This window comes from Arthrobacter arabinosi (genome assembly GCF_054511115.1).
Window position 1 is genome coordinate 1 of the sequence record NZ_JBTNDF010000003.1, and the last position, 107796, is coordinate 107796.

General features: G+C 68.5%; 120 protein-coding genes. 55 read left to right on the plus strand and 65 right to left on the minus strand.

All coding sequences use genetic code 11. The features are described 5' to 3' along the window. A partial coding sequence (locus ACX80P_RS07795; RefSeq protein WP_459277523.1) for a transposase occupies window positions 1-225 on the plus strand: 225 nt, incomplete at its 5' end. Between the two features lie 25 nt (window positions 226-250). Here the strand turns inward: ACX80P_RS07795 and ACX80P_RS07800 are convergent. Beyond that, the gene (locus tag ACX80P_RS07800; protein WP_459277524.1) at window positions 251-1231 is read right to left on the minus strand and encodes a helix-turn-helix transcriptional regulator; all 981 of its coding nucleotides are present in this window, start codon (window positions 1229-1231) and stop codon (window positions 251-253) included. A gap of 101 nt (window positions 1232-1332) precedes the next feature. On the opposite strand from ACX80P_RS07800, the gene ACX80P_RS07805 reads away from it, so the two are divergent. From ACX80P_RS07805 to ACX80P_RS07820, 4 genes are all read left to right on the plus strand, one after another. Beyond that, window positions 1333-1788 carry a VOC family protein gene (locus ACX80P_RS07805; RefSeq protein WP_459277525.1) on the plus strand — a complete coding sequence of 152 codons (456 nt, stop codon included), beginning with the start codon at window positions 1333-1335 and terminating at the stop codon, window positions 1786-1788. Between the two features lie 423 nt (window positions 1789-2211). Then, window positions 2212-2463, plus strand: a complete 252-nt coding sequence (locus ACX80P_RS07810) for a hypothetical protein (RefSeq protein ID WP_459277526.1) — start codon at window positions 2212-2214, stop codon at window positions 2461-2463. Between the two features lie 128 nt (window positions 2464-2591). Beyond that, the gene (locus ACX80P_RS07815; RefSeq protein ID WP_459277527.1) at window positions 2592-3032 is read left to right on the plus strand and encodes a hypothetical protein; all 441 of its coding nucleotides are present in this window, start codon (window positions 2592-2594) and stop codon (window positions 3030-3032) included. Window positions 3033-3168: 136 nt separating this feature from the next. After that, window positions 3169-3873 (plus strand): ATPase, T2SS/T4P/T4SS family, encoded by a 705-nt coding sequence (locus tag ACX80P_RS07820; protein WP_459277528.1) that lies wholly within the window; start codon window positions 3169-3171, stop codon window positions 3871-3873. A gap of 112 nt (window positions 3874-3985) precedes the next feature. On the opposite strand, the gene ACX80P_RS07825 is transcribed toward ACX80P_RS07820, so the two are convergent. Beyond that, window positions 3986-4897 (minus strand): DMT family transporter, encoded by a 912-nt coding sequence (locus tag ACX80P_RS07825; RefSeq protein WP_459278178.1) that lies wholly within the window; start codon window positions 4895-4897, stop codon window positions 3986-3988. 159 nt (window positions 4898-5056) lie between these two features. Between ACX80P_RS07825 and ACX80P_RS07830 the strand changes: the two genes are divergently transcribed. Further along, window positions 5057-5953 carry a LysR family transcriptional regulator gene (locus ACX80P_RS07830; protein ID WP_459277529.1) on the plus strand — a complete coding sequence of 299 codons (897 nt, stop codon included), beginning with the start codon at window positions 5057-5059 and terminating at the stop codon, window positions 5951-5953. 45 nt (window positions 5954-5998) lie between these two features. On the opposite strand, the gene ACX80P_RS07835 is transcribed toward ACX80P_RS07830, so the two are convergent. Further along, a complete protein-coding gene (locus ACX80P_RS07835; protein WP_459277530.1) occupies window positions 5999-6502 on the minus strand; it encodes a hypothetical protein in 504 nt (167 codons plus the stop codon). A gap of 322 nt (window positions 6503-6824) precedes the next feature. Between ACX80P_RS07835 and ACX80P_RS07840 the strand changes: the two genes are divergently transcribed. After that, window positions 6825-7010: a hypothetical protein gene (locus ACX80P_RS07840; RefSeq protein WP_459277531.1), complete on the plus strand. Its 186-nt coding sequence runs from the start codon at window positions 6825-6827 to the stop codon at window positions 7008-7010. A gap of 231 nt (window positions 7011-7241) precedes the next feature. Next, window positions 7242-7574 (plus strand): hypothetical protein, encoded by a 333-nt coding sequence (locus ACX80P_RS07845; protein WP_459277532.1) that lies wholly within the window; start codon window positions 7242-7244, stop codon window positions 7572-7574. A 389-nt stretch (window positions 7575-7963) separates the two neighbouring features. On the opposite strand, the gene ACX80P_RS07850 is transcribed toward ACX80P_RS07845, so the two are convergent. Both ACX80P_RS07850 and ACX80P_RS07855 read right to left on the minus strand, forming a co-directional pair. Then, window positions 7964-8317, minus strand: coding sequence for a hypothetical protein (locus ACX80P_RS07850; RefSeq protein ID WP_459277533.1), 354 nt, complete (start codon window positions 8315-8317; stop codon window positions 7964-7966). A gap of 432 nt (window positions 8318-8749) precedes the next feature. Then, on the minus strand, window positions 8750-9184 hold the full coding sequence (locus ACX80P_RS07855; protein WP_459277534.1) for a winged helix-turn-helix transcriptional regulator: 435 nt from the start codon (window positions 9182-9184) through the stop codon (window positions 8750-8752). Between the two features lie 92 nt (window positions 9185-9276). On the opposite strand from ACX80P_RS07855, the gene ACX80P_RS07860 reads away from it, so the two are divergent. Further along, complete coding sequence (locus tag ACX80P_RS07860) at window positions 9277-10131, plus strand: NmrA family NAD(P)-binding protein (protein ID WP_459277535.1); 855 nt, start codon at window positions 9277-9279, stop codon at window positions 10129-10131. A gap of 234 nt (window positions 10132-10365) precedes the next feature. Here the strand turns inward: ACX80P_RS07860 and ACX80P_RS07865 are convergent, their stop codons facing one another. Both ACX80P_RS07865 and ACX80P_RS07870 read right to left on the minus strand, forming a co-directional pair. Then, window positions 10366-11367, minus strand: coding sequence for a hypothetical protein (locus tag ACX80P_RS07865; protein WP_459277536.1), 1002 nt, complete (start codon window positions 11365-11367; stop codon window positions 10366-10368). A gap of 176 nt (window positions 11368-11543) precedes the next feature. Further along, on the minus strand, window positions 11544-11708 hold the full coding sequence (locus ACX80P_RS07870) for a hypothetical protein (RefSeq protein ID WP_459277537.1): 165 nt from the start codon (window positions 11706-11708) through the stop codon (window positions 11544-11546). A gap of 59 nt (window positions 11709-11767) precedes the next feature. On the opposite strand from ACX80P_RS07870, the gene ACX80P_RS07875 reads away from it, so the two are divergent. Next, window positions 11768-11929, plus strand: coding sequence for a hypothetical protein (locus ACX80P_RS07875; protein ID WP_459277538.1), 162 nt, complete (start codon window positions 11768-11770; stop codon window positions 11927-11929). A gap of 352 nt (window positions 11930-12281) precedes the next feature. On the opposite strand, the gene ACX80P_RS07880 is transcribed toward ACX80P_RS07875, so the two are convergent. After that, window positions 12282-12785: a GNAT family N-acetyltransferase gene (locus tag ACX80P_RS07880; RefSeq protein ID WP_459277539.1), complete on the minus strand. Its 504-nt coding sequence runs from the start codon at window positions 12783-12785 to the stop codon at window positions 12282-12284. A 148-nt stretch (window positions 12786-12933) separates the two neighbouring features. Between ACX80P_RS07880 and ACX80P_RS07885 the strand changes: the two genes are divergently transcribed. The 3 genes from ACX80P_RS07885 (at window position 12934) to ACX80P_RS07895 (ending at window position 14679) form a co-directional block, all read left to right on the plus strand. Next, a complete protein-coding gene (locus tag ACX80P_RS07885) occupies window positions 12934-13356 on the plus strand; it encodes a GNAT family N-acetyltransferase (protein ID WP_459277540.1) in 423 nt (140 codons plus the stop codon). Window positions 13357-13507: 151 nt separating this feature from the next. Next, window positions 13508-14017 (plus strand): TetR/AcrR family transcriptional regulator, encoded by a 510-nt coding sequence (locus ACX80P_RS07890; RefSeq protein WP_459277541.1) that lies wholly within the window; start codon window positions 13508-13510, stop codon window positions 14015-14017. Next, window positions 13990-14679, plus strand: a complete 690-nt coding sequence (locus tag ACX80P_RS07895; RefSeq protein ID WP_459277542.1) for a GAP family protein — start codon at window positions 13990-13992, stop codon at window positions 14677-14679. The genes ACX80P_RS07890 and ACX80P_RS07895 overlap by 28 nt, the downstream gene beginning before the upstream one ends. 56 nt (window positions 14680-14735) lie before the next feature. Here the strand turns inward: ACX80P_RS07895 and ACX80P_RS07900 are convergent, their stop codons facing one another. The 3 genes from ACX80P_RS07900 to ACX80P_RS07910 all read right to left on the minus strand — a co-directional run bounded on the left by ACX80P_RS07900 (window position 14736) and on the right by ACX80P_RS07910 (window position 16279). Beyond that, a complete protein-coding gene (locus ACX80P_RS07900) occupies window positions 14736-15152 on the minus strand; it encodes a MarR family winged helix-turn-helix transcriptional regulator (RefSeq protein WP_459278179.1) in 417 nt (138 codons plus the stop codon). A gap of 206 nt (window positions 15153-15358) precedes the next feature. Beyond that, complete coding sequence (locus tag ACX80P_RS07905) at window positions 15359-15541, minus strand: hypothetical protein (RefSeq protein WP_459277543.1); 183 nt, start codon at window positions 15539-15541, stop codon at window positions 15359-15361. Window positions 15542-15718: 177 nt separating this feature from the next. Then, window positions 15719-16279 carry a MarR family winged helix-turn-helix transcriptional regulator gene (locus ACX80P_RS07910; RefSeq protein WP_459277544.1) on the minus strand — a complete coding sequence of 187 codons (561 nt, stop codon included), beginning with the start codon at window positions 16277-16279 and terminating at the stop codon, window positions 15719-15721. 203 nt (window positions 16280-16482) lie between these two features. Between ACX80P_RS07910 and ACX80P_RS07915 the strand changes: the two genes are divergently transcribed. The 6 genes from ACX80P_RS07915 to ACX80P_RS07940 all read left to right on the plus strand — a co-directional run bounded on the left by ACX80P_RS07915 (window position 16483) and on the right by ACX80P_RS07940 (window position 21774). After that, window positions 16483-16830: a nuclear transport factor 2 family protein gene (locus ACX80P_RS07915; RefSeq protein ID WP_459277545.1), complete on the plus strand. Its 348-nt coding sequence runs from the start codon at window positions 16483-16485 to the stop codon at window positions 16828-16830. Between the two features lie 667 nt (window positions 16831-17497). Beyond that, on the plus strand, window positions 17498-18634 hold the full coding sequence (locus tag ACX80P_RS07920) for a hypothetical protein (RefSeq protein ID WP_459277546.1): 1137 nt from the start codon (window positions 17498-17500) through the stop codon (window positions 18632-18634). 124 nt (window positions 18635-18758) lie between these two features. Further along, the gene (locus ACX80P_RS07925) at window positions 18759-19685 is read left to right on the plus strand and encodes a metal ABC transporter substrate-binding protein (protein ID WP_459277547.1); all 927 of its coding nucleotides are present in this window, start codon (window positions 18759-18761) and stop codon (window positions 19683-19685) included. Beyond that, on the plus strand, window positions 19678-20472 hold the full coding sequence (locus ACX80P_RS07930) for a metal ABC transporter ATP-binding protein (RefSeq protein ID WP_459277548.1): 795 nt from the start codon (window positions 19678-19680) through the stop codon (window positions 20470-20472). The genes ACX80P_RS07925 and ACX80P_RS07930 overlap by 8 nt, the downstream gene beginning before the upstream one ends. 29 nt (window positions 20473-20501) lie before the next feature. Next, complete coding sequence (locus ACX80P_RS07935; RefSeq protein WP_459278180.1) at window positions 20502-21446, plus strand: metal ABC transporter permease; 945 nt, start codon at window positions 20502-20504, stop codon at window positions 21444-21446. Next, window positions 21424-21774, plus strand: a complete 351-nt coding sequence (locus ACX80P_RS07940; protein ID WP_459277549.1) for a Fur family transcriptional regulator — start codon at window positions 21424-21426, stop codon at window positions 21772-21774. The genes ACX80P_RS07935 and ACX80P_RS07940 overlap by 23 nt, the downstream gene beginning before the upstream one ends. 314 nt (window positions 21775-22088) lie before the next feature. Here the strand turns inward: ACX80P_RS07940 and ACX80P_RS07945 are convergent, their stop codons facing one another. The 3 genes from ACX80P_RS07945 to ACX80P_RS07955 all read right to left on the minus strand — a co-directional run bounded on the left by ACX80P_RS07945 (window position 22089) and on the right by ACX80P_RS07955 (window position 23612). Continuing rightward, complete coding sequence (locus ACX80P_RS07945) at window positions 22089-23039, minus strand: manganese catalase family protein (protein WP_459277550.1); 951 nt, start codon at window positions 23037-23039, stop codon at window positions 22089-22091. A gap of 149 nt (window positions 23040-23188) precedes the next feature. Then, entirely contained in the window at window positions 23189-23317 is a 129-nt protein-coding gene (locus ACX80P_RS07950; RefSeq protein WP_459277551.1) for a hypothetical protein, read from the minus strand. Between the two features lie 112 nt (window positions 23318-23429). Next, the gene (locus ACX80P_RS07955) at window positions 23430-23612 is read right to left on the minus strand and encodes a hypothetical protein (protein ID WP_459277552.1); all 183 of its coding nucleotides are present in this window, start codon (window positions 23610-23612) and stop codon (window positions 23430-23432) included. On the opposite strand from ACX80P_RS07955, the gene ACX80P_RS07960 reads away from it, so the two are divergent. The 3 genes from ACX80P_RS07960 (at window position 23599) to ACX80P_RS07970 (ending at window position 27996) form a co-directional block, all read left to right on the plus strand. Next, complete coding sequence (locus ACX80P_RS07960) at window positions 23599-24807, plus strand: cysteine desulfurase-like protein (protein WP_459277553.1); 1209 nt, start codon at window positions 23599-23601, stop codon at window positions 24805-24807. The genes ACX80P_RS07955 and ACX80P_RS07960 overlap by 14 nt on opposite strands. Window positions 24808-25185: 378 nt before the next feature. After that, window positions 25186-26937 carry an alkaline phosphatase D family protein gene (locus ACX80P_RS07965; protein ID WP_459277554.1) on the plus strand — a complete coding sequence of 584 codons (1752 nt, stop codon included), beginning with the start codon at window positions 25186-25188 and terminating at the stop codon, window positions 26935-26937. A gap of 87 nt (window positions 26938-27024) precedes the next feature. Further along, a complete protein-coding gene (locus ACX80P_RS07970) occupies window positions 27025-27996 on the plus strand; it encodes an NAD(P)-dependent alcohol dehydrogenase (RefSeq protein ID WP_459277555.1) in 972 nt (323 codons plus the stop codon). Between the two features lie 80 nt (window positions 27997-28076). Here ACX80P_RS07970 and ACX80P_RS07975 read toward each other — a convergent pair whose 3' ends face one another. Next, window positions 28077-28562, minus strand: coding sequence for a DUF6326 family protein (locus tag ACX80P_RS07975; RefSeq protein ID WP_459277556.1), 486 nt, complete (start codon window positions 28560-28562; stop codon window positions 28077-28079). Window positions 28563-28720: 158 nt separating this feature from the next. Here ACX80P_RS07975 and ACX80P_RS07980 point away from each other — a divergent pair, with 158 nt between their 5' ends. Further along, the gene (locus ACX80P_RS07980; RefSeq protein WP_459277557.1) at window positions 28721-29866 is read left to right on the plus strand and encodes a sensor histidine kinase; all 1146 of its coding nucleotides are present in this window, start codon (window positions 28721-28723) and stop codon (window positions 29864-29866) included. After that, a complete protein-coding gene (locus ACX80P_RS07985) occupies window positions 29863-30510 on the plus strand; it encodes a response regulator (protein WP_459277558.1) in 648 nt (215 codons plus the stop codon). Before ACX80P_RS07980 ends, ACX80P_RS07985 begins: the two co-directional genes overlap by 4 nt. A gap of 172 nt (window positions 30511-30682) precedes the next feature. Here ACX80P_RS07985 and ACX80P_RS07990 read toward each other — a convergent pair whose 3' ends face one another. After that, a complete protein-coding gene (locus tag ACX80P_RS07990; protein WP_459277559.1) occupies window positions 30683-31903 on the minus strand; it encodes a beta-ketoacyl-[acyl-carrier-protein] synthase family protein in 1221 nt (406 codons plus the stop codon). Between the two features lie 262 nt (window positions 31904-32165). Between ACX80P_RS07990 and ACX80P_RS07995 the strand changes: the two genes are divergently transcribed. From ACX80P_RS07995 to ACX80P_RS08005, 3 genes are all read left to right on the plus strand, one after another. Beyond that, window positions 32166-32957 carry a ZIP family metal transporter gene (locus tag ACX80P_RS07995; RefSeq protein WP_459277560.1) on the plus strand — a complete coding sequence of 264 codons (792 nt, stop codon included), beginning with the start codon at window positions 32166-32168 and terminating at the stop codon, window positions 32955-32957. A gap of 18 nt (window positions 32958-32975) precedes the next feature. Then, complete coding sequence (locus ACX80P_RS08000) at window positions 32976-33635, plus strand: polysaccharide deacetylase family protein (RefSeq protein WP_459277561.1); 660 nt, start codon at window positions 32976-32978, stop codon at window positions 33633-33635. Between the two features lie 87 nt (window positions 33636-33722). Next, window positions 33723-34403: a hypothetical protein gene (locus ACX80P_RS08005; protein WP_459277562.1), complete on the plus strand. Its 681-nt coding sequence runs from the start codon at window positions 33723-33725 to the stop codon at window positions 34401-34403. Between the two features lie 154 nt (window positions 34404-34557). Here ACX80P_RS08005 and ACX80P_RS08010 read toward each other — a convergent pair whose 3' ends face one another. From ACX80P_RS08010 to ACX80P_RS08025, 4 genes are all read right to left on the minus strand, one after another. Further along, window positions 34558-34758: a hypothetical protein gene (locus ACX80P_RS08010; RefSeq protein ID WP_459277563.1), complete on the minus strand. Its 201-nt coding sequence runs from the start codon at window positions 34756-34758 to the stop codon at window positions 34558-34560. Between the two features lie 163 nt (window positions 34759-34921). Next, window positions 34922-36079, minus strand: coding sequence for a mannitol-1-phosphate 5-dehydrogenase (locus ACX80P_RS08015; protein ID WP_459277564.1), 1158 nt, complete (start codon window positions 36077-36079; stop codon window positions 34922-34924). Continuing rightward, entirely contained in the window at window positions 36079-38049 is a 1971-nt protein-coding gene (locus ACX80P_RS08020; protein WP_459277565.1) for a PTS mannitol transporter subunit IICBA, read from the minus strand. The genes ACX80P_RS08015 and ACX80P_RS08020 overlap by 1 nt, the downstream gene beginning before the upstream one ends. A gap of 58 nt (window positions 38050-38107) precedes the next feature. Further along, on the minus strand, window positions 38108-38836 hold the full coding sequence (locus ACX80P_RS08025; protein WP_459277566.1) for a TetR/AcrR family transcriptional regulator: 729 nt from the start codon (window positions 38834-38836) through the stop codon (window positions 38108-38110). A gap of 117 nt (window positions 38837-38953) precedes the next feature. Here ACX80P_RS08025 and ptsP point away from each other — a divergent pair, with 117 nt between their 5' ends. Continuing rightward, the gene (gene ptsP / locus ACX80P_RS08030; RefSeq protein WP_459277567.1) at window positions 38954-40639 is read left to right on the plus strand and encodes a phosphoenolpyruvate--protein phosphotransferase; all 1686 of its coding nucleotides are present in this window, start codon (window positions 38954-38956) and stop codon (window positions 40637-40639) included. A 31-nt stretch (window positions 40640-40670) separates the two neighbouring features. Here ptsP and ACX80P_RS08035 read toward each other — a convergent pair whose 3' ends face one another. Next, on the minus strand, window positions 40671-40895 hold the full coding sequence (locus ACX80P_RS08035) for a hypothetical protein (protein WP_459277568.1): 225 nt from the start codon (window positions 40893-40895) through the stop codon (window positions 40671-40673). A 224-nt stretch (window positions 40896-41119) separates the two neighbouring features. On the opposite strand from ACX80P_RS08035, the gene ACX80P_RS08040 reads away from it, so the two are divergent. The 4 genes from ACX80P_RS08040 (at window position 41120) to ACX80P_RS08055 (ending at window position 43147) form a co-directional block, all read left to right on the plus strand. Then, complete coding sequence (locus tag ACX80P_RS08040; protein ID WP_459277569.1) at window positions 41120-41404, plus strand: hypothetical protein; 285 nt, start codon at window positions 41120-41122, stop codon at window positions 41402-41404. Window positions 41405-41438: 34 nt separating this feature from the next. Then, window positions 41439-41780, plus strand: a complete 342-nt coding sequence (locus tag ACX80P_RS08045) for a hypothetical protein (protein WP_459277570.1) — start codon at window positions 41439-41441, stop codon at window positions 41778-41780. A 59-nt stretch (window positions 41781-41839) separates the two neighbouring features. Next, window positions 41840-42229, plus strand: a complete 390-nt coding sequence (locus ACX80P_RS08050) for a nuclear transport factor 2 family protein (protein WP_459277571.1) — start codon at window positions 41840-41842, stop codon at window positions 42227-42229. A 102-nt stretch (window positions 42230-42331) separates the two neighbouring features. Then, window positions 42332-43147 carry an SRPBCC family protein gene (locus ACX80P_RS08055; protein WP_459277572.1) on the plus strand — a complete coding sequence of 272 codons (816 nt, stop codon included), beginning with the start codon at window positions 42332-42334 and terminating at the stop codon, window positions 43145-43147. A gap of 201 nt (window positions 43148-43348) precedes the next feature. On the opposite strand, the gene ACX80P_RS08060 is transcribed toward ACX80P_RS08055, so the two are convergent. The 6 genes from ACX80P_RS08060 to alr form a co-directional block, all read right to left on the minus strand. Then, a complete protein-coding gene (locus ACX80P_RS08060) occupies window positions 43349-43966 on the minus strand; it encodes a GNAT family N-acetyltransferase (protein WP_459277573.1) in 618 nt (205 codons plus the stop codon). 140 nt (window positions 43967-44106) lie between these two features. Next, complete coding sequence (tsaD, locus tag ACX80P_RS08065) at window positions 44107-45192, minus strand: tRNA (adenosine(37)-N6)-threonylcarbamoyltransferase complex transferase subunit TsaD (protein ID WP_459277574.1); 1086 nt, start codon at window positions 45190-45192, stop codon at window positions 44107-44109. Further along, the gene (rimI, locus tag ACX80P_RS08070) at window positions 45189-45653 is read right to left on the minus strand and encodes a ribosomal protein S18-alanine N-acetyltransferase (RefSeq protein ID WP_459277575.1); all 465 of its coding nucleotides are present in this window, start codon (window positions 45651-45653) and stop codon (window positions 45189-45191) included. Before rimI ends, tsaD begins: the two co-directional genes overlap by 4 nt. Beyond that, window positions 45650-46330, minus strand: a complete 681-nt coding sequence (gene tsaB / locus ACX80P_RS08075; protein WP_459277576.1) for a tRNA (adenosine(37)-N6)-threonylcarbamoyltransferase complex dimerization subunit type 1 TsaB — start codon at window positions 46328-46330, stop codon at window positions 45650-45652. The genes rimI and tsaB overlap by 4 nt, the downstream gene beginning before the upstream one ends. A 9-nt stretch (window positions 46331-46339) precedes the next feature. Further along, window positions 46340-46888 carry a tRNA (adenosine(37)-N6)-threonylcarbamoyltransferase complex ATPase subunit type 1 TsaE gene (tsaE, locus tag ACX80P_RS08080; protein WP_459277577.1) on the minus strand — a complete coding sequence of 183 codons (549 nt, stop codon included), beginning with the start codon at window positions 46886-46888 and terminating at the stop codon, window positions 46340-46342. Further along, window positions 46872-48044, minus strand: coding sequence for an alanine racemase (gene alr, locus ACX80P_RS08085; RefSeq protein ID WP_459277578.1), 1173 nt, complete (start codon window positions 48042-48044; stop codon window positions 46872-46874). The genes tsaE and alr overlap by 17 nt, the downstream gene beginning before the upstream one ends. 88 nt (window positions 48045-48132) lie before the next feature. Between alr and ACX80P_RS08090 the strand changes: the two genes are divergently transcribed. Both ACX80P_RS08090 and ACX80P_RS08095 read left to right on the plus strand, forming a co-directional pair. After that, window positions 48133-48711, plus strand: a complete 579-nt coding sequence (locus ACX80P_RS08090; RefSeq protein WP_459277579.1) for a GIY-YIG nuclease family protein — start codon at window positions 48133-48135, stop codon at window positions 48709-48711. An 80-nt stretch (window positions 48712-48791) separates the two neighbouring features. Next, complete coding sequence (locus ACX80P_RS08095) at window positions 48792-49847, plus strand: phosphatase PAP2 family protein (RefSeq protein WP_459277580.1); 1056 nt, start codon at window positions 48792-48794, stop codon at window positions 49845-49847. A gap of 86 nt (window positions 49848-49933) precedes the next feature. On the opposite strand, the gene ACX80P_RS08100 is transcribed toward ACX80P_RS08095, so the two are convergent. Then, a complete protein-coding gene (locus tag ACX80P_RS08100) occupies window positions 49934-51070 on the minus strand; it encodes a PfkB family carbohydrate kinase (RefSeq protein ID WP_459277581.1) in 1137 nt (378 codons plus the stop codon). A 120-nt stretch (window positions 51071-51190) separates the two neighbouring features. Between ACX80P_RS08100 and ACX80P_RS08105 the strand changes: the two genes are divergently transcribed. Together ACX80P_RS08105 and ACX80P_RS08110 are read left to right on the plus strand one after the other, a co-directional pair. Beyond that, on the plus strand, window positions 51191-51436 hold the full coding sequence (locus ACX80P_RS08105) for a hypothetical protein (protein WP_459277582.1): 246 nt from the start codon (window positions 51191-51193) through the stop codon (window positions 51434-51436). Next, complete coding sequence (locus ACX80P_RS08110; protein ID WP_459277583.1) at window positions 51433-52788, plus strand: family 4 glycosyl hydrolase; 1356 nt, start codon at window positions 51433-51435, stop codon at window positions 52786-52788. The genes ACX80P_RS08105 and ACX80P_RS08110 overlap by 4 nt, the downstream gene beginning before the upstream one ends. On the opposite strand, the gene ACX80P_RS08115 is transcribed toward ACX80P_RS08110, so the two are convergent. The 11 genes from ACX80P_RS08115 to glmS form a co-directional block, all read right to left on the minus strand. After that, window positions 52743-53543, minus strand: a complete 801-nt coding sequence (locus ACX80P_RS08115; protein ID WP_459277584.1) for an HpcH/HpaI aldolase family protein — start codon at window positions 53541-53543, stop codon at window positions 52743-52745. The genes ACX80P_RS08110 and ACX80P_RS08115 overlap by 46 nt on opposite strands. A gap of 32 nt (window positions 53544-53575) precedes the next feature. After that, window positions 53576-54085, minus strand: a complete 510-nt coding sequence (locus ACX80P_RS08120) for a GNAT family N-acetyltransferase (protein ID WP_459277585.1) — start codon at window positions 54083-54085, stop codon at window positions 53576-53578. Continuing rightward, entirely contained in the window at window positions 54085-55131 is a 1047-nt protein-coding gene (gene mgrA, locus ACX80P_RS08125; protein WP_459277586.1) for an L-glyceraldehyde 3-phosphate reductase, read from the minus strand. The genes ACX80P_RS08120 and mgrA overlap by 1 nt, the downstream gene beginning before the upstream one ends. A 39-nt stretch (window positions 55132-55170) precedes the next feature. Further along, a complete protein-coding gene (locus ACX80P_RS08130; RefSeq protein WP_459277587.1) occupies window positions 55171-55887 on the minus strand; it encodes an EAL domain-containing protein in 717 nt (238 codons plus the stop codon). A 252-nt stretch (window positions 55888-56139) separates the two neighbouring features. Continuing rightward, entirely contained in the window at window positions 56140-57342 is a 1203-nt protein-coding gene (locus tag ACX80P_RS08135; protein WP_459277588.1) for a GGDEF domain-containing protein, read from the minus strand. A gap of 158 nt (window positions 57343-57500) precedes the next feature. Then, window positions 57501-59249 (minus strand): malto-oligosyltrehalose trehalohydrolase, encoded by a 1749-nt coding sequence (treZ, locus tag ACX80P_RS08140; protein ID WP_459277589.1) that lies wholly within the window; start codon window positions 59247-59249, stop codon window positions 57501-57503. After that, complete coding sequence (gene treY, locus ACX80P_RS08145; protein ID WP_459277590.1) at window positions 59246-61558, minus strand: malto-oligosyltrehalose synthase; 2313 nt, start codon at window positions 61556-61558, stop codon at window positions 59246-59248. The genes treZ and treY overlap by 4 nt, the downstream gene beginning before the upstream one ends. Before the next feature lie 49 nt (window positions 61559-61607). Next, entirely contained in the window at window positions 61608-63794 is a 2187-nt protein-coding gene (gene glgX / locus ACX80P_RS08150; protein WP_459277591.1) for a glycogen debranching protein GlgX, read from the minus strand. 139 nt (window positions 63795-63933) lie between these two features. Next, entirely contained in the window at window positions 63934-65496 is a 1563-nt protein-coding gene (locus ACX80P_RS08155) for a bifunctional ADP-dependent NAD(P)H-hydrate dehydratase/NAD(P)H-hydrate epimerase (RefSeq protein ID WP_459277592.1), read from the minus strand. Window positions 65497-65540: 44 nt separating this feature from the next. Next, entirely contained in the window at window positions 65541-65912 is a 372-nt protein-coding gene (locus ACX80P_RS08160) for a holo-ACP synthase (protein WP_459277593.1), read from the minus strand. 54 nt (window positions 65913-65966) lie between these two features. Further along, window positions 65967-67907, minus strand: a complete 1941-nt coding sequence (gene glmS, locus ACX80P_RS08165) for a glutamine--fructose-6-phosphate transaminase (isomerizing) (RefSeq protein WP_459277594.1) — start codon at window positions 67905-67907, stop codon at window positions 65967-65969. Between the two features lie 61 nt (window positions 67908-67968). Here glmS and coaA point away from each other — a divergent pair, with 61 nt between their 5' ends. The 5 genes from coaA to ACX80P_RS08190 all read left to right on the plus strand — a co-directional run bounded on the left by coaA (window position 67969) and on the right by ACX80P_RS08190 (window position 75080). After that, window positions 67969-68946: a type I pantothenate kinase gene (gene coaA / locus ACX80P_RS08170; protein WP_459277595.1), complete on the plus strand. Its 978-nt coding sequence runs from the start codon at window positions 67969-67971 to the stop codon at window positions 68944-68946. Between the two features lie 2 nt (window positions 68947-68948). After that, window positions 68949-69779: a M15 family metallopeptidase gene (locus tag ACX80P_RS08175; RefSeq protein ID WP_459277596.1), complete on the plus strand. Its 831-nt coding sequence runs from the start codon at window positions 68949-68951 to the stop codon at window positions 69777-69779. 177 nt (window positions 69780-69956) lie between these two features. Then, entirely contained in the window at window positions 69957-71360 is a 1404-nt protein-coding gene (locus ACX80P_RS08180) for an MFS transporter (RefSeq protein ID WP_459277597.1), read from the plus strand. Between the two features lie 4 nt (window positions 71361-71364). Continuing rightward, on the plus strand, window positions 71365-73548 hold the full coding sequence (locus ACX80P_RS08185) for a molybdopterin oxidoreductase family protein (RefSeq protein WP_459277598.1): 2184 nt from the start codon (window positions 71365-71367) through the stop codon (window positions 73546-73548). After that, window positions 73545-75080: an FAD-dependent oxidoreductase gene (locus ACX80P_RS08190; RefSeq protein ID WP_459277599.1), complete on the plus strand. Its 1536-nt coding sequence runs from the start codon at window positions 73545-73547 to the stop codon at window positions 75078-75080. The genes ACX80P_RS08185 and ACX80P_RS08190 overlap by 4 nt, the downstream gene beginning before the upstream one ends. 22 nt (window positions 75081-75102) lie before the next feature. Here ACX80P_RS08190 and ACX80P_RS08195 read toward each other — a convergent pair whose 3' ends face one another. Genes ACX80P_RS08195 through nirB form a run of 3 tightly spaced genes read right to left on the minus strand, consistent with a single transcriptional unit; the run spans window position 75103 to window position 80005 of the window. Beyond that, complete coding sequence (locus ACX80P_RS08195) at window positions 75103-76224, minus strand: uroporphyrinogen-III synthase (protein ID WP_459277600.1); 1122 nt, start codon at window positions 76222-76224, stop codon at window positions 75103-75105. Beyond that, a complete protein-coding gene (gene cobA, locus ACX80P_RS08200) occupies window positions 76221-77327 on the minus strand; it encodes a uroporphyrinogen-III C-methyltransferase (RefSeq protein ID WP_459277601.1) in 1107 nt (368 codons plus the stop codon). The genes ACX80P_RS08195 and cobA overlap by 4 nt, the downstream gene beginning before the upstream one ends. A gap of 2 nt (window positions 77328-77329) precedes the next feature. Further along, window positions 77330-80005 carry a nitrite reductase large subunit NirB gene (nirB, locus tag ACX80P_RS08205; protein WP_459277602.1) on the minus strand — a complete coding sequence of 892 codons (2676 nt, stop codon included), beginning with the start codon at window positions 80003-80005 and terminating at the stop codon, window positions 77330-77332. Between the two features lie 249 nt (window positions 80006-80254). On the opposite strand from nirB, the gene nirD reads away from it, so the two are divergent. The 3 genes from nirD to ACX80P_RS08220 all read left to right on the plus strand — a co-directional run bounded on the left by nirD (window position 80255) and on the right by ACX80P_RS08220 (window position 82236). Continuing rightward, a complete protein-coding gene (gene nirD / locus ACX80P_RS08210; protein ID WP_459277603.1) occupies window positions 80255-80617 on the plus strand; it encodes a nitrite reductase small subunit NirD in 363 nt (120 codons plus the stop codon). 48 nt (window positions 80618-80665) lie between these two features. Further along, window positions 80666-81463 carry a sirohydrochlorin chelatase gene (locus tag ACX80P_RS08215; RefSeq protein ID WP_459277604.1) on the plus strand — a complete coding sequence of 266 codons (798 nt, stop codon included), beginning with the start codon at window positions 80666-80668 and terminating at the stop codon, window positions 81461-81463. A 95-nt stretch (window positions 81464-81558) separates the two neighbouring features. Further along, window positions 81559-82236: a M23 family metallopeptidase gene (locus tag ACX80P_RS08220; RefSeq protein WP_459277605.1), complete on the plus strand. Its 678-nt coding sequence runs from the start codon at window positions 81559-81561 to the stop codon at window positions 82234-82236. A gap of 25 nt (window positions 82237-82261) precedes the next feature. Here ACX80P_RS08220 and glmM read toward each other — a convergent pair whose 3' ends face one another. From glmM to rplM, 3 genes are all read right to left on the minus strand, one after another. Beyond that, on the minus strand, window positions 82262-83617 hold the full coding sequence (gene glmM / locus ACX80P_RS08225; RefSeq protein ID WP_459277606.1) for a phosphoglucosamine mutase: 1356 nt from the start codon (window positions 83615-83617) through the stop codon (window positions 82262-82264). 112 nt (window positions 83618-83729) lie between these two features. Next, window positions 83730-84227, minus strand: a complete 498-nt coding sequence (gene rpsI / locus ACX80P_RS08230; RefSeq protein ID WP_043440692.1) for a 30S ribosomal protein S9 — start codon at window positions 84225-84227, stop codon at window positions 83730-83732. 40 nt (window positions 84228-84267) lie between these two features. Next, entirely contained in the window at window positions 84268-84711 is a 444-nt protein-coding gene (gene rplM, locus ACX80P_RS08235; RefSeq protein ID WP_043440690.1) for a 50S ribosomal protein L13, read from the minus strand. Between the two features lie 528 nt (window positions 84712-85239). Here rplM and ACX80P_RS08240 point away from each other — a divergent pair. From ACX80P_RS08240 to ACX80P_RS08280, 9 genes are all read left to right on the plus strand, one after another. Next, window positions 85240-85476, plus strand: coding sequence for a Flp family type IVb pilin (locus ACX80P_RS08240; RefSeq protein ID WP_459277607.1), 237 nt, complete (start codon window positions 85240-85242; stop codon window positions 85474-85476). A 76-nt stretch (window positions 85477-85552) separates the two neighbouring features. Next, the gene (locus ACX80P_RS08245; protein ID WP_459277608.1) at window positions 85553-85945 is read left to right on the plus strand and encodes a TadE/TadG family type IV pilus assembly protein; all 393 of its coding nucleotides are present in this window, start codon (window positions 85553-85555) and stop codon (window positions 85943-85945) included. Continuing rightward, entirely contained in the window at window positions 85942-86976 is a 1035-nt protein-coding gene (locus tag ACX80P_RS08250; RefSeq protein ID WP_459277609.1) for a pilus assembly protein TadG-related protein, read from the plus strand. Before ACX80P_RS08245 ends, ACX80P_RS08250 begins: the two co-directional genes overlap by 4 nt. Window positions 86977-86999: 23 nt before the next feature. Beyond that, window positions 87000-87764: a Flp pilus assembly protein CpaB gene (cpaB, locus tag ACX80P_RS08255; protein ID WP_459277610.1), complete on the plus strand. Its 765-nt coding sequence runs from the start codon at window positions 87000-87002 to the stop codon at window positions 87762-87764. Continuing rightward, window positions 87761-88957, plus strand: coding sequence for a CpaE/TadZ family protein (locus tag ACX80P_RS08260; protein ID WP_459277611.1), 1197 nt, complete (start codon window positions 87761-87763; stop codon window positions 88955-88957). The genes cpaB and ACX80P_RS08260 overlap by 4 nt, the downstream gene beginning before the upstream one ends. Further along, the gene (locus ACX80P_RS08265; RefSeq protein ID WP_459277612.1) at window positions 88954-90390 is read left to right on the plus strand and encodes a TadA family conjugal transfer-associated ATPase; all 1437 of its coding nucleotides are present in this window, start codon (window positions 88954-88956) and stop codon (window positions 90388-90390) included. Before ACX80P_RS08260 ends, ACX80P_RS08265 begins: the two co-directional genes overlap by 4 nt. Before the next feature lie 4 nt (window positions 90391-90394). Beyond that, complete coding sequence (locus ACX80P_RS08270; RefSeq protein ID WP_459277613.1) at window positions 90395-91330, plus strand: type II secretion system F family protein; 936 nt, start codon at window positions 90395-90397, stop codon at window positions 91328-91330. A gap of 10 nt (window positions 91331-91340) precedes the next feature. Further along, a complete protein-coding gene (locus ACX80P_RS08275; RefSeq protein WP_459277614.1) occupies window positions 91341-92222 on the plus strand; it encodes a type II secretion system F family protein in 882 nt (293 codons plus the stop codon). Window positions 92223-92325: 103 nt separating this feature from the next. Continuing rightward, window positions 92326-92700: an Hpt domain-containing protein gene (locus ACX80P_RS08280; RefSeq protein ID WP_459277615.1), complete on the plus strand. Its 375-nt coding sequence runs from the start codon at window positions 92326-92328 to the stop codon at window positions 92698-92700. Window positions 92701-92747: 47 nt separating this feature from the next. Here the strand turns inward: ACX80P_RS08280 and ACX80P_RS08285 are convergent, their stop codons facing one another. After that, the gene (locus ACX80P_RS08285; RefSeq protein ID WP_459277616.1) at window positions 92748-93524 is read right to left on the minus strand and encodes a response regulator transcription factor; all 777 of its coding nucleotides are present in this window, start codon (window positions 93522-93524) and stop codon (window positions 92748-92750) included. Between the two features lie 196 nt (window positions 93525-93720). On the opposite strand from ACX80P_RS08285, the gene ACX80P_RS08290 reads away from it, so the two are divergent. Next, entirely contained in the window at window positions 93721-95409 is a 1689-nt protein-coding gene (locus tag ACX80P_RS08290) for a sensor histidine kinase (protein WP_459277617.1), read from the plus strand. Beyond that, a complete protein-coding gene (locus ACX80P_RS08295; RefSeq protein ID WP_459277618.1) occupies window positions 95410-96033 on the plus strand; it encodes a prepilin peptidase in 624 nt (207 codons plus the stop codon). Window positions 96034-96080: 47 nt separating this feature from the next. On the opposite strand, the gene ACX80P_RS08300 is transcribed toward ACX80P_RS08295, so the two are convergent. From ACX80P_RS08300 to rplN, 19 genes are all read right to left on the minus strand, one after another. Next, the gene (locus ACX80P_RS08300; protein ID WP_459277619.1) at window positions 96081-97058 is read right to left on the minus strand and encodes a tRNA pseudouridine synthase A; all 978 of its coding nucleotides are present in this window, start codon (window positions 97056-97058) and stop codon (window positions 96081-96083) included. Window positions 97059-97080: 22 nt separating this feature from the next. Beyond that, window positions 97081-97731: a 50S ribosomal protein L17 gene (gene rplQ, locus ACX80P_RS08305; protein WP_459277620.1), complete on the minus strand. Its 651-nt coding sequence runs from the start codon at window positions 97729-97731 to the stop codon at window positions 97081-97083. Window positions 97732-97796: 65 nt separating this feature from the next. Then, window positions 97797-98807, minus strand: coding sequence for a DNA-directed RNA polymerase subunit alpha (locus ACX80P_RS08310; RefSeq protein ID WP_043440664.1), 1011 nt, complete (start codon window positions 98805-98807; stop codon window positions 97797-97799). Window positions 98808-98958: 151 nt separating this feature from the next. Then, the gene (gene rpsK, locus ACX80P_RS08315) at window positions 98959-99360 is read right to left on the minus strand and encodes a 30S ribosomal protein S11 (RefSeq protein ID WP_043440662.1); all 402 of its coding nucleotides are present in this window, start codon (window positions 99358-99360) and stop codon (window positions 98959-98961) included. 60 nt (window positions 99361-99420) lie between these two features. Then, complete coding sequence (gene rpsM / locus ACX80P_RS08320) at window positions 99421-99798, minus strand: 30S ribosomal protein S13 (RefSeq protein ID WP_104179298.1); 378 nt, start codon at window positions 99796-99798, stop codon at window positions 99421-99423. Between the two features lie 164 nt (window positions 99799-99962). After that, window positions 99963-100076 carry a 50S ribosomal protein L36 gene (gene rpmJ / locus ACX80P_RS08325; RefSeq protein ID WP_043440658.1) on the minus strand — a complete coding sequence of 38 codons (114 nt, stop codon included), beginning with the start codon at window positions 100074-100076 and terminating at the stop codon, window positions 99963-99965. A gap of 21 nt (window positions 100077-100097) precedes the next feature. Further along, complete coding sequence (gene infA, locus ACX80P_RS08330) at window positions 100098-100319, minus strand: translation initiation factor IF-1 (protein ID WP_019481515.1); 222 nt, start codon at window positions 100317-100319, stop codon at window positions 100098-100100. A gap of 268 nt (window positions 100320-100587) precedes the next feature. After that, on the minus strand, window positions 100588-101418 hold the full coding sequence (gene map / locus ACX80P_RS08335) for a type I methionyl aminopeptidase (protein WP_459278181.1): 831 nt from the start codon (window positions 101416-101418) through the stop codon (window positions 100588-100590). 6 nt (window positions 101419-101424) lie between these two features. Further along, a complete protein-coding gene (locus tag ACX80P_RS08340; protein ID WP_459277621.1) occupies window positions 101425-101997 on the minus strand; it encodes an adenylate kinase in 573 nt (190 codons plus the stop codon). Next, the gene (gene secY, locus ACX80P_RS08345) at window positions 101994-103304 is read right to left on the minus strand and encodes a preprotein translocase subunit SecY (protein ID WP_459277622.1); all 1311 of its coding nucleotides are present in this window, start codon (window positions 103302-103304) and stop codon (window positions 101994-101996) included. Before secY ends, ACX80P_RS08340 begins: the two co-directional genes overlap by 4 nt. Before the next feature lie 226 nt (window positions 103305-103530). Continuing rightward, window positions 103531-104028 carry a 50S ribosomal protein L15 gene (gene rplO, locus ACX80P_RS08350; RefSeq protein WP_459277623.1) on the minus strand — a complete coding sequence of 166 codons (498 nt, stop codon included), beginning with the start codon at window positions 104026-104028 and terminating at the stop codon, window positions 103531-103533. Beyond that, window positions 104028-104246, minus strand: coding sequence for a 50S ribosomal protein L30 (rpmD, locus tag ACX80P_RS08355; RefSeq protein WP_459277624.1), 219 nt, complete (start codon window positions 104244-104246; stop codon window positions 104028-104030). Before rpmD ends, rplO begins: the two co-directional genes overlap by 1 nt. Then, window positions 104246-104956, minus strand: coding sequence for a 30S ribosomal protein S5 (rpsE, locus tag ACX80P_RS08360; RefSeq protein ID WP_459277625.1), 711 nt, complete (start codon window positions 104954-104956; stop codon window positions 104246-104248). Before rpsE ends, rpmD begins: the two co-directional genes overlap by 1 nt. A gap of 29 nt (window positions 104957-104985) precedes the next feature. Beyond that, window positions 104986-105369 carry a 50S ribosomal protein L18 gene (gene rplR, locus ACX80P_RS08365; RefSeq protein ID WP_459277626.1) on the minus strand — a complete coding sequence of 128 codons (384 nt, stop codon included), beginning with the start codon at window positions 105367-105369 and terminating at the stop codon, window positions 104986-104988. Between the two features lie 2 nt (window positions 105370-105371). After that, window positions 105372-105908 (minus strand): 50S ribosomal protein L6, encoded by a 537-nt coding sequence (gene rplF / locus ACX80P_RS08370; protein WP_459277627.1) that lies wholly within the window; start codon window positions 105906-105908, stop codon window positions 105372-105374. Window positions 105909-105926: 18 nt separating this feature from the next. Continuing rightward, window positions 105927-106325: a 30S ribosomal protein S8 gene (gene rpsH, locus ACX80P_RS08375; protein WP_043440638.1), complete on the minus strand. Its 399-nt coding sequence runs from the start codon at window positions 106323-106325 to the stop codon at window positions 105927-105929. An 87-nt stretch (window positions 106326-106412) separates the two neighbouring features. Further along, window positions 106413-106988 (minus strand): 50S ribosomal protein L5, encoded by a 576-nt coding sequence (gene rplE / locus ACX80P_RS08380; protein WP_459277628.1) that lies wholly within the window; start codon window positions 106986-106988, stop codon window positions 106413-106415. After that, complete coding sequence (gene rplX / locus ACX80P_RS08385; RefSeq protein WP_459277629.1) at window positions 106988-107362, minus strand: 50S ribosomal protein L24; 375 nt, start codon at window positions 107360-107362, stop codon at window positions 106988-106990. Before rplX ends, rplE begins: the two co-directional genes overlap by 1 nt. A gap of 3 nt (window positions 107363-107365) precedes the next feature. Continuing rightward, window positions 107366-107734, minus strand: a complete 369-nt coding sequence (gene rplN / locus ACX80P_RS08390; protein ID WP_026549116.1) for a 50S ribosomal protein L14 — start codon at window positions 107732-107734, stop codon at window positions 107366-107368. Window positions 107735-107796: the final 62 nt, after the last annotated feature.

Below are 107796 nucleotides of genomic sequence, written 5' to 3' on the forward strand. Positions count from 1 at the left end.
TGCACAACGAACGCGATCGAGTCGATCAACGCCCGCTACCGGCGGGCCGTCAGAGCCCGCGGCCACTTCCCCAACGAGACCGCGGCGCTGAAGTGCCTTTACCTCGTGACCCGGTCTCTTGACCCCACCGGCGGTGGCAGAGCACGCTGGGTGATCAGGTGGAAACCCGCACTCAACGCGTTCGCGATCACCTTCGCAGGACGCTTCGAGAAAACAACTTACTGATGAAACGCCGGACCCCACACACCGTTTATCGGACAGTCCCGGTTGCGTATCGGCGGGCGAGGGTGGCGAACGCGGCGAGGAGCTCGGGCGGGCCGATGACTTCCATGGGTGCTTCGAACCTGCCGAATGAGGACGCGAGTGCTCCCCACGTCCAGGCGCCTGCTTCGAGGGTGCAGGTTCGGTCGTCGATGGCGGTGACTGTTCCGCCGCCGGCGAAGGGGAGGACGTCGCGGGCGGGGAGGTGCAGGATGACGGTTCCGCGGCATGGCCACTGATTGGTGTCGGATCCTTTGAAGCGGGCGGAGACGAAGTCGTTGACGTCGCCGCCGGGTATCGCGCGCAGGCTGAAGCGGGGTCCGTGGGGGATGCGCAATGTGATGCGCTCGATCCGGTAGAGGCGCCAGTCGTCCCGGTCGAGGTCCCATCCAAGGAGGTACCACCGCCCCTGCGAGGTCGCCAGGTGGTGCGGCTCGACGCGGCGGGGTGCCGGTGGGTGCGGCTTGCTGGCGGGGGTGGTGTCCCCTGCGGCGTAGTCGAAGCGCAGGGACTCTCGGTCGCGGATGGCGTTGGCGATGGTGACGAGCGTGTCCAGGGAGATGGTTCTGGATGCCGCGTTGCCGTACGGGTCGATGGGGGTGATGGTGAGCGCGTCGAGGCGGTGCTGGAGCCGGGAGGGCATGATCTGGCGGATGGTGCCCAGGGCGCGGATCGCGGCTTCTTCGAGTCCCGCGCCGAGGGCGGGGGCTGCTTGCAGGGCGATGGCCACGGCGAGGGTCTGATCATCGTCGAGGAGCAGGGGTGGCAGCTCGCTGCCTGCGTCGAGGCGGTACCCGCCGTCGGGGCCCATGGTGGCCTGGATGCGGTAGCCCATCTCCCGTAGGCGGTCGATGTCTCGACGGACGGTGCGGTCGTTGACGTTCAGTCGGGAGGCTAGGAGGGGACCGGGCCAGTCCCGGCGGGTCTGCAGAAGCGACAGCAGGGTCAGCAGCCGTGAGGTCGTCGTCATACTGCCCACCCTATGGTTCGGTCTAGGACAGGAACGGACCTACATGCTTGTGATGCTGAGTGTATCGTGCCACCCCGGCCGAACTTCATCGAGGAGAACAAATGACTATCCGAACCACCACGCACCTGAACTTCCGCGGCGACGCCCGCCCGGCGCTGGAGTTCTACCAGTCCGTCTTCGGCGGTCACACCGTGCTGAACACCTATGCGGACTTCGGGATGCCGGCCGAACTGCCTGGGGCCGACAAGGTCGTATTCGGCCTCGTCACCGCGGACAACGGCTTCCGCGTGATGGGCTACGACATCCCCGGCCAGAGCGCAGGCAAGCTCGCCGGCGGCGGCTCGACCCGGCGCGAGAACAACACCACGGTCACCGACCAGGCCCTGTTCGTCTCGCTCGCATCCGCTACCCTCGATGAGCTCCAGGGCTACTGGGATGCTTTGGCCGTCGACGCGGTCATCGTCGAGCCGCTGGCCGCATCGGCGTGGAGCGCCGGATTCGGGATGCTCACCGACCGTTTCGGCGTCACCTGGAGCGCCAGCGTCACCGCAGCATAGAACCACCGACGTCGTGGCGGGGACCCCGGGCCCCCGCCACGGCCTCCGTGACTCTGGACCGCTCCACCCGGTCAAGGAGTCCCATCCGGAAGGGGTCGGGAGAAGGGGGGGTCGACCCCCTTCTGCGTGTACTTGAACATCCACCTGTGGGCGCTGCGCTGTACCTGCGGGATCCCGCCGACCAGTGAAGTCGGGCTTCGCGCGGCACCGTCATTCTGTGGGGCCTGACGAGCGTTGTGATCACAGCGCTAGGCGTCGTGGTCTTCACTACTGCGGATTCCTGGTGTGTGATCCTCGGTGCAGGAGCCCTGTGGGTTGCGGCGGTCCTCTGCGCACGCCAAGCAATCGCCCCGCTCCGCACCGCTGGTGCATCCTGTCGGGATGCGATCGGGCATGCGGAAGTGGAAAGGTGCGGTCACGTCAGTGCTGGCGTTGCTCAATGACGTGGATCCCTATGGGCTGCAGCCCGGCACGGCGGAGGGCGCGCCCCAGGATGAGTACGCGCTCGAGGCAGCCCCCATCGTGAGTCTGCTGCTCAAGAACGGAGCAGTCCGTAGCAACGAAGTGGACGCTATCTGGGTGACATGGTTCCAAGAACCCTTGAGCAAGGTCATCGGTTCTGAGAACGTGGGCCGCTTTTGCGCGAGCTCGAACTCTCTGAACATCGCGGCGTGACGCCTGGACGGTGTCCTCATGCCGATCCGTTTACGTGCACCACTCCTGACCCCTTAGAACAGCAGTAAGCACGTTGTAGTGCGAGCCGGGCATACTTCGATAGGAGTACCTATCGTGAAGGAGAAGAAATGTTTTCGCTGTTCTTACCTGAGGGTGAGCCCTGGTACTCGCCGAATCGGCGGGTGGTTGACGCTGAGCGCGACATCAGTGTGGAGTTCAGAAACGCAACAGGCCGCGATCCTGGAAAAGCGTTCGTCCTCACGCATGGGGCCATGACGGTCCCGTTCCATACAGCGGAGTTAGACGGGACGGACCCCGAAACACTCGACTGGCACTTCGCCTCCGAGATCGTTTCGTTCGGCACTAGCATCTACCTCAAAGGTGACAGGAACGTCCCCGACCACACCTTCGAGAGTGATGCGGAAGCCCGCAGGTGGCGACGAATCGCCGCCGAGGCTCTCCTGGTATTCGGGCGGGACTACAACGGGTTTGACTATCCGCAGGAGCGAGTAAGAGTCGTACTCAACGATGAGCTGCTCACCCGCCACGATTTCGGCTACCTGAATTAACTGCAGCGGACAGCTGCTATTCGTAAGCCGGCCCTCCACCGCATTCGACGCAGCAATGTGCGGTGGAGAGATGAGCGCTTGCGAAGGCTTCGCCGGCTGCCTTGGAGCGGGCCCTCGGCCCCGTAGTCTTACGGGCATGAGCATGGACGAGCCGGACTGGCCTCCGCCCCCGCCCGCTCCGAGCTTCAGCGACACAGGCCTGGACCCGGCAGCCCGCGATATTTTGCGACTGGCGTCCGCGCTGGTCGTCTTCAGCGGATTGGCGGCCACAGGGAGATCCTCTTCCCAGGCAGCATTGATCGAGGTGGCTCGTGCTGCTTTCAGGAAGGACGTCGCGATCGTAGGGGATCCACGCGGATTTGAGTACGAGGATTTGGTGAACCTTCCTCCGATCGCCCAGTACGAGGTGGGCGGGGACGTGGCATCGCAGGCTGCCGGGGTCCGCAGGGCGTTGCTCGACTCCCCGGACCTCCTGCGAATCCCGCTCCTGAATAGCGCCGATATGGTCGACGTTGCTGTCAGGGCGGCCACCTCGGGAACGCTTGTATTCACCTCGCTATTCGCGCTTTCGCCGGAACAGGCACACCTCCGCATCATCGACATGATGCCCGAATCGAGCCGATCGGAGCTGACACGCGCCCTTTCGAAGGTGCCCGTGGTGATCCTGCATCACCACCGTGAGGCGGTGGACGCGTGGTCCACAGACATTCCCCGTCCAACGGTCACCATGCGCGCCTGGATGCCGTGTGCGGCAGACCCGCCGCGCCTCAGGGAGTTCCTCCGAATCAGGTTCACCAGATTGTTGGCCGGTGACCGGGGTGTTGGCTGGCCGGTGCAGTAGGCCGGTAGACCGCGGACCAGACGAAGCGACAAGGGGTTAAGATTCTCCTCCCGGTCCCTCAGCGAGCACCAACATGCTTCCTCCTCCTCAACTCCCCGAAGGGAGCGTGTCGCTAAGGGATCCCTTCGCGGGACGGGGTCGGGGTTGTGGTTACTGGGGTGGGTGGTGTTCGGTGGCGGGTTTCGGCTCGTAGACCGAGGTAGGTGCCGGTGATGATGAGGCCGGCTCCGATAATGCCGAGGAGGTGGAGTGTTTCCTGGCCAATGCTCAGTCCGATGAGGACGGCCCAGATGGGTTCGGTGCCCATGAGGAGGCTGGCCCTAGACGCTGAAGTCTGTTGAATGGCCCAGGTCTGCACGAGGAAAGCGAACACGCTGCACGCGAGCCCGAGGTAGAGAACACCGACCCATTCACCCGAGTCGAAGTGCTGTACGGCGTGGAGTACGCCCTGGTAGTCGGCGAGGGTGTAGATCATCGCGCAGACCGCGCTTTGGGTGAAGGTCAGTGTGAGCGCGCTGAAGCCGCGGCCTCGGGTGAGGGCTGAGACCGCGGTGACGTGGACGGCGCGCACCAGTGCGGCGGCGAGGACGAGCATATCCCCGACGGTAGGGGCCACAAATCCGTCCCCGGAGACGAGGAGGCACACGCCGACGACCGCGACGATCCCGGCGATGAGCACCATGCGCGGCAGCGGGATCCGGAAGGCGATGCTCTCGGTGACGGGGGTGAACACGATGACGAGACTGATGATCAGTCCCGCGTTCGTGGCACTGGTACCGGCGATCCCATGGGTTTCCAGGATGAGCACGGCGGCCTGGGTGAAACCCAGGACAACCGCGACCAGTGTTTCGCGGCGTGTGGTCCGGCGACGGTTCCAGATCAGCCAGATCACCACCAGCGCCACCGTAGTGATCAAGAACCGCAAGGAAAGGATGACTGTGATCCCGACGGTATCGGTCAGGGTCTTCGCCGCCAAGTAGCTACTGCCCCAGACGAGGGCGACCAGAAGTAGGAGTAGGTCCACTTTGCGCGCAGCAAGAATGCCACTAAGGGTGCTGCGGTATCGGACGGAAGAGGACCCCGGTGTCCGGGACGAGGAGAGGGAAGGCACGTTTCGAGTCTGCGGGTGATTCATTGGTAAGACGAGAGGGCACTTAGTGAACTGGTGGTTTAGGGTTCGCTTATGGATCTTCACCAGCTACGCCTGCTCCGCGAGTTGGGTGAGCGAGGTAGCCTCGCTGCGGTAGCGCGATCCCAGCACGTGTCGGCGTCCGCTGTGTCCCAGCAGCTCACAGCGTTGCAGCGCACGGTCGAGGTTCCCCTGACCGAACGGCGGGGCCGGAACCTCGTGTTGACCGGTGCCGGTCAGGCTTTGGCGTCGGCGGCGGTGGACATCAGTGTCGCGATGAGTTCCGCCGAACAGGCCGTCAGCCGGTACGTGCAGGACCCGACGGCCACGGTGAGCGTCTCGGCGTTCACCAGTGCCGGTCTGACCTGGTTCGGACCCCTCCTACAGGCTCTCTCCAGCGCAGGGAACCCGCGGCTGGTCTTCCACGACCGGGATGTGGGACAGGACGCTTTTCCTACGCTGACAGCCGACTACGATCTGGTCATCGCGCACCGCCTTGAACACAGCAACCCCTGGCCGGACACGATCACCGCCCTACCCCTGGTGCGTGAACCCCTGGACATTGCCATGTCGGAACTGCACCGGCTCGCTAGCGCCTCGAGCGTTGGTGTCGCTGACCTGCGTGAGGAGAAATGGGTATCCGTTCAGGAAGGCTTCCCGCTCGAATCAGCCCTGCAAGCCATCGCCGTGCACGCCGGCAAACCCCTGAACGTCACACACCGGATCAACGAGTTCTTCATTGTCGCCGCGATCGTCTCCGCCGGTTCAGCCATCGCGTTGATGCCCCGCCACACCGCACCCTCCGGCAGTGGGATCGTGCTGAAACCACTCCACGACCTACCGCTGGCTAGGCATGTCGACATTCTTTGCCGACCCGAAGCCCTCCACCGTACCGCCGTCCAGAAAGTCGTCATCACACTCCAACACCACGCAACCACGACTGAACGCTGATCAATCCTTCATTGGGCGGGTCTCGTGCGGCGGTGGTGCGTTCGTTTAGAGGTGGGCCGTGAGAATGGTGCGTCCGCGATTGAGGATTTCCATGATGGTCAGCCGTTCCTGATGGGTGAAGTCTGGGTTGTAGTGTTCCCCGGCCGGGGTGATGCTTTCAAGGTTGTTGCCGTAGAAAAGCTTGTCATAGCAGGCAGAGGCTTCCGGCCCCCGGTCGTCCAGGCAGGCTCCGAGGCTACGGGCCATGTCGTTGAACAGGTTCCACGCGTTGAAGATCTGCGCGCAGACTGCCTCCGAGGCCGGTAGTTCGAGCAGCCGGTCCAGTCCATCCAGGTTTTGCGGCTCCTCATCGCCCTTCTCCAAGGCTAGACCATGCCGGGTTGCCACCGATTCGAACCCGTCCGCCGGGGACACGGTCGCTACCCTGCCACCGTCGGTAAGGACGCAGTCGGTGTCCTCGTCGAGTTCCCCGGTTCCGTCGTCGGCCTGCCACACGAGGCCCAGTGTCCGGTTGCTGAACCGGATCCAGTGCCCATACGAGATCATCATTCTTCGGATATCACCGATGAACCCGACTATGGCGGATCACACGTGCCTGCGCTTAGAGCTCGGCATGCCAAACCTTGCGAACTGTCGGCATGCGTAACCCGATCGGCTTGCGGTGTTCTGAAGCTGCAGATAAGTGCGTGGCTAGGGTGAAGGGTATGAGTTCTACTCAACGTGCCTGGCTGATCGCGGAGTTCTCCGTGCTACCGGTGGTGTGCTGGTGAGCGGCTTTGCCCTGTTGTGGCGCACATCCTCGATGGAGTGATGGCGTTGGTATGCATGGCTGCTGGGAGCGGCGGTGCTCGCCTGGTGTGCTCTTGCCGTCGTGCAGAACACCCTCGGTCCGCGCGAGGGTTCCGATGCCGAGGAGGCCATGTGCGATATCGCCTACTATTTGTGGCCATCACCCAGCCTCGGTGTCATCGTGGTCGGTGGCAGTTTCTGGTTGTTGATCGGCCGTGAAGCCGCACACGAGCGAATGGCACTGCCGGGAAACAATGGGCACGGGTAAGCGGATCGCTCGGCGGGGGATGGCGCGGCTTGCGTGCCGAATCCGACCTGATGCTTCACCTACCGGCCGGACTCTGGAAGAGTGCGTTCAATGGTCACTCGGGGGGAAGAGATTATGGAACAAAGACGTTTCCTGTGCGCTGCAGTAGCCACCGTCCTCACAGTCGGGTCACTTGCGGGCTGCGGCACTCCAGGGCAAGCGGACACCGACGCCCTTCCGGCGTTCACCTCCATGGACGAGGCGTACGCCGCCGTGGACGAGGTGTTGGGGTGCGACGCCGAACCGGTGGGTGAGCCGATCACGCCGGCCGACGGTGGCGCGCTGACATCCGCACAGAAGCTGTGCGCGGAGAACGTGCAGATCGATCTGTACCCTGACGAGGACGCTCTCCAGAGGGCCCTCGAGATCTGGACTGGCTCGGACCAGGGCGAGGTGCAACTCGCCCGCGGCAGTAACTGGATGGTGGTAGATGTCACCGACGTGGCCACTGGCGAGCCGACGACTTGGGACATCGAAGGACTCGCGGAACAACTGAACGGGGAGTACTCGGCAACCGGCGCATAAGCACGCTCGACGGTCGCACAAGGATTGGCTACCGGGACACCAATCTAGCGCCGCACATGAAGCTATTCCTGGAGCGGTCGTCTCATGGCGACTCGGGGCCAGGCATCTAGTCAGTAACAGCAGTCATGCCTTCATTGCGGAACACGGCGTCGGCAGCTCGCTCGATGTCGGCCATTGACTGGACGTCGCCTACTTGCGCAAGTCGGATCATTTTCCTATTCAACCGAAGACTGACCAGCGGCTCTCCTTCACCGACAGATTTGGCCGGAGAAGTGGCAACGAAGGTGACATTCAGCTGCGCGGCATCTGTGCGAAGCTGACCGCCCGCACAGGGATCCACTGGTGGAACTCCTCGAGGCCGTCCGATCACGCGCGGTGGGTGGCCTTCGTCAGTCTCTCCGGAGAATGAGATTGGGGTGTGGTTGTTCCCATCCCTCGTCAATGAGGCCCCCGACGTCAGCTCCGTCAGCGATGAGTCTGGCTTCGACCCCGAAGGCGATATAGGGCGCGCCGATAAGCTCACCGTCAGTGAGATCGCATCCGCCGGTCGTCTGCCCCGGCCCCGGCGCAACGATTGCCAGGCAAGCGGCTGATCCGAAGTCAGTCGTTTCAACGCCGGCGAAGAAGAGCAGGCCGTTCATTTTGGTGAGCAACCGACTAGTACCTTCATCGAGGTACACGATGTCTGCTTCTGTCGGTGGGTTGTCGTCAGTTGCCAGCGGCGCCTCGAGAGCACCGATCACCGCCTTGACGATACGCTCGCTTCTGGTCTCGCCTGGATCACCTAAGTGCCGTTCAGGGATCGGCTTACGGGCCGGGTAACGCGTGCCATCAGGTGACGGCACACAATGACGTGTGGCAATTTCGACTGGCGGCTGCAGGTAGCCTGCGGAGACGAAGCAAGCACAGGGGAATGAACATGCCCTTCAGGTGCCATGTGCCATCCAGTTGGTCATTAAGGCATTTGAAGCCCTACATGGAAAGCGGAGGCATCGATGGAGCGAGCTGATACTTCCCACAAGTCACCAGTGGCAGGGGCGGCGAGCTTGCTCACTATACGTCGCCGCTCCAGGAACGATCGGTAAGCTGCCGCAGGTGATTCTGGCCAGCAGCCGCCAGCCGATCGGCATGCGAGCAGGGGAACCTGACCGGCTTTCGCCCGATGGCGCGGTGGTTCAGCCTGCGGTGGTCGAGGAACGTCGCACGATGTCCTCGGCGTTGTCGGCGATCCAGTCCATCAACGGCATTACCCGGCTCGAGAGATCGACCCCGAGGGCGGTGAGCGAGTAGTCAACCCGTGGAGGAATCGTCGGCTCTGCCACCCGATGAACGAGACCGTCCGCCTCAAGCGTCCTCAAAGTCGATGCGAGCATCTTCTCGCTGATGCCATCAATCTCCCGGCGGAGCTCTCCCCAGCGCAAGCTGCTGCCCTGCAACGACATCAGCACGAGGACGCCCCACTTGCTCGTCACGTGACCGAGCACGATCCGAGAAGGGCAATCAGCGGGAAACCTGCTCGTCACAGCCGGTGTCGCGGCCCCTCGCCGAGAACTCGAAACCACTTGTTCCACGCTCGTCGAATCATCGACCGCCACATCGCTATCCATCATCGGACCAGCTTACAAAAAGGTGCGTACCTGCAAACGGGAAGTGTCGTGCTCGTCCTGCGGTTGACGCTGTCGTACCCACCGAAAGGAACACTATGTCCATCATCGTTACCGCCGCTTCCGGCCGACTCGGCAGCCTCGTCGTGGAGGCCCTCCTGACGCGAGGCGCAACTCCGAGCGACATCATCGCCACGTCCCGCGACACCGCGAAGCTCGCCCACCTGTCCGGACGAGGCGTCCGCGCGTCGCGCCTGGACTACAACGACGCCGACACCATTGATTCCGTCATCAAGGCCGGTGACACCGTCATCCTCATCTCCAGCGATGCGATCAACGCCAGGCTCGCGCAGCACACCGCCGTCGTCGACGCGGCCGCAGCAGCTGGTGCAGCTCGAGTGATCTACACCAGCGTGTTGCGTGCCTCGACGACCGACCTCATCCTCGCTCCCGACCACAAAGCCACCGAAGAGCACATCGCCGCCTCCGGTGTCCCTGCGACGATCTTGCGCAATGGCTGGTACATCGAGAACCAGGCCGCCCTCATCGACGTCGCGCACGAATCGGGCGTCATCACGGCGAGTGTCGGAAATGGCCGAGTCGCCGGCGCCACCCGCCAGGACTTCGCGGAGGCAGCCGCGGCCGTTGCCCTCGACGAGTCCACGACTGGCCGGACCTACGAGCTGACCGGGGACTCATCCTTCTCCTGGAACGACCTGACAGACGCGCTGTCACACATCATCGGCCAGCCCGTGAAGTACGAGTCCATCACTCCCGAGGAGCACGCCGACCGTCTGCGTAGCGCCGGCCTCGACGACGGCACCGTGAGCTTTCTCATCGGCATCGACGGGAACATCCGCGATGGCGTCCTGTCCGAGGTCACGACCGACCTCGCCGAGCTCATCGGTCGTCCCACAACGCCACTGCTCGACGGCCTGAAAGCGTCGGCATAAGTACCTCACCAGCAGGTGCCGGAGGGAGCGGACCCTCGCCCCGACCGAACGACCCCAATCGGATCAACGGGTCTGATCAGTCGTCGCGCCGGACCTTCTTCACATACCGATAAACGGCCGCTCATCGGGTGCGGACTGACCTAGTTCGCAGCCCGGTGTACGTCTGACTAGCCACTGATCACCATCCCGGTCGAGAATCTCTTTGCGGGACGGGCTTCGGAGCGCCCGGCCGGGCTAGCTGGGGGTTCTTGTCCAGGTCTCTTGATATGTGGTGCGTTGCCAGTGCTGGCGTGGGCCCTCCCATTCGCGTGCAACATCGGTCAGCCAGATCGTCGTATCGGGATTCCACCCGGCCAGGACCGTGGACGTGCGGTCGTCGACGTGCAGCGCACGGTTGGCGCTACTGAGGTACGCCAGGGTTGTCAGGTGTACCGCGTCCCACCGCTCCGTGATTTTCTCCCAGTCCGGGATCACCCACGTACCGTCGGTGCCGGTGCAACGGAACCAGTCATGACGGCGGGACGCGGTGACCTCCAATGGGTGTTCACGGCACAGTGACACCCAGTCCTCACCAGTACGTATCTCGTAGGTGCGACCGGTACCGCGCACGGGGATCACGGTTGCGTGCTCCTCGCCGAAGGAGTCCTCGATGAGGTTCAAGCCCAGGGGTACCCGTCCCACCGTGTGCAGGGTTCCTTGCGGGAAGGACCACCACGTCCCCGACCAGCGGACGTGGGGATCCTGGGGTCGTTCCTTGCCTGCGCGGACCTCCTCCGCACGTGTACCGTCGGCCCATGCAGCAAGGGCTTGTGATGGTTCCCGGGGTAGAGGTGCTGGATCATCGGGTGATCGCCAATCGATGGCCCACTGCTCGAGCTGCCGGCCGTGCAACCACCACTGCGTGGAGGGCTCCGTGATGACGTGCTGAGCGATCGGGGCGAGGGCGGCTGTCACCTCGGGGAGCGCCGCGAGGACGTCCTCCCCATCAGGTTCCTGCCACGGCCGAGACGTGTCGACCGCCTGGGCCAACGCATGGTCGATGACCTCGGGCCTAGCGCGTGTGACATCGAGCGAGGCCAGACCCGTCAGGAGGTCGGTGAGGGTAGGCCGCGGCGGCAGGTCAGCGTCGTCACCGGAGGTGGCAGGTATCAGTACTCGGGAGGTGCCTTTGCCCGGATCCAGATCATGGGCGAGCCAGAATACGGCGGACCTGATCGACGGGTTCAGCTCCGTCACTAGCTGCAGGCATAGGCGTCGTCCACGCGGCCCTGCCAACAGTACTCCCGCCCCCATATTCATCTGCTCACCCTACGTACGAGTTCGGCTTCACGAGAGGATGGGCATGCGGATCTCGCTGTGTCGGTGCTGAGCGCCTAGAAGTCGAGGCTCTGTGCTTCAGCCCTTCCGTCTATTTAGGTGAGAATCACGGGCAGGCCCGTGTCAGCTGTGGTGTTGAACTCGCCGCCAGGTAGCCAGAAGGCGAAGTGTCCCGTGGAAACGGTTGCGATGATTTCGACTCCTTCGATGCTCGTGTAGATGATGCCGGTGACGTCGGAGCCGGCGCGTCCTGATGCCATGGAGCGCGGACCATCGTCGGACACCCGTCCTACACCGAGGTGAGAACTACGAAGAGGTCATGGACACGCTCCAGAATCTGGCAGATGACGGCGTTGGCGCTGTGAAGCTTACTGCTGAGCACATCCTCGCCCAGATCGACGGGGAGGAGTTCTCCAACGGTGAGGACATTGCCATCATTGAGGACTTCAAAACCTTCTGCATGGACTACACCGTCGGCTGAGCCGCGGAGAGTGCGCAGTGGTCCTCGGCTTGATTGTCTGACCGGCGATCGACTTTCGCTGAATGGGACTGTTCCTTGCCCGCACGTCCACGGAGCATCGCTAAGATCTCACTCACAGATGCCAGGCTCGGCCGAGGCATTCTGCACAGGGAAAGCCGTCGACGTCGAAGGAACCGTCAACGGCCACCAGTACGCCGGCTCCATGCTTCCCGGTAGCGGGGCACCCACATGATGCCTATCCGGGCGGCCTTGCGGAAAACTCTCGGCAAAGGACTCGGAGACGTGGTCGACGCTCACCTGTCCGCGCACCGCCTGAGCGGCGTCCTACTCCCAGTCAAGGATTCACCGGCGTTCACCGCTGACTTACTGCGCGCTGACTTCTGCTGGCTAGTGTCTTGTCGAAAACTTCGTCTGTCTCAGTGGCCCACTGCTTTTGCCCGGCGTCGTCGACGTACTCGTAGGTCGTCGTGGTTGTCTGCCCGGCGGGTGTAAAGCCCAGGCGTTGATAGAGCCGGCGAGCACCGTCGTTTTCGACGCCGACGTTGAGGTGGAGCTTGCCGAATCCTGCTTGTGCGGCGTGATCCTCTGCCCAGGCGCAGAGGGCCGTACCTACACCGGCGCCTCGAGCGGCTTCCTGGACGAACAGGTGCTTCAGCTCCGGGGTGTACTTGGAAGCCAGGTCCAGTACGACGGTCCCGACTGGCTGGTTTTTCTGCCATGCTGCGGCGTACACGATGGAGCCGGCGGCCTGATGTCGAAGGAGATTGCGTGTGATTCCGGATCCTGGCGGTTCAGTCATTTCCAGTGCGTCCAGATCGCCGTCGATGCAACGCCGGACGACTATCTCCTCAGTCATGCGGCGCCCCCTGGTGCAGATCCTTCGTAGAGCCTACAGAGCACGGAACGAGGAACCGCCCCGATCCGGGCGCAATGCGGATGGTCGAGCGAGCGAGCGAGCATCTCGTCCGCTCTCTCGCCGACAGAGCCTCGTGTTTGGATGAAGCATGACGACCATAGGTGTAGTGAATGCCGAGGACCTACCGCTCAGCGAAGTCCTCGCGCTGTACGGTGCGGTGGAGTGGTTGGCCTACACCAAGGAGCCGGACAACCTTCGACGGGCATTGGAAGGCTCATCGACCCTCGTGGCCGCCCGTGATGGCGAAACGCTGGTTGGCCTGGCACGTGTCGTCTCTGATGGTGCCTCGATCTGCTACCTCCAGGACATCCTCGTACGGCCATCACACCACAGGAGAGGTATTGGACGAGCCCTCGCTGAACGAGCGCTCGAACAGTACCCGCACGTGCGCCAGAAAGTCTTGATCACTGACGACGAGCCACAGCAGAAAGCGTTCTATGAAGCGCTCGGCTACACCCAGACCGAGGAATTCCAAGGAGGATCCATCCGAGCCTTCGTACGGTTCGATTGATCGCCGGGGTACGCAAACGGATCGCCTGGGGTACACCCGGGTCGCACTTCACATCGCATTCGGCAATCGACCCTCCTGTAGTTCAACGGAACTTCTTTGAGTCTCCTATCCAGCCCGACCGGTCGGTCGGTTCTCGTGTTACCGTGGATGTATGGGCAACAAGGAGCACATCCTGCAGACTGCTCGACGACTGGCGATCGAGACTGGGTCGGTGCCGTCAATGGGTGTGGTCGCAAGGGAGGCCGGGGTCTCCAAAGGTGGGCTGATGCACCACTTCACCTCACGTACTGCCCTGGTGGAGGGCATCGCGGTGCAGGCAATACAGGACCTGGACCAGGCACTGTCCGCGGCCGCCGAGCGTGGCATGGCGGTGGAGACCTGGTTGCGCCTGTCATCGTCCCCTGAAGAGGCGGCTCTTCACCGGGCGATGTCGATCCTGCTCACCGATCAGACCTCCTCGACCGATACGCTGCTGCAGCTGGCGGCCGACGCCGCCCAGCGGTGGGAGCATCTGTTCGCCGTCGAAGCAGGGGACCCGGTGGCCGGCGCGATCATCCGTCTCCTGGGCGACGGGATGCTGCTGAACAGCCTCACCGACACCGACGCTGCACCCAGCGTCGACGGGATCCTGCAGTGGTTGAATCGCAGGTCCACGAAGTGATCGGTGGTGGTCTGCTCGCTGGTATCGCCGCCCTCGCCCTGGCCGATTCGCTGAACCCTGCGACCATCGTCGTGATCACCCTGATCCTGCTCACCGTCAGCCATCGGCCCGTCGGATCGGCCGTGACGTTCGTCCTGGGAGCGATGAGCACGGTCTTCGCCCTCGGTATGGTGATCTTCCTCGGCGCCAGCGCCGCCGCCGACGCCGTCGGCGAAGGACTCGTCTGGCTCCGTCGCGCAGTGTTCCTCATCGCGGCCATCACCATTGGCGTCGCCGGGTTCCGCCGCTTCAAGGACCGGAAAAGGAAAGGAATCGATTTGCCGTCCTGGTTCGGGGTGTGGACGGCTTTCCCGCTCGGCATCTTCATCACGGGTGCCGATCTGCCCAACGCGTTCCCCTACTTCATAGCCATCGAACGCATGGTCGCCGCGGACGTCGACATCCCCATGGGCTTGTTCGTCCTCGCCGGCTACGCGCTCGTCTACTGCATCCCGTGCCTGATCCTGCTCGCCCTCGGCGTGGCACACGGCGACAAGGTCAGGGCACGCCTCCGGAACGTCCTGGACCGGTGTTCCACGGGCACGATCAAACGCTCCATCCCGGCAGCGCTCACCCTCTTTGGCCTCGCCGCCGCGGTCCTCACCCTCGCCCGCTGGCCCTGAGTGCACGGTGCGAGACAATCGCTGTGAAGGATTCTCAGGGGTAGCGGGCTTGTAGTTCAGGGGTCGGAGCCAAAGGGAGCTGTGATTGCTTTGAGGTGGCGGGTCAGGCAATCCGCGTCGGTGGCTGACATCGTGTCCATGAGTGCGAGGACACGCCGGCCGGCAGAGCGATAGTGCTGGCCCAGCACCTGCCATGTCGACGGCGTCAATGTCACCGGGTTCATCCTGCGATCCACCGGGGACGGCTCACGAACGACCAGACCTGGGGCCGCCAGCCGACCGACAATCGTGGTTACCGCCGCGCGGGTGACGTGCAGGTGGTGCGCGAGGTCGACTTGGGAACTCGGCCCACGCTCTTGTTCTGAAGGAGTGTCATGCCGTGGACCGAGACCATCACGATCGAAGCACCCGGGACATCGTGTATCGGGCCGTCCGTGATCAGCACACCCTGACGCGATGGTCGGCCTGGCCAGAAGCCACCGGGTTCACCTGCCGGGTCGACGGCGACGGGACGAGCCCCGGGTCGAAGATCGTCTTCACCGACCGAAAAGGCGTCGAACAGGCCGCCAACCCCGGAGTCATCCGCAAGACGATGCACCGCCGCGGTCCCCGCGGCCGCTGGGTCACCCCGACCGTCGACGTCCGTATCGAACCGATAGGGCCGACGCAAATCCGGGTTTCACTCGACTTCGAAGTCGAGCGCGGCCGGGTGCAGATGGTCACCTCGACCCGGCCCGACGGCCTGGACGGCTGGACGATCGCGCTCGAAAAGTACGAGCTGCTCGTCGACGTCATCCTGACCCACGATCGACGCCTTCGCCGCCGACGACGGCACCGTACCCTTGCCGGTCATCGTCAGCAACGCACAGGCCAGGCTCGGGTCCCACCCAGCCTTCCCCACCGGGCGGTTCTCCGACTACAGCCGCTACACCAACGTCGACCTCGAAGCCCGAGGAATCGTCCAGCGAGTCCCCAAGAGCTCACCCCAGCGCATCCACAGAACACCCACAGGTCTTCTGGTGTTGTTGCGGCGCGCCCCTCAGCGGCGGGGGTGATGCGACGTTGAAGGGGACGAGCGCTCTGCGCCTCTTGCGCTGGTGAGACCGCGAGCCCGCATGACCTCGGCCGCGACGTGAGCATCGTCGACGAAGCGTCGGGTGAGGCGGGTGTAGTTCTCCACCTCGCGCGGGGTCCATCCGGCGAGCACCTGCGCAATCATGTCGTCGCCGAGGTCGAACACGTGCTGCGCCGCGTCCACCCCTGCGGGGGTGAGACCAATGATCGTGGCCCGTCCATCAGAGGAATCAGGCGTGCGCTGCACCCAGCCGTTGGCTTCGAGGCGGTGCAGGATTTTGCTGACATTCGAGGCACCGGTCTTCAGCTGCTCCGCGATCCGGGATGGCCGCAGCGGGCCCGCGAAGCCGAGCAGCCGAAGGAGCTGGTGGGACGGCTGGTCCAAGGGTTCGCCGGACCGCGTCAAGACCTCTGACTGGAACTGCGGCGACTCCCATAGGTAGATAAGGCGGCTGAGATCGGTCAGGAGGTCGGACTGGTACTGCGTCGTACTGTCTGGGTCACGTCGATCCCGAGCTGCTGCCATGCCGCAACACTACCGTGGATCATCAGCACTCAGCGGGAATATGCTGTCTCTGAAGACAGTTATTGGTGTCGTGTGCGATAGCACTGACACCGCCGCCCGGGTAGGGAGAATGCGCGCACTCGGACACTGCGCCGGTCAGGATTCGGCCTCGTCACTCGTCACTCGTCACTCGTCACCCGACCATTACCACTGGAGGAAAAGCCATGACCACTGTTCCCGCAATCCCCGCCGGCCCCGTCGTCGACTTCATCGCAGCGACCAACCGCCATGACGCCGACGCACTGTTCGCCCTCTTCGCCCCGGACGCGACCGTCAGCGACGACGGCACCACGTACACCACGTCAGCCGAGATCCAGCAGTGGATCCGCGATCATCAGATCGCGCCGAGGATCACCCTCGATCCGCTTGCCTACAACCGAACGGATGACGGCGCCGCGACGCTCATCGCTGCTGCCGATGGCGACTTCCCCGGGGGGCCGCTACCGTTCGCTTTCGACTTCACCTTCGACGATGGCCAGGTCACCGCGCTGAGCATCAGCGTTCCGAACTGACACGAGCATCCGGGGAGTTCCGACCCCACGCGTCACGAGAGCAGGGACCGTCCATCGGCGGCCACGACATCCGGTTTGTCCAGGATCGATCGAACATGCCCCATCGTGCCCGGATCAGTGCCCCGTCTCCTGTCGCGGGCGTGTCCCCCTCACCACGGCCTGGGACGCCGCGCCTCACGTACCGAATCGTACGGTCGGATCCCGCCTCGACCGGCCGGTGGTCATCGTTCTCGTCGCCGGGGCATGAACCGTCCTACTGCTCTGGTGGTTGGACCGCCGACGGTCGCCCAGCGCACGCGCCCAAGGTCTGCAGGCGTTTCCACGGAATGGGCGGCCCGGCCTTGCACCAGGCGCACGCGCATCATGCCCGTGAGGACTGCGCATCCTGGCTCTTTTGCTAATGAGACTCACTCGCAACTAGTGTGAGTATATGTCCAGTTCCAGATCCCTTGCCCTGTCCGTAGCTGTTGCTGCTGCCCTTCTCCTATCAGCGTGTTCCACCACACCTCCATCCGACGCCGAGGACTCCGCCGACTCCGCTTCATCGGCCTCTTCGACCCCCTCGGCGTCGGGACCGGCCTCCGAGGAGCCCCTTGCCGGCGTCGAAGGCCAGACGGAGGTTGCTGCTCTCGCGCCGCGGGCCGTGCTGACGTACGACGGAGGGGTGATGACCGTCGACACCGAGTCCGGTGATGTTGTTGCCACCACCGAGATGGAGGGGTTTCTCCGCCTGAACAACGCAGGAGATGGCCGGCATGTCATGATCAGCACCGGTCAGGGTTTCAGCCTCTTCGACACCGGGCTGATCGCTCGGGGGCATGGTGACCATGACCACTATTTCGTGAGTGAACCCCGGCTCACAGACGAAACCGTCGAGGCACCGGAGCCCGGGCACGTCGTCGTCCACGACGGAAAGACGGCGTTGTTCTCGGATGGCACCGGCGCCATTACGGTGATGGATTCCGAGACCATCAATGACGGGCAGATCAGCGACGACGAGATCGAGGAACACTCGACCGAGACGGCCCACCATGGTGTTGCCGTGCCGCTGAGCAGCGGGGACCTCCTGCTGACCCAGGGAACCGCCGACGCCCGCAATACCGTGCAGGTGCTCTCTCCCGCAGGAGACGTCATTGCCGAAACCACCGACTGTCCCGGCGTGCACGGCGAGGCCACCGCGCAACCGACAGCCGAGGGCGACGTCGTAGCGCTTGGCTGCGAGAACGGACCAGTGATCTACCGGGATGGCGCATTCCACAAGGTCGCCGTCGAAGAGGACTACCAGCGCTCCGGTAATCTGTTCGGCCAGCACGACTCATCGATCGTCCTCGGCGATTACAAGACCGACCCCGAAGCCGAGCAGGAGCGCCCCACCCGCGTCGGCCTGTTCGACACCCTGACCGATTCGGTCACCACGGTGGACCTCGGATCGGCGTACTGGTTCCGTTCCCTCGCCCGCGGCTCCGACGGCGAGGCCCTGGTCCTGACATACGACGGACAACTGAACGTCCTCGACGAGGAGACCGGTGCTGTCATCCACGAGATCGACGTCGTCGCGCCATGGGAAGAGCCGGAGGAATGGCAGCAGCCCGGCCCCTTGGTCAAGGTAGGGGCCGATGGTTTCGCGTACGTGACCGATGCCGCGGCCCAGCAGCTGCACGTCATCGACGTCGAAGCCGGGACCGTCCTGGACAGCTTCGACCTGCCCGAAACGCCCACGGAGCTCGCTGTCGTCACCGGCGACCCGGAGTCAGCCGGCCCTGACGAGGACCACATGGATCATGACCACGAGGACGAAGACTAGAACCATCGGCCCTGCCGAGGGCCAGACTCCGCTGAGTCCCGCTGGATCCAGCACTCCCTTCCCGGCGGTCCCGGTCTCTTCGAGGCCGCCGGGTCTGGTTGCACCTACCACGATGAGGAAACCGATGACGGCCGCACTGCGTCGCCCACTAGCTCTGCCCGTTGCGCTGACCGCACTGATCCTCTCCGGGTGTGGTGCCGCCGAGGACACCGCCGGCAGCGATGGTGACGGGAGGTCTCTGGACGCATTGGCGTCGTTCTACCCACTGCAGTTCGTGGTCCAGACGGTCGGAGGGGACGCCGTCGACGTCAGTTCCGTGACACCACCGGGAGCAGAGCCCCACGACTTGGAGCTCTCCCCCGCGATGGTCAGCGATCTGGGCGAAGCCTCGGTGGTCGTGTACGCCTCCGGCTTCCAGCCAGCCGTCGATGCAGCAGTAGAACAGACCGCCCCGGAACATGCACTGGACGTCGCCGGGTCGGTGAACCTTCGGACAGGTGACGGGACCAGCCTCAGCGGCGAATCGGGAGGCAACTCAGCGGACCCGCACTTCTGGCTCGACCCCCAGCGTCTGGCCGCCGTGGCCGAGCAGGTGCAGCGCACCCTCAGTGAGATCGATCCGGCCAACGCCGGGACGTATGCCTCCAACGCCGACCAGCTGACGCAGGACTTGGCATCGCTGGACGAGGAATACGCCACCGGCCTGGCCAGCTGTGAGCGCCGCACCATCGTCGTGTCACACGAGGCTTACGGATACCTGGCCGGCCGTTACGACCTGGAGCAGACGGGCATCGCCGGAATCGATCCCGAAGCAGAACCTGCGCCCGCCCGGGTGGCCAAGATCCAACGGGTGATCGAGGGTGAGGATGTGACAACGATCTTCACCGAGTCGCTCGTGAACCCCAAAGTGGCTGAGACGATTGCCGCCGATCTCGGGATCCAGACCGCCGTGCTGGATCCCCTGGAGACCCTCGCCGACCCCTGCACCGACTACCTGTCGGTCATGCGCGACAACCTGACGGCGCTACAGGGGGCACTCGGTTGTGAATAGCCACACGGTGGCCTCCCCGGCCGTGCTGGCCGAGGACCTCTCGGTCGACCTCGGCACCGGTCCGATCCTCAGCGGGATCGACTTGCGCGTCCCCGACGGGCAGACGCTGGCCCTGCTAGGCGCCAACGGCTCTGGCAAGACCACCCTGGTGAAGGCCCTGATCGGACTGGTGCCGCTTACCGCCGGGCGGGTGACGCTCTTTGGGGCTGATGTCTCGGCCCGCAGATCTGTTCCCTGGTCGCGCATCGGGTATGTCCCCCAGCGTGTGAACGTCAGCCCCTCGATGTCCGCAACGGCTGAAGAGGTAGTGATGTCAGGGCTGCTCAACGGCCGGCGCCTGCGCCCAGGACGGGGAAGCCAGGACCGGGTACGGGACGCCCTCGCGGAGGTGGACCTCGCCGGGCGGGCAGGAGATAGCGTGCACCTGTTTTCCGGAGGTCAACAGCAGCGTGTCCTCATCGCACGGGCCCTCATCCGTCAGCCAGACCTGTTGATCATTGATGAACCACTCTCGGGCATCGATCGAGCGTCCAAAGTCGCCCTCGCTGCCGGTCTGCTGCGCCTGCGCAGCTCCGGGACGACCATCATGGTGGTCCTGCACGAGCTGGCCGAACTGGGCCCGCTGATCGAACGCGTGGTGATCCTCGATCAGGGACGAGTGGTGCAGGACGGACCTCCACCAGCGACCTCTCCGGATGACCCGGGCCACCACCACCCGGACTCGCCGACAGGCCCCGCAGCTCACCGACAACCGGTCCCCGACCTCAGGGCACGGTGGCGCCGGTGACTGCGGAATTCTGGGACACGTTCGCCGCCATGCTCGGCAGCCCACTGATGCAACGAGCCCTGGTGATCGCCGTCCTGGTTGGAACGGCAGCACCGGTCATCGGGACCTACCTGGTCCAGCGACGACTGGCCCTGCTGGGCGATGGCATCGGACATGTGGCCCTTACCGGTGTGGCCATGGGGTGGCTGGCCGGAGCCGCCGCAGGCAGCGCGTCGGTGGAGGTGTGGGCGGTGCCGGGGGCGGTCATCGCCTCCATCGCAGGTGCACTGCTCATCGAATACGTTCGAGAAAAGGGCACAAGTAGCGCCGATGTCGCCCTCGCTTTGCTGTTCTACGGTGGGGTCGCCGGTGGGGTGCTCCTGATCGGCCTGGCCGGCGGGACATCGGCCAACCTGACCGGGTATCTCTTCGGTTCCATCTCGACCGTCGACCAGTTGGATGTGTGGCTGACCGCCGGACTGGCCGCGCTGATCCTCGGAGTGGGACTGGGCCTTCGGCCGGCCCTCTTCGCCCTGTGCCACGACGAGGAGTTCGCCCGGGCCAGCGGCCTGCCCGTGCGCGCCCTGAACATCGTCGTCGCGGTCACCGCAGCACTGACCGTGGCGATCTCCATGCGGGTCGTCGGCGTGCTCCTGGTCTCAGCGCTCATGATCGTTCCGGTCGCCGTCGCCCAACTGCTTGCGACGTCGTTCCGGCGCACCATGGGTCTGGCGATGGGCCTCGGCGGCGCCGTCTGTGCCGTGGGACTTTCCATCACTTATTTCCACCCCCTGTCCCCGGGTGCCACCATCACCATGCTCTCCATCAGCCTCTACGCCGTCCTCTCCGTCATCCGGCCGCTCATCCGGCCGCCCACTCGACACCTCAGGCCCCACCGGGGCGCGACCATCAGCGCTCGACCCGAGGAGAGGACGGTCGGTCATGCGTACCACCCGGCGACGCACAGCACTCATGGACCTACTGGAAAACAGTGACCGCTTCCGATCCGCCCAAGAACTACACGCAGCGCTGTCCGAGCACGGCGAATCATCGGTCCTGTCCACCGTCTATCGGGCACTGCAGCAATTCGTCGACAGCGGGGACGTTCACGTCTTCCACGCAGCAGACGGTGAGACGCTCTACCGCCGGTGCGATCGACCGGATCACCACGGCCACCTGATCTGCCGCCGCTGCGGGAAGACCGAAGAGCTGGGGGCCGATACAGTCGACGACTGGAGAGCCGCAGTCAGCCGCACCCTGGGATTCAACCAGATCTCCCACGTGACCGAGATCGTCGGAACGTGCACGGACTGCGCTGCGTGAAGCAACGAGCGGCCTCTCGCCGGTTTCTCGCAGGGGCACGGACGGGACAGTCGTACACAGCCTGACCGTGTCCGATCGGCGCACCGTCCCATCCGCACCGACCCCGAAGCACCGATGCTCTTCCAATGTCGCTGCTGGTTCGCGCCCGGTTCAATGACGTTGGGAGCCTGAGTGGGGCTACGATGCACGTCGATCAGCCTTGTGGCCGACAACAGGTCGGAAGAACGAAGACTTTCCGCAGGTGTTGTTGGCACATGGAAAGGGCGCCGGCTGGTGCGGGCGCCCTTCCTCTGTGCCATCCCGTCGCGGGGACGTTACTTCATCGGGCCGAACGTTGCGTCGATGTCGGCCATCTCCATATCGGCGGTGGCCTGGATGAGCTGGAGCAGTTCGGGATCCAGCCCCGGCGCGAACTCCTCAAGGCGCTCGGGCGCGATCTGCGACGGTACGCCCTCGGGCGCCTGCTCGCTGGCATCGAGGGTGGTGCCGTCCTTCGACGGGGACAGCCCCTGGTAGATCTTGCCGGCCTCCGACTGGCCCTTGAGGTCGAAGGTGTACTGCTTGCTCTGCAGTCCCAGGTCGAGGAGCTTCTTGACCTCGGGGAACTGCTCGGCATTGGTCTTCGGGATGGGCAGCAGCGACTTCCAGTTCACCCCGAGGGTCTCGAGGGCCTTGGCGTATCCGTTCTCGTGGGCCTGATCGCGGACGATCAGGTAGGAGATCGTGGAGCGCGCCGTCTTGTTGTCCGTCATCTCGTACATGCGGCACTTCTGCAGGCGGCCGGTGGCCTCGAGCATCAGGTTGTACAGCAGGTCGAGCGGCAGGTTGCCGGAGTTGTAGACATAGCTGCCGCTCCACGGATTGCCGGCCGAGTCGACGGGCAGGGCCCCTTGTGCGCCGACGAGGTAGTGGTGGATGTTGCTCTCGGACAAGGCGAGGTTGAGCGGGATCGCCCCGCCCGCGCCGGGCGTGTCGAGCGGGTCGTCGAGCGAGCCCTGGTAGCGGGGCGAGCCGTCGAGGAGTCGGGAGATGGTGGTGCCGATCAGCTCTACGTGGCTGATCTCCTCGGTGCCGATGCCCTGGATCAGGTCGCGGTAGGGCTTGGCCGCCGGGCCGCGGAAATTCATGCTCTGGAACAGGTACTGCATCATGGTGCGCATCTCGCCGAACTGACCGCCGAGGCCCTCCTGCAGGGCGTTCGCTGCAGCCGGATCGGGCTCGTCGGGAATGATCTCGTTGATGAGTTGCTGGACGTGGAAGAACATGGAACCTCCTCAAGAGGCAGCAAGGTGCTACCGGCTCTTACATTTCTCCAGAAAGCCCAGTCCTACAACGCCCCTCGCCCTCCGGGCGTAGGGGTTGCCAAGAACGGATAACTGGGTCTGTCCGGCCTCTCGGCCATCCAGGGCGTCCCTCACGCCTGAGCGGAGAAGACCGTCGTCGACGCGGCCCTGAGGGATTGCGCCGACAATACCGCGACCGCGTTCCTCGCCGTAGGGGTGACGATCAGGACGATCTCGCCCAGGACAGCGCCGCGAGGCATCACGTGAGCATGACAGCGGTCGACGGCACCGGCGTGCCGGCTCAAGCGGGTGCGGGTGAGCAGTGCCAGCGGGCTTCCTTCCAGCCCTCGTCGGTGTGTTTCCAGACGATCGTCACCACACACGCACAGCATTGGCGGCTCGCATCGCGGTGAAGTTCTCCGCCATGTAGGTGTCCCATTGCGCTCTCGTGTCGACCACCCCTGTCCGTCCGTGCGGATCGATGTCGACGATGCCTCCCGCGCAGCTTTCCGTATCGATCCTCACCTGAGACAGTAACGACATGACCTTCGACATCGCGGCCTTCCGCACGCACTTCCCCGCCCTGCTGACCGGCACCGCGTATTTCGACGGTCCTGGCGGAACGCAGGCCCCCGCGGTCGTGGGAGCCGCGATAGCCGACGCCATTACCGGACCGCTGTCCAACCGCGGCCTCGGTATGGGCTCGGAGAGGAACGCCGAATCGGCGGTCGGCGGATTCCGGACGGCGATGGCTGACCTGCTCGGGGCGCATCCTCGCGGTGTCGTCTATGGGCGGAGCGCCACGCAGCTCACCTATGACTTCTCCCGCCACCTCGCCAAGACCTGGCAGCCGGGTGACGAGATCGTCGTGTCACGCCTGGACCATGACTCCAATATCCGCCCGTGGCTGCAAGCAGCCGCCGCGGTCGGCGCCACTGTCCGCTGGATCGATTTCGACCCGGACACCACGGAGATCGACGAAGCGTCCGTCGCGGCAGCGATCACCGAGCGCACGAAGCTGGTAGCGATCACCGCCGCGTCGAACCTGCTCGGCACCAAACCGGCGGTGCGCCGCATCGCCGATGCCGCTCACACGGTCGGCGCACTGGTCTACGTGGACGGAGTGCACTACACCGCTCATGCGGCGGTCGACGTGAAGGCGTTGGGAGCTGACTTCTTCGCCTGTTCGCCCTACAAGTTCCTCGGGCCCCATTGCGGTGTTCTCGTGGCCGACCCGGACCTGCTGGAGTCACTGCAGCCGGACAAGCTGCTGCCGTCCACGAACGAGGTCCCCGAGCGGTTCGAGTTCGGTACCCTCCCCTACGAGATCATGGCCGGAGCGACGGCGGCCGTGGACTTCCTCGCCGCGATCGCGCCCGGCGCCGCAGCGGGCCGCCGTGCGCGCCTTCTCGCATCCGCTCACGTGGTCGATGAGTACGAGCTCGCGTTGCGCTGCCGCATCGAGGCAGGGCTGGCCGAACTGGGTGACGCCGTCACCCTGCACTCGAAAGCCCAGGAGCGGACCCCGACACTGCTGGTGACGTTCCCGGGCCGGTCCTCCGCGAACGCCTACCGGTTCCTTGCGGAACGGAACATTCTCGCTCCGGCCGGCTCTTTCTACGCGTACGAAGCCTTCCGTCGCCTCGATCTCGAGGACAGCGCCGCCCTGCGGCTCGGTTTGGCGCCGTACAACAACGACGACGACGTCGACCGCCTCCTGGCCGCGCTCGGCGAGTTCGTTGCTTCATAGCGCGGCGTGAGGGTATTCGCGGTGCATGGATTCTGCGCCGACGGCGTCGGCGACGAGCAGGATGGCGCCCGATCGGCGCGTATCCAGCCGGCCGAGCAGCTCGTGGAGATCGAACTGCAGTGTCGGCTATGCGTAGGCATCGTTCAGCGTCATCAGCGGAGCGAAGAACGGGTCCCATCTGTGCGGAAACGCCGAACCTGTTCCGCACATGCAGTTCGCGCGTCGCTCCTGGCACACGGTCGGAGGCACCTCAGCGGGTGAGGCCCTGCACCTGGGCAGAGGTCACCGCCATGGTCCGCTCCACCCAGCCCGAAGGTATGCTCTTCGACATCGACCGTCGGGCCGAAGGGTAGAAGGGTAGAAGGGTAGGACATACGTATGACATCGACTCCCCTGGTCCTTGGCCCCATACTGCGGTACGTCGACGAAACCTCGGCAAGTATCTGGGTGGAGGTCGGCGCCGCGGCACGCGTCGTCGTCCGGGCCGCCCAGCGATCCTGGGGAGCACGCACGTTCGCGGTCCACGGGCACCATTACGCGCTCGTCGAGGTGGACGGACTCGAGCCGGGAAGCGTCACCTCCTACACGGTGGAGATCGACGGACACCAGGCGTGGCCGGACCCGGGAGCGGTTCCCGAATTCCCGCCGTCGAGCATTGCGACACGCACCCCGGGGAAGCCCCTGCGACTGGTCTTCGGGTCCTGCCGCACGAGCGTCCCCCACACCAAGGAGGGCAATCGGACCCACGGCATCGATGCCATGCGTGCGTACGCGCTCGACCGGATGAAGGACGACGGTTCACCGCGGCCGGACCTGGTTCTCTTCCTCGGCGACCAGGTGTACGCCGATTCCACCAGTGAGGAGATGCAGCAGTTCATCCGCGGGCGGAGGGACATCGAGGAGGAGCCCGGCGCCGAGCTGAAGGACTACGAGGAGTACGCCCACCTGTACAACCTGGCCTGGTCCGACAGTGCCAACCGCTGGTTGCTGTCCACCCTTCCCAGTGCCATGATCTTCGACGACCACGACATCCGCGATGACTGGAATGCCTCCACCTCCTGGAAGCAGGAAATGGAGGCCACCTCCTGGTGGCAGGACCGGATCGTCGCCGGCCTGGCGTCGTACTGGGTGTACCAGCACCTCGGCAACCTGTCACCGGACGGGCGTGCCGAGGACCGCATGTGGCAACGGATCGTCGACCATCACGACGCCGCCGAGCTCGACCTGAGCGAGGAGCTCGACGCCTTCGCCGATCGGGCGGACAAGGATCCGGCCACCTACCGCTGGAGCTACTGCCGCGACTTCGATGACACGCGCCTGATCGTGGTCGACTCCCGCGTGTCCCGCGTGCTGACACCCGATGCGCGGGCCCTGCTCAGCGAGGAGGAGACGGCGTGGCTGGATCACAGGATGGTCGGCGGATTCCGGCACCTGCTCGTGGGTACCTCGCTGCCGTTCCTCCTGCCCCTGGGGCTGCATCACATCGAGTCATGGGACGAGGCCCTCGCACAGGGTGCGTGGGGCGCGCAGGGCGCACGGCTGGGTGAGAAACTGCGGCAGGGCATGGATCTCGAACACTGGGCCGCCTTCCAGAACAGCTTCCGCGCCGTGGCCCTCATGGCGACGGACGTGGCCGACGGCAACCGGGGTCCGGCACCGGAGACGGTGACCTTCCTGTCGGGAGACGTCCACTTCTCGTACGTCGCGGAAGTGGACAGGACATCGGGCAGCCGTATCCTCCAGGTTGTCTGCTCCCCGATCCGCAATCCGCTGCCGCGGCTCCTGCGCTCCTCCACCGCCATCCTTTCCTATGCCGTGGCGGCACCTGTCGGGGCCCTCGTGGCGCGCTCCGTGAAGGTTCCCGACCCACCGTTCCGCTGGCGGAACATCAGGGGGCCGTGGTTCGACAACAACCTCGCGTCGCTCGTGGACACTCCGGACGGGCTCACGCTGTCGTGGCAATCGGGAACGGTGGACGGCGACGACCATCTCCACCCCCGGCTCGAGGAGGTTGCCGCCATGACCGTGCCGCGGCGTGGGTCCGGGAATGCGCCGGGAGGGGACGCTGCTCCCGAGGCAGCGCTCCCGACGTCCAGGGGCGTTCGGGCACGGAGAGGACGGCGGCAGTAGGCAAGACCCCCTCGGATCGCGCGAGTCCTCGGCGTCGGACCGGACGCCGTCTTCCGATATTTCCGACACTGACGAAGGAGCATCCCTATGAGGGCGATCGTGCAGGACGAATACGGAGACGCAGACGTGCTCCGCCTCGAGGAGGTCGAGCGGCCGGAGCCCGGACGCGAACAGGTCCTCATCCGCGTCCGGGCGGCGGGCGTCGACCCCGGCGTGTGGCACATCATGGCGGGCCAGCCCCTCGGCGTGCGGCCGGCCTTCGGCGTCCGCAGACCGCGGCAGCGCACCCGCGGGGCGGATGTCGCGGGAATCGTCGAAGCGGTGGGCCCCGAGGTCACTCGGTTCGCCCCGGGCGACGAGGTCTTCGGCGTCGCATCCGGCAGCTTCGCCGACTTCGCGATTGCCTCGTCGGAGAAGGGGCTGGCGCACAAGCCTGCAGGGCTGAGCTTCGCCGAGGCGGCGGTCATCCCGATCTCCGGCTGCACGGCGCTCCAGGGTCTCCGCAGGGGTGGCGTGGCAGCAGGCATGCGCGTGCTCGTGCTCGGTGCTTCGGGCGGCGTCGGATCGTTCGCGACACAGCTGGCGAAGGCGTACGGTGCCCACGTCACCGGAGTTGCGAGCACACGCAAGCTCGACGTCGTCCGTGACCTCGGCGCCGACGAAGTGCTGGATTACACCCGACGGGACCCGGTGGACGGCACACGCCGCTTCGACCTCATCCTCGACACCGGTGGCAACCGCCCATTGCGGACGCTGCGGCGGGCACTCACCCCGAAGGGGACGCTCGTGATCGTCGGCGGGGAGGGCGGCCGTGGGCTGCTCGGCGGGTTCGAGCGGGCGATGCTCGGAGCACCGGTTCTGTCGCTCGTCACACGTCAGAAACTCCGGGGGCTCACGGCCGCCACGCGCCGCGACGATCTCGTCGAACTCACCGGGTTCGTGGAGACGGGCAGGTTGCGCGCGCCGCTCGACCGCACCTTCCCGCTCGAGGAGGCCCCGGACGCCATCCGCTATCTGCATGCCGGAAAGGTACGCGGCAAGATCGCCATCACCATCTGACCGGTCGCCCGGAGAACTGCGGGGCGACCGGCTCACCACTCATGACACGCGGAACACCGGGACGGGAACTGCTCTGGGGTTCACGCCTGCTGGTGGGCGCGATCGGCCTCACGGCTGATCGGCGTGGTCGCCGACGGTGCGGTGCGGGGCCAGGTCCAGGCGTACCGCAGGATGAGGGCAAGAAGGATCACTTCCAGTGCGACGCCAAGGCCGTAGAAGTACGTCCAGGACTCGCCCACCACGTTGAATGCCGCGTAGGGGACCTGCACCGAGGCCACGACGAGGTTCGTGATGCGGTTCGCCCGGGCGGGCAGCGTCATCGACAGCACGACCATGAGGATCGGGACCGCCATGAGCGCGAGGAAGGCCGTCAACAGCGTCTGGCTGATCTGGAACTCGAAGACGACGCCGGCCAGGATGTCATCGACGACGCCGGGCTTGAAGAAGGCGATGATGTCCACGTAGGCGTAGAGGAACATGACGCTTGTCCAGGCGTTGGCGAGCTTGGCCTGCACCGGGATCCGCTGGTCTTCCAGTGTGGTGGTGGGTCGGGGTGTTCTCATCATGGGCTCCGTTGTGTGGTGAGGATCGGTAGGTCCACGATCGCTCAGCCCGGCGGCGGGCACATCGGCCCGGAGGCCGGAGTTCACCCGGCCGATGGCATGGTCCCTCCCTCGTGCTTTCGGCTGATCCGCCGCTGCCGCGCCGGCCCTACGCTGGACAGATGGTGACGAAGGCGCTGCGCTCCTTGTGGGCTGAGCCTCGACCGGCGAACCCCCCGCGGCGGGTGTGGCGGGACGGGGTGCTCGTCGCGGTGCTCCTGGCGTGGTCGGTGGTGGAGGTGGCGCTCCGTGAGGACCTGACGTCGCGCCCGCTGGTGCTCGGCGCCGTGTTCGTGGTCCTTGCTCCCCTGTGGTGGCGCCGCACCCACCCCCTGGCGGCGGTCGTGATCTCCTTCGGCACGCTGACGGCAGTCGACGCCGCGAGGATCGTCGCCGGCGAGGAGGCCGGCCTGCTGACGAGCATCTCGGGAGTGCTCGTCCTGGCCTACGCGCTGTTCCGGTGGGGAGCAGGCCGCGAGGCCGCGACCGGCCTGGGGGTCATCCTGGTCTGGCTGGTCATCACCCACGTCGCCGACCTGACCAGCCCGGCAGACACGGTGGCTGCATTCGGCTTCTTCCTGTTCGCCGCAGCCCTGGGCGCTGCGATCCGCTACCACGCGTACACGCGCACCCGCGACATCGACGAGGCCAAAGCCAGGGAGCGCGAGCAGCTGGCGCGTGACCTCCACGACACGGTCGCCCACCACGTCTCCGGCATCGCCATCCAGGCTCAGGCCGGACGCGCCGTCGCGATCTCGCACCCCGAGCGTGCCACTGAGGTCCTTGCTGTCATCGAGGACGCGGCCTCTCGAACGCTGACCGAGTTGCGCACCATGGTCGGTGTCCTGCGCGCCTCTGAGAGGGCGGACTTCGCGCCACGCCCGGGTGTCGCTGACCTCGGACGGCTCGCCGATCAGGCCGAGGGAGGGCCGCAGGTCGACGTGGAGCTGTCCGGTGAGCTCGACGACCTCAGCCCCGCGGTCGGGGCCGCGGTCTACCGCCTGGCCCAGGAGTCGGTCACGAACGCGCGACGGCACGCCCGCTCTGCGACGCGGGTCGTTGTGCGCGTCGCGGGTGACGCCGAACGGGTGCAGTTGACGGTCGATGACGATGGCGCCGGCACGGCCGGCGGCAACCCGTCGGGCTACGGCCTGGTCGGCATGGAGGAACGCGCCAAGCTGCTGGGCGGCACGTTCCGCGCGGGCCCGCGCGCGGGCGGTGGCTGGCGGGTCGAGGCGATGCTGCCCCGAGCGGGCGGTCCCCGATGACCATCCGGGTGGTCATCGCCGACGATCAGGACATCGTGCGCACCGGTCTGACGATGCTGCTGAATGCCCAGCCCGACATCGAGGTCGTGGGCGCCGCCACCGATGGACGACAGGCGGTGAGCCTGGCGCGTCGACTGCACCCGGACGTGTGCCTGTTCGACATCCGCATGCCGCTGATGGACGGGATCGAAGCCACCCGCCAGCTCGCCGGACCCGGGGTCACCGACCCCCTGCCGATCGTCGTGATCACCACCTTCGACCTCGACGAGTACGTCCATGGGGCGCTGAAGGCCGGCGCCCGGGGGTTTCTGCTCAAGGACGCCGGACCTGCGCTGCTGACCCAGGCGATCCACGCTGCAGCCGAGGGCGATGCTCTGATCGCTCCTAGCGTCACCGTCCGCCTACTTGCGGCGTTTGCCGGATCGCAGAAGGGATCACCCGCGCAGCCGATGGAACCGCTCACCTCCCGTGAGGAGCAGGTACTCCTCACCGTGGCGCAGGGCCGTACCAACAGTGAGATCGCCGCCGAGCTCCGCATCAGTTCCAGCACCGTCAAGACCCATCTGGCCAGCCTGATGCGCAAGCTCGGCGCGCGTAATCGGGTCGAGCTCGCCATGTGGGCCCATGAGACCGGCCGCACCTGAGGTCGGTGCAGGGCGAAACGGAGTCTCATGGGACATCGGAGAACGGACCCCCGCGGGGCACGGCACTCCCGATTCCCGGCCATGCCGTGGACCGGACGCCACAGCCGAAGAACCCGCCGGAGGTGTCGCGGACGTGCGCCGTGGACGACGGGATGCCTGTAGAAGGAGCCTGCTAGGCAGCCGTGATGACGAGGGAGGTGCTGTGGCCGCCGAATCCGAAAGCGTTGGTGATGGCAGCTTTCGAGGCAGCACATCCGGTCGTCGCGTCGATGATGTTGAGGTCGATCCTCGGGTCGGGATTCTCGTAGTTGAGCGTGCCGGGAAGCTGCCCTGTCCGAAGGGCCTCGATGGCCACGATGGCGCCGAGCGTCCCGGCTCCTCCCAGAAGGTGGCCTGTCATGGACTTGGTCGAGGTGACAGGCACCTCGTTGCCGACCACCTCGGTGATCGCACCGGCTTCAAGCAGGTCACCGATGGGGGTGGATGTAGCGTGCGCGTGGACGAAGGCGATATCCGACCCTGTGAACCCTGCCGTCGCAAGAGCTTTCTGCATGACCCTGTGTTGAATGGCCTGGTCCGCGGCCACGATGTCCCCGGCATCAGAGGTGACTGCGGCCCCTGCAATCCGACCCAGGATCCCAGCCCCCCGCGCGCGGGCGAAATCCTCCCGCTCGAGGACGACGATACCGGCACCTTCGGCGATCACGAACCCGTTCCGGTCCCGGTCGAAGGGCCGCGAAGCCGCCGCCGGATCCCCATCACTCGTGGACAGAGCCCGGAGCTGAGCGAAACCGCTGATCGCCAACTCGTTCACGCAGGCATCCACTCCCCCCGCCACGACGACATCGACCGTCCCCGACACAATCATCTCGACGCCCTGGGCAATCGCTTCGGCGCCGGAGGCACAGGCACTCACTGGTGTCCGGGCCCCTCCCTGCGCGCCGATATCGATGGACACCCAGGCCGACGGCCCATTGACCATGATCTGCGTCAACGTATGCGGAGACACTCGGCGCGAGCCCTGGGCATCCAGGGTCCGAATCTGGGACAACACCGTACCCAGACCCCCGTAGCCGGACCCGATCACTACGGCGAGCCTGTCCGGATCGACGGCGGGCTCGCCGGCCTGCTGCCATGCCTCCCTTGATGCGACCAACGCCAGATGCCCACACCGATCCATCCGCCGATACTCCCTGGTGGACAGTGATGCTGCGGGCTCGGCAGTAACAAGCCCGGCGATCCGCACCGGTAGCTCCTGCGCCCACGGCTGGTCCAGGACCGCGATGCCGGACCGACCCTCGATGAGGCTGTCCCAGGTTCGGGCGACCGTCCCTCCCACCGGAGTCATGGCACCCATCCCGGTCACCACCACCCCGACCGCATTCGCGACCATAACCCCGTCCTTCCGCTGTTCCGATAGAGGTGTCCCATTCGCCCGCGACACTGTTCGTCAGCGGCTGCGACTCATCCCAGTACCTCACGAAAACTCTCCCGAACCCACTGTAGAACCGCCTGAGGAACACGATGCATATCGGAACCGGAACGTGCCGGGTGGGCGAACGCGGTGAGGCCATCCCTGGGGCACCGGGCTGAGCACGTGATGCTCGTGTGGCCGCACTCCTTTACCCCGAGGCAAGGATTCCTATACTGAGCCCATGATGATGTCGTTGCTGTTCGGTGTGGTGGCTTCCAGCGCCCTGATTATCGGTGCAGTGATCGGGGCCCGTTTCAATCTGCCCAAACGGGTGCTGGCGATTCTCCTGTCCTTCGCGGCTGGGTCTCTCATCACCGCGCTGGCGTTCGAGCTGTTCGAGGACGCCTTCGAACAGGGGGGGATCTGGCGGGCTGCGCTGGGCCTCCTCGCGGGTGCCCTCGTCTTCACCGTTCTCAGCGCACTACTCGACCGGTGGGCGCAGGCCGGTCCCGAACCGGAGGCCGCAGACGACTATCAGGGCAGCGCCAAACTGGACACCGACGCCGCGGCGACTGAGGAGACATCGTCCAAGGCATCGACGCGCGGCGCGGCAGGTCTCGCTCTTCTGGCCGCTGTCACCCTCGATGGCGTGCCCGAGAATGTGGCCCTGGGCGTCGCCCTCGGCGGAGGAACCGGCGGACTGGCTTTGTTGGCCGCGATCTTCGTGTCCAACCTCCCCGAAGCTCTCGTTGGAGCATCATCCATGCGCGCACAGGGCAGGTCGACGGGACGCATCCTCGGACTGTGGGGGGCCTGCGCGGTGTTGCTGGTCCTGGCGGTCATCATCGGTGCCGGTCCCCTGTCCGGCGCAGACCCGGAAGCCATCTCCCTCCCCCTGGCCTTCGCCGCCGGCGCTGTGATCGCATCCCTCGCCGACACGCTCATGCCCGAAGCCTACGAACACGGCGGACCCGCAGTGGCCATGAGCACCGCCGCCGGCTTCGTCCTCTCCTTCGTCCTCTCGCTTGTCTGACAGCGGACAGAAGCCCGGGTGCAGACCGGGGAACATCGGAGCAGATCCGCTACGGCCCAGCCCCACCGGTCACGCCGCCACCGGAACCGGCGGCCGCACTCAGAGACCCTCCGCCTCCCCCTTCCCGTCCCCTGCTCCGCAGCCGATCCCCACCGAGGCTCCAGGGGAGAACTCACCGACCCGCGGGGAGATCATCACCCGTTTCACAGGGCAGAGCCCGTCCTACTGGGGACTCGAGGCACCTCGGGTCCCCACGCGCCTGCCCCACGGGCCCGGGGAATCGCGCTGACCCTCGACTTCTGCGGCGGCACGGGAGGCGGGGGCGCCGACCTCACCACCATCGACCTGTTGCGCCGGCTGCAGGTCCCGGCGACCCTGTTCCTCAACGGACGCTGGATCACCGCGAACCCCGCCCTGGCACAGGACCTGGCCGCCGTCGCGCTCTTCGAGGTCGCGAACCACGGAACCAACCACTACCCGCTCAGCGTCAACGGCGCCGCCGCCTACGGGATCTCCGGAACGGAGGGAACCGGCAGCGTCGACGACGAGATCATGATCGACAATGCGCGCCTTGCGGAGCTGACCGGCGCACGCCCCCGGTTCTTCCGGCCCGGCACCGCCTACCTTCTCGCCGAAGGCAGGACCTTCACGACTCTCTGCGGCGCCCTCACCCCGTGACGCCCCCGCCCCTCCCAGCGACGCGGACCCCGGCAGCAGGTCGATGTGCCTCTGGTGTCCTGGACGGTTCCAGCTGATCATGGGTGCATGACATGGTCGGCACGGCTGGGCATCGCGGTCCTCACAGCGGCTCTCCTGGCTGCCTGCGCTACCCCCGGGAACCCAGGCAGCGAACCGGTGGAGAACCCGACCGGCGATCCCGCCGTCGAGCCGGCCGCCTCACCGGGCGCCGAGCCCGACCCGAACTCCGGTCGGTTCGTCCCTCCTGCAGCGGAGGGTGAGGTGATAGGTCAGGGTACTGTCCTGCAGACGGGTGAGGCCTTGCCCCGGTTCTGCCTCGGCGGGGTGCGCGAGTCCTATCCCCCGCAGTGCACGGGACCGGAGCTCGTGGGTTGGGACTGGGCGCTGGCGGAGCAGAAGGAGTCGGCCTCGGGTGTCACCTGGGGGACGTACGCGGTCACGGGAACCTGGGACGGGACGTTCTTCACGCCCACCATGGCACCGATTCCGCTGTCACTCTACGACGCCATGCCCTTCCAGGATCCGCTGGCCGGCCGGCAGGGATCCACGGCCCCGCAGGAGCTCGAACGGATCCTGGAGGCCGTCTACTTCGGCTTCGGTGATTACCCCGTGAGCGCGGGCGTCGAGAGCGGGTTCGTCGCGGTCACCGTGGTGTACGACGACGGGTCCTTCCAGTCGCGGATGGATGCCGAGTACGGACCGGACGTCGTCGTCGTGCAGTCCGCCCTTCGGCCCGTCACCCGGTAGGGGCGTCGGGCACGGCGGTCCGCCACGATGCGGTCGAGGTGCGGGCCCATACCGGGTCCGGGCTCGTCGCGCGAGCGCACGCAACCGCCTCCGGAGCGGCATCCGGGTCCACGGGACCCGGCGGGTGCGGCCCTGGTCGTCGGATGACGGACCGTCATTGCGAACCGCCCGTGAAGCGGTCGTCCCCTGTCGGGCTGTCCGCGGAGCCCTCGAAGCCGAGGTTCCCGGTGAGTGTCCCGGGCGACGCATCGGCCTCGGCCGGCGGACCGTCCCCGAGGGGGCCGGCGTCGGCCGGCCCGATTCCGTCGGTACTGCCCAGGTCCTTCAGGTGGTGTTCTTCGGTCGGCTGGTCCATGCCCCGAGCGTAGGCCGCTCGTCGCACCGCCGCGGCCCCGGCGGGCACCGTCGGAGGGTGTTGCACCGGTCGCGGCTGCGAGGTAGCGGAGCTCGCACACCGGCGGACACACGGAAGGGAGCAGCGATGGCTGCTCCCTTCCGGTACCGCGGTCCGCGCCGGCCTATCCTGCGCGGGGACCCGCAGCACGCTCGGCGATCAGTTCCCGCACCGCCCCGAACAGAGGATGCTCCGCCTCGAGGCCGGTGATCGACGTCGTCGCGGTGTCGGGATCCTGCGTGGCCAGGATCTCGGCCAGGGCGGCGACCTCGGGATCGTCGGGGGCCGAGAAGGAGAGCGCGGCTCGCATCGCCTCGAGCAGCGCTGCGGGATGCATGCCCGTCTCGGCGAGCTGGGCGGCGGGCCCGACGAATCGCTCCCTCCGGCTCACCTTGCGCAGCGGGGCCCTGCCGACGCGAACCACGGTGTCGGGCAGATGCTGGTTCGTGAAGCGGCGCAGGATCTTCTGCACATAGGCCTCCTGCTCCGCTGCGTCGAACCCGTGCTTCTCGACGAGCAGCTGCTTCGTCTCCTCCAGCACGGCCCGAACCCTGGCCGCGATGGCCTCATCCGCCATGGCGTCGGCGATCTTCTCCACCCCGGCCGCGTAGCCGAAGTATGCCGCGGCGGCGTGGCCCGTGTTGACGGTGAACAGCTTCCGCTCGATGTACGGTTCGAGGTCGTCGACGTAGGTGGCCCCGGGGATCTCCGGCGCACGGCCCTCGAAGGGGGTGCGGTCGATGACCCACTCGAAGAACGTCTCGACCGTGACGTCGAGGCCCTGCCCGGCTGCCTGGTTCGGGACGATGCGGTCCACGGCCGTGTTGGCGAAGACCGCGCGCGTCGCGAGGTCCGCCACCGCGCCGTCGTAGGCTTCCTCGACCTCGCGGCGGAGGATGTCCGTCGCGTTGATGGCGTTCTCACATGCCATGACCTGCAGCGGCGCGACGTCGTCCCCGCGGCGTGCGATCCCCCGGGCGATGACCAGCGCGAGGAACCGCAGGACGTTCGGGCCCACGGCCGTGGTGACGATGTCCGCCGTCGCGATCTCCGCCACGACGTCCTCCTCCTGCGAGCGCGAGTTGAGCGCACGGTAGTTGTCCACCGTCTTCACCGCGGGCTCCTCGCCGACCTCATGGACGTCGTAGCTGGGTGTTGACGCCAGCTGGTCGATCAGGGCGTCCGCGACGTCGGCGAAGACGACCTCGTACCCGGCTTCGTGGAGCAGGAGCCCCACGAAGCCGCGTCCGATGTTGCCGGCACCGAAATGTACTGCTTTCACTAGGCGTTGACCTTCCCGAAGAGTGCCACGACCTCGTCCACGGACGTGGCCTCGTCGAGCCTCACGACCTGCTCCTTGTCCGAGAAGACGCGGGCGATCGCGGACAGGATGGAGAGGTGCTCGTTGTTCAGGCCGGCGACGCCGACCACGAACTTCACCTGCTTGCCGTTCCAGTCGATGCCCTCGGGGTAGCGCACGATCGACACGGCCGAGCGCTTGATCAGGTCCTTGGCCGCGTTGGTGCCGTGCGGGATGGCGAGGAAGTTGCCCATGTACGTCGGGACGGACTTCTCACGCTCGTGCATCGCCGCGACGTACGTGGAGTCCACGGCCCCGCGGGCGACCAGCAGGTGGCCGGCCTCGTTGATGGCGTCCTCCTGGGTGGTGGCGGTGCCGTTCAGCACGATGCTCTCCTCCGCGAGGACGTCACCGCCGCCGGTCATGGTGCCGGCTTCGGCTGCGACGGAGGCGGGTGCCGGGTCCTTCGGGTCGACGCCGCCGTCGGCCGCCGCGCCCGCGCGGATGAGTTCGACGATCTCGTCGTAGCGGGGGCTGTTCATGAAGTTGTCGACGGCGACGTGCGTCGCGCTCTGCGTCAGGGGCTCGGCGCGCGCGGCGAGATCCTGGTGCGTGACGACGACGTCGTAGTCGTCCTTGAGGCTGGAGATGGCCAGGTTGGTGACCTTCACGTCCGGGAACCCGGCCGCCCGGATCTTGTTGCGGAGCACCGAGGCGCCCATCGCCGAGGATCCCATGCCTGCATCGCAGGCGAAGACGATGCTGCGGATGGGGCCGTCGGTCGCCGACGCGGAGCGGAAGTTCCCTGCCACGGAGCTCTTCTTGCCCTTGAGCCCCTCCATCCTGGCGGCGGCGGCTGCGAGGTCTCCCTCGCCCTGGTTCTTGCCGGTCTTGAGGATGACCGAGGCGACGAGGAAGGACACCGCCGTGGCCAGCACGACGGACAGGACGACACCGAAGTAGCTGTCGCGGGCCGTCTGCGCCAGGACCGCGATGATCGACCCCGGGGCCGCCGGGGCCACCAGCCCGGCGTTCGTGATGCTCAGCGTCGCGACGCCGGTCATGCCGCCGGCGATCGCGGCAAGGATCAGCAGCGGGCGCATCAGGACGTAGGGGAAGTAGATCTCGTGGATGCCGCCGACGAACTGGATGATGGCGGCGCCGGGAGCGGAGGCCTTGGCCATGCCGCGGCCGAAGAACGAGTAGGCCAGCAGGATGCCGAGCCCCGGACCGGGGTTGGCCTCGAGCAGGAAGAGGATGGACTTCCCCTGCTCCAGGGACTGCTGGACGCCCAGCGGGGTCAGGACGCCGTGGTTGATGGCGTTGTTGAGGAAGAGGACCTTCGCCGGTTCGATGAAGATGCTCGTCAGCGGCAGCAACCCGTTGTCCACCAGCCACTGGACCACGTTGCCCGCGCCGGTGCTGAAGGCGGTGACCAGCGGCGAGACACCGTAGAAGCCGATCAGTGCCAGCACGGCCCCCCAGATACCGGCCGAGAAATTGTTGACCAGCATCTCGAAGCCGGGCTTGATGCGACCCTCCCAGATCGCGTCGATCCTCTTCATGGTCCAGGCGCCCAGCGGGCCCATGATCATCGCACCGATGAACATCGGGATCCCGGCGCCGACGATCACACCCATGGTGGCGATCGAGCCGACCACGCCGCCTCGGACGTCGTAGACCATCCGACCGCCGGTGTAGGCGATCAGGAGCGGCAGCAGATAGGTGATCATCGGGCCCACGAGCCCGACGTTGGCGACGCCGTCGGTCTCGCCGTAGCCGCCGAGCTGGGGAACGGGGAGCCAGCCCTTCTCGATGAAGAGTGCCGTGACGATGCCCCAGGCGATGAACGCGCCGATGTTGGGCATGATCATGCCGGACAGGAACGTCCCGAACTTCTGCACGCGGACCCTGGCACTCGTGCCGGATCTCGCTTCTAGTTGTGTTGCCACATTTCTTCCTAACCGTTCGGCCCGCAACACTGCGGAGGGATGGGATCGTCGGGAGGCATCAGCTTCCCGATCGGCTGGATATTCTCTGGAGCCATTCGAGGAAAAGCTTCAGCTCCGAACTGGAGAGCTGATCGGGGTGCGAGGACTGCAGTGCTGCGTTGAGCGCGATCGCCGCCACGACCACGGACGGCGTCCCCTCGGTGTCGGTCACGGGGTCCGCGTCGGAATCCGTGGCCACGGCGGAGATGACGGCCTCACGCGTCATCGCCGAGAGCTCGAGGTTGCGCTTCGCCGCGGGCTCGGCGATCAGCATGAGAGTGACGCCGATGTTGGCGGCCAGCATGCTGCGCGCGGCTTCGTGCGGTGAGACCACCAGGCGGGCCGCCGCGGCCGCCCGCGCCAGGACCTCCTCGAGGAACGCCTCCGCGCTGGCGACCATGGAGGGCCGGCGCTCGGGCCGGATATTGCCGAACATCACCAGGTAGAGGTGCGGATGGTCGAGGCCGAACCGCACGTGGTTGTCCCAGTGCATGCGGAGGTCCTCGATCGGCCGGCCCGACGTCGGAAGGCTCCTCTCGGCCTCCAGGTACTCGGAGAAACCCTCGGCGACGACGGCGTCGAAGAGCCCTTCCTTGTCCCCGAAGTGGTGGTACAGGGTAGGAGCGGTCACCCGGGCGGCCTCGGTGATCTGGCGGGTGGAGACAGGCTCACCATTGGACTCCGCGAGCAGTGCCGCGGCAGCCCGCAGGAGCCGCACCTTGGGCGCCGGTTCGCCTCCCTTTTTCATGCCTGCTAGCGTAACAGCTATAGCAACGTTATATGAACTGGGTCACACTCTATAATTGCCTTGCGCGACACAATGGTGCTAGACCAAGATCCACCGGCAAGGAAACGAGGACGTTCCATGGAGAATTTCGCAGGGGTCGGGGTCAGTCCCGGACGAGTCATCGGCCCGGTCCGGCACATGCCGCCGTCGGTCGGTGAACCCCCCGCCGGAGAACGCCATGACACCCCCGACGCTCCCGAGCAGGCCGTCGCCGCCCTCAAGGCCGCGGCGAAGACCGTGCAGGAGGAGCTCAAGCGCAGGGCCGGCACCGCCAAGGGCGACGCCAAGGCCGTACTGCAGGCCACCTCGCTCATGGCGACGGATCCCCTGCTGCTGAAGTCCGCGACGAAACTCATCAACAACGGCATCTCCCCGGCCCGGGCGGTCTGGGAGGCCGGCGCCTCGGTGGCCGAGATGCTGCACAACCTCGGCGGCTACATGGCCGAGCGGACCGCGGACGTCCTCGATGTGCGGTCGCGGATCGTCGCCGAACTGCGCGGACTCCCCGCTCCGGGCATCCCGGCGTCGGACACGCCGTTCATCCTGGTCGCCGAGGACCTGGCGCCGGCGGACACCGCGACCCTGGACCCGGCGGTGGTCCTCGCCCTCGTCACCTCCGGCGGCGGCCCGCAGTCGCACACCGCGATCATCGCGCGCGCCCTCGGGCTGCCCGCCGTCGTCGCCGCCCACGGCGTGGACGACATCGACGACGGCGCCCTCGCCTTCGTGGACGGCGCAGCCGGGATCCTCAGCCTGGACCCCGGGGCCGAGGAGGAAGCTGCGGCCGAGGCCTATGCGGCAGCAGCGGAGGCCCTGACGGTGTTCGACGGCACCGGCGTGACCGCGGACGGGCACGAGGTGCCGTTGCTGGCGAACGTCGGCGGCGCGAACGACGCCGTCAAGGCCGCGGCGGCGAAGGCCCAGGGCGTGGGCCTGCTCCGGACCGAGTTCTGCTTCCTCGGACGCGACACCGAGCCGACGGCGGACGAGCAGATCGAGGCGTACGGGGGCGTCTTCGACGCCTTCCCCGGCAAGAAGGTCGTGGTCCGCACGCTGGACGCCGGCGCGGACAAGCCGCTGCCCTTCCTGACGGACACCTCCGAACCCAACCCGGCCCTCGGCGTCCGCGGCTACCGCACCGACCTGACGTCGCCGGGAGTCCTGGAACGGCAGCTCACGGCCATCGCGGATGCCGCAGCCCGGTCGAGCGCGGACGTCTGGGTCATGGCACCGATGATCTCGACGGCGGAGGAGGCCGCGGACTTCGCGAAGCTGTGCAGCAACGCCGGCCTGCAGACGCCCGGCGTCATGGTGGAGGTTCCCTCGGCCGCCGTCATGGCGGAGTCGATCCTCGGCCAGGTCGCCTTCGCCAGCCTCGGCACCAACGATCTCACCCAGTACACGATGGCCGCGGACCGCCAGCTCGGGTCCCTCGCCGCCCTCAACAACTCGTGGCAGCCCGCCGTCCTCCGCATGGTGCAGTTGACCGTGGAAGGTTCGGCCGCCGAGGGGAACGCCAAGCCCGTCGGGGTGTGCGGTGAGGCCGCGGCGGATCCCGCCCTCGCCGTCGTGCTGGTGGGACTGGGCGTCTCGACGCTGTCCATGACGCCGCGGGCCCTCGCCGGGGTCGGCGCGGTCCTCCACAGCGTGACGCTGGCCGAGGCGCAGCGCATCGCCGGGATCGCGGTCTCGGCGCCCACAGCAGCCGAGGCCAGGGCTCGGACCCGCGCCGAACTGCCGGTGCTCGACTCCCTCGGCCTGTAGCGCCGCGGCCGGGTCCACCCCGGGACGTTCCTCAGGAAGGCAGGACGGGCCCGGGGTCGGCGTCGCGTGCGACGAGCTTCGCGACGTCGTCCACGGGAAGCTCCGCGACCTCGGCGACAACCGCGACGTCCTCCCCGTGACGGAGGGCCTCGGACACCGCTTCCTGCAGGATCAGTTCGGCGCGATCGAGCTCGAACTGCACGTCCTCCTTGTCGGCGGCGGCGACAAGGATCTTCTGCAAAGGGTCATTCGTCATGGCTGGTCGCTACCTCTTGTCCTGGTGGAACGGGGTGACACCCGGCGTCCCGTCCCGCGAGCGTCCTGCGGGCAGGTGCGCGGGGGATGCCGTCGTCGCGACCATCCTAACCAGACACACCACCGCGTGGAATGGAACTCCGGGCCGGCATCGGGTGGCGCGGAGGGGAACAGCGGGGAGAATCCTTCCCCCCCGATGTCGGATCCGCGGCATACCCTCGTCACATGGCAGAGAGACCCGGGTGGCACGGCATCCCACCCAGCGCGGACCGGTACGTCCCCCCGCTCCAGCTGGAGGCACCGTCCGGCGGCATCACGGAGCCGCCCCGCTCCCCCGCACTGTGGGTGGACCTCGACTATCCCGACGGGACGCGGCGCACCGCGAAGGGGTTCGCCATGGCATGGACGGGCTCCGCCGTCCTGGCGCAATGGATCGAGTTCTCGCGGGCGCGCGAGGCGTGGGTGGATGCCGCGCGCTGCCGCCGTCGGGCACTGAAGCCACACCCCTGAACCTCGCCCGGGGGCGTCCTCGTAGAGTGGTGGCATGGACCAGCCCGCGCCGCGCCCCTCCCCCGGGCAGTCCTGCGTGGCCAAGGCCCCCGGGTGGCACGGGCTGCCGCCGACGACGCACCAGTTCGTCCCTCCGCTGCAGCTGGAACCACCGACCATGGGTATCACGGAGTCCGTCTCCCCTGCCCCGGCACTCTGGGTGGACCTCGAGTATCCGAACGGCTCACGCCAGACCGTCCGCGGGTTCGCCATGGCCTGGACCGCGTCGGCGGTGCTCGCCCAGTGGATCGAATTCTCGATCGCCCGTGAGGCGTGGGTGCGTCCCGACCAGTGCACGCGGCGGACGATCCCGACCCGGTCCGACCCGAAGGACTGACGCCCGGGACCGACCGAGATCCGCCGGCCCGGGTGGGCATCCGCCGGTAGCATCGGCGTATGGAATCTACCGAAGTCATCCGGCGGTACTGGTCGTCGGTGTGGAGCAGGGACTGGGCTGCCGTCGGGCAGACGCTCGCCGAGGACGTGGTGGTGTTCTGGCCCGTCACGCGCGAGATCATCCGCGGCAGGGACAACGTGGTCGCCGTGAACTCCGAGCGCCCCAACGGCTGGAGCATCGACGTCCTCGAGGTGTACGACGCCGGGGAGGTCGTGGTGTCCGAGGTGCAGGTGCCGCAGGAGGACGTCGGGATCTTCCGCGTCGTGTCCATCTGGACCGTGGGAAACGGCGTGATCACCATGGGACGGGAGTACTGGACCCTCTACGGCGGCGAGGAAGGCCTCGACTGGCGGCGGAAATACACCAGCGTCGGAGACCTTCCCTCCTGAACGACCGGCACTGGCCTTCCGCCGCGCCCAGCCCTACGCTAAGCATGCTGATGATGCTGTCGGCGTCATCAGCGACGACATCCCGAACCCGACGGAGGCATCATGAGCACCAAGGTCGAAGAAACCATCGTAGTGAATCTTCCCGTGACGACCGTGTACAACCAGTGGACGCAGTTCGAGGAGTTCCCGCACTTCATGGGCGGCATCAAGCAGATCACCCAGCTCAGCGACGACCGCCTCGAGTGGGTCGCCGAGATCGGCGGGATCCGCCGGCAGTGGGAGGCGCGCGTCCTCGAGCAGATCCCTGACCGCAAGGTCGCCTGGGCGGCAACCGAGGGGGCGACGAACGCCGGACAGGTCACGTTCGAGGACCTCGGCGGCACCACCCGTGTCAGTCTCGTGCTCGAGTACGAACCGGAGGGCCTGGTCGAGAAGGTCGGCGACAAACTGAACGTCGTCGAGAACCAGGCGAAGGCGGACCTCCACAAGTTCAAGGAGTTCATCGAGTCCGAGAGCTACGCGACCGGCGGATGGCGCGGTGCCGTGGTCGGACAGCCCGGGACGCCCTCCGTCGAGGACGCCGAGCAGTCGCGCGGCGACAGCGGCAAGGCCGGAGTCTCCGGCAAGGTCGCGGCCGGACTGGGCGTCGCGGCAGCCGCCGCGGTTGCGGGTGCAGCGGTGGCCGCGAGCAAGCGGAGCGACGACGAGGAGGAGGTCCCGGCTGAGGTCCCCGTCGTCGACACGACGCCCGTGGTCCCGGAGTCCACGCCCGTCGTGGAGGAGGTCGACGTCGTGGAGGTCGAGGTCGTGCCGGCCGTCGATGGCATCCCGGGAACAGGTGTCCCGTCCGACAGTCAGGGGCTCCAGGACGACACCCTGACGGACACCCCCGGATCCCGCCGTCCGGGCACCCTCTGACTCTCCCCGCACACGACAGTGGGCCGGCTCCTTCGGGGCCGGCCCACCGTCGTACGAGGGGAATCATCCCCGGTGGGTTCTCCCGCGGGATCGGGTCATCGGGCCGCGTGTGCGCCGGGCGCTGAGGCTTCGGATGGCAGCCGCATCGTGGCCGGCCGTCCGCTCACCGCGCCGACCTCCGGGTCGGTTCGCGACGAGGGGTCAGTTCGCGACGAGGCTACGGTACTGAGGGTTGTCGGCCAGGAACGCCTGCACCTGGTCGCAGTAGGGCAGCGCCGCCAGGCGTCGCTTGTGGGCGTCGAGGAGGACCTTCCGTATGAGGACCCCCTCCAGCCCGGCCCCCTCGAACGCGGCGGCCACGACGGTGCGGTGCAGCCGCAGCCTGCCGGCGCGCATCGAGTACGAGACGTAGCCTGCGAGCATCCCGTCCTGGAAGAGCTCGAAGCGGTGGTTCATCGGGTTGTCGCGGAACGCATCACGGCGTTCCGTCCCCGCGCCACCGCTGCGTGCGTCCGCTGCGCGCCGCTCCAGCTCGTCGGCGAGGCGGTCGTAGTCCTCCTGCGCACCATAGGGAGGGAAATCGGCGTCGAGTGCCTTGTACAGCTGGTTGATCCAGCGCCGGAGCTGCCGCGTGGAGGCGTCGTGGAGCGCGTGGGGCAGGACCATCGGTTCTGCGGGGTGCTGGACCTGCCCGAGCTCACCGGCTGTGGCCATGCCCGGCCACGGATCGTACGCGGCGTCGTCGCCGGCGGGGAGTGAGAGGGCTGCGTCTTCGTCGACGCGAGCGGGGACGGAGGAAGTCTGGGCTGTGAGTGTCATGGCGTGACCTTCAGGTCAGAAAAGGAGCAGGCCGTTGTCTTGACCTTCCTCCAACCTAGCGGCTGACTCGGATGATGTAAAGCTAGTTTCTCTAGCAATAAGCCTGCTCCGCATCGACGGGATCCGCGCGAACGTGTCCGCTACGTCCCGGCGAGGACGATGCTCGTGACCGGCAGGGACGGATCGGTCCCGAACGCGATGCCGCTCGGCTCGCCGCCGTTCATGACGATCTGCGCGCCGAGCGCAGCGACCATCGCTCCGTTGTCCGTGCAGAGCGACGGCGCGGGGACGGTCAGGGTGATACCGGCGGCCGCGCACCTCTCGCGGGTCAGCTCGCGGAGCCTCCGGTTGGCGGCCACGCCCCCGCCCAGCAACAGGTCCGTGATGCCGTGCTCGCGGCAGGCGAGGACGGCCTTCGACGTGATGATGTCCACGACGGCCTCCTGGAAGGACGCCGCGATGTCCGCCACCGGTACCTCCAGCCCTGCTGCCTCGTACTGTTCCACGGCGCGGGCGACGGCGGTCTTGAGACCGCTGAAGGACCAGTCGTAGCGGTGCGGTCCCGGCTCCTCGGCGCTGCCCATGTACTTGGGCTGGGAGAGGCCGCGCGGGAAGCGGATGGCCTTCGGATCGCCCTGCTGCGCCAACCGGTCGATGGCCGGCCCGCCGGGATACCCGAGGCCCAGGATCCGCGCCGTCTTGTCGTACGCCTCGCCGGCGGCGTCGTCGATCGTGGACCCGAGCAGTTGGACGTCGTCGGCGATGTTCCCCACGCGCAGGATCTCCGTGTGTCCCCCCGAGACGAGGAGCGCGCCGAGATTCGGCGGCAGGCCGTCGTCGAACGTCCCTCCCACCATGCCGACGCCGACGTGCGCGACGAGGTGGTTGATCGCGTAGAGCGGTTTCCCGGTGGCGACGGCGAGCGCCTTCGCGGCGGACACGCCCACCATGAGGGCTCCGGAGAGCCCGGGCCCGGCGGTGACGGCGACGGCGTCGAGCTCGTCGAGCGTCACGCCGGCGTCGTCGAGCGCGGTGCGGAGGGTGGGCACGAAGGCCTCGAGGTGCGCCCGGGAGGCTATCTCGGGGATGACCCCGCCGAAGCGGACGTGCTCGTCCATGGACGAGGACACCGTGTTGGTCAGCAGCTCGGTGCCGCGGACGATCCCGACGCCGGTCTCGTCGCAGGACGATTCGATGCCGAGGACCAGGGGCCGGCCGGTCGTCATGGCTGCCCTCCATCCGTGTCGAGGACGAGGCGCATCACCCAGGCGTCGACCCCGTCGCGGTAGTACCGCTTCCGGGTGTGGATCTTCACGAACCCGAACCGCGTGTACAGGGCCTGGGCACGGGGGTTGTCGGCCCGCACCTCGAGCATCACGGTGTCCGCGCCACGCCGGCGGGCCTCCTCCAGCAGCTCGGTGAGCAGCGCGCGCCCGATGCCCTGACCCTCGACGTGCGGGAGTACCCCGATGGTCTGGATGTCCGCCGTCGTGTCGATCACCATGACCCCCGCGTACCCGACGGCCTCGCCGTCCACCTCGGCCACGAGGTAGCGCCGCGTGTCCGGCTGGAAGAACTCCGTGTAGAACATCTCCAGCGGCCAGGCGTCGGTGGGGAACAGGGCGTTCTCGAGCCGGCCGATCGTCTCGATGTCCTCGAAGGCCAGGTCACGCACGCGGAAGCTCACGCCGTCGCCCGCTTCCTGGGCCCGGGGACCTGCGCGTCCGATTCCCGCAGGTACAGCGGCGCGGTGTCGCGCAGGGGGGCGCCGGCGAGCAGGCGCGCGCGGGCCACACGGGCGAGGGACGCGGCGTCGGGGTCCGCCGCGGCGAAGCCGGGGACGCCGTCGAGGGCGTCCGGGTACAGGCCAGCGGCCCGGCCGACGATCGGCTGCCCGCCGGGGAGGGTGGAGGCGGCCCCGACGTGCGGACCGTCGAGGAGTTCGGGCAGGGCGTCGGGCTGCGACGGCGCCCGGTATGCGGCCCAGTACACCTCCCCGCGGCGCGCGTCCGTCCCCGCGAGGAACGCGCTGCCGGCCGGTACCGCCCCGCCTGCGGCGGCGTCGACGGCCAGGGCGTCGAGGCTCATGATGCCGTGCACGGGGACGCCCCACACGAAGCCGAGGGTGCGGGCGGTGACGAGCCCGGCGCGCAGCCCGGTGAACGGCCCCGGGCCCACGCCGGCGATCACGGCGTCGAGCTCCGTCCCCGCCACACCGGCCTCGGACAGGATCCGGTGCACCGCGGGTGCGAGGACCTCCGCGTGCGAGCGGGTGTCGGCGCTGGCGAACCGGCCGACGACGACGTCGTCGCGCAGGAGGGCGACGGTAGCCGCCGCGGAGGTGTCGAGGGCGAGGAGAAGCACCCGACAAGCCTAGTCGAGGGACAACGAGGGAAGACCGCCACGCCAGCGCGGTCCGGCGCCCGAGAGCGTGACGGTGCGCACCTCGTCCTCGCCGTCGTCGTCGAAGTCCGTGATGAGGCCGGCTTCCCGCCCGCCCGGCCCGGTGCCGCCGAGGGGCCGGGTGATGTCCACGCGGAGCCAGCTGTCGGCCAGGTGCTCCACGCGCCCGGCACCCCACTCGATGACCGTGATGCTGGTGTCCAGGGTGGCCTCGAGGTCGAGGTCGTCGACGGCGGCGGCACTCTCGAGCCGGTAGGCGTCCACGTGGACCAGGCGCGGCCGGTCGCCGCCGGAGCGGTGCTGGCGGACGAGCACGAAGGTCGGCGAGATGATGCGGTCCTCGACGGCGAGGCCGCGCCCGAGCCCCTGCGTGAACGTGGTCTTGCCCGCCCCCAGCTCGCCCGAGAGGACGAGCAGGTCTCCTGCCCGCAGCTGCGGGGCGAGGCTCGCGGCGAGCGCCTGCAGCTCGTCCGCCGAGCCGGCGTCGTACGACGCGGTCCGGTCAGGTGCCGCTTCCATCGACGCCCTCCCCTCCTGCGTCGTGGTAGACCCGTTCCACGCGGCCGCTGATGCGGGTGACCACCTCGTAGTTGATGGTCTGCGCGGCGGCGGCCCAGTCCTCGACGGGCGGCGAGTCCGGGCCCCCGAACAGGACGGCGCGCGCGCCCAGCGGACTCGCCGGGGTGCCCACCAGGCCCGTGACGCCGAAGTCGATGACGAACTGGTCCATCGCGATCCGCCCGACCACGGGGTAGATGCGCCCGCCCACGAGAACCGGCGCTCCGGTGGCGATCCGGGGGACGCCGTCCGCGTAGCCGACGGGGATGAGCCCGAGCGTGGTGGGTTTGCGGGTGCGGTACGCGTAGCCGTAGGAGACGCCCTGGCCCGCGGGCACTTCCTTGCAGTTCGCGACGGTGGTGCTGAACGTCATGACGGGGCGGAGCCCCAGGTCCGAGGACGCCTGGTCCGAGAAGGGCGAGAGCCCGTAGATGCCGAGGCCCACGCGGACCAGGTCGAAATGGCAGTCGGGCCGCGAGAAGGTCGCGGGGGTGTTCGCGAGGTGCCGGACCTCGACGTCGATCCCTGCCGCCTCGGCCGCGGCGACGGCGTCGCGGAACGCCTGGACCTGCAGGTCGGTCTCGGGCCGGGCGGGCTCGTCGGCGACCGCCAGGTGGGAGAAGATCCCGACGACGCGGATGAGGCCCTCCTCCTGGTGGGCGACGGCGCGGCCGAGCAGGGCCTCCCACTGCTCCGGCGGGCAGCCGTTGCGGCCGAGTCCGGTATCGATCTTCAGGTGGACGATGGCCGGCCGCTCCAGTTCCCGTGCGGCCGCGACCACGTGCTCCAGCTCCCAGCCGGAGATCCCCAGGTCCAGTCCGTGCTCCACGCCGGCCGCGAAGTCGGTGTGTGAGGTGTGCAGCCAGGCGAGGATGGGCGCCTCGATGCCGGCCTTCCGCAGCTCGACCCCCTCGCCGATGTGCGCGACGCCGAGCCAGGCGGCGCCCGCCTCGAGCGCAGCACGTGCCACCGGGAGCGCCCCGTGCCCGTACGCGTCGGCTTTCACGACGGCCATCACGCGCGCGGGGTGCGCCACCTCGCGGATGTGCCGGATGTTGTGCCGCAGGGCATCGAGGTCGATCTCTGCGGCACGTTCGGAGAAAGTCACCCGACCCATTCTGCCAGTTCCGCCTGCCCGTCCGCCCTCTGATGCCGTGCAGGACGGGGGCTTGCACCCGACGGCGCGGGGCGGAAGGATCGAAGACATGTTCGATCCGGAGCAGGACCGCCGCACGTGCGAGCTCCGCCTGCCGGGCGGGCAGCCCTGCGGCCGGGCCGTCGCCGGCGTCCCCGTCCCGGTGTGCCGCGCGCATGCCGCGGTGATCGGTGAGTGGGTCGCCGCCGAGTACGGCGTGGCCGACGTCCTGCCCGGAGGGTGCCGTGCCTGCGGCTCGCGCCTCGGCGTGCGGTATCCCTCCGGGTGGGTGTGCGCTGCCTGCGAATGGCGGGCCGGTGACGTGCTCGACGACGGCCTGCCGCCCCCGCGCGTGGACATCGTGTACTACCTCCGCTTCGGAGAGCGCATCAAGATCGGCACGACGGCGAATCCCCGGCAACGGCTCGCCCGCCTGTGGCACGACGAGGTGCTGGCCTTCGAGCAGGGCGACCGGCTGGTCGAGCACCGCCGCCACCAGGAGTTCGCGGCGTACCGGCTGGACCGCTCGGAGTGGTTCGCCGCGTCGCCGGAGCTCGAGGAGCATGTCCGCCGGCTCGCCGCGGGCGTCGAGGACCCCTGGGCGAGGTACGCGCGGTGGCTGGGAGAGGCGGCGATGCTGAGGGGCTGAACGACACGGCCCGGAAAGCAAGCAATCCGTCTCCGGAGTGCCGGACGATGAACGGCACCTTAATGCATTAGAACTGGTTGATGAAGTCCGCGCCCCCTGCGACGGGGCATGCCCCTTACCGACTCTTCCGCATACCCTTTGCCGTTGCAGCCGGCTTCGCCGTCCTCACGGCCTTCGTGGCCGTGGCCTTCGGGCTGCCGCTGCGTGATCCTGGGGGCTTCCTCGGCCCGAGCTACGTCCGGCTGCCCCTGCTCCTGGCGGCGCTGGTCCTGGTCGACATGATCCCGTCCACGCTGCGCAGCCGACCCTCCCGGACGAACCTGCTGCGGGCCGCGGCGGCGGAACTCCGACGACGCTGGCGGGCACAGCGCCTGGTCGCGACCTCGGTGGGCCTGCTCACCTTCTACCTGGCGTACGTCTCCTACCGGAACATGAAGAGCTTCCTGCCCTTCGTCCGCCATCGGGTCACGGACCCGCTCCTGCAGGCCAGCGACCGCTGGTTCGCCGGCGGCGAGCACCCCGGGGACGTGCTCCAGCAGATCCTCGGCACCGGGGCGAGCGCCCACATCCTGTCCGCCGTCTACGTGTCCTACCTCCTGTTCGTGCCCCTGTCCGTGGCGGCGGCACTCGTCTGGTCGCGCAGGCTCTCGCACGGCGCCTGGTACGTGACGGCGCTGTCCTTCAACTGGATCCTCGGGGCGCTGAGCTACTACGTCCTGCCCTCCCTGGGGCCGATCTATGTCGAGCCGAAGCACTTCGCGGACCTGCCGGACACCGCCGTCACGGCGCTCCAGGAGTCGCTCTACCGCAGCAGGGTGCGGGTCCTCACCGATCCCCATGCCACCCACTCGGTACACGGCATCGCAGCCTTCGCCTCCCTGCACGTCTCGGTCGTCGTCACCGCCGCCGTCATGGCACACCTGCTCCGCCTGCCGCGGGTGGTCCGGGCGGCGCTCTGGGTCTACGTGCTGCTCACCGCCCTGGCCACCGTCTACTTCGGGTGGCACTACGTCGTCGACGTCGCGGCGGGTGCGCTCATCGGCGCGCTCGCGATCTGGCTCGCGGCACGCGCCACACGATCCGCGGAACCTGAGCATCCCGCGCCCGCCCCGAACCTGGTGGCCGCCGGCGCCTGAGGTCCGGCATGGAGAGGGCCGCCCCGCACCTGGTGACCGCCGACGTGTGGGGTCCGGCGTGTGGGGTCCGGGCGTGTGGGGTCCGGTCAGAAGGCGCCGGACGCGCCCCGCCCGCCCTCGCAGGGGCGGATCGACGGCCCGGCATCGGAATGCCGGGCGATCGTCGCCGTCGCGCGCCGTGACGCCTCGCCCGGGACGTCGGAGACGAGGTCCCCGAGGAAGGCGTAGCGGCGCAGCCACTGCTTCTGCACGCCGTTGCGCCCCTCGCTGACCCGGTGCCACCAGTCCGCGATGTCGCCCCAACCCGGCGCGGCCAGCGAACCGCCCACGTGCTGCACGGACAGCGAGGCGCACAGATTGGCGAACGCCAGCCGGTCGGCGAGCGGGAATCCCGCCAGGTCGGCCATGACGAAGGCGGCGCTGAAGCAGTCTCCAGCCCCCGTCGGGTCGTGCGCGGACACGGGCAGGGCGGGCACCCACTCCTCCTCCCCCGTGAGCGAATCGATGGCGATCGCACCGTGCTGCCCGACCGTGACGACGGCGACCGGCACGCGGTCGGCCAGCGAGTACAGGGCCTTCCACGGATCGTCGGTGCGTGTGTAGGCCATGGCCTCGACGGCGTTCGGCATGAACGAGTAGAAGTGGTCGAGCGACGCGAGCGTCTCGGGCGCCCAGTCCCCGTCGGGGTCCCACCCGACGTCGCCGAACAGCTTCGTGCCGCGGGCAGCGGCCGTCGCCGCCCACGGTTCGATCTCCTGTTCCACACCGACGACGGCGGCGCGGCACGACGGCGGCGCCCCGATGAGATCCGTGGCGCGCAGCGGCGCGGCGTGGCCGTGGGTCACCATCGACCGGTCCTGGTGGACGGAGAGGGAGACCGTCACCGGTGAGTGCCACTGCCCGAAGACCCGCGAGCGGGACAGGTCCACATGCTCCTGGTCCTGCAGCACGTCCCAGTTGAACTGCCCGTAGCCGTCGTCGCCGAATGCCGCGGCGAGCGTGGTGCGCAGGCCGAGGCGGCTCGCCGCGATCGCCTGGTTCGCGATCCCTCCCGGACCGGAGCCCATGCCGTCGGTCCACACCTCGGTGCCCGGCGCCGGAAGCTGCTCCAGGCCGGTGAAGACGATGTCGAAGAACACCTGGCCGGTGAGCAGCAGGTCGAACTCGGGCCCGTCCGGGCCCCGCGCGCCGGCCAGGGGATCGAAGCGCTGCGGTATGGCCATGTACGGCACCTTACTGGTCCGGCGGCACACCGGCGGCGCGCAGGAGTGCCTGTCTTCCGAGACGTCCTCCCCAGTGGCGTCGATTCGTGCCCGTAGGCTGGGGGCCATGACAGGGATGCCATGACCCCGGACAGGCAGCGGGATGCCGATTCGCCCCGGTACCCGCGGGGCGCCGCACCGCTGCTGCCCCTGGGAGCGCGCCTCCTGATCGGTGTGGCGGCCGTCGTCTTCGCCGTCTCGCTCAGCTTCGTCCTCGCGTATACGACGTCGGTGCCGGTCCTGGCCTGCGTGGCCATCGGCCTGGCCCTCGCCGGAGCGCAGCTGTACGCGCTGCGCGGCGCCCTGTTCCGCGGCCGCCGCCGATGAGCGCCGGCGCCACACTCGTCGTCGTCGGCGGCGGGGGGTTCCGCGTCCCGCTGGTGTACCGGGCGCTGTCCGACGGCCCGTTCGCGGGACTCGTGTCCGACGTCGTCCTCGTGGACACCCTGCCGGACCGCGCCCGAGCCATCGCTCGGGTGCTCGGCGCGCTGCCCCCCGGGGCGGGGCCCGCGCCGTCGGTCCGGGTCGCGGCCCGGCTGGAGGACGCACTGCCGGGCGCGGACCTCGTGTTCGCCGCGGTGCGCAGCGGCGGGGCGGAAGGACGCATCCTCGACGAGCGCGTGGCCCTGTCCGCAGGCCTGCTCGGCCAGGAGACCGTGGGCGCGGGCGGCATCTCCTACGCGCTCCGGTCCATCCCCGACATGCTGCGCGTCGCCACCCTGATGCGCGACCTCGCGCCCGACGCCTGGCTCGTCAACTTCACCAACCCGGCGGGCATGGTCACCGAGGCCCTCTCCGCGGTCCTGGGCCGCCGGGTGATCGGCATCTGCGACTCGGCGTCGGGTCTCGTCACCCGGGCGGCACGTGCCGCGGGCATGGACCTGCGCGGGTCCCTCACGGGCGTCGACTACGTGGGCCTGAACCACCTGGGGTGGCTGCGCCGGCTCGACGACGGCGGGCACGACCGCCTCCCGGGGCTGCTGGCCGACGCGTCGCGCCTGGCAGGCGTCGAGGAGGGGCGCCTGTTCGGTCCGGACCTCCTCCGGGTCCTCGGCGCGCTGCCGAACGAGTACCTGTTCTACTACTACTTCCACCGCGAGGCCGTCCGCTCCATCCGCTCGGCGGACCGGACGCGCGGGGAGACGCTCCGGGACCAGCAGACCGACCTCTTCCCCCGGCTCCTCGCGTCCGGGGACCCGCTCGGGGTGTGGGAGGACGCGCGGCGCGAGCGGGAAGCGGGGTACCTGGCCGAGGCCCGGACGGCGGAGGAGGAGCGCGACGAAGCGGACCTCGCCGGGGGTGGCTATGAGCGCGTGGCCCTCCAGGTCATGCGCTCCCTGCTCACGGGACGGCGGGCCGAGCTGATCCTCAATGTCCGCAACGGCGCGACCTTCGGCGCGCTGCCTGCGGACGCCGTCGTCGAGGTGCCGTCCGTGGTGGACGCGGACGGCGCGCACCCGCTGCCGGCCGCCCCGCCGACCCCCCACCAGCTGGGGCTCATGGCCGCGGTGAAAAGCGTCGAACAGGACACCGTCCGCGCCGCCGTCCACCGGGACCGGGATGCCGCCCTGCGCGCCTTCGCGGGTCACCCGCTGGTGGACTCCTTCCATGCCGCCACCCGGGTGCTCGCGGGCTACGAGGAGGCGTTCCCGGCGCTGAGGGCCTCCTGGTCGGGCTGATCCGGCCGGCCGGCCGGCAGCCGCTCGCGGAGGGCCGTGACGCCCAGCGCCAGGAGGCCCGTGTCCGTCGTGGCGGCGATCCAGTCGAAGCCCGCGGCCGCCAGCAGCGCTGCCCGCTCCGACGAGCCCGCATAGGCGCCGGCCCGGATGCCGGCCCGGCTGCAGGCGCGGGCTACCCGGGCCAGCGGCGCGTCGTCGTCCGCCGCCGACAGCAGCTCGTCGACGTCCAGCCCGAGGGCGAGTGCGAGGTCGAACGGGCCGACGAAGATCATGTCGACGCCCGGGACCGCGGCGATCGCGTCGACCGCCTCGAGGGCGCAGGCAGTCTCGATCATCACGGCACAGAGCGGCACGGCGGAGGGTGCATCGCCGGAGCCCGGGCTGTGTACCGCGCGGGTGCCCGGCAGGGGACCCCAGCTGCGCGTGCCGCGTGGCGGGTAGTGGCTGGCCGCCACCGCTGCCGCGGCGTCGGAGACGCTGTCGACGAGCGGGACGATGACGCCGTCCGCTCCCGCGTCCAGCGCCCGGCCGATCAGTGCGGCGTCGTTGGCGGCGACCCGCACGAGCAGGACTGCGGAGTCGGCGGCCCGGCGTCCGAGCGTGTCCCTCAGCGAGCGGTCGTCGAAGTGCCCGTGCTGGGCGTCGAGACCCACCCAGCCCAGACCCGACCGCGCCAGTTCGGCGGTCAGGCGCGGCTCGCCGAGCGTCGCCCAGGCGCCGAGGAGCGGATCGTGGTGGGAGCCGTCGAGGGTCATGCCCCATTGTGTCCCGGCGTCCGCCGTCGGCTCTACAGGAAGCGGTGCATGATGTGGAGCCCGGTGGGTCCGGCCGAGGGGTGGAGGAACGCGCCGGGGACGGTGCCGACGACGGTGAACCCGAGCGAGGTCCAGAGCGCCACGGCCGGCGTGTTCGTCTCCACGACGGCGTTGAACTGCATGGCCGTGTAGCCCGCGGCCCGCGCTTCCTCGAGCACGTGGCCGGCGAGGTTCCGGCCCACGCCCCGGCCGCCGGCGTCGCGGGCCACGAGGAAGGAGGCGTTCGCCACGTGGGACCCGTTGCCGCCCCGGTTGGCGTGCAGCTGCGCCGTGCCCAGCACGCGCCCGGTCTCCACCTCCACGGCCACGACGACGACGAGGGTGGGATCGGCGCCGGCCGGACCGGGCAGCCACTCGAGCCGTCCCGCTGCCTCGTCCATGCCGGTATCCCAGCAGTAGGTCTCCCCCGCCCGCGCCACGGGTTCCATGATGGCCCAGATGGCCGGCCAGTCCTCCGGGCCCGCCGTCCGGAACCGCAGCATCAGGCCTTCAGGGCGTTGGCCCAGAGGTTGATGTCGGACTCGACGGCGAATTCGTCGATGGCGCGGAGCTCCTCGGCCGTGAAGTCCAGGCGTTCGATCGCGGTGAGGCTGTCCTCGAGCTGGCGGACACTGGACGCTCCGATCAAGGCCGACGTCACCGGCGTGCCCTTGGACTGATCCCGCAGGATCCACGCGATCGCCAGCTGCGCCAGCGACTGCCCACGGCCCTCGGCGATCCGGTTCAGGCCCCGGATCCGGTCCAGGTTCTCCTCACTGAGCTGCCCCTGGTCCAGGGACTTGCCCGCAGCGGCCCGTGAGTCCTCCGGGACCCCGTCCAGGTACCGGCTGGTCAGCAGCCCCTGGGCCAGCGGTGAGAACGCGATCGACCCGGCTCCCACCTGCTCGAGGGCCTCGAACAGGTTCGGCGACCCGTTCTCCGTCCACCGGTTCAGCATCGAGTACGACGGCTGATGGATCACGAGCGGCGTCCCGAGGTCCTTCAGGATCGCCGCCGCTTCCAGGGTCCGCTCGGGCGAGTACGACGAGATGCCCGCATACAGGGCCCGTCCCGACCGCACTGCGGTGTCGAGGGCGCCCATCGTCTCCTCCAGCGGTGTCTCCGGATCGGGGCGGTGGCTGTAGAAGATGTCCACGTACTCGAGGCCCATCCGCTCCAGCGACTGGTCCAGGCTCGCCAGCAGGTACTTGCGTGACCCGAAATTCCCGTACGGGCCCGGCCACATGTCGTACCCGGCCTTCGTGGAGATCACCAGTTCGTCCCGGAACGGCCGGAAATCGTCCTTCAGGTGCCGTCCGAAGTTCGTCTCCGCACTGCCGTACGGGGGGCCGTAGTTGTTGGCGAGGTCGAAATGCGTGACGCCGAGGTCGAACGCCCGCCGCAGGATGTCGCGCTGCGTCCCGAACGGCTTGTCGTCCCCGAAGTTGTGCCACAGCCCCAGGGAGACCGCGGGCAGCTGCAGCCCGCTCGCCCCCACCCGGCGGTACGGCATCGCGTCATAACGGTCATCAGCAGGGTGGAAGGTCATGGCTTCATCGTAGGTGACGGCCCGTGCCGGGGGACGCCGCTACGCGGGGGCACTGATGCTGGACAGGGCCCCGGAACGGACCTGCGGAAGTTCCTCGAACGCGGGCCGCGCGAACCAGTAGCCCTGGAACAGGCGGATGCCCTGCGCCTTCAGGAACAGGAACTCCGCCTCGGTCTCCACCCCTTCGGCGAGCACCGTGATGCCGAGCTGCTCGGCGATACCGACGATGCCCGTGACGACGGCCTGGCGGGCCCGGCTCGCATCGACTCCCCGGACGAGCAGCATGTCGATCTTGATCAGGTCCGGCTGGAACTGGACGAGGAGCCCCAGTCCCGCGTGGCCGGCACCGAAATCGTCGATGGCCGTGGTGAAGCCGTGCCTGCGGTATTCGGTGATGATGTTCGTGAGGTGCGCCGTATCCGCGACCTCCTCGTTCTCCGTGAACTCGAACATGATCGACGACAGCGGGAAGCTGCAGCGTGCCGCGGCGAGCAGCGTCGCGCGGAGGCAGGCCGCCGGTTCGTAGACCGCGTTCGGCATGAAGTTGATGGACAGCTTCAGCCCTTCATCCGCAGGGAACAGGCGCGACGCCAGTTCGATGGCCTTGATGCGGCAGTCCTGGTCGAATCGGTACTTCTGGTCGGGAGAGACCCGCGACAGGACGTCGGACGCGCCCTGGCCTGCCAGTCCCCTGACCAGCGCCTCATACCCCCAGATGCGGTCGTCGACCGCATCGTAGATCGGCTGGAACGCCATGCTGAAGTCGACGTCGAGCCGTGACGATGTCCCACAACCGTTACATGCCATGCGGAGTGCCCCCTTACTGGTCCGATCCACCCTAGGACACGTACGGCGCGGCGCGGGTGTGCCACGCGACGGGCGGTTCCCGCACGCCGCGCCGGGCCGCACCGTGCCGGAGATGGTGCCCGTCCGTGCGCGCAGACCCGGGCGGAAGATCATCACCCGGGGGCCACCACGGTACGACCTCCCGGCCGGCATGCACCCGGTTCAGGCCGTGAGGCTGTCCTCGGGCGACTCCGGGGAGGTGCCCTGCCGCCGGTCCAGGGACCCGATGGCCTGCACGGACTTGTCCCGGCCCCCGTCCTTCGCCGCGTACAGCGCCCGGTCGGCTGCGGCGATCGCGGCGTCGAGGTCGTAGCCGGACGCCTCGATCGAGGAGATGCCGTAACTCACCGTCGGCATGACGACGCCACCCGGGGTGGGCTGCACGCGCAACGCCAGGCTCACATCGCGGGTGATGTCCTCGGTCCGGGAGACCGAGGCTCCGGGGAGCAGGAAGATGAACTCCTCGCCCCCGTAACGCCCCACGAGGTCCGTGGCCCTGACGGTCTCCGTGCAGGCCCGGGCGAACGCTTTCAGCACACTGTCACCCGCAGCGTGCCCGTGGGTGTCGTTGATCGCCTTGAAGAAGTCGAGGTCGGCCAGGATGAGCGCGCCGGGCCGTCCCGTCCGCGCCAGCCGGTCCACGTGCAGGTGCGCGAGATCGAGGAACCCGGCGCGGTTGAGCAGTCCCGTCAGGGCGTCCCGGTCGGCACGCGTCCGCAGATCGGCCGCGATCTGCTCCGCACTGAGCGCGGCCGCGCTGAAGGACACCACGACCAGGAGGACCAACGTGGCCAGCGCGGTGACGCTCGAATCGAAGAAGGTCCGGAACATGTACCCCTCAGGGCCTCCCGCGACGAACGCGACGCACCGTGCGAGGTACAGCGCCGCGACGACCGCGGACGCCGCGGCGAGCGGCGCCTGCACCCTGCTGTAGCTGCTGGGGAGGCGCCACAGCTCCCAGGAGGCGAGCCCGATGGTCAGCGACATCATGCCGAGGAACACCGGACCGCCCGACCACGTGTTGGTCGCCGGGCTGTCGACCAGGGAGGCCAGCAACGTCAGCAGCGGCGCCGCGAGGAGCTGCAGCCACCCGGGCCTGCCGGTCCGGAGGGTGCGTGCCCCCGCCCAGACGCTGACCGTTCCCAGTACCGACAGCGTGTTGGCGGACGGGTTGGCCCACACCTGGTGCTGGGTGCCGTCGAGCAGGTGGAGGGAGGACCCGGCGCAGAAGAACAGGATTGCGGCGCACCACCAGGCGCTGTACGCGGAGCGGGTCTGGCGGAAGGCGACGGTGTAGAACAGCACGAGGAGGGTGATCGCGACGGCGCCGAAGGCGACCCGCAGAGTCGTGATGTCCAGTGTCATGGTGTTCCTGCCGCCTCGTTCGTCCCGGTCCCGTCTCCGGACGCTCAGGGATCCGCCTCCTGTGAGGAAGGATCTTCAGCCAGTATGCCGGAGGCCGCCGACCCTTCGGTCGGCGGCCTCCACTCCTGTCGAAACCCTTGCAGAGTCCTGATCCGGGTTCAGGCCCGGCTGATCACCAGCGAGGCGTGGGCCGGGAGCTGCACCGTGTCGGCGAGCAGCCCGATGCCGTCGACCGTGGACAGCAGGACCTCCGCGTCGCTCCCGCCCACCGGTACGGTCACCATGGCGTCGCTCAGGTTCAGGACGACGGCGGTGCTGCCCCGGTGCAGGACGATCCAGCGGCTGTCCTCGTCGTAGTCGACGGAGATGCTGCCGAAGTCGGCGTCACGCAGTTCGGGCCGTGTACGGCGCAGGCGGATGAGTTCGCGGTACGTTGCCAGCAGTTCGGCGTGATGTCCCTGCTCCGCTTCCGTCCAGTCCAGCTTGGCGGAGGCGAAGGTCTCGGGGTCCTGCGGGTTGGGGACGTCCTCGGGGCGCCAGCCCATGCGCTCGAATTCGCGGAGCCGCCCCTCCGCGGTGGCCTTGCCGAGCTCCGGCTCGGGGTGGGACGTGAAGAACGGCCAGGGCGTGGACGCCCCGTACTCCTCGCCCATGAAGAGCATCGGCGTGAACGGGCCGAGGATGTTCAGGACGGCGGCCTGCGCGAGCTGGGCGGGGTTCAGGGTCGCGCTGATGCGGTCGCCTGCAGCCCTGTTGCCGATCTGGTCGTGGTTCTGGGTCGCGACGACGAGCTGCAGGGGGCTGACCTTCGTCGGGTCGATCTCCCGGCCGTGGTGGCGTTCCCTGAAGGACGAGTACGTCCCGTTGTGGAAGAAGCCCTTCTCGAGGACCTTGGCGAGGGCACCCACCGAGTTGAAGTCGAGGTAGTAGCCCTCGGTCTCCCCCGTCAGGTTGACGTGCACCGCGTGGTGGAAGTCGTCGCTCCACTGCCCGGCGAGCCCGTACCCGCCGACGTCGCGGCCCTGGATCAGGCGCGGGTTGTTGAGGTCCGATTCGGCGATGAGGAACAGCGGTTTGCCGAGCTCGGCGGCGCACTCGTCCGTGCGGGCTGCGAACTCCTCGAGGATGTGCACGGCGCGCTCGTCGTGCAGCGCGTGCACGGCGTCGAGGCGCAGTCCGTCCACGTGGTAGTCCCTGAACCACATGAGCAGGTTCTCCACGACATAGTCCCGGACCTCGTCGGACTGGGGGCCGTCGAGGTTCAGCGAGTCGCCCCACGTGTTGGACAGGCCCTCGGTGAGATAGGGGCCGAAGAGTCCGAGGTAGTTGCCGCTGGGGCCCAGGTGGTTGTGGACGACGTCCTGGATGACGCCCAGCCCCTTCCGGTGGGCGGCGTCGACGAAGCGCTGGTATGCGGCCGGGCCGCCGTAGGTCTCCTGCACGGCGTACCAGAGGACGCCGTCGTAGCCCCAGTTGTGCGTGCCGTTGAACGCGTTGACGGGCAGCAGTTCGACGTACTGCACGCCGAGATCCACCAGGTGGTCGAGCTTGCCGATCGCGGCGTCGAGCGTGCCCTCGGGCGTGAACGTGCCGAGGTGCATCTCGTAGATGACGCCACCGTTCATCCCCGGGGACTGCCACGCGGCGTCCTGCCACTGGTGCGCGGCGGGGTCGAAGGTCCGTGAGAGTCCGTGCACGCCGTCGGGCTGGCGCCGCGAACGGGGATCCGGCACGGGTGTCTCGGACCCGTCGACGAGGTAGCCGTAGGACACGTCGCCGCCTGCTGCGGGGACCCCGGAGGCGTCCCACCAGCCGCCCTCGCCCTGCGTCATCGGGAAGCGGGCGCCGTCTGCGACGAGGGTGAGGGACTCGGCGCGGGGCGCCCAGACCTGGAAGGGGGAACTCATGCGGCGTCCTCCTGGACGAGTAGTGCTGCGGGGAAAGTGGAGAGGATGTCGGCGGCCCGGACGGTCCCGCCGCTCACCGAGGCGCCCGTGAGCGCGCAGGTGTACCGGCCCTCCGGCAGGTCGAGCGTGGTGTCGCCCCAGCCCCCGCCCTGTGCGAGCCCGTGGGGCAGGCGCGTGATGAGGGTGATGGCTCCTCCCCGGTCGAACGCGAAGACGTGGCCCGCGGCCTCCCCGGCGGCGGGGATGGCGGCGTAGCCGGTGAACAGCTCGGGGCGGTCACGGCGCAGCCTGAGCGCGCGGGACACGACGAGCAGCTTGGCGTGTGCGTCCGCGCCCACGGATGGCAGTGAGCCGAAGTCGAGGTCCGTCAGGACCTTGCGGCGTGCGTCGTAGTCCACTTCGCGGCGGTTGTCGGGGTCCACGAGGGACGTGTCCCAGAACTCGGTCCCCTGGTAGACGTCCGGCACGCCGGGCATGGTGAGCTGGAGCAGCTTCAGTCCGATCGAGTTGGACCAGCCCGCCTGCTGGATCCGCTCGACGAGGCCCGAGATGAGGGCGGACACGGCGGTGTCGTCGAAGGCGGCGTCGACGGCGGCGTGCATGCCGCGCTCGAACTCCTCGTCGGGCGCGGTCCAGTGGGTGCTGAGGTCGGCCTCCCGTGACGCCTTCTCGGCGTAGGCGTGGGCCCGTTCCCTGCTGAGCGGCCACGCCCCGATGAGGGACTGCCACAGCAGCGGCGCGAACGTCGGATCCTTGATGGGCGCCAGCGCCTCGAGCTGCGCGAGGAGGTCGGTCCACTCGCCTGCGAGCTCGGACAGGACGGAGATGCGCGTGCGGGTGTCCTCGCTGCGCTTGGTGTCATGGGTGCTGAGGGTCGTCATGGCCAGCGGGCTGTCGGTCTCCCGCTCGAGCAGGCGACGGTGCAGTTCCAGCGGGTCGATGGAGAAGATACCCGGGTCGGCACCGACCTCGTTCAGCGAGACGAGCCGCGAGTAACGGTAGAACGCGGTGTCCTCGACGCCCTTCGCCATGACCATGCCGGAGGTCTGCTGGAAGCGGCGGGCGAGCTCCGTCAGCTCCCCTGGGCCCTCGAGGAACGGGTTCAGGAGCGGGTGGAGCGCGGTGATGGTGTCCGCGAGGTCGGGGCGGCGCACCTGGGCGTCCCGCACGGCGTCGGCGAGGTACTCCGCGCCGCCGGGCAGGTAGCTGCGGTACACGGGGAAGCAGGTCAGCAGTTCGGCGATGGCGTCCGCCGCGGCGTCGGCGTCGAGGTCCGCCGTGGCGGGGACGAGCCGCGCGAGCCGCAGCACCTCGGAGCGGAGGATGCCGTCCGCGATGGCGCGCTTGGTCCCGTGGGTCATCTCGTGGAACGGGTCCACCGGCACGGACGCGGTGAGCGCGTGCTCGCCGGCGGGGTCCGTGAAGAGCCGGTCGATGTCCGCGAGGGCGTCGTACCCGGTGGTGCCTTCGGTCGCCCAGTCCGTCGGGAGCGTCTCCCCCGGCTCGAGGATCTTCTCCACGAGCACGTAGGCCCCGCCGGTCAGGGTGCGGAGGTCGTCGAGGTAGCCCTTGGGGTCGGCGAGACCGTCGGGGTGGTCGATGCGCAGGCCGTCCACGAGGCCTTCGTCGAACCACCGCTTCACTTCGCCGTGGCTCTCCTGGAAGACCCATGGGACCTCGACGCGCAGGCCCGCGAGCGTGTTCACGGCGAAGAAGCGCCGGTAGTTGAGCTCCGCGTCGGCACGGCGCCAGTTCACGAGTTCGTAGTGCTGGCGGGCGTGGACCTCGGCGCCCGTGTCACCCGGGTGGGCCGTGCCCTCCGCGATGGGGAACCGGTTGTCGTAGTAGTGCAGTTCGCCGTCGACGACCGCGAGCTGGTCCAGTTCGTCCTCGCCGTCACCCAGGACGGGGACGCGGAGGCGTCCGTCGCCGGCGTCCCAGTCGACGTCGAACGCCTCCGCCATGCGCGAGCCGCGCCCCTCCTGGAGGAGCTGCCACCACCAGGGGTTGTCGGCGGGCGTCTCGATGCCCATGTGGTTGGGGACGATGTCGACGAGCACGCCCATCCCCGCCGACCGGGCGGCCTCGCTGAGGGCTGCGAGCCCGGCGGGGCCGCCGCGGTCGGGGTCGACGGCGGAGGTGTCGGTCACGTCGTAGCCGTGCCCGGACCCCTTCTCCGCCGTCAGGATCGGTGACAGGTACACCCAGTCCACGCCCAGGTCGTGCAGGTACGGCACCAGGGCCGCGGCCCGGTGCAGGTCGAACTCGCTCCGGATCTGCAGCCGGTAGGTCGATCTGGGTGTCAACACGTGGGGAATCCTCCTGGGACGGTGGGTGGGTGTACTTGTCGGGGCGATGCTAGGGGGTGCCGGTCTTGGCGGTGACCTCGTTGGCGAGGATCGCCAGGGACGCCGCGACCGAGTGGTCGAGGTCCTCGACCTCGGTGTGGACCCGCAGGACCACCATGGACTTCGCTTCGACCGAGACCTTCGCGCCGGCCGGGATGGCGGCGGTGTCGGCGTACTTGCCGGCCGTGTCGATCACCTCGTCCCAGGACGTGCCGTACTCGTCGGACGGGATGGTGAAGTCGACGGCCTCGTCGTGCGCGTTGAAGTACAGCAGGAAGTTCGCATCGACGATCCGCTGTCCGCGGGCGTCGCGTCCCTGGATGCCCTGCCCGTTGAGGAACACGCCGATCGAGCGGCCGAAGCCGGTGTCCCAGTCCTCGGGGGCCATGAGCTCGCCCGCGGTGTCCAGCCACACGATGTCCGGCAGCACCTCGCCCTCGCCGCGGCGCACGGGCCGCCCGTCGAAGAAGCGACGACGGCGGAAGGTGGGGTGCTCCGACCGCAGGCGGTTGACGGCCGCGGTGAATTCGAGGAGGGGCTGGTCCATCTTGTCCCAGTGAACCCAGCTGATCTCGGAGTCCTGGCAGTAGGTGTTGTTGTTGCCGTCCTGCGTGCGTCCGATCTCGTCGCCGTGCAGCAGCATGGGCACGCCCTGCGAGAGCAGGAGCGTCGCGATGAAGTTGCGCTGCTGCCGGACGCGGATCGCGAGGACCTCGGGGTCGTCGGTGGGGCCTTCGGTCCCGCCGTTCCAGGAACGGTTGTGGGATTCGCCGTCGTTGTTGTCCTCGCCGTTGGCCTCGTTGTGCTTCTCGTTGTAGGAGACGAGGTCGCGCAGGGTGAAGCCGTCGTGGGCCGTGACGAAGTTGATCGAGGCGACGGGGCGCCGCATGCTGTGCTCGTAGAGATCGGCCGAGCCCGTCAGGCGGGACGCGAATTCGCCGATGCTGGAGGGCTCGCCGCGCCAGAAGTCACGGACGGTGTCGCGGTACTTGCCGTTCCACTCCGTCCACTGCGGCGGGAAGTTGCCCACCTGGTAGCCGCCGGGTCCCACGTCCCAGGGCTCGGCGATGAGCTTGACCTGCGAGACCACAGGGTCCTGCTGCACGAGTTCGAAGAAGGCCGACAGCCGGTCCACCTCGTAGAACTCGCGGGCGAGGGCGGAGGCCAGGTCGAAGCGGAACCCGTCGACGTGCATCTCGGTGACCCAGTACCGCAGGGAGTCCATGAGCAGCTGCAGGGAGTGCGGGTTCCCGACGTTCAGCGAGTTGCCGGTGCCCGTGGTGTCCATGTAGTACTGCTTGTCGTCCTCCACCAGGCGGTAGTAGGACGCGTTGTCGATGCCGCGCATGGAGATGGTGGGGCCCATGTGGTTGCCCTCGGCGGTGTGGTTGTAGACCACGTCGAGGATGACCTCGATGCCGGCGAGGTGCAGTTCGCGCACCATGGCCTTGAATTCCTGGACCTGCTCGCCCTGGTCACCCGTGGAGGTGTACTTGTTGTGCGGGGCGAAGAAGCCGATGGTGTTGTAGCCCCAGTAGTTCGAGAGGCCCTTCTCCTGCAGCGTGCTGTCGTTGACGAACTGGTGCACGGGCATGAGCTCGATCGCCGTGACGCCGAGCTTCTGCAGGTGGGCGATCACCGACGGGTGGGCGATGCCGGCGTAGGTGCCGCGCTGCTCCTCGGGGATGTCGGGGTGCAGCTGGGTGAGGCCCTTGACGTGCGCCTCGTAGATGACGGACTGGTGGTAGGGCGTCCGCGGCATGCGGTCGCCGTCCCAGTTGAAGAAGGGATTGACGACGACGCCGAGCATCATGTGTGCCGCGGAGTCCTCGTTGTTGACGGAGTGCTCGTCGCCGAAGTTGTAGCCGAACAGCGCCTGGTCCCAGTCGAGGTCGCCGGAGATGGCCTTCGCGTAGGGGTCGAGGAGCAGCTTGTTCGGGTTGCAGCGGTGTCCCTCGGCCGGGTTGTTCGGGCCGTGGACCCGGTAGCCGTACTTCTGCCCGGGTGTCACCTGCGGGAGGTACCCGTGCCAGACGTAGCCGTCGACCTCCTTGAGTTCGATGCACGTCTCGGTGCCGTCGTCGTCGAAGAGGCAGAGGACGACGAGGTCCGCGACCTCGCTGTAGAGCGCGAAGTTCGTTCCGGTGCCATCGTAGGTGGCTCCCAGGGGATACGCGTCGCCGGGCCATAATTCCATGAGTTCTCCTTGTATCTTCTGCCGTGGCCGCCTCCATGGGCGGTCACGGTGTTGCTCGCAGACGTCGGGGTCCTGCCCCGCGTGCTTTCTTCATGCATAGCGCATTGGTCTGTCCGCGCGGTTAATTGCGTCGGTCACCTCAGGGGGTTGCGGCCAGTCGACGCTCCTCGACGAGGTCCGCGACCACCGCGCGGATGGATGCGGGCAGGCCGGAGACCACCACGGGTCCGGACCGGGCGGCGCGCCGCCCGGCCCGCCCGTGGATCAGGGCTCCGGCCGCGGCGATCGCCGCCCAGAGGTCCTCGGGTGCGACGCCCACGCGGTCGGCCGCGCCGTCGTCCTCGGCGAGTGTCGCCGCGAGGGCGCCGATGATGCCGGAGAGCGTGTCCCCGGACCCGGCAGTGGACAGCCAGGGCGTCGCGTCGGCCTGGACGAACAGGGCACCCGAGGGTGCGGCGACGACCGTCGTGTACCCCTTGAGGAGCACTGTGGCGCCCGTGCTCTCGGCGGCGCGCAGCGCGAAGTGGGCGGGCTCGGCCTCGATCTCCGACCGCTCGGCGTCGATGCCGCGGGCCGCCAGCAGGTCGCGGAGCTCACCCGCGTGGGGTGTGAGGACGACCTGCGGGCCCACGCGATCCGGTACCTCGGCCAGCGCTCCCGCGTCGACGACGACGGGCAGTCCCGAGGCCATGGCGTCGACGGCGCGCCGGCGCTGCCCGTCGTCGTCCACGGCGCCGGGACCGACGAGCCAGGCCTGGGACTGTGCCTCGGCGACCGACCCCGTGGACGCCACGGCTTCCGGGTTCCGCTGGTGGATCAGCGCGGCCACGGCCTCGGGGCCGAGATAGCGCACCATCCCGATGCCCGTGGCCAGCGCGGCGCCCACGGCGAGGGCCGCAGCTCCCGGGTAGCGTGCGGAACCCGCGGCGACGCCGAGGACACCCCGCGAATACTTCTGGTCGTGTGCCTCCGGCAGGCGGAGGAGGGCGGCGGCGTCGGAACCCTGGAGGCTGCGTGCCGCGGGCGTGAAGCCCGAGAAGTCGAGGCCGATGTCCACGACGTTGAGCTCCCCGGCGGCCACGGCGCCGTCGCCGATCAGGAGGCCCGGCTTCGCGGCCCCGAACGTGACGGTCGCGTCCGCGAGGAGGACGGGCCCGTCGACGCGCCCCGAGTCCACGCCGATGCCGCTCGGCAGGTCGCAGGCGACGACGATCGTGGACCGGGCGGAGCGCGGACCGGCCGCAGCGTCGAAGGCCCGGACGAAGTCCGCCGAGGTCCCGCGGAGGCCGCCGCTGGCCCCCGTGCCGAGGATCCCGTCGAGGAGGAGGTCGGAGGCGGCGGCGTGGGCCGCAGGCGCGGCGGGATCCGTCGCGTCCGCGAGCCGGGTGCTCGTTCCGCCCGCCCGCGTGAAGGCGTCCAGCCCAGCGGTGTGGACGCGGTCCGCCATGAGGATCGCGGTGACTCCGACGCCCCGGCGCAGGAGCCGCTCCCCCGCGTACAGCGCATCCGCGCCGTTGTTCCCGCTGCCGGCCAGCACGACGGCGGTGGCGCCGTAGGTGCCGCGCCCGGCGTCGCGCAGGAGGCCGAGGGAGACGCCGAACAGGCCGTGGGCGGCCTTCTGCATGAGGGCGTCGCCCTGGCCGGCGTCGAGAAGGGGTGCCTCCGCAGCGCGGACGTCACCACCGGAAAAGGCTGGGAGCATATGATCCAGCTTAGCGGTAAGTCAGGCGATAATCAGCAAGGTTACTATTTTCCGGCGGGCGGCCGGCTGCCCTCGGCGACCACCATGGCCGTGGCCAGGCCGCCGTCGTGGCTGATGGACAGGTGCCACGTCTCGACGCCCCGGGCACGAGCGGCGTCCGCCACGGTCCCGTCGACGACGACCGAGGGCGCTCCCGCCTCGTCCACCGCGATGGTGCAGTGCTGCCAGTTCATGCCGACCGGGGCACCGACGGCCTTCGCGACGGCCTCCTTGGCGGCGAACCGCGCGGCGAGGGACCGGGTGTTCAGGTGGCGTTCGGCGGGCACGAACAGGCGCTGGAGGAGCCCCGGGGTTCGTTCGAGCTGCTGCCGGAAGCGTTCGACGTCCACGACGTCGACGCCGATGCCGACGATCACGACCGCACCCGCCCGGGTGCCGCTCCGGGGATCCGCAGCGGCACCGGGAGGGTACTACTCAACCGTGACCGACTTCGCCAGGTTGCGCGGCTGGTCGACGTCGTAGCCCTTGGCGCTCGCGAGGGCGAGGGCGAAGATCTGCAGCGGCACCGTGGTCAGCAGCGGGGCGAGCAGCGTCGGGGACTTCGGCACGTAGAACACGTGCTCCGAGTACGCCTCGACGTCGGTGTCGCCCTCCTCCGCGATGACGATGGTCACGGCGCCGCGGGCGCGGATCTCCTGGACGTTGGACACCACCTTCGCGTGCAGCGAGTCGCGGGCGCTCGGGGACGGCATGACCACGACGACGGGCTGGCCTTCCTCGATCAGGGCGATCGGCCCGTGCTTGAGCTCGCCGGCGGCGAAGCCCTCGGCGTGGATGTAGGCCAGCTCCTTGAGCTTCAGCGCCCCCTCCATGGCCACGGGGAAGCCCACGTGGCGGCCGAGGAACAGCACCGACTTGGCGTTGGCCATGTCCGTGCCGAGCTGCTTGATCTTGTCGGCGTCGTCGAGGACGGCCTGGATCTTGGCCGGGATGGCCGAGAGGTCCGCGAGGACGTCGGCGATCTCGTCGCGGTACTTGTTGCCGCGCAGCTGGGCGAGGTACAGGCCCAGCAGGTACGCGGCGGTGATCTGCGCGAGGAAGGCCTTCGTCGACGCGACGGCGATCTCCGGGCCGGCGTGCGTGTACAGCACGGCGTCGGCTTCGCGGGGGATCGTGGAGCCGTTGGTGTTGCAGATCGCCACGACCTTCGCACCCTGTTCGCGGGCGTACCGGACGGCCATCAGGGTGTCCATGGTCTCGCCGGACTGGGAGATCGCGACGACGAGCGTCTTCTCGTTCACGATCGGGTCGCGGTACCGGAACTCGTGGGACAGCTCCACCTCGGTGGGGATACGGCACCAGTGCTCGATGGCGTACTTGGCCACCTGGCCCGCGTAGGCGGAGGTGCCGCAGGCGAGCACCACGATCTTGTCGACCGACCGCATGATCGTCTCGTCGATGCGCAGTTCGTCGAGCATCAGGTTGCCGCGGACGTCGGAGCGGCCGAGGAGGGTCTGGCCGACGGCGTCGGGCTGGTCGTGGATCTCCTTCTCCATGAAGGAGTCGAAGCCGCCCTTCTCGGCGGCCGCGGCGTCCCAGCTCACGTGGAACTCGGTGCCCTCGGCGGGGGCACCGAAGAAGTCGGTGATGGTGACGTCGTCGGGCGTGATGGTGACGATCTGGTCCTGGCCGAGCTCGACGGCGCGGCGCGTGAAGTCGATGAACCCGGAGACGTCCGATCCGAGGAAGTTCTCCCCGTCACCGAGCCCCACCACGAGGGGCGAGTTTCGCCGGCCGGCGACGACGACGCCGGGCTGGTCCTCGTGGATGGCGAGGAGCGTGAAGGCGCCCTCGAGACGCTGGCAGGCCTGCTGCAGGGCGAGGGTCAGGAGGTCGCCCTCGGCACCGCTCTCGACGAGCCCGCGGTACAGGTGGCCGACGAGCCCGGCGGCGACCTCGGTGTCGGTGTCCGAGATGAACGTCAATCCCTCACCGGTCAGCTCCGCCTTCAGCTCGGCGTAGTTCTCGATGATGCCGTTGTGGATCAGGGCGAGCCGGTCACCGTCGGCGAGGTGCGGGTGGGCGTTCTGGTCGGTGGGGCCGCCGTGGGTCGCCCAGCGCGTGTGCCCGATCCCTGTCAGCGATCGGGGCAGCGGATCCGCCTCCAGCTCACCCACGAGGTTCGTCAGCTTGCCCGCCTTCTTGCGCGACTCGATCCCGGCGGGAGTGATCACTGCCACGCCGGCGGAGTCGTACCCGCGGTATTCGAGGCGCCGGAGGCCCTCCATGACGACGTCGAGCGCGCCGTGCTGCGACTCGGACGGCTCCTTCTCGAACGCCGGGGCGACAGAGTCGAGCACCGACGATCCCTGGCCGCGTTCCCGGCCCACATATCCAACGATTCCACACATGACATCAAGCGTACCGGTGACCGCGTTTGTTAATGTGCAGGCCACCGGGCAGAATCATCGGGTGAATGACAGAGGCACGGGCACGCAGCAGGCCACCGGTGCGGAGTCCTTCACTCCATTCGTGGAACTCGACCGCCAGATGTGGTCGCGCCTGTCCAACGAGATCCGGAGCCCCCTGAACGCCGAGGACGTCCAGCGCCTGCGCGGCCTGGGCGACGCCCTGAACCTCGACGAGGTGCGGGAGGTCTACCTGCCTCTTTCCCGCCTGCTGAACCTCTACACGGCCGCGGCCGGCCAGCTCCACGCGGCGACCAACACGTTCCTCGGCGAGCGCACCACCCGCACGCCCTTCGTGATCGGCGTCGCCGGGTCCGTGGCGGTGGGCAAGTCGACGACGGCGAGGGTGCTGCGGGAGCTCCTGCGGCGCTGGCCGGACACACCCGACGTCGCCCTGATCACCACGGACGGCTTCCTCTACCCGAACGCGGAGCTCGAGCGTCGGGGCCTCATGCAGCGCAAGGGCTTCCCCGAGTCCTACGACCGCCGGCGGCTCCTGCGCTTCGTCAGCGAGGTGAAGAGCGGGGCAGCCGAGGTGCGTGCCCCCTCGTACTCGCATCTCACCTACGACATCGTGCCGGGCCGCGAGGTGGTGGTGCGCCGCCCCGACGTCCTCATCGTGGAGGGCCTCAACGTCCTCGCACCCGCGCGTCCTCGCCCGGACGGCATCACGGGGCTCGCGCTGAGCGATTTCTTCGACTTCTCCATCTACGTGGACGCGAAGACCTCGAACATCAAGGAGTGGTACATCCACCGCTTCCAGTCGCTGCGCTCCGGCGCGTTCGCGAACCCGCAGTCCTACTTCCACCGGTACGCGGCCCTCAGCGACGAGGAAGCCCGCCGGACGGCCTCGGGCATCTGGGAGCGCATCAACGAGCCCAACCTCGTGGCGAACGTCCTGCCCACCCGCGGACGGGCGCAGCTGGTGCTCACCAAGGACGCCGACCACTCGGTGCGCCGCATGCTCCTCCGGAAGACCTGACCGTGCGCGTCCTGCCGCTGGTGACGCTGGTCGTCCTCGCGGTGACGCTCGCGGCATGTTCCGGGCCGGGCCCCGCGCCCGATGCTCCCTCCGGCGCGGCGTCGAGCACCGCCGCCTCGACGGACCCGCCGGCCGGAAGCCTGCCGGCTCCGCCCCCGCGCGAGCCCCGTCCCGCCGGAAGCGGTCCGGCGGCGTCACCCACCGCGGGTGCGTCGGCCGCACCCCGCACTCCGGCCGCGACGGCGCACACCGACCCCGCCGCCGTGGACGTCGTCGTGAACAAGCGCAGGCCCCTGACACCGCTGGATTACGCGCCCGCCGACCTGCGCCGCCCGGACGTCGCCGCGCCGACCAGCTTCGATCTCCTGCGCCCCGCTGCCGCGGCGGCTGTGGAGGAGATGTTCGCCGCGGCCGCGGCCGACGGCGTGGGCCTCGTCCTGGTCAGCGGCTACCGGTCCTTCGCGGACCAGGAGTCGACGTACGCGTACTGGGTGGGCCAGTACGGCGACCCGGCCGGCGCGGACACGGTGTCGGCCCGCCCGGGCTATTCGGAGCACCAGACGGGGCTCGCGTTCGACCTCGCGCAGGCCGATGGTGCCTGCACCCTCGTCCTCTGCTTCCGGGACACGCCCGCCGCGCAGTGGGCGGCAGCGCACGCCGCCGATTTCGGCTTCATCCTCAGGTACCCGCTCGGGTTCCACGAGATCACGGGGTTCTCGGCCGAGTCCTGGCACTTCCGCTACGTGGGTAAGGACGTCGCCCTGGCGATGAGGGCGGCCGGCACGCAGACCCTAGAGCAGCACTTCGGCCTGCCTGCCGCGCCGTCCTACTGAGCATGCCTCCTCGCCCGGCTTCCCGCCCGGACGGCAGTCCGCCCGCCCGGTCTCCTTCACAGTGCGCCCCGGCGCCGGATAGGTGAACGTCACGAAGCGTTTACGTGGCGCGCAGGGACCGGAAATGCGCGCTGACTAGCTTCAGGGAAACGCAGGAACCATCCCTGGAGGACCCGAGTGAGCATCGACGAAGCAGCATCCCCCACACTGGCCCCGGCGCCCGCCGCGAGCGCGACGCTCACGCACCGTCCCGGCCGGTGGATCGACAACTGGGACGCCGAGGACACCACGCAGTGGGACACCGTCGGCAAGACCATCGCCAGGCGCAATCTGCAGTGGTCCATCGCCTGCGAGTTCCTCGGGTTCGTGGTCTGGCAGCTCTGGTCCATCGTCGTGGTCTACCTCCCCGCAGCGGGCTTCACCTTCACGACGTCGCAGATCTTCTGGTTGATCTCCATGCCGTCCCTCGTCGGTGCGTCCCTGCGCATCCCCTACACCTTCATGGTGCCGAGGTTCGGCGGTCGCAACTGGACGATCATCTCGGCGCTGCTGCTGCTCGTCCCGTCCATCGGGCTCGCGCTCTGTGTCTCGAACCCGGACACCCCGTTCGGCGTGATGCTCGCCGTCGCGGCCCTCGCCGGCTTCGGCGGCGGCAACTTCGCGAGCTCGATGGCGAACATCACCTACTTCTACCCGGCCCGCGAAAAAGGCTGGGCTCTGGGGCTCAACGCGGCCGGTGGCAACCTCGGTGCCGCCGTCGCCCAGCTCGTGGTGCCGATCGCCGTCGTCCTCGGCGCCGCGGCCGCGCTGAACCTGCCGATCGCCGGGTTGATCTGGATACCGTTGATCCTGGTGGCTGCCTTCGGTGCGTGGAAGTACATGGACAACCTCTCCAACGCCAAGAGCGACATCGCAGGGTCCCTCGCTGCGGTCCGGGAGCCGCACCTGTGGATCATGGCACTGCTGTACATCGGCACCTTCGGCTCCTTCATCGGCTTCGCCGGCGTCTTCCCGAAGCTGATCGTCGACTCCTTCCCCGACTTCTCCACGATCTCCATGGGCCCGGTCACCCTGGGGCTGGCCTTCCTCGGCCCCCTGGTCGGTTCGCTGGCCCGGCCCTTCGGCGGGCGGCTCGCGGACCGCTTCGGCGGGGCGCTCATCACGATGGGGGCCTTCGCGGTGATGGCGGCCGTCGCCCTGATCGTGGTCTGGACCCTCCCCCTCGGCATGTTCTGGCTCTTCCTCGGCCTGTTCCTGATCCTCTTCGCTGCGGCCGGTGCCGGCAACGGTGCCACCTACCGCATGATCCCCGTCATCTTCGCCCGACGCGGCGCCGCAGCCGGCTCCACCGAACTCCGCGAGTCGGTCAGCACCGCCCGCAAGTCCGCGGCGGCCCTCGGCCTCATCTCGGCCGTCGGCGCCTACGGCGGGTTCTTGATCCCCCAGGTCCTCAACGCCTCGAAGGGCGCCTCGGGCAGCTACGACGGAGCGTTCTACGGTTTCGTAGCCGGCTATGTCCTGATGCTCGCCGTCACCTGGTTCTTCTACCTGCGCCGCTCGTCGACGCTCGGCAAGGTCTGATCCGATGCCGGAGCAGGCCGGGACCGCGACGCACTGTCCCTACTGCGCGCTGCAGTGCGCGATCACCGTCACGGCGAACCACGGGCACGTCCACGGGGACGCCGGACAGCACGACGACGGCGCCACGGTCACCGGCCGCGACTTCCCCACCAACCGCGGCGGGCTGTGCCGGAAGGGCTGGTCCGCCGCCGACCTGCTGCGCCACCCTGAACGCCTCACCGCTCCCCTGCTGCGCGGCACGGACGGCGTCCTCCGCGAGGCCGGGTGGACCGAGGTGCTGAACCTCATCAGCGAGCGTGTGCGGAGCATCCAGGCCGAGCACGGCCGGGACGCCGTGGCGGTGTTCGGTGGTGGTGGCCTCACCAACGAGAAGGCGTACACCCTCGGCAAGTTCGCGCGCCTCGCACTGCGCACGTCCCGGATCGACTACAACGGCAGGTTCTGCATGTCCTCCGCAGCCGCCGCCGGGAACCGGGCCTTCGGCCTCGACCGTGGCCTCCCCTTCCCCCTGGAGGACCTCGGTTCGGCCTCGGTGGTCCTGCTGCTCGGCTCCAACGCCGCCGACACCATGCCGCCCTTCGTCCAGCATCTCCGGGGGGCGCAGGCGGCAGGCGGGCTGATCGTCGTCGACCCCCGCCGCTCGGCGACCGCGCGCCTCACCGAGCAGGGCAGGGGCCTCCACCTGCAGCCCACCCCCGGCACCGACCTCGCGCTCCTGCTCGGACTCGCGCACGTGGTGGTCGCCGAGGGCCTCGAGGACCGCTCCTTCCTCCAGGCCCGCACGCGCGGGGACGACGACGTGGCACGGGGCCTCGCGCGCTGGTGGCCCGAGCGCGTGCAGGGCATCACCGGCGTACCGGCCACCGCGATCCGCGCTGCGGCGAGGCTGCTCGCCCGCGGTGCGCACAGCGGGGCGCTCGGCGGACCGGGTGCCTACATCCTCACCGGTCGGGGTATCGAGCAGCACGCCGACGGCACCGACACCACCACGGCAGCGATCAACCTCGCGCTGCTCCTCGGCCTGCCCGGGACGGCAGCGAGCGGGTACGGCACCCTCACGGGCCAGGGCAACGGGCAGGGTGGGCGCGAGCACGGGCAGAAGGCGGACCAGCTGCCGGGCTACCGCAGGATCACCGACCCCGCCGCCCGCGCCCACGTGGCCTCCGTCTGGGGAGTGCCCGAGCAGGCCATCCCCGGGCCGGGCCTGCCCGCCGTCGAACTGCTCGCTTCCCTCGGGGAGCCGGACGGCACCCGCTGCCTCTTCGTCCATGGAGCCAATATCGCGGTCTCGGCCCCCGACGCCTCGAGAGTCATCCGGGGCCTGGCGTCCCTCGACCTCCTCGTGGTCTCCGATTTCTTCCTCTCCGAGACCGCCGCCCTCGCGGACGTCGTCCTGCCCGTCCTGCAGTGGGCCGAGGAGGAGGGCACGGTGACCAACCTCGAGGGGCGGATCCTCCGCCGTCGGCCCGCGGTCGCCGCACCCGCCGGTGCACGTAGCGAGCTGTGGGTCATGCAGGAGCTGGCGCGCCTGCTCGACGCCCCGTCCCTCTTCAGCGAGGACCCGGAGACCATGTTCGACGAACTCGCGCGGGCCAGCGCCGGCGGCCCGGCCGACTACTCCGGCCTCGACTACGCCGTGCTGGACGGCGACACCCCCGCCTACTGGCCGTACCCGAGCGGCAGCACCGGCACCCCCCGCCTCTTCCTCGACACATTCCCCCAGCCCGGCGGACGAGCGGTGCTGGTGCCCGTCGCACCACGCGTCGATGCCACGGGCGCCCGGATCCCCGCACCGCTGCTGCTCGCGACGGGCCGCCTCCTGGAGCACTACCAGTCGGGCACGCAGACCCGGCGCGTCCCGGAGCTCCTCGCGGCGCAGCCCGGCCCCCGCCTGCAGCTGCACCCCGCCACGGCACAGGACCTCGGTGTGGGCCAGGGCGACGCCGTCGTCATCAGCAGCGCGCAGGGCGAAGCGCACGCGGTCGCGGACCTGACCGGCGACATCCGCCAAGACACGGTCTTCCTCGCCTTCCACTACGCCGGTCCGGGAACCGCGAACCGCCTGACGGGCAGCTCCACCGACCCGGTCTCGGGCATGCCGGAATTCAAGACCACCCCGGTCCGGGTGGCCTCACTCAGGGACCACGTGCAGCGAGCGGTCGGGGAACAGCCGGAGGTCTTCGCATGAGTAGCAGCACGCCCGGGCCGGAGCGGATCGTCGTCGTGGGCTTCGGCCCCGTCGCCGCGCGGCTGATCGAACACCTCGAGCCACTCGTCGCCTCGGGGACGGCCACCGTCACCGTGATCGGCCAGGAGCCCGAGGCGGCCTACAACCGGGTGCTCGTCGCGGACGTCGCCGTCGGCCGTACGCCCGAATCAGCCCTCCGGCTGTCCGATGCCGCTGCGCTGACCGCACTGGGCATGGAGGTGCGGCTCGGTGCACGCGTGGTCCGGGTGGACCGGCCGTTCCGCCGTGTCCTGCTCGACGACGGCGGGGCCGTCGACTACGACCGTCTTGTCCTCGCGACCGGGTCACGTCCCGTCCTGCCCCGGCTCGCGGGGGTCGACGGCGACTCCCTCCCCCCTGGTGTCGGCTTCCTCCGGGACCTCGCCGACGCGCGGGCGCTGTCCGCCGCGATGGCCGCCCAGGAGCGCATCGTGGTGCTGGGCGGTGGCATCCTCGGCCTCGAGGCCGCCCTCGCCGCTGCAGAGGAGGGCGCCCGGGTCACCCTCGTCCACACCGGCCGTGCCCCCATGGAACGGTTCCTCGGTGAAGGCGCGCGGGTGCTGCGCGCGGCACTCGTCCGGGCCGGCATCACCGTGGTGGGCGCCGCCGCGACGGCGATCACCCTGACCGACGGCCGCTTCTCGGGCCTGGTCCTCGAGGGCGGCACGCACGTCGACGGCGGGGCCCTCGTCCTCGCCTGCGGCGTGCGTCCGCGAACCGAGCTCGCCGACGGGTGCGATCTCAAGACCGCCGCCGGCATCCTCGTGGACCACGGACTCCGGGCTCTCGACACGCAGGACATCTGGGCCCTCGGTGATTGCGCGGAGGTGCGCTGCTGGGCACCCTCCTGCGCGGCCTGCTCCGGCACCACCACGCCCCAGGGCCTGATCGGCCCGGGCTGGCAGCAGGCCGACCAGCTCGGCCTGGCGTTCACCGCCGAGCTGACCGGCACCCCCGCCGCCGCCGCCGGCCCGCCCGACCGGCGCGACGCCGTCCTGGTCCTCAAGGCACGCGGTGTGGACGCCGTCACTGCGGGCGAGACCGGCGCCGATCCATGGTCGGTGGACCCCGGCCTCGCCGTCGCGGTCTGGACGGACCCGGGCCACGGGCGCTACGCGAAGATGGTCACCCGTGACGGCGTCCTGACCGGCCTGGTCTGCGTCGGGATGCCGCGGACCGGCGCCGAACTGGTCCTGCTCTTCGAACGAGGGAGCGAGCTCCCGGCCGACCGGTCGAGCCTCCTCCGCCTCGACAGCACCGAGGGGGCGGGAGCCGCCCTGCCACCGGGGCCCGATGCCACGCTCTGCCGGTGCGCGGGAGTCACCCGGGGCACCGTGGAGGGCTCCGTCCACGCCGGCTGCGCGACCGTGGTCGAGGTCTCGGCGGGTACGCGGGCAGGCACGGGCTGCGGAGGTTGCCACGACGACATCCGGGCCGTGATCGAGCAGCACTTCGCCGTGGCGGGCGCACCGGTCGCACCGGTCGCCCCGTGAGGAGCCGTGGGGACGGGCGGGCCTACACGTGGAGCCGGTAACCGCGCTTGACCACCGTCTCGACCAACCGTGGATCCGGCAGGCATTTCCGCAACCGGTTCACGTTCATGTCCAGTGCGTGGCCGGCCCCCGTGTGGTCGAGCAGGTTCGTCAGGGCATCGCGGCCGAGCACGGCACCGCGCGCGGACATCAGCGCCTTGAACAGCACGAGCTGCGCGGGGGCGAGATCCACCTGCACCCCGTCGACACGCACGGCCCGTCCCCGCACCTCGACGTACCCGGCACGCGTGGCGAGCTGATCCACGTGATGCTCGGCGAGGTGATCGCACACCAGGCGGATCAGTGCGCCCATGCGGAAACGCTCGGGGACGATGGGCGCGATCCCGGCGTCGAACAGGGGCTGGGCGGTCACGGGACCGACGGCGGCGGCGACGACGCTCCGCTGGAAACGACCGATCAGCTCCTCCTGGAGGCCCTGCTCCGCGGCCGTGCTGAACAGGGCGTCGACCGCGGGCGCACTCGTGAAGGTGACGCAATCGAGCTGCCCGGTGCACACGGCGTCGATGAGGCGTGGAAGCCGCTCGGACCCCTCCGGCTTGATCCAGCGGTAGGGCGTGACGGTGAGCAGGGTGGCCCCGGCCGAGCGCAGCCGCTCCAACTGGTGGGCGTCCGCGTAGGCATGCAGCTGCACGCCGATGGTCAGGCCCGCCAGGTCCTGCTGCAGCAGCTCGTCCACGAGGGTCGCGGTGGTCTCGTCCGAACTGATGCCCACGTCGTCGAGCCCTGCCGCACGTACCGCTCCCCTGGCCTTGGGGCCGCGCACGTAGATGCGGCCGCCGCCGAGCACCTCCAGGAGGTCGTCCCCCAACCCTGCCGCGTCCGCCGCCTCGAACCAGCGCCGCATGCCGTAGGCCGTGGTGATGATGAACAGATCGGGCCGGGCCGCGACCATGTCCGTGGTGTCGGAGAGCAGGTCCACGTCCTCCGCGATCGGCGCGATCTTCAGGGCGGGCGCATGGAACACCGAGGCGCCCCGCCGCTCCAGGGCGTCGATCAGGTCCCCCGAGCGGCGATCGGACGTCACGCCGATGCGGAAGCCGGCGAGCTGTCCACCGGCGGGGTCGCCGCGCAGGACCTCCGTCATGATGCGAGCGACGCGGTCAGGCGGGCGAGGTGCGCGGCGCCGCCCTGCAGGTCGAGGCCCACGCGCACCACCTCCCCGATCACGAGCACCGCCGGTGACTGGCAACGCGCGGTACCCGCCGCGGTGATGATGGTCGAGAGCGTCCCCGCCGTCGTCCGCTGCGAGGCGCTGTAGCCGCGCTCGACGACGGCGACGGGCATGTCCGGCCGCATGCCGGCACGGCCGAGACCGGCGACCAGCTGCGGAAGCGTCGAGACGCCCATCAGCACGACGACGGTCCCGCCGAGTCCCGCAAGGTGCAGGTGCTCGTCGTCGGTGAGGGGAGCATGGCCCGAGACGACCGTGAACATGTGACTCACGCCCCGATGGGTCACCGGGATGCCCGCGGCGGCCGGGACGGAGATCGCCGAACTGACGCCGGGGACCACCCGGCAGGGAACCCGTGCCTCGAGGCACGCGCCGAGCTCCTCGCTGCCGCGGCCGAAGACGAAGGGATCACCGCCCTTGAGCCGGACCACGTGCTGCCCGGCGAGCGCGTGCCGGACCAGCAGGTCGTTGATGCCGGACTGCGGAACCCGGTGGTGGCCGGGCAGCTTGCCGACGTCGATCAGCTCCGCGGCGGGGGCGAGCTCGGCCAGGGCCTCGGTGGGCGCCAGCCTGTCGTACAGCACGACGTCGGCCTCCCGCAGTGCTGCCGCGGCCTCCAGCGTCAGCAGCCCGAGCGCACCGGGCCCACCACCGATCAGCGTCGCGTGCCCGGCGCCGACGGCGGCGGCCTCCCTCGTGAACAGGACACCGGCCCGGCGGCATCGATCCCGCAGGGCGTCGCCGCCGCCATCCCGGTCCCGCCCTGCCGGCATCGATCGACCGGTCCCGCACCGAGGGGTCGCTGCACCCTTCGACGCCGGTCCGTCCTGGTCCCCGTTCTCCACGAGGACCACGAGGTCGGTGGCGGCGAGCGCATCCTCGGCCAGGGTACCCGCGCCGTCGACGCGTCCGACGTCCGCCCCGGCGGCGCGGTACCGCGCCACGACCCTGCGTGATGCCCGGTCGGCCCCGACGACCACCACCCGCTGCCCTGCCAGATCGATCTCTAGCTGCATGGTCAGCCTTCCCTCAGTGCTGGGGTCCCGGACGTGGCACGCACCGGGATCGATGATCCGAGGCCGGTGCGCCGTGCCTGTGCCTCGATCTCGGCGGGTGTGGCCGGGCGGCGCTGGCCGCGCTCCTCGACGAGGACGATCGACTGGTCCGCGGCGTCGGGTGCGTTGACGAAGGAGCGGAACCGCCGGAGACGGTCGGGATCCTTGAGCGTCGCGGCCCATTCGTCCTCGTAGTGCTCCACGTGCCGTGCCATCGCCGCCTCGAGGTCCGCACCGATACCGAGCGAGTCGTCGACGACGACCTCGCGTACATGGTCGAGGCCGCCGTCGAGGTCGTCCATCCAGCGGGCCGTCCGCTGCATGCGGTCCGCGGTCCGGATGTAGTACATGAGGTAGCGGTCGATGTAGCGGATGAGTGTCGCGCCGTCGAGGTCCTGCGCGAGGAGCTGTGCGTGGGCCGGCTGGAATCCACCGTTGCCGCCCACGTAGAGGTTCCAGCCCTGGTCCGTGGCGATGACGCCGACGTCCTTGCTGCGCGCCTCCGCGCACTCGCGGGCGCAGCCCGAGACGCCCATCTTGAACTTGTGCGGTGCCCGCAGTCCGCGGTAGCGCAGCTCCAGGTCGATGGCCATGGCCACGGAGTCCTGCACGCCGAACCGGCACCAGGTGGATCCGACGCAGGACTTCACGTTCCGCAGGGCCTTGCCATAGGCCTGACCGGACTCGAATCCGGCGTCCACCAGGATCTTCCAGATCTCGGGGAGCTGCTCCAGGCGGGCTCCGAAGAGGTCGATGCGGAGCGCCCCCGTGAGTTTCACGTACAGGCCGAACTGCTCGGCGACCTGGGCGATGACGGCGAGCTTCTGCGGCGTGATCTCCCCGCCCGGGATGCGGGGCACCACGGAGTAGGTGCCGTTGCGCTGCATGTTCGCGAGGGCGCGGTCGTTGGTGTCCTGCAGGGTGCCACGGCCGCCGTCGAGCACGTATTCGCCGCGCTGGGTGGCGAGGATCGAACCGATGGCGGGCTTGCAGATGTCGCAGCCGTGACCGGCCTTCGCCTCGTCGTCCGCACCGAAACGCTGCAGGATGTCCTGGTAGGACGCGAGGTCGAGCGCCTGGACGGCCTCGAAGAGCTCCGGCCGCGACATCGCGAAGTGCTCGCAGAGGCCCCGCGACACGGTCCGGCCCGCCTTCGTGAGCTCGCTGTCCAGCAGCTTCTTGAGCATCGGGACGCAGGAGCCGCACTGGGTGCCGGCGCGCGAGCACGCCTTGAGCGACGGCATGTCGAGCGCGGGTCCACCCGCCGTTCCGTCCTCGGCGACACCGTGGACGGCGGAGCGGCAGGCACCGGCGGTGACGTTGTTGCACGAGCAGAGGATGACGTCGTCGGGCAGGTCCGACGGCGGTGCCTCCCCGCCGCCCGCGGACGAGAGGTACGCGCCGGGCTCGGCGGGGAGTTCGCGTCCCAGCAGCGGCCGGAGTGCGGAGTAGGGGGCGGCGTCGCCGACGAAGATCCCGCCGAGCAGCGTCTTCGCATCGTCCGTGACCACGAGCTTCTGGTAGAGCCCGCGGGCGGGGTCCGCGTAGACGATCTCCAGGCTGCCCTCGGACCCGGCAAGCGCATCCCCGAAACTCGCGACCTCGACGCCGGAGAGCTTGAGCTTGGTCGCCGTATCGAAGCCGGGGAAGGTCGAGACCCCGCCGAGGATGCCGTCCGCGCAGACCTCGGCCATGGCGTTCGCGGGCGCCACCAGCCCCATGCTGACGCCCTCGTAGCTGGCCACCTCACCGATGGCCCACACGCCGGGCATCGTCGTCCCGCAGCCGGCGCTGATCACCACGCCGCCCCGGGGCGCCACCTCGAGTCCTGCCTCGCGGGCCAGTTCGTCGCGGGGGCGGATGCCGACGGCGAAGACCACCAGGTCCGCGGGGAGCACGGCGCCGTCGCTGAGGCCCACGGCCGTGACGCGGCCGTCGTCGTCCGTCTCGATAGAGGTGGGCGCTCCGCCGCAGTGGATGCCCAGGCCCTTCGCGGCGATGAGGCGCCCGAGTGCCTGACCGGCTCCCTGGTCGAGCTGCGCGTTCATGAGCCAGCCGGCGCGATTGACCACGGTGGACTCGGCGCCGAGCTGCTGCAGGCCGCCGGCGGCCTCGAGACCGAGGAGCCCGCCACCGATGACGACCGCCCGCGGGGTACGCCCGAGGTCGTCCGCCAGCCGGGCCGTCTCGGTCCGCAGCCACTGCACGTCGTCGAGGGTGCGGTACACGGCAGCCTGCTCGCCGTTGGTCAGGGGCAGGCGCACGGCGTCGGATCCGGTGGCCAGGACCACGTCGTCGTACGTGTACCTCGCACCCGACGCCCCGACGACGCAGCGCGCTGCGAGGTCGAGGCGCAGGGCGCGCTCCCCCGTGACGAGGCGGATCGCCGGTTCCCGCCACATGAGCGGCTCACCGAGCGCGAGATCGACGTCGCCGGTGAGGGCAGTGCTGAGCGCCACGCGGTCGTACGGGGCATGGACCTCCTCGGTGAGGACGGTGATGTGCAGGCCGTCCGTGCCCCGACGCCACAGCGCCTCGACGAACCGGTGGGCCGCCGGCCCGCCTCCGACGACGACGATGCGCCGCCCGGCAGGTCCTGCGGGGCCCTCGGCGGGCCGTGATGATCGCGTCTCGCTCATGGGTGCCTTCCGTCCGGACCTGGTGGTCCCGCTTCTGGCTCCAGAGTACGAACGCGCAATGTCCCCCGTGTGTCGCGGATGTATCGCAAGGTTAACTTCGGGCTCACGGCCGCCCGCGCGCCCGGTGAGCTTGAAGTTACCCCGACGCAACAGCGCCGGGACGCAGGCGACACCTGCGGTGCCTAGCCTCGAGGTGTAAGGCACCGCCACCTTCGACCGTCCCTGCCGACCCACTGCGAGGAGAACGCCATGACCGAGCTGATCCTGCACCGTCCTGCCCCGGCCGGGACCACCTGGCTCCCGCTCTGCCGACTCGACGACCTCGAGGAGTACTGGGGGGAGGCGGCACTCGTCGACGCCGAACAGATCGCCCTGTTCCGGCTTCCGGGGAACAGCCTGCACGCCGTCGGCAACATCGACCCCCGCACCGGCGCCGCCGTCATGGCCCGCGGCATCGTCGGCTCCCGCGGCGCGGCTCCGACCATCGCCTCGCCCCTGCACAAGGAGGTGTACGACCTCTCCACCGGCGCCTGCCTCTCCGGTGGCGCCGGGCTGCGGGCGTTCCCGGTCAGGTGCGTCGCCGGCATGGTCGAGGTGGGCCTTGCTCCCTGAGCCCGCGGCGCTTCGGCCCGCCGTCCGGTCGATGCTTCAATGGCTTCCATGACCGAGCACCTCGCGCCCTCCGGGACACCTGTGCTCATCGCGTGCTCGCACGGCACCGACAACGCGCAGGGACGCCGTGAGATAGACGCCGTCCGGGCCGGCATCGCGGCTCTTCGACCCGAGCTGGACGTCATCGAGGCCTACGTCGACGTCCAGGAGCCCGACCTCGTGGACGTCATCGCCTCCCTCCCGCCCGGACGCCCCGCGGTCATCGTCCCGCTGCTGCTCTCGGTCGGGTACCACATGAAGGTGGACATCGCGCGGGCGGCGGCCGGCAGGCCCGGCACCACCCCGGCGTTGCCGCTGGGCCCGGATCCGCGCCTGGCCGGCGTGCTGCAGCAGCGCCTCGAAGAGGCGGGCGTGGCGGACGGTGCCGCCGTCGTGCTGGCCGCCGCCGGATCCTCGGACGCATGCGCTGCGGAGGACGTCGCCGAGGTGCTGGCCGTCCTCACGGAACTCAGGACCGGTCCGGTGCGGCCCGGCTTCGGCTCCAAGGCGAGGCCGTCCGTGCCGGACGCCGTGTCCGCCGGCCTGTCGCGGGGCGGGCCCGTGGCCATCGCGTCCTACCTTTTGGCTCCCGGGTACTTCCACGATCAGCTGGCCAAGGCAGGCGCCGACGTCGTCAGCGCACCCCTGCTGCCGAGCCCGGTGATCGCCGAGATCGCCGTGGCTCGGTACGACGACGCCGTCGCCCGCCTGCTCGCCACGTCCTCCCCGAGCGCTGCGGGCTGCGACCGGCCGTGCCGCGCGCAGGTCTCCTCGTGTGTCCGGGGCGGTGCCGCCCTCGTGGGCTGACGGCGCTTCGCCGGGTCCTGGTTCGGCCTCCGTCGAGCGCTCCCCCTGCGTCCGGGGCCTCGCTCCCCGCCGCCGGGAGGACGACAATGGGGCGCATGGGAGATCCCGCGTCGGACGGCGGCCCGGTGCTGCTGCGCTACCCGCTCCAGGGGCGATTCCGTGCGCGGAACAGTCCTGCGCGTCGGGTGCCGAGCCACGGCACCGATCTGATGGGGACCACCTACGCGATCGACCTCGTGCCCGTGGATGCCGGCGGCCGTCCGGCCCCGCGGACCTGGCGGAGCCTGGTGGCCACGGAGCCTGCGGAGGACTTCATCGGATTCGGCGTGCCGGTGCTCGCCCCGGTGGGCGGCGTCGTCGTCAGCGCGCACGACGGCGAGGAGGACCACGCGGCGCGACGCTCCCAGCTGGCGCTGCTGCCGTATGCGGCCGGTCAGGCGCAGCGCCTCCGGCGTGGGGCGGGCGCCATCGCCGGTAACCACGTGGTCATCGCGCTGCGCACGGACGGGCCCTTCGTGCTGGTCGCGCACCTTCGCCGCACGTCGCTTCGCGTCGGCGTCGGGGACCGCGTGCAAGCCGGTGAGGTGATCGGCGAGTGCGGGAACTCGGGGAACAGCACCCAGCCGCACGTCCACGTCCAGGTCACGGACAGCATCGACTGGCCGACCGCCCGGGGCCTGCCGATGGCCTTCAGCACCTCCGAGGGAGTGGAGCTCCCGGCGGAAGCGCAGATCGTCGTCGTGCCGTGGACGGCACACGGAGCCGCAGGGTAGTGCCCGGCGGGCAGGTCACATTGGGTCAGGCGACCGGGGCCAGGGACAGCCTCTGCTGCACGGTCGCGGCGAGGCCCTCGGCGATGCGCTGCGCGGTGGCCTGATCTGCGGCCTCGACCATGACGCGCACCACGGGCTCCGTGCCCGAGGGGCGCAGCAGCACCCGTCCGGTCTCGCCGAGCACGGCCGTGGCCTCGCGGACGGCGTCCTGCACACCCTCGTCGGTGTTCGCTGCGCCGCGGTCCACGCCCTTGACGTTGATGAGCACCTGAGGGAGCTTCGTCATGACGGCGGCGAGTTCCTTCAGGGTCTTGCCGGTGCCGGCGATACGGGACGCCAGCTGCAGTCCGGTGAGGACGCCGTCGCCCGTGGTGGCGTGGTCGGCGAAGATCACGTGGCCGGACTGCTCGCCGCCGAGGCTGTAGCCGCCGTCGCGCATGCCCTCGAGCACGTAGCGGTCGCCCACACCGGTCTCCCTAATGGTGATGCCCGCTTCGCGTAGCGCGATCTTGAGCCCCAGGTTGCTCATCACGGTTGCCACGAGGGTGTCGTCCTTGAGCTTCCCGACGTCCTTCATGGCCAGCGCCATCACCGCCATGATCTGGTCGCCGTCCACGATCGTCCCCTCGTGGTCGACGGCGAGGCACCGGTCGGCGTCGCCGTCGTGGGCGATGCCGAGGTCCGCACCGTGCTCGAGGACGGCCGCCTGCAGCTTCTCGAGGTGCGTGGACCCGTAGCCGTCGTTGATGTTGATGCCGTCGGGGTCCGCGCCGATGACGACGATGTCCGCGCCGGCATCCCTGAAGACCTCGGGCGAGCAACCGCTTGCCGCGCCGTGGGCGCAGTCGAGGACCACCTTGAGTCCGTCGAGGCGGTGCGGGAGGGTCTGGAGGAGGTGGACCACGTAACGGTCCTCGGCGTCGGCGAAGCGTTGGATGCGTCCCACGTCGCCCGCCACGGGGCGCAGTCGGGGCCGCGCCATCTCGTCCTCGATGGCGTCCTCGAGGGCGTCGCTGAGCTTGTTGCCGCCCCGCGCGAGGAACTTGATGCCGTTGTCGGGGGCGGCGTTGTGGGAGGCGGAAATCATGACGCCGAAGTCGGCGCCGAGGTCGGCCACGAGGAACGCCGCTGCCGGCGTGGGCAGGACCCCGGCGTCGTACACGTCGACGCCGGAACTGGCGAGCCCGGCCTCGACGGCGGCCGCGATGAACTCGCCGCTGATGCGGGGGTCACGGGCGATGACGGCGGTGGGGCGGCGTCCGTCCGCGGCGTTGTGGCCGAGGACGACAGCGGCCGCCTGGGCCAACTGGAGGGACAGTTCCGCCGTGATCAGGCCATTGGCCAGACCCCGCACGCCGTCGGTTCCGAATAACTTGCTCATCGTGATCATCCTAAGTGCAGAACATGGGACCGCTCGGGCCGGCTTTGAACAGGTTAAAGCACGATGCCCGCCCGGGGAGCCCGGACGGGCATCTGCGCGTGTCCTCGAAGGATCAGCGCTTGGAGTACTGCGGTGCCTTGCGTGCCTTCTTGAGACCGGCCTTCTTGCGCTCGATGACGCGGGCGTCACGGGTCAGGAAGCCTGCCTTCTTGAGGGCGGGGCGGTTGTTCTCGCGGTCGATCTCGTTCAGCGTGCGCGCGACGCCGAGGCGGAGTGCACCGGCCTGGCCGGAAGGTCCACCGCCGTGGATGCGGGCGATGACGTCGTAGGCGCCGTCGAGCTCGAGGAGCTTGAACGGGTCGTTGACTTCCTGCTGGTGCAGCTTGTTCGGGAAGTAGTCGGCGAGCTCGCGCCCGTTGACGATCCACTTGCCGGTGCCGGGGACGAGGCGCACGCGGGCGACGGCTTCCTTGCGGCGTCCGACGGCTCCGCCGCCGACGGTCAGCGCGGGACGCTCCTTGACGGCGGTCTCGCCGCCTTCGGTGGACTCCGAGGTGTAGCTCGTGAGCTCCTCAGTGGGTTCATTCAGCTCTTCAGTGTTCTCAGCCACGGTTCTCCTTGAAGTGATTTTTTAGTACTGGTGGCCAGGACTACTGGGCGACCTGAGTGATTTCGTATGTCTTGGGCTGCTGCGCGGCGTGGGGGTGCTCGGCGCCGCGGTAGACCTTCAGCTTGCCGATCTGCTGTGCAGCCAGCGAGTTCTTGGGGAGCATGCCACGGATGGCCTTCTCGACTGCGCGCTCCGGGTTCTTGTCCAGGAGTTCCACGTAGGTGGTCGACTTCAGGCCGCCCGGGTAACCCGAGTGGCGGTAGGCGCGCTTCTGCTCGAGCTTGGAGCCGGTGAGGGCTACCTTTTCAGCGTTGATGATGATGACGAAATCGCCCATGTCCATGTGGGGAGCGAAGGTCGGCTTGTGCTTTCCGCGGAGCAGGATTGCGGTCTGGCTGGCAAGACGGCCGAGGACGACGTCGGTTGCATCGATTACGTGCCACTGGCGGTTGATGTCGCCTGGCTTCGGGGTGTACGTACGCACGGTTATGGCCTTCGTTTCTATTTCGGTGTCGCCCGTGATCACGGAATCCTCCGTACCCGCGGGCTCAGCTTATTCATGCGTTACCGGAACTTCAGGTGAGGGCTGAAATACGACCAGTCATCCCGTGAATCTCGGCTCCGCCCCCGGGCCAGGTGGTTCTGCAACTGAACCGCTCCGAAGGGCGCAGACGTATCGAGAAGGGACACGCACAACGACTCCCAAGGATAGCCTGCCGTACTGGGGCGGGTCAAAAGCGGCCGGCGACGACGTCGGAGCGGTCCTGGCCGGCAGCTCGCACGGTCCCTCGTCGGCCAAGGCGCCGGCCTGATCGCGGCCTCCGGCGCTTCGCCCTGTCCGAGGCAGCGCGAGCGCAGGTTCTGCGCAGGGCGCCTGCAGAGTCGGTGCAGGTTTGTGAATGTTCGGTCAGGATCAGGGCAAACCCGGTTTCCTGCGTGTTCGCATTGCTAGCTTTCTGGCAGCGCTGGCGCTGGGTCAGCCACCTCGAACCGTCCCTTCAGGAGTCCCTCCATGTTCCTCGTATCCGACACCCGTATGCACCTCCTCCCCCGCCTGGTCCGCAAGGAAGACGGCGCCACCGCCGTCGAGTACGGCATCATGGTCGCCCTCATCGCCGTCGTCATCATCGCGGCAGTCACGCTGCTCGGCGGCGGACTGAAGGAAACCTTCTCAAAGGCTCAGTGCAGCGTCAACGGAAAGACCTATACGGCAGCGGTTGCTCCGGCGACAACCGGCACCTGCGCCTAGATCGAGTTCCCGTGATGGTGGCGTCCGCCTTTGACTGCCACCATCACGTCCGTCACAAACCATGGCCAGGAGCAACGTGAGCACGAAAGCTGAAAGAGGAGCGGCGGCTGTAGAAATGGCACTACTTCTGCCGGTCCTCATCTTTCTGCTCCTGGGCATCATGGAGTTCGGGCGAGCCTTCAATGTGCAGGCCACGCTAACCAATGCGGCCCGTGAGGGCGTCCGAGTCATGGCGATCTCAAAGAATGAACCGCTGGCAAAGAACTCGGCCGTCGGGGCCGCCGGAACGCTGAATCCGCCCTTGGCAACCCCTAACGTCACGATCTCGGTCCCCGGAGCGACCTCCGGGGACCGGTGCCCAGTAGGAGGCACCGCTACCGTGACGATCTCCTACTCCCTGAGCACCATGACGAACATCGCTGGCCCCTTCTCGATGACCGGCAAGGCGGTCATGCTGTGCGGGGGGTGACACGTCGCGAAAGTATCAATGTTTCAGGCCGTGAACAGGGCGCCGTCAGCATTTTGGTCGCTCTCCTCATGGTCGTCCTTCTCGGCTTCGCGGCGCTCGCAATCGACGTAGGCATGATGGTCTCTGAGCGTGCACAACTGCAGAACGGCGCCGACGCCGCCGCCTACGCCGTCGCCCAGAAATGCGCCGCTGATCCGGCCGACACGACTTGCTCAACCACCTCGACCCTCGCGTCGAGTCTTGCCAACCAGAACGCGCTCGACGCACGTACGAACATCAAGCAGATCAACCTGGATATTCCCGGTCGCAAGGTGACGGTGACCGCGGGCGCTCAGGAAGCAGGTGGAACTCCGAATCGGATGTCACTCGTCTTCGCCAACGTATTGGGGATCAGCTCCAGCGAGGTCACTGCGACGTCCAGTGCAGTCTGGGGCAGTCCGACGAAGGGCACCGCACCCTTCCCGCTGACGTTCTCCATCTGCCAGGTGCAGGGCCAGGTCGGAGGCTCGCTGCAGCTGCTCCAGTCCCACGGTGACAACGCGAACCCGGACTGTAATTACGGTCCGTCCGGAGCCGCTGTACCTGGTGGCTTCGGCTGGCTGCCACAATCACCCGGCCAGTGTGGCGCTTTCATCGACATCACAGTGCAGATCGCCGGCAGCGATACCGGTAACGATGGTCCCAGCAACTGCAACACCGTCCTCAACAGCTGGGCAGCGGACCTCACTGCGGGCGAGACCGTCACGCTCCTCCTTCCGGTCTTCGACCGGGTGACAGGCACCGGCAGCGGTGCGCAATACCACCTGGTCTACTTCGCCGCCTATGACGTGAAGGGCTGGGCCTTCTCGGGCAACAACTCGCTCCCCATGACCTTCCGGAGCAGCGTCACCGACGGCGGCGTGACCCAGACCTGCAATGGGAGCTGCCGCGGAATCATCGGCAAGTTCGTCAAGTACGTCTCTCTAGCCGACGGATACACGCTGGGACCCGTCACCAATGGCGGAGTCACCATCGTCCGGCCCGTCCTCTAAACGATTATCAGGGAAGCAACTCTATGAAATCCCGTCTCCTGGCCGGCGTCGCCGCCGTCGTCCTCGCGCTCGTCGGAGCCCTGATGCTGTTCGGCTATGCGCAGGGCGCCGAAGCACGTGCAGTGCAGGGCCTCGACCCGGTGGATGTCCTGGTGGTGGCCACCGCGGTGCCTGCAGGGACGCCCTCCGAGGAGCTTCAGCCGTTCCTCACCACCAAGGCCCTGCCGGCCACCGCGGTCGGTGCGTCCGCGCTCAAGGATCTGGAAGCCTCGGGGGGCAAAGTCACGGCCGTGGACCTGATGCCCGGCGAGCAACTGCTCGCCGAGCGCCTCGTCGACCCCGACGACGCCGCAACTGCCGGCAGTGTCGACGTCCCTGAAGGCCTGCAGGAAGTCTCCTTCACGATCGAACCCGACCGCGCCGTCGGCGGGAAGATCGCCCCCGGTGACACCGTGGGTGTCTTCATCTCCCTGGAATCGGGAGGTCTCGAGGAGGCGCCGGACGTCCCTACGACGAAACTCGCCCTCCACAAGATCCTCGTCACCTCCGTGCAGCGCGCCCCCACCGCCGTCGCCGCCGACCCCGCCGCCGACCCCGAGGCGCAGGCACGCGCCGAAGCCGAGGCGCTGCCCAGCGGGTCCCTCATGCTCACCATCGCCGTCGACACCGCCCAGGCGACGCGAATCGTGCACGCGAACCAGAACGCCAGCCTGTGGCTGAGCAAGGAAACGGCCGAGACGGTCGAGGGAGACTCCCCCATCGTCCAGAACAAGGAACTGTACCGATGAGCAGATTCGTCCTGATCACCCCCAGCTCGGACTTCGAGCAGAAGGTCCGCCACGCCGTCGCAGGTGGGCTGCAGGGCCACGTGAAAAGCCTGCCCGCAAGCGTCCTCAGCGGAGATCCGACGCCCGTCCTCGACCAGCTGGGGCTGGAGCGGCCCGAGGTGCTGGTCTTCGGGCCGGGCATCGCCATCGAGGAAGCGCTGCGCCTCGCCCTCGTCGTGGACGTGACCTTCCCGGAGATCAGCGTCGTGCTCGTGCATGACGACCACCCGGACATCGCCCTGCAGGCGATGCGCGCCGGCGTCCGCGACATCCTCTCCCCACTGGCGGACATCGCGAGTATCCGCGCCCAGCTCGAACGCGCCTGCCAGGCTTTCGCGACGCGCCAGCGCACCGGCGCACAGCAACCCCGCGAGCAGCAGAGCGGCCTCGTCATCGGGGTCTTCTCCCCGAAGGGTGGCGTCGGCAAGACGACGGTCTCCACCAACCTGGCCGTCGGCCTCGGGAAGCTCGCCCCGATGAGCGTGGTGATCGTGGATCTCGACCTCCAGTTCGGCGACGTCGGCACGGGCCTCTACCTGAACCCCGAGTACTCCGTGCTCGACGCCGTCACGGGTGCTGCCACCCAGGACTCGATGGTCCTCAAGGCCTTCCTCACCCCGCACCCCTCAGGGATCTACGCCCTCTGCGGCCCCAAGAACCCCGCCGACGCCGACCGCGTCTCCTCGGCCCAGGTGACCCGCCTGATCCAGCAGCTCGCGATGGAGTTCCGCTACGTCGTCGTCGACACCGGCCCCGGGCTCACCGAGCCGAGCCTCGCCGCGCTGGAGCAGTGCACCGACGCCGTCTGGGTGACCGGCATGGACGTGCCGAGCGTCCGCGGCCTGCGCACGGGACTAGATGTACTGCAGAAGCTCAATCTCCTGCCCGAGACCCGCCACGTGGTCCTCAACTTCGCCGACACCAAGACGGGGCTCTCGGTGGAGGACATCGAGGCGACCCTGAACGCGCCCGTCGACGTGTCCATCCCCCGTTCACGGGCCATCACCCTCGCGACGAACCGCGGCGTCCCCCTCCTCCAGGACAAGGTCCGCGACCCCGCGACGAAGAGCCTCACCGAGCTCGTACAGCGGTTCGACCACGAATGGCGTGCGAGGTCGCAGAAGAAGCTGCACCGCCGTGTGGTGGTCCGATGAACCTCTCCGCGCGTATCCAGGCTGCGGGCCTCGCCCCTGCACCCGCAGTCGTCGAGTCCGACTCTCCCGCCGCGACGCCCGAGCCACGTCCGAAGACCCTCGCGCCCGCCGTCGTCCGCGACGCACCCGAGAAGCCTGGCAGCGCAAAGGTGGATGTCTTCGCGGGCCTCAAGCAGCGCGCCGCCGCCGCCCTCTTCGAGCGCATGGGCACCCGCGCGAGCGACACCTCCATCACCGAGGAGGACCTGAAGGTCGTCGCGCGGGAGGAGCTGAGCCAGATCATCGACGCCGAGCAGGTGCCGCTCAGCCCCGACGAACGGCGCCGCCTCATCCAGGACGTCGCCGACGACGTCCTCGGGTTCGGCCCGCTCCAGCGACTCCTCGACGACGCCTCGGTCACGGAGATCATGGTCAACCGGATGGACCAGATCTACGTCGAGCAGAAGGGCAAGCTGACGCTCAGCGACTCCCGGTTCAGCTCCGAGGAACACCTGCGCCGCGTCATCGAGCGCATCGTCTCCAAGGTGGGCCGCCGCATCGACGAGTCCTCACCCTTCGTCGACGCGCGGCTCGAGGACGGCTCACGCGTCAACGCCGTCATCCCCCCGCTCGCGGTCAACGGCTCGTCGCTGACCATCCGCAAGTTCAGCAAGGTTCCCCTGACGGTCCAGAACCTCATCGACTTCGGCACGCTCACCCCGGAGATGGCCGAACTGCTCGACGCCTGCGTGAAGGCGAAGCTCAACATCATCGTCTCGGGCGGCACGGGCACCGGGAAGACCACCCTGCTCAACGTGCTGTCATCCTTTCTGCCCGAAGACGACCGCATCGTCACCATCGAGGACGCCGTCGAACTCCAGATCCAGCAGCAGCACGTGGTGCGCCTCGAGAGCCGCCCGCCGAACACCGAGGGCAAGGGCGCCGTGTCCATCCGCGACCTCGTCCGCAACTCCCTCCGCATGCGGCCCGACCGCATCGTCATCGGCGAGGTGCGCGGCGGCGAGTCCCTCGACATGCTCCAGGCCATGAACACCGGCCACGACGGCTCGCTGTCCACGGTGCACGCCAACTCACCGAGGGACGCCGTGGCGCGCCTCGAGACCCTCGTGCTCATGGCGGGCATGGACCTGCCGCTCCGCGCCATCCGCGAACAGTTGGCGTCCGCCGTCAACCTCGTGGTGCAGATCTCGCGCCTCCGCGACGGCAGCCGGCGCATCACGCACGTCACCGAGGTGCAGGGCATGGAGGGCGACGTCGTCACGCTGCAGGACGCCTTCGTCTTCGACTACTCGGCCGGCGTGGACCAGAAGGGGCGCTTCCTCGGACGGCCCGTCCCCACGGGCATCCGTCCGCGCTTCATGGAGCGCTTCGAGGACATGGGGATCACGGTGTCACCCGCCGTCTTCGGGTCCGCGCCGCTGCGCGGACGGTAGCCGCATGACCCTCCTCCTCGTCGCCGGCGCCGCCCTGGTGATCGGCGCGATCGTCCTGGTGCTCGTGGCACTCCGGCCGGCGCAGTCGCCCGTGCCGCTGGACCGGCGCCGGCCACCTCTCCAGCAGCAGAACTCGCAGCTCTCACGGTTCGCCGGTGCTGCCGGCCGTGCCATGGACGCGTACCTGCGCCGGCACCCCATGCGTTTCCTGAACCAGAACGTCCTCGAGACGGCGGGCATTCGAATCAGCCAGGCCGAGGTCTACCTGCTCGTGGTCTTCGGCGGGATCGCAGGGCTCCTGCTGGGGTGGGCGCTGCTCGCGCCCATCGTCGGCGTCCTCCTGTTCCTGCTCTCCCCCGCCGTCGCGCACCTGGTGGTGTCCTTCCGGACGGGACGACGGCGTCGCCGCTTCGACTCACAGCTCGGCGACACGCTGCAACTGCTCACCGGAGGCCTGCGGGCGGGTCACAGTATCCTGCGGGCGATCGACGCCGCGGCCACGGAGGCGGACAGCCCGACGTCGGAGGAGATGCGCCGGATCGTCGCCGAGACAAGCCTCGGCAAGGATCTCCTCGCCGCGCTCATGGATACCTCGCACCGGATGCAGAACGAGGACTTCGCCTGGATCGCCCAGGCCATCCAGATCAACCGCGAGGTGGGTGGTGACCTCGCCGACGTGCTCGACCAGGTGGGCCACACCATCCGCGAGCGCACCGAGATCAAGGGACATATCCGGGCGCTCGCCGCGGAGGGCAAGTTCTCGGCCTACATCCTCGGGGCGCTTCCCTTCGGCATCGCGCTGATCCTCACCGTGGTCAGTCCCGGTTACGTCGACCCGCTGTTCACGAAGCCCATGGGCTGGGTCATGCTCGGGGTCGCCGCCGTCATGATGACCATCGGCGGGCTCTGGCTCCGCAAGATCATCGACCTGAAGTTCTGAGGACACCGTCATGGACCCGACCCTGCTCGCCTCGCTCCTGCTCACCTCGGCCCCCATTGGCTACTTCACCTGGTCCCTGCTCACCTCCGACGCCCGGATGCGCCGGACCGTGCAGCACAACCTCAACCAGGGGGTGGGGCTGGGCGTCGCCGCTGCAGAGCGCCCGAATCCCCTCCTCCGGCTGGGCCGGCGTCTCACCCCGCAGGCGTACGTCCTGAAACTCGACCGCCTGCTGGCCCTCGCGGGCCGTCCTGCATCGATGCCGCTGGCCAAGGTCCTCACCGCCAAGCCGCTGCTCGGTCTCGCCGGTGGCCTGGCCGGGATCCTGCTCGTGCAGTCGAACCCCAGCAAACTCTTCGTGCTGCTCTCGATCTTCGTGACGCTCCTCGGCTACTTCGTGCCGGACCTCCTCCTCTACAGCAAGGGGCAGGAACGCCAGAAGGCCATGGCCCTGGAACTGGCCAACACGCTGGACCAGATGCTGATCTCCGTGGAAGCGGGCCTGGGGTTCGAGAGTGCCATGCAGCGCGCCGGGGAGACCGGGAAGGGACCCCTGGCCGACGAGCTGGTGCGGACGCTGCAGGACATGCAGGTGGGACGCAGCCGGCGGGAGGCCTACCTCGCGATGGCGGACCGCAGCACCATCCCCGAACTGCGCAGCTTCGTGAAGGCCATCGTGCAGGCCGACGCCTACGGCATCGCCCTGTCCGGTGTGCTGCGGACCCAGGCGAAGGTCATGCGCGTGAAGCGGCGCCAACGTGCGGAGGAGAAGGCGATGAAGCTCCCGGTCGCGGTGCTCTTCCCCCTCCTGCTGTTCATCTTCCCGGTGCTGTTCATCGTCATCCTCGGTCCGGCCGCACTCAACGTCATGGATACGTTCGCCGGCCGATGAGCGATTCCTACTCGGAAAACACGTCCTGCCTCCACAAGCAACCGCGGGATTGCCGCGTGGCGATTCCCGGCTGACGGTCAGAGGGGCGTCGTACGCTGGAACGGTGCTTCCGACTACCGCCCCGCCCGCCCTGCCGCTCGTCGACCTTGCCGTCCTGTCCCAGCTCGAGGGCCAGTTCACCGACCCGCGGCCGGTACGGGCCTTCGCCCGCGACTACATCACGGGCTTCGGGGACCGCTACCTCCGGCTGACGCGCTCTGTCGGCGACCAGGACCTGCCCGCGGCCCTCGAGGCGGCGCTCAGCCTCCGCAACTCCTCCGTCATGGTGGGTGCCGAGCGGTTGTCGGCTCTCGCCGCGACCTTCGAGGCAGCCGTCACCTCGGCCGATCTCGATGCCGCACGTCGCGCGCTCCCCTGCATCGAGCGCTGCGGTCTGGATACGATCGACGAGCTCGAGGCCGGATACCTGGCCGTCTGAGCAGGCGGCCCGAGCCCCAGCCCGTCAGACAAGCCGTCAGGCAGCCGTCAGACGCGAGCCGGGGTCAGACGGTAGCCGACGCCGCGCACGGTCTGCAGCCAGCGGGGGTTCTTCGGATCCTCGTCGAGCTTCCGCCGGAGGTTGCCGATATGAACCTCGATCGCGCGCTCGTCCGAGTCGCTGATGTACGTGTCCTCGCCGTAGTAGTCGCCGCGGACGACCCGCACGAGGTCCGCCTTCGTCCTCACCGCGCCACTGCTCTTCAGCATCTCGTTGAGCAGGTCGAACTCGCTGCGTGTCAGCGGGAGGTCTCGTCCATCGACCACCACGGTGCGCGCGGAGGCGTTCAGGGCCAGTCCGTTGTGCTCGATCACCGATGACGGCTCGCTGACCGGGAGCGGCGCACCCTCCGACGGCGCCGGAGCAGTGACCTCGGCGGCGGGCTCCGGGACGGCGCGCGGACGCCGCAGCATCGCCGCGATCCGCGCCCGCAGTTCCCGGGGGCGGAACGGCTTCGTCAGGTAGTCGTCCGCGCCCGACTGCAGGGCGGTGAGCGTGTCCAGTTCGTCGCCGCGTGACGTCAGCATCACCACGTAGCAGTTGCTGAAGCCGCGGATGCGCCGCAGCACCTCGTACCCGTCGATGTCCGGCAGACCGACGTCCACCGTCACCACGGTGGCGTCGTGCGTACGCACCAGCTCGACGCCGGCTCTCCCGTTCGGTGCCACCTGGACGTCGAAGCCCGACTGCCGCAGCACCGCCCCGACCAGGTTCCGCACATCGGCATCGTCCTCGATGACGACTGCCACTCCCGGATCGCTCATTCGGTATCCGTCCCCATCCGACCTGCGGTGAGGTCCGTTCGACTCGTCATGGCATCCATTCTGCCCGGTTGCCCGCACGAATTATCCCGGATGGGCGTGCAAAACGCGGGGAGAGCGACATAATGAGGGCAGTACGTAGGTCTCAGCGTCGGAAAGTCATTCAGCATGTGGAGTTCTCCCGTCCCCTGGCTCGTGCATGGCTAGGAGTTCCAGCGCGTCATGGCTGCGCGCGACGACGTCCAGCCTGAGCATCGGCCGTGCGGGGATCCTCTGCCAGGTCCCCCTCACCCTCGTCGTCGTCGTCATGTCGGTCACGGCCCCGGTCCTGCGGCCGGGACTGATGTCCAACCGGACGTACGAGCAGGGCTTCTTCCTGATCCTGGTCCTGGCGGCCCTGTGTGTCGTCGTCCCGTGGGACGAACTGCCGCGCGGCGCCGTGCTCGTCGTCCCGGTCCTCGACTTCGTCGCGATCGCCCTGCTTCGGACCGGCGCGACGGACATCCAGCCGGCGCTCGGTGTCCTCGCGATCTTCCCCGTCCTCTGGCTCATGCGCTCCCCGCTGCCCACCTGGGCGGCCCTCGCATGCACCGCGGCCGGTTCCCTCCTCATCACCGTGTGGCCCCTCGTGGGCTCCTTCCAGCCGGACCGGCCGACCTCGTACGTGGGCGCCCTGCTGCTGCCCATCCTCATGCTCTGCATCGGCGTCACCATCCAGGTGATGAGCGCCGAAGCCGAGGCACGCCAGGCCGACATCGAGCGCAAGGACCGCGAGCTCAACCGCCTCCTGCAAGCCGCCATCGATCGCGAGCGGGTCCTGACCGCGATCCTGAACACCGTCGACGTCGGCCTCACCGCCGTCGACGCCCACGGCACCACCACGCTCACGAACCGGCAGCAGGAGCTGTTCAACCGGCTCTCGGCAGGCCCCGACGACGCAGGACACGACACCCTCGTGTTCGGACCGGACCGCGTCACGCCGCTGCCCCTGGACCGGCGCCCGGTGCACCGCGCCCTCAGGGGAGAGACATTCGCGGACCAGCTCGTCTGGGTGGGCGACGGGGACGCACAGCGCGCACTCTCGACAGCGGCCCGACCCATCAAGGATGCCGACGGCGGGATCGCCGGCGCCCTGATCGCCTGCAGCGACGTCACCGAACTGGTCGAGGCGGTGACCGCCAAGGACACGTTCATCTCGAACATCTCCCACGAGTTCCACGCCCCGCTGACCTCGGTGCTGGGCTACCTGGAACTCGTCCTGGAGGACGACCACCGACTGCCCGCCCACCTCGCCGGCTATGTCGACGTCGCGGGCCGGAACGCGGAGCGCGTGCTCCACCTCGTCGCGGACCTGCTGTCCACCGCGGGCGACCGCGTGAGGGTCCACCCGCGCCCCGTGGACCTCGCGGCCGTGATCGAGATGAGCGTGCGCACCAACCGGCTCCGAGCGCAGAAGAACGGGGTGAGGCTCCGGACGGACGCCCTCAGCCCGCTCTGGACGCTCATCGACCCGCTGCGGATCTCCCAGGTACTCGACAACCTGCTCTCCAACGCCATCAAGTACTCCCCCGACGGCGGCCTCGTGATCGTCCGCGCCGAGGAGACCGAATCCGAGATCCGCCTCCACGTGGACGACCGCGGCATGGGCATGACCGAGCAGGAGGCCCGCCAGGTCTTCTCCCGGTTCTACCGCACGCCCGCTGCGCGCCGGACGGACATCGACGGGGCGGGCCTGGGGCTGGCCATCACCAAGTCGATCGTCGAGAGCCACGGCGGCTCGATCCACTGCGTGAGCTCGCCCGGCAAGGGGAGCCGCTTCACCGTCACGCTGCCCGTCAACGGGGACGTCTCGCGTGCCCAGCAGGGCAGCCTGGAAGATTCCATCTAGGTGATCCCCGCACTGGTCACGGCCGTCCTCAGCGCCGCCCTCGCCTCCGCGCTGTTCTCCCTCGCCGGCCGGGACCCGCGCACGGTCCTCCCGGGGCGGGTTCGGCTCCCCCTCGCGCTGCTGGCGGGCGTGCTCGCCGGCGCGGGCGGACTGGCAGCGGCCGAGTGGTGGACGCTGCCGCTCGTGGGGTGCCTGGCAGCCTTCGGCGTGCTGCTTGCGGCCATCGACGCCCGGTCCAAGCTGCTCCCGAACGCCGTCCTCGTGCGCTTCCTGGCCGTGGCCGTCCCCCTGCTGCTGGTCGCGGCAGGGGCGAGCGGTGAGTGGAGCGGCCTGCTCGGCGCCGCCGCAGGAGCTGCTGCGCTGTTTGCCGTGTACCTCGTCCTCGCGCTCATCAACCCCGCAGGCATGGGGATGGGCGACGTGAAGCTCGCGGCCGTCCTCGGCCTCTTCGGCGGGTGGGCCGGCTACACGGCATGGCTCGGCACGCTCCTGGGAGGGTTCCTGCTCGGGGGCCTGGCCGGACTCGCGGTGCTGCTGTTCCGCCGCGGCTCGCGCGGCTCGACGTTCCCGTTCGGACCCGGCATGCTGGTCGCCGCGTTCGCGAGCTTCGTCCTCCTGGCCTAGCTGTACACCTGGCTGTGCACCTGGCCGGCCGACTCGTCGTTGTCCGGCTACGCGTCGGATTCGTCCGAGGAGTCCACAGCCGCCGCGGGCGCAGCGAGGTGTCCCGCGTGGCGCCGTGCACGGGTGAGCCCTGCCCGCGCCGCGAGGTCGTCCCCGCCGGGGTAGGCGATCTCCTCCAGCACGAGCGGGTGCGGCGCGGCCAGGATGGACCGGGCGTCCTTGAGGCGGGCGGCCAGCCGTTCGGCGAGCCATACCGGAGGCATCTCACCGGACCCGACGCGCAGGGTCGAGCCGATCAGGGCGCGCACCATGTTGTGGCAGAACGCGTCGGCCTGCACGGTCGCGGTGATGACGCCGTCGTGCCCGCGCCTGAACTCGTAGCGCTGCAGTTCCCGGATGGTCGTGGCACCCTCGCGTGGCTTGCAGAACGCGGCGAAGTCCTGCATCCCGCGAAGGTGCGTGGCACCCTCGTTGAGGAGCGCCACGTCGAGGGGCGCGGGGTGCCAGAGCGTGGTGTGGCGGCGGAGGGGGTCCTGGCCGGTCGCCGTGTCTGCGATGGCATAGCTGTAGCGGCGCCAGAGCGCCGAGAAGCGTGCGTCGAAGCCCTCGGGCGCCAGGGCGGTGGACCGGACGACGACGGCGGGCACCGAGTTCCTCACGGACCGGCCACGCCCGGTCACGCCGTCGGTGAGCACGCGGTTGATGGTACCGGTCAGCCGCCGCAGGAGGGCCCCGGCCGGATCCACGTTCCGTCCGCGACTCATCGACTCCCATTCGGCCCGGGTGAGATCCACATGGGCCACCTGCCCACGCGCATGGACCCCGGCGTCGGTCCGGCCACCCACGGTGAGGCGGGCCTGCCGGCGAAGGAGCGTGAAGAGGGCGTCCTCGAGCACTCCCTGAACAGTGATGAGCCCTGGCTGGAGGGCCCAGCCGGAGAACAGGGAGCCGTCGTAGGCGAGGTCGAGCCGGACACGCAAGAGCCCGCCGTCCCTCGCAGGGACGGCGGGCTCGAGCGGTGTCATGGCGTGCGTCAAACGGGAAGAATTACTTCTTCTCGTCCTCCACGACGCCCTCGACGACGACGACCTCGTCGGTGCCTTCTTCAGCATCGATGGTGGTCTCCTCGGCGGCGACCTCCTCGGCGGAAGCAGCCGATTCGGCCGACTCAGCCGAATCGACGGAGTCGACCGAGTCAGCGGACTCGACGGAATCCACCGAGTCGACGGAGTCAGCGGACTCCGGCGATTCGACGGGTGCTCCGGCGACCGGCGTTGCTGCAGCTGCGGGGGCCGACGCTGCGCGCTCGGCCTCGGCGACTACGGACTGCTTGGCGGACATCGGCTCCAGCACGAGTTCGATGACAGCCATGGGGGCGTTGTCGCCCTTGCGGTTGCCGATCTTCGTGATGCGGGTGTAGCCGCCCTCGCGGTTGGCGACAGCAGGCGCGATGTCCGTGAACAGCTCGTGGACGATGCTCTTGCTGCTGATGACACCGAGGACGCGACGACGCGACGCGAGATCGCCCTTCTTCGCGAACGTGATGAGACGCTCGGCGTAGGGGCGAAGCCGTTTGGCCTTGGTCACCGTGGTGGTGATGCGCTTGTGCTCGAACAGTGAGGCGGCCAGGTTGGCGAGCATCAGGCGCTCGTGCGCCGGACCGCCACCGAGGCGTGGGCCCTTAGTGGGTGTGGGCATGATTCTTTCTCCTCATTAGGTGTCCGTCCCGCCCTCGTCAAAGTGGCGGGCGGATCGATAGCGTTTTAGACCTCTTCGTCGCCGAAGGGGGCGTCGTCCTCTTCGATGGCTGCGGCGCGGGCGGCAAGGTCGAAGCCTGGAGGGGAATCCTTCAGGGACAGACCGAGCTCCACGAGCTTCGCCTTGACCTCGTCGATGGACTTCGCACCGAAGTTGCGGATGTCCATGAGATCGGCCTCGGAGCGTGCAACGAGTTCACCCACGGAGTGGATGCCCTCGCGCTTGAGGCAGTTGTACGAGCGGACCGTCAGTTCGAGGTCCTCGATCGGCAGCGCCATGTCCGCAGCAAGCGCTGCGTCCGTCGGCGACGGGCCGATCTCGATGCCCTCGGCGGCGGTGTTCAGCTCGCGGGCGAGACCGAACAGCTCCACCAGGGTGGTGCCTGCGGATGCGACGGCGTCGCGCGGGGCGATGGCGTCCTTCGTCTCGACGTCGACGATGAGCTTGTCGAAGTCGGTGCGCTGCTCCACACGGGTGGCTTCCACGCGGAAGGTCACCTTGAGGACCGGCGAGTAGATGGAGTCGACCGGGATGCGGCCGATCTCCGAGTCGCCGGACTTGTTCTGAGACGCCGACACGTAACCGCGTCCACGCTCGATGGTCAGTTCGAGCTCGAACTTGCCCTTCGAGTTGAGGGTCGCGATGTGGAGGTCCGGGTTGTGGAACTCGACGCCGGCGGGGGGCGCGATGTCCGCAGCCGTGACCACGCCGGGGCCCTGCTTGCGCAGGTAGGCGACGACGGGCTCGTCGTGCTCCGAGGAGACGGCGAGGTTCTTGATGTTCAGGATGATCTCGGTGACGTCCTCCTTCACCCCGGGAACCGTGGTGAATTCGTGCAGAACCCCGTCGATGCGGATGCTGGTGACAGCGGCACCGGGGATCGAGGACAGGAGCGTGCGGCGGAGCGAGTTGCCGAGGGTGTAGCCGAAGCCGGGCTCGAGCGGCTCGATCACGAACCGCGAACGGTTGTCGGCGACTACTTCTTCAGTCAGGGTGGGGCGCTGTGCAATGAGCACTGATTTTTCCTTTCGGGAAGCATCCGCTATATGACGCTTCCAAATGGGCGGGACTGCTGGTCGGCCGGCTCGAAATCTGCTGGAACGGCACCGAACCGCCCTGCGGGAACCTCAGGTTCCTGCAAGGCGGCACGGTGACCGGAGAGACAGGTTAGACGCGGCGGCGCTTCGGCGGACGGCAACCGTTGTGCGCGCTCGGGGTGACGTCCGAGATGGAGCCGACCTCGAGGCCCGTGGCCTGCAGCGAGCGGATCGCGGTCTCGCGGCCCGATCCGGGGCCCTTCACGAAGACGTCGACCTTCTTGACGCCGTGCTCCTGTGCACGCTTGGCAGCGGCCTCGGCAGCCATCTGCGCAGCGAACGGGGTCGACTTGCGCGAGCCCTTGAACCCGACCTCACCGGCGGAAGCCCAGGAGATGACTGCTCCGCTGGGGTCCGTGATGGACACGATGGTGTTGTTGAAGGTGCTCTTGATGTGCGCCTGGCCGAGGGTGATGTTCTTCTTGTCCTTGCGACGCGGCTTGCGCACCGCTCCACGAGTCTTGGGGGGCATTACTTCTCCTACGAAGGTATTGGGTAAAGCATGTGATCGGACCAGCCGGGTGGCTAGGGGTTAGCGTCCGACCTTCTTCTTGCCTGCGACCGTACGCTTCGGGCCCTTGCGGGTACGGGCGTTCGTCTTCGTACGCTGTCCGCGTACGGGAAGGCCGCGGCGGTGCCGGATGCCTTCGTAGCTGCCGATCTCGACCTTGCGGCGGATGTCGGCTGCGACCTCACGGCGGAGGTCACCCTCGACCTTGAAGTTGCCCTCGATGTAGTCGCGGAGCTGCACGAGCTCTGCGTCCGAGAGGTCCTTGACGCGCGTGTTCGGGGAGATGCCCGTGTCCACGATCGTCTTCTCTGCACGGGTCTTGCCCACGCCGTAGATATAGGTAAGTGCGATGACTACCCGCTTTTCGCGGGGGATGTCTACGCCAGCGAGACGTGCCATAGTGGCGGTGCTCCTTTGGTGTTACCGGAGGTTTGGAGCAGAACGTCCGCGGGACCGATGCCCCGCTCCCCGGCCTCCGAGCCGGGGGTGTACACCCCGCGAGGGGTGCTGTTCTGCCGTTGAATGTACTTCTACGCGTGGGGAAGAACCTCGGGAGGAGGTTCTCAGCCCTGGCGCTGCTTGTGGCGCGGGTTCTCGCAGATAACGAGGACGTTGCCCTTGCGGCGAACCACCTGGCACTTCTCGCAAATCCGCTTCACGCTCGGGTTGACCTTCATGGTTTTCCTTCGAGTTGATTCTTATTTGTAGCGGTAGACAATACGACCCCGGGTGAGGTCGTACGGGCTGAGTTCCACTACGACCCGGTCCTCAGGAAGGATTCGGATGTAGTGCTGGCGCATCTTTCCCGAGATGTGGGCGAGGACAATGTGACCGTTGGCCAGCTCAACGCGGAACATCGCGTTGGGCAGCGCCTCGTTCACAGTGCCTTCGATTTCAATGACACCGTCTTTCTTGGCCATATCCTCCGCTAACGTCTGTGCCCACCACTTTCGCGGCAGGCGGGTTCAGGGTTTTGATCGTCCGACCCCGCGGAGGCCGAAGCACCGCTGACGGGCAGGTCTCCGCAGCCCGTTGGGCATGAAAAGCAGGGACAACCAACAGACAACTCTACGCTACGGCCCGGTGATAGTTAAATCCTCCGGGACCGCGACGGCGGAACGCAGGAAGGTCCCGCACCCGGGTGCGGGACCTTCGTCTGCTCGGAGGTCTGTCAGGTGATGAGTGCCGTCATCCCGCGAGGGGCACCGGCGTGACCCCGAGCGGCTCGAGGCGGGACGCTCCCCCGTCGGGCGCCGACAGGACCCAGATGCCGCGGTCGTGGACGGCGACGCTGTGTTCCCACTGCGACGCGCGCTTGCCGTCGGTCGTGACCACCGTCCAGTCGTCGTCCAGCACCCTGGTCTCGAGTCCGCCCTGGACGAGCATCGGCTCGATCGCCAGGCAGAGCCCGGGGCGGACCTTCGGCCCGCGGTTGGAGCTGCGATAGTTGAGCACGTCCGGTGCCTGGTGCATCTGCGTGCCGATGCCGTGGCCCACGTAGTCCTCGAGGATCCCCAGAGCCGGGCCGGGGACGGACAGCACGTAGTCGTCGATCGCCGCACCGATGTCCCCGACGAAGCGGGCGGACGCGAGGGCGGCGATCCCGCGCCACATCGCCTCCTCCGTCACCTCGGACAGGCGGACGTCCTCGGGACGGGGTGTGCCCACGATGACGGTCCGCGCGGAGTCCGAGTGCCACCCGCGCACGACGGCGCCGCCGTCGATCGAGAGGATGTCGCCGTCCTGCAGGACGTAGTCCCCCGGGATCCCGTGGACCACCTCGGCGTTCACCGACGTGCAGATACTCGCCGGGAAGCCGTGGTAGCCGAGGAAGTTGGAGGTGGCGCCGGCCTCGCGGAGGACGCCTTCGAACACCTCGTTCAGCCGGGCGGTCGTCGTGCCGACCGTTGCCGCGGCTACCGCGCGGTCGAGCGCTCCGGACAGCACGAGGCCGGCGTCACGCATCACGAGCATCTGCTCGGTGGTCTTGTACTCGACCTTGGGCTGGCGGAACATCAGGACGTCCTAGCTCGCGACTTTGAGGGCAGACATGACGCGCTCCGTGACCTCGTCGATGGTCCCGATGCCGTCGACCCGAGTCACGATCCCGCGCTCGTCGTAGCGGGACACGACCGCCTCCGTCTGGTCGTGGTAGAGACCGAGACGGTGGCGGATGACCTCCTCGTTGTCGTCCGACCGGCCGTCGAGCTTCGCTCGGCCGAGCAGGCGCTTCACAAGCTCCTCGTCGTCGGCGGTCAGCTGGAGCACCACGTCGAGGGCGAGCTCGTTCTCGCGCAGGATGTCGTCCAGTTCGGCTACCTGTGCCGCCGTCCGCGGGTAGCCGTCGAGGAGGAACCCCTCCTGGACGTCATCGGCGGCGAGACGGTCGCGCACCATGCTGTTCGTCACGGTGTCGGGCACGAAGTCCCCGGCATCCATGAACTTCTTCGCCTCGACGCCGAGCGGCGTCTGACGCTTCACGTTGTCCCGGAAGATGTCGCCCGTGGAGATGGCGACGACGCCGAGGCGCTCGGAGATGCGCGCAGCCTGGGTGCCCTTGCCCGAACCGGGAGGACCGATGATCAGCAGTCTCGTCACCGCAACAACCCTTCGTAGTGACGCTGCTGGAGCTGAGCGTCGATCTGCTTCACTGTCTCGAGGCCGACGCCCACCATGATCAGGATCGAGGTGCCGCCGAACGGGAAGTTCTGGTTGGCGCCGATGGCCACGAGGGCGATCAGCGGGATCAGCGCCACGAGTCCGAGGTAGATGGCACCCGGGAGCGTGATGCGGGAGAGCACGTACTGCAGGTACTCCGCCGTCGGGCGCCCGGCGCGGATGCCGGGGATGAAGCCGCCGTACTTCTTCATGTTGTCGGACACCTCGTCCGGGTTGAAGGTGATGGCGACGTAGAAGTAGGTGAAGAAGACGATGAGCAGGAAGTACATCGCCATGTACAGCGGGTGGTCGCCCGCGGTCAGGTAGGTGGAGATCCAGTTGACCCATCCTGCGGGCGCGGTGCCGTCCCGGGGGGTGTTGAACTGCGCGATGAGGCTGGGCAGGTACAGCATCGAGGACGCGAAGATGACCGGGATGACGCCGGCCATGTTGACCTTGATCGGGATGTAGGTGCTGCTGCCCCCGAGGGTGCGGCGGCCGACCATGCGCTTGGCGTACTGGACGGGGATGCGGCGCTGCGACTGCTCCACGAAGATCACGAGGGCGACGACGACGACGCCCATCAGGAGGACGAAGGTGAAGACCGTGGCACCCTGCGTGCGGAGGATCTCGCCGAGCGAGGTGGGGAATCCGGCAGCGATGGCGGTGAAGATGAGCAGTGACATGCCGTTGCCGACGCCGCGCTCGGTGATGAGCTCGCCCATCCACATGATGAGGCCGGTGCCTGCCGTGAGCGTGATGATCAGCAGGAGGACGGTGATGAGCGAATCGTTCGGGATGATCGGCACGGGGCAGTCCCCGAGCAGCGCTCCCGACCGGGCGAGCGAGACGAGGGTCGTCGCGTTGAGGAGGCCGAGCGCGATCGTGAGGTACCGCGTGTACTGGGTCAGCTGGGACTGGCCCTGCGCGCCTTCCTGGTGCAGCTCCTGGAAACGGGGGATGACCACCCGGAGGAGCTGGACGATGATGCTGGCGGTGATGTACGGCATGATGCCCAGCGCGAAGATCGAGACCTGCAGCAGGGCTCCCCCGCTGAACAGGTTGACGAACTGGTACAGGCCGCCCTCGGTGTTCCCGAGTGCGAGGCACTGCTGGACGTTGCCGTAGTCGACGCCCGGAGCCGGGATGAAGGCCCCGAGGCGGAAGATGGTGATGATTCCCAGCGTGAACAACAGCTTGCGCCGAAGGTCTGGCGTCCGGAATGCCCGGCCAATAGCGCTAAGCAAGCGTCCTCCTGAAGGTCTGTTGGTCCTGTGGCGGACCGTACACAACAACCGAGTCTAACGGCTGGTCATGGGTGCGGGAGAACCCGCCGGTGGTGGGGCGCCCCGAGCCGAAAAAAGACTCCTGGTGGGCTGATTCAGCCCTGCCCACCAGAAGTCTAGTTCCTTGATGCCGTGGATCACAGCCAACCCCTCCCCGGCCGTGCCGGGAGAGGGGTCGGCGTGCGGTCTACAGTTCGGTGACGGTCCCGCCCGCGGCGACGATCTTCTGCGCAGCGGATGCGGAGAAGGCGTCGGCCGAGACGTTCACGGCCACGGTGATGTCGCCGGTCCCCAGCACCTTGACGGGCTGGTTCTTGCGGACGGCGCCGTTCGCCACGAGGCTCTCCACGGTGACGTCGCCGCCGGCCGGGTAGAGCTCCGAGAGCTTGTCCAGGTTCACGACCTGGAACTCGACGCGGAACGGGTTCTTGAAGCCGCGCAGCTTGGGAAGGCGCATGTGCAGCGGCAGCTGGCCGCCGGCAAATCCTGCCTTCACCTGGTAGCGCGCTGCGGTTCCCTTGGTACCGCGGCCCGCGGTCTTACCCTTCGAACCCTCACCACGGCCGACACGGGTCTTCGCCGTCTTGGCTCCGGGTGCGGGACGCAGGTGGTGGACCTTCAGGGCGTGGACACGCTCTGCTTTTGCTTCGGTCACGGCCGGAGCCGCGATGTTCTGGTCTGCCATTAGTTGGCCTCCTCAACCTTCAAGAGGTGCGGAACCGTGTTGATCATGCCGACGGTGACGGCATCGGCTTCACGGACCACGGTGTGGCCGATCCGCTTCAGACCGAGCGACCGCAGCGTGTCGCGCTGGTTCTGCTTGCCGCCGATGGCGGACTTGATCTGGGTGATCGAGAGCTGCGCCGAGCTCACGGGCACCTTCTTGGGGGTGATCGCGGTCATCACGCACCTGCCTTCTGAGCTGCGATCGCGCGCAGCATCTGGTGGGAGGCGACCTCGTCCAGGGGCAGGCCGCGGCGGGCCGCGACTGCCTGGGGCTCTTCGAGGCGCTTGAGCGCGTCGACGGTCGCGTGGACGATGTTGATGGCGTTCGCGGAACCGAGCGACTTCGAGAGGACGTCGTGGATGCCGACGCACTCCAGGACCGCGCGCACCGGACCGCCGGCGATGACGCCGGTACCCGGGGAGGCGGGACGAAGGAGCACGACGCCTGCGGCGGCTTCGCCCTGCACCAGGTGCGGGACGGTGCCACCGATGCGCGGAACGCGGAACATCGTCTTCTTGGCTTCCTCGACGGCCTTCTGGATCGCCGAAGGAACTTCCTTCGCCTTTCCGTAGCCGACACCGACCATGCCGTTGCCGTCGCCTACCACCACGAGGGCGGTGAAGCTGAAGCGGCGGCCGCCCTTGACGACCTTGGCGACGCGGTTGATGGTGACGACGCGTTCGATGAACTTGTCCTTGTCGTCGTTGCGCCCGCCGTCGCGACCGCCGCGGGAGTTACCGCCACGCTCGCCACCACGGGTGTTGCCGCCACGCTCGCCACCACGGGCGTTGCCGCGCGCGTTGCGGTTCGCGTCGGCCGACGCGGTCTCGGTTGCGCCTGCGGCTGTCGTCGCCTCGGCTGCTGGCTGCTCTGTAGCCGTATTCAATGGGGCTTCCTTTGCCTTGTTCTCCTCGGTCACAGTGCCAGCCCACCTTCACGTGCGCCGTCTGCGATTGCTGCAACGCGACCGTGGTACTTGTTGCCGCCGCGGTCGAACACGACTGCCTCGACGCCGACGGCCTTGGCGCGCTCTGCGACGAGCTCGCCGACACGCTTGGCCTTGGCGGTCTTGTCACCGTCGAACGCACGGAGATCCGCTTCGAGGGTGGAGGCTGATGCGACGGTCACGCCCCTGGTGTCGTCGACGACCTGCACGAACACGTGGCGGGCCGAACGGTTGACGACCAGGCGGGGGCGGACGGCCGTGCCCGAGACGCGCTTGCGTACACGGAGGTGGCGACGTCCGCGCGAGGCGGCCTTGCTCTTCGAGCTGCGCTTCTTGTTGATGCTCAGACCCATGGTTACTTACCAGCCTTTCCGACCTTGCGGCGGATGATCTCGCCTGCGTAGCGGATGCCCTTGCCCTTGTACGGGTCGGGCTTGCGCAGCTTGCGGATGGTTGCAGCGACCTCGCCGACCTGCTGCTTGTTGATGCCTGCGACCGAGAGCTTGGTGGGGCTGTCGACGGTGAGCGTGATGCCCTCGGGAGCCTTGACGGCGACCGGGTGGCTGTAGCCCAGAGCGAACTCCAGGTCGCTGCCCTTGGCCTGGACACGGTAACCCGTGCCCACGATCTCGAGGTTCTTCTTGTAGCCCTCGGTGACTCCGACGATCATGTTGGAGATCAGGGTGCGGGTCAGGCCGTGCAGCGAACGCGATTCGCGCTCGTCGTTCGGGCGGCTGACCGTGAGGGTGCCCTCGCTGAGGGAGACCTCGATGGGGCTGGGGACCGTGTGGCTCAGCTCGCCCTTCGAGCCCTTCACGGAGACCTCTTGACCGTTGACATTGACCTCGACACCAGCGGGAACGGTGATGGGGAGACGTCCAATACGTGACATGTTTCTTTCCCTTTCCCGTTACCAGACGTAGGCGAGGACTTCCCCACCTACACCCTTCTTGGATGCCTGGCGGTCCGTGAGCAGACCGGAGGACGTGGACAGGATGGCGATGCCGAGGCCGCCGAGCACGTGGGGCAGGTTCGTGGACTTCGCGTACACGCGCAGGCCCGGCTTGGAGATACGGCGGATGCCGGCGATGGACCGCTGGCGGTCCGGTCCGAACTTGAGGTCGATGGTCAGCTTCTTGCCGACCTCCGCTTCCTCTTCCTTCCAGCCGGCGATGTAGCCCTCGGCCTTCAGGATGTCCGCGACGCGGGCCTTCAACTTGCTGTACGGCATGGACACGGAGTCGTGGTAAGCCGAGTTGGCGTTGCGCAGACGCGTGAGCATGTCTGCGACAGGATCTGTCATTGTCATGTGGGCTCTTGCCCTTCCTCGAAACGGTTTCCGGATTCCGGTCGGCACACGGGGCGCCTGCCGGAGCGGACCTGCAACGTAGTTAGATTAATCTTCGGATTTGAACGGGAAGCCAAGCGCCTTGAGGAGCGCGCGGCCCTCGGCGTCGGTCTTGGCGGTGGTGACGACGGTGATGTCCATACCCCGGACGCGGTCGATGCGGTCCTGGTCGATCTCGTGGAACATGGACTGCTCCGTGAGGCCGAAGGTGTAGTTCCCGTTGCCGTCGAACTGCTTGCCGTTGAGTCCGCGGAAGTCGCGGATACGGGGCAGGGCGAGGGAGACCAGGCGGTCCGTGAATTCCCACATGCGGTCGCCACGCAGGGTGGCGTGGGCGCCGATGGGCATGCCCTCGCGGAGCTTGAACTGCGCGATGGACTTGCGGGCCTTCGTGACCTGGGGCTTCTGGCCCGTGATCGCGGTGAGGTCCTTGACGGCTCCGTCGATGAGCTTGGAGTCCTTGGCGGCGTCACCGACACCCATGTTCACGACGACCTTCACCAGGCGCGGGACCTGGTTGACGTTGGCGTAGCCGAACTCTTCCTGCAGGGCGCCCTTGATCTCGGACGCGTAGCGCGCCTTCAGACGGGGAAGAACCTTGGTTTCTGCGGTTTCGACAGTCATTACAGATCCTTCCCTGATGACTTGGCGACGCGGATACGGACCACGCGCTCACGGCCGTCACGCTCGACGGTCTCGGTGCGGTATCCGACGCGGGTCGGCTTCTTGGTCTCGGGATCGACGACGGCGACGTTGCTGATGTGCACGGGTGCCTCGAGCACTTCGATGCCACCGGTCTTGGTGCCGCGCTGCGACTGCCCGACCTTGGTGTGCTTCGTGATCCGGTTGATGCCTTCCACGAGGACGCGGTTGGACTCGGGGAACACCTTGAGGACCTTGCCCTGCTTGCCGCGGTCTCCGCCGCGCTCCTGCTTGGCCCCGGTGATGACCTGGACGAGGTCACCCTTCTTGATCTTGAGTTTTGTCTTCTGTGCCATGGACTACAGCACCTCCGGCGCCAGCGAGATGATCTTCATGAAACGCTTGTCGCGGAGCTCGCGACCGACAGGGCCGAAGATACGGGTACCGCGGGGGTCGCCGTCGTTCTTCAGGATCACTGCTGCGTTCTCGTCGAACTTGATGTAGGAACCGTCCGCGCGGCGGCGTTCCTTCTTGGTACGGACGATGACCGCCTTGACGACGTCGCCCTTCTTGACGTTGCCGCCGGGGATGGCGTCCTTCACGGTGGCGACGATGACGTCGCCGATGCCTGCGTAGCGGCGCCCGGACCCACCGAGAACGCGGATGGTCAAGATTTCCTTGGCCCCCGTGTTGTCGGCGATCTTCAGCCGCGATTCCTGCTGAATCACTGATTACTCCTGTCGTCGCGCCGGTTCTCTCATCGAGCCTTGCGGAACGGATATGGGTTGGC

What these genes read in the sequence shown, in the direction of transcription:
- ACX80P_RS08115 (WP_459277584.1), bottom strand. Translation starts at nt 53,543, where the DNA reads ATGACCCTCGACGGCTCCCACCACGATCCGCTCCTCGGCGCCTGGGCG.
- ACX80P_RS07805 (WP_459277525.1), top strand. Translation starts at nt 1,333, where the DNA reads ATGACTATCCGAACCACCACGCACCTGAACTTCCGCGGCGACGCCCGC.
- ACX80P_RS07995 (WP_459277560.1), top strand. Translation starts at nt 32,166, where the DNA reads ATGATGATGTCGTTGCTGTTCGGTGTGGTGGCTTCCAGCGCCCTGATT.
- ACX80P_RS08285 (WP_459277616.1), bottom strand. Translation starts at nt 93,524, where the DNA reads ATGAGCGATCCGGGAGTGGCAGTCGTCATCGAGGACGATGCCGATGTG.
- glmM (WP_459277606.1), bottom strand. Translation starts at nt 83,617, where the DNA reads ATGAGCAAGTTATTCGGAACCGACGGCGTGCGGGGTCTGGCCAATGGC.
- nirB (WP_459277602.1), bottom strand. Translation starts at nt 80,005, where the DNA reads ATGAGCGAGACGCGATCATCACGGCCCGCCGAGGGCCCCGCAGGACCT.
- ACX80P_RS07820 (WP_459277528.1), top strand. Translation starts at nt 3,169, where the DNA reads ATGAGCATGGACGAGCCGGACTGGCCTCCGCCCCCGCCCGCTCCGAGC.
- ACX80P_RS07880 (WP_459277539.1), bottom strand. Translation starts at nt 12,785, where the DNA reads ATGACTGAGGAGATAGTCGTCCGGCGTTGCATCGACGGCGATCTGGAC.
- ACX80P_RS07985 (WP_459277558.1), top strand. Translation starts at nt 29,863, where the DNA reads ATGACCATCCGGGTGGTCATCGCCGACGATCAGGACATCGTGCGCACC.
- ACX80P_RS08025 (WP_459277566.1), bottom strand. Translation starts at nt 38,836, where the DNA reads ATGAAAAAGGGAGGCGAACCGGCGCCCAAGGTGCGGCTCCTGCGGGCT.
- ACX80P_RS07815 (WP_459277527.1), top strand. Translation starts at nt 2,592, where the DNA reads ATGTTTTCGCTGTTCTTACCTGAGGGTGAGCCCTGGTACTCGCCGAAT.
- rpsH (WP_043440638.1), bottom strand. Translation starts at nt 106,325, where the DNA reads ATGACAATGACAGATCCTGTCGCAGACATGCTCACGCGTCTGCGCAAC.
- ACX80P_RS07845 (WP_459277532.1), top strand. Translation starts at nt 7,242, where the DNA reads ATGGACGAGGCGTACGCCGCCGTGGACGAGGTGTTGGGGTGCGACGCC.
- ACX80P_RS08100 (WP_459277581.1), bottom strand. Translation starts at nt 51,070, where the DNA reads ATGGCCATACCGCAGCGCTTCGATCCCCTGGCCGGCGCGCGGGGCCCG.
- glgX (WP_459277591.1), bottom strand. Translation starts at nt 63,794, where the DNA reads ATGGAATTATGGCCCGGCGACGCGTATCCCCTGGGAGCCACCTACGAT.
- ACX80P_RS08275 (WP_459277614.1), top strand. Translation starts at nt 91,341, where the DNA reads ATGGACCCGACCCTGCTCGCCTCGCTCCTGCTCACCTCGGCCCCCATT.
- ACX80P_RS07910 (WP_459277544.1), bottom strand. Translation starts at nt 16,279, where the DNA reads ATGGCAGCAGCTCGGGATCGACGTGACCCAGACAGTACGACGCAGTAC.
- ACX80P_RS07860 (WP_459277535.1), top strand. Translation starts at nt 9,277, where the DNA reads ATGTCCATCATCGTTACCGCCGCTTCCGGCCGACTCGGCAGCCTCGTC.
- ACX80P_RS07855 (WP_459277534.1), bottom strand. Translation starts at nt 9,184, where the DNA reads ATGATGGATAGCGATGTGGCGGTCGATGATTCGACGAGCGTGGAACAA.
- nirD (WP_459277603.1), top strand. Translation starts at nt 80,255, where the DNA reads ATGACCGAGCTGATCCTGCACCGTCCTGCCCCGGCCGGGACCACCTGG.
- ACX80P_RS08130 (WP_459277587.1), bottom strand. Translation starts at nt 55,887, where the DNA reads ATGGCGTTCCAGCCGATCTACGATGCGGTCGACGACCGCATCTGGGGG.
- ACX80P_RS08110 (WP_459277583.1), top strand. Translation starts at nt 51,433, where the DNA reads ATGAGCGCCGGCGCCACACTCGTCGTCGTCGGCGGCGGGGGGTTCCGC.
- ACX80P_RS07920 (WP_459277546.1), top strand. Translation starts at nt 17,498, where the DNA reads ATGACCGTCGACACCGAGTCCGGTGATGTTGTTGCCACCACCGAGATG.
- rplO (WP_459277623.1), bottom strand. Translation starts at nt 104,028, where the DNA reads ATGGCAGACCAGAACATCGCGGCTCCGGCCGTGACCGAAGCAAAAGCA.
- rplQ (WP_459277620.1), bottom strand. Translation starts at nt 97,731, where the DNA reads ATGCCCACACCCACTAAGGGCCCACGCCTCGGTGGCGGTCCGGCGCAC.
- ACX80P_RS07890 (WP_459277541.1), top strand. Translation starts at nt 13,508, where the DNA reads ATGGGCAACAAGGAGCACATCCTGCAGACTGCTCGACGACTGGCGATC.
- cobA (WP_459277601.1), bottom strand. Translation starts at nt 77,327, where the DNA reads ATGCAGCTAGAGATCGATCTGGCAGGGCAGCGGGTGGTGGTCGTCGGG.
- ACX80P_RS07870 (WP_459277537.1), bottom strand. Translation starts at nt 11,708, where the DNA reads ATGGCATCAGGACGCGCCGGCTCCGACGTCACCGGCATCATCTACACG.
- alr (WP_459277578.1), bottom strand. Translation starts at nt 48,044, where the DNA reads ATGGGTCGGGTGACTTTCTCCGAACGTGCCGCAGAGATCGACCTCGAT.
- ACX80P_RS07965 (WP_459277554.1), top strand. Translation starts at nt 25,186, where the DNA reads ATGACATCGACTCCCCTGGTCCTTGGCCCCATACTGCGGTACGTCGAC.
- rpmJ (WP_043440658.1), bottom strand. Translation starts at nt 100,076, where the DNA reads ATGAAGGTCAACCCGAGCGTGAAGCGGATTTGCGAGAAGTGCCAGGTG.
- rpsK (WP_043440662.1), bottom strand. Translation starts at nt 99,360, where the DNA reads ATGCCCCCCAAGACTCGTGGAGCGGTGCGCAAGCCGCGTCGCAAGGAC.
- rpmD (WP_459277624.1), bottom strand. Translation starts at nt 104,246, where the DNA reads ATGACCGCGATCACCCCCAAGAAGGTGCCCGTGAGCTCGGCGCAGCTC.
- ACX80P_RS08300 (WP_459277619.1), bottom strand. Translation starts at nt 97,058, where the DNA reads ATGACACCGCTCGAGCCCGCCGTCCCTGCGAGGGACGGCGGGCTCTTG.
- treZ (WP_459277589.1), bottom strand. Translation starts at nt 59,249, where the DNA reads ATGAGTTCCCCCTTCCAGGTCTGGGCGCCCCGCGCCGAGTCCCTCACC.
- rplR (WP_459277626.1), bottom strand. Translation starts at nt 105,369, where the DNA reads ATGGGTCTGAGCATCAACAAGAAGCGCAGCTCGAAGAGCAAGGCCGCC.
- ACX80P_RS08290 (WP_459277617.1), top strand. Translation starts at nt 93,721, where the DNA reads ATGGCTAGGAGTTCCAGCGCGTCATGGCTGCGCGCGACGACGTCCAGC.
- ACX80P_RS07885 (WP_459277540.1), top strand. Translation starts at nt 12,934, where the DNA reads ATGACGACCATAGGTGTAGTGAATGCCGAGGACCTACCGCTCAGCGAA.
- ACX80P_RS08035 (WP_459277568.1), bottom strand. Translation starts at nt 40,895, where the DNA reads ATGACGAATGACCCTTTGCAGAAGATCCTTGTCGCCGCCGCCGACAAG.
- ACX80P_RS07980 (WP_459277557.1), top strand. Translation starts at nt 28,721, where the DNA reads ATGGTGACGAAGGCGCTGCGCTCCTTGTGGGCTGAGCCTCGACCGGCG.
- ACX80P_RS08260 (WP_459277611.1), top strand. Translation starts at nt 87,761, where the DNA reads ATGAGCAGATTCGTCCTGATCACCCCCAGCTCGGACTTCGAGCAGAAG.
- ACX80P_RS07925 (WP_459277547.1), top strand. Translation starts at nt 18,759, where the DNA reads ATGACGGCCGCACTGCGTCGCCCACTAGCTCTGCCCGTTGCGCTGACC.
- rplE (WP_459277628.1), bottom strand. Translation starts at nt 106,988, where the DNA reads ATGACTGTCGAAACCGCAGAAACCAAGGTTCTTCCCCGTCTGAAGGCG.
- ACX80P_RS08185 (WP_459277598.1), top strand. Translation starts at nt 71,365, where the DNA reads ATGCCGGAGCAGGCCGGGACCGCGACGCACTGTCCCTACTGCGCGCTG.
- ACX80P_RS07835 (WP_459277530.1), bottom strand. Translation starts at nt 6,502, where the DNA reads ATGATGATCTCGTATGGGCACTGGATCCGGTTCAGCAACCGGACACTG.
- ACX80P_RS07950 (WP_459277551.1), bottom strand. Translation starts at nt 23,317, where the DNA reads ATGCCTCGCGGCGCTGTCCTGGGCGAGATCGTCCTGATCGTCACCCCT.
- ACX80P_RS08240 (WP_459277607.1), top strand. Translation starts at nt 85,240, where the DNA reads ATGTTCCTCGTATCCGACACCCGTATGCACCTCCTCCCCCGCCTGGTC.
- ACX80P_RS08220 (WP_459277605.1), top strand. Translation starts at nt 81,559, where the DNA reads ATGGGAGATCCCGCGTCGGACGGCGGCCCGGTGCTGCTGCGCTACCCG.
- infA (WP_019481515.1), bottom strand. Translation starts at nt 100,319, where the DNA reads ATGGCCAAGAAAGACGGTGTCATTGAAATCGAAGGCACTGTGAACGAG.
- mgrA (WP_459277586.1), bottom strand. Translation starts at nt 55,131, where the DNA reads ATGACCTTCCACCCTGCTGATGACCGTTATGACGCGATGCCGTACCGC.
- ACX80P_RS07990 (WP_459277559.1), bottom strand. Translation starts at nt 31,903, where the DNA reads ATGGTCGCGAATGCGGTCGGGGTGGTGGTGACCGGGATGGGTGCCATG.
- ACX80P_RS08040 (WP_459277569.1), top strand. Translation starts at nt 41,120, where the DNA reads ATGGCAGAGAGACCCGGGTGGCACGGCATCCCACCCAGCGCGGACCGG.
- ACX80P_RS08095 (WP_459277580.1), top strand. Translation starts at nt 48,792, where the DNA reads ATGAAGTCCGCGCCCCCTGCGACGGGGCATGCCCCTTACCGACTCTTC.
- ACX80P_RS08105 (WP_459277582.1), top strand. Translation starts at nt 51,191, where the DNA reads ATGACCCCGGACAGGCAGCGGGATGCCGATTCGCCCCGGTACCCGCGG.
- rplX (WP_459277629.1), bottom strand. Translation starts at nt 107,362, where the DNA reads ATGGCACAGAAGACAAAACTCAAGATCAAGAAGGGTGACCTCGTCCAG.
- ACX80P_RS07975 (WP_459277556.1), bottom strand. Translation starts at nt 28,562, where the DNA reads ATGATGAGAACACCCCGACCCACCACCACACTGGAAGACCAGCGGATC.
- ACX80P_RS08270 (WP_459277613.1), top strand. Translation starts at nt 90,395, where the DNA reads ATGACCCTCCTCCTCGTCGCCGGCGCCGCCCTGGTGATCGGCGCGATC.
- ACX80P_RS08010 (WP_459277563.1), bottom strand. Translation starts at nt 34,758, where the DNA reads ATGGACCAGCCGACCGAAGAACACCACCTGAAGGACCTGGGCAGTACC.
- ACX80P_RS08120 (WP_459277585.1), bottom strand. Translation starts at nt 54,085, where the DNA reads ATGCTGCGGTTCCGGACGGCGGGCCCGGAGGACTGGCCGGCCATCTGG.
- ACX80P_RS08045 (WP_459277570.1), top strand. Translation starts at nt 41,439, where the DNA reads ATGGACCAGCCCGCGCCGCGCCCCTCCCCCGGGCAGTCCTGCGTGGCC.
- ACX80P_RS08155 (WP_459277592.1), bottom strand. Translation starts at nt 65,496, where the DNA reads ATGCTCCCAGCCTTTTCCGGTGGTGACGTCCGCGCTGCGGAGGCACCC.
- ACX80P_RS08215 (WP_459277604.1), top strand. Translation starts at nt 80,666, where the DNA reads ATGACCGAGCACCTCGCGCCCTCCGGGACACCTGTGCTCATCGCGTGC.
- ACX80P_RS08265 (WP_459277612.1), top strand. Translation starts at nt 88,954, where the DNA reads ATGAACCTCTCCGCGCGTATCCAGGCTGCGGGCCTCGCCCCTGCACCC.
- ACX80P_RS07945 (WP_459277550.1), bottom strand. Translation starts at nt 23,039, where the DNA reads ATGTTCTTCCACGTCCAGCAACTCATCAACGAGATCATTCCCGACGAG.
- ACX80P_RS07915 (WP_459277545.1), top strand. Translation starts at nt 16,483, where the DNA reads ATGACCACTGTTCCCGCAATCCCCGCCGGCCCCGTCGTCGACTTCATC.
- ACX80P_RS07940 (WP_459277549.1), top strand. Translation starts at nt 21,424, where the DNA reads ATGGACCTACTGGAAAACAGTGACCGCTTCCGATCCGCCCAAGAACTA.
- ACX80P_RS07800 (WP_459277524.1), bottom strand. Translation starts at nt 1,231, where the DNA reads ATGACGACGACCTCACGGCTGCTGACCCTGCTGTCGCTTCTGCAGACC.
- ACX80P_RS08005 (WP_459277562.1), top strand. Translation starts at nt 33,723, where the DNA reads ATGACATGGTCGGCACGGCTGGGCATCGCGGTCCTCACAGCGGCTCTC.
- rplF (WP_459277627.1), bottom strand. Translation starts at nt 105,908, where the DNA reads ATGTCACGTATTGGACGTCTCCCCATCACCGTTCCCGCTGGTGTCGAG.
- ACX80P_RS08135 (WP_459277588.1), bottom strand. Translation starts at nt 57,342, where the DNA reads ATGACACTGGACATCACGACTCTGCGGGTCGCCTTCGGCGCCGTCGCG.
- ACX80P_RS08195 (WP_459277600.1), bottom strand. Translation starts at nt 76,224, where the DNA reads ATGACGGAGGTCCTGCGCGGCGACCCCGCCGGTGGACAGCTCGCCGGC.
- ACX80P_RS08050 (WP_459277571.1), top strand. Translation starts at nt 41,840, where the DNA reads ATGGAATCTACCGAAGTCATCCGGCGGTACTGGTCGTCGGTGTGGAGC.
- ACX80P_RS08060 (WP_459277573.1), bottom strand. Translation starts at nt 43,966, where the DNA reads ATGACACTCACAGCCCAGACTTCCTCCGTCCCCGCTCGCGTCGACGAA.
- ACX80P_RS07935 (WP_459278180.1), top strand. Translation starts at nt 20,502, where the DNA reads ATGCTCGGCAGCCCACTGATGCAACGAGCCCTGGTGATCGCCGTCCTG.
- ACX80P_RS08055 (WP_459277572.1), top strand. Translation starts at nt 42,332, where the DNA reads ATGAGCACCAAGGTCGAAGAAACCATCGTAGTGAATCTTCCCGTGACG.
- ACX80P_RS07875 (WP_459277538.1), top strand. Translation starts at nt 11,768, where the DNA reads ATGGACACGCTCCAGAATCTGGCAGATGACGGCGTTGGCGCTGTGAAG.
- ptsP (WP_459277567.1), top strand. Translation starts at nt 38,954, where the DNA reads ATGGAGAATTTCGCAGGGGTCGGGGTCAGTCCCGGACGAGTCATCGGC.
- cpaB (WP_459277610.1), top strand. Translation starts at nt 87,000, where the DNA reads ATGAAATCCCGTCTCCTGGCCGGCGTCGCCGCCGTCGTCCTCGCGCTC.
- ACX80P_RS08190 (WP_459277599.1), top strand. Translation starts at nt 73,545, where the DNA reads ATGAGTAGCAGCACGCCCGGGCCGGAGCGGATCGTCGTCGTGGGCTTC.
- glmS (WP_459277594.1), bottom strand. Translation starts at nt 67,907, where the DNA reads ATGTGTGGAATCGTTGGATATGTGGGCCGGGAACGCGGCCAGGGATCG.
- tsaE (WP_459277577.1), bottom strand. Translation starts at nt 46,888, where the DNA reads ATGGAAGCGGCACCTGACCGGACCGCGTCGTACGACGCCGGCTCGGCG.
- rpsM (WP_104179298.1), bottom strand. Translation starts at nt 99,798, where the DNA reads ATGGCACGTCTCGCTGGCGTAGACATCCCCCGCGAAAAGCGGGTAGTC.
- ACX80P_RS07830 (WP_459277529.1), top strand. Translation starts at nt 5,057, where the DNA reads ATGGATCTTCACCAGCTACGCCTGCTCCGCGAGTTGGGTGAGCGAGGT.
- ACX80P_RS07955 (WP_459277552.1), bottom strand. Translation starts at nt 23,612, where the DNA reads ATGTCGAAGGTCATGTCGTTACTGTCTCAGGTGAGGATCGATACGGAA.
- ACX80P_RS08090 (WP_459277579.1), top strand. Translation starts at nt 48,133, where the DNA reads ATGTTCGATCCGGAGCAGGACCGCCGCACGTGCGAGCTCCGCCTGCCG.
- ACX80P_RS07960 (WP_459277553.1), top strand. Translation starts at nt 23,599, where the DNA reads ATGACCTTCGACATCGCGGCCTTCCGCACGCACTTCCCCGCCCTGCTG.
- ACX80P_RS07970 (WP_459277555.1), top strand. Translation starts at nt 27,025, where the DNA reads ATGAGGGCGATCGTGCAGGACGAATACGGAGACGCAGACGTGCTCCGC.
- tsaD (WP_459277574.1), bottom strand. Translation starts at nt 45,192, where the DNA reads ATGACGACCGGCCGGCCCCTGGTCCTCGGCATCGAATCGTCCTGCGAC.